Origin of the sequence: Streptomyces sp. NPDC003247 (assembly GCF_042888135.1) — a bacterium.
Taxonomy (GTDB): Bacteria; Actinomycetota; Actinomycetes; order Streptomycetales; family Streptomycetaceae; genus Streptomyces.
In genome coordinates this window covers 1-115,343 of record NZ_JBIAPF010000005.1, presented here as the reverse complement: position 1 = coordinate 115,343, position 115,343 = coordinate 1, and the positions used below count along the sequence as shown (strand labels likewise).

Sequence of the window (115,343 nt, the reverse complement as noted above, 5' to 3'; positions counted from 1 at the left end):
CGGGGATGGTGCGGGGCAGCATGGCCCGCTGGAGGCCCTGGGCGATGTCCTTCTCCTGCTCGTAGAACATGGCCCGTTGCAGGCTCTGGGCGATGCTGCTGCCCAGGGCGACCAGGATGTTGCGCTCCTCGGGGGTGAAGCCGCGCCGGTCGTTGTAGAGGAGGCCCATGGCGCCGATCGGGCGGGCCTGGACGATGAGCGGCAGATAGGCGGCCGAGGTGATCCGCAGGTCGGTGAGGTGCGGCCACAGCACCGGGTAGCCGGCGGCGAACTCGTCCGGCGACTCGATGAAGCGCGGGGTGAGCGTGCGCACGACCTCGCTCATCGGGTACGGCTCGTCGATCCGGGTGACCAGGGTGCCGGGGACAAAGCTGCCCTCGGGCCCCTCGGCGATCATCCGGATGCGGCCGGCCTCGACCAGGCCCATGACGAGGCTGGCCGCGCCGAGGTGGGTGAGGCCGTGGGTGTCCTTGAGCACGTCGATGACGTCCTGCACCGTGCGGGCGTGCGCCAGGGCGGCGGTGGTGAGCTGGACGACGTTGGTCTGCTCACGGCGCGCGACGTCGAGGGCTGCCTCCTGACGGCGGGCCGCGAGGTCCCGGATCTCCTCGGCGGCGTCGCGGACGATGCCGATGATCCGGCGGGGGCGGCCGGTGCCGTCGCGCCGGATGCAGCCCTGGGTGTGCGTCCAGCACAGGCTGCCGTCGCGGCGGCGGACGCGGAAGTAGGCGCCGTAGTTCTCGCTGCCGTCCTTGATGGCCTGGGCGACCAGGGCGTCCAGACGGAATCCCTCCGTCGGCGGGACGCGCTCGGACAGGCTCTCCGGGCGGCCGTCGTACTCCTCCGGGGTGATGTCGAAGATCTCGTGGGCACGGGCGTCCATGTGGAACAGCCCGGAGTCCAGGTCCCAGTCGAAGCTGCCCATGCGGTTGAGCGCCAGGATCGGGTCCGGGTGGGCGGGCCAGTCGTCCGGGAAGGACAGCGCACTCGCTCCCCGATCAACCATGCGCCCACCTTGCCAGGGTTTGCCGGATTCTTCGACCGGTGGGCGGGGGAAGGCGTAGGGGGTGCGGCAGGCCGCCGGAGCGCGTGGGTCACGGGGGCGGGGGCGTGGAGCACGGGCAGTGACCGGCGGGACAATGGGGAGAGGAGCGCACGGCCGTGGAGTGGTTCACCGCACCCGAGTACTGGACGAGCCGGCTGGTCTTCCAGCGGGCCCTGGCCGGGGTGTATCTCGTGGCGTTCCTGGCGGCGGCCCGGCAGTTCCGCCCGCTGATGGGTGAGCGGGGGATGCTGCCGGTGCCGCGTTTCACCGCCCGGGTGCCGTTCCGGCGGGCGCCGAGCCTGTTCCACTGGCGCTACTCGGACCGTTTCTTCGCGGTCTGCGCGTGGGCGGGCTGCGCGGTGTCGACGGCCCTGCTGGCGGGGCTGGACGGGTTCCTGCCGCTGTGGGGCGCGATGCTGCTGTGGCTGGTGCCGTGGGCGCTGTACCTGTCGATCGTCAACGTGGGCCAGACCTGGTACGGCTTCGGCTGGGAGTCACTGCTGCTGGAGACCGGCTTCCTCGCGGTGTTCCTCGGCAACGACGAGGTGGCCCCGCCGTTCGTGGTGCTCTTCCTGCTGCGCTGGATCCTGTTCCGGGTCGAGTTCGGCGCGGGCCTGATCAAGATGCGGGGCGACCCCTGCTGGCGGAACCTGACCTGCCTGGACCACCATCACGAGACGCAGCCGATGCCGGGCCCGCTGAGCTGGTTCTTCCACCACCTGCCCAGGCCCCTGCACCGGGTGGAGGTGGCCGCCAACCACGTCGTCCAGCTGGTCGTGCCGTTCCTGCTGTTCGCCCCGCAGCCGGTCGCGACGGCCGCCGCGTCCCTGATGGTGCTGACCCAGCTGTGGCTGGTGCTGTCGGGCAACTTCGCCTGGCTGAACTGGATCACCATCGTGCTGGCGGTGCCCGCGCTCGCCCTGCCCGGCGCGCCGCCGCCCCTGCCGGACGCCCCGCTGTGGTACGTCGTGGTGGTGCTCGCCGTGGCCGCGTTCCTGCTGTTCCTCAGCCACCGCCCGGTGCTCAACATGCTCTCCCGCGGCCAGGTCATGAACCGTTCCTTCGACCCGCTGCACCTGGTCAACACCTACGGCGCGTTCGGCAGCGTGAGCCGTGTCCGCCACGAGGTGGTGATCGAGGGCACCCTCGACGACATGCCGCGCGAGGACTCCGACTGGCGGGAGTACGAGTTCCGGGGCAAGCCGGGCGACCCGCGCCGCTGGCCGCGCCAGTTCGCCCCCTACCACCTGCGGCTGGACTGGATGATGTGGTTCGCCGCACTCTCCCCCGCCTACGCCGGTTCCTGGTTCGGCGCGCTCGTGGAACGGCTCCTGGAGAACGACCGCGCCACGCTGCGCCTCCTGCGCCGCTCCCCCTTCCCGCCCGACCGCCCGCCCCGCTACGTCCGCGCCCGCCTCTTCCGCTACCGGTACACGACCTGGCGGGAGCTGCGGGAGACGGGCGCGTGCTGGGAGCGGACCGTGGTGCGGGAGTACCTGCCGCCGACCCGGCTGACGGCGCTGGATCACAGGTGGTAGAGGCGGGCGGCGGTGGCCTCGAAGACCTCGGTCCGCTCCGCGGCGCCGAGTCCGCCGGTCACCGTCCGGGCGGCGGCGAGAACCTCGCCGTAGGAGGCGGCCAGGGTGCACACCGGCCAGTCGGAGCCGAACATCAGACGGTGCGGGCCGAAGGCCTCCAGGGCCGCGTCGGCGTACGGGCGCAGCTCCTCGGGCGTCCAGCCGGCGGGGTCGGCCTCGGTGACCAGGCCGGAGAGTTTGGCGGCCGTGTTGGGCAGGGCGGCGAGGGCGCGCAGGTCCGACTCCCACGGTTCGCGGGCGCCGGAGGCGACGGGGGGTTTGCCGAGGTGGTCGAGGACGAAGGTGAGGCCGGGGTGGCGGGCGGCGGCCCGGACGCAGGCCGGGAGCTGGTGGGGCAGGACGACCAGGTCGTAGACGAGGCCCGCGTCGGCGACCGCGGCCAGTCCCCGCCCGACGTCCGGGCGCAGCAGCCAGTCGGGGTCGGCTTCGGACTGGACCTGGTGGCGGACGCCCTTGAGGTGGTGGCCGCCGGGGAGTTCCCGCAGCCGGGCCAGTTCGTCGGCCACGTCGGGGCGGGTGAGGTCCGTCCAGCCGACCACGCCCGCGACGAGGTCGTGCGCGGCGGCCAGGGCGAGGAGTTCGGGGGTCTCCTCGGCCACGGTGACCGTCTGCACCAGCACCGTGCGGTCGACGCCGGCGGCGCGGGCCTCGGGTGCCAGGTCGGCGAGGCCGAAGTCCCGCCGGAGCGGGCTGTCGCCGCCGATCCAGCCCTGGTCGCGGACGGAGAGGTCCCAGACGTGGTGGTGCGCGTCGACCGTCATCGCGGCTCCCGCACGGCGGGTGGGACGGTGGGCTGGACGGCGGGTGGGACGGCAGGCGGGGCGACGGGTGGGACGGCGGGCGGGACGGCGGGCGGGACGACGGGCGGGACGACGGGCGGGACGGCGGGTGGGACGGCGGTCCTCATGACGGCTCCCCGGCGGGGACGGGCGCGTCGGGCGGCAGGAGGCCCGTCTCGCGCAGCTCTCGCCAGTAGGCGGCCGGGACCGTCGCCGCGAACCGCCGTGCGCAGTCGTCGGCCTCGGCCGCCGAGCGGGCGCCGACCAGGACGCTCGCCACGGCCGGGTGGGCGGCGCAGAAGGAGAGGGCGGCGGCCCGCAGGGTGGTGCCGTGGCGTTCGGCGACGGCGCTGAGCCGCCGGGCCCGCTCGATCACCTCGCGCGGGGCCTGCGCGTAGTCGTAGGTGGCGGTCGCTCCCGGGTCGGCCAGCAGGCCCGAGTTGAACGCACCGCCGATCACCACCGAGATGCCGCGTGCCGCGGCGGCGGGGAGGAGCGAGGTGAGCGCGCCCTGTTCCAGCAGGGTGTACCGGCCCGCGCACAGCACCACGTCGACGTCGGTGTCGCGGACGAAGCGGGTGAGCATCGCCGTCTGGTTCATGCCGGCGCCGATCGCGCCGACCACGCCCTCGGAGCGCAGGCGTTCCAGGGCCGGATAGCCCTCGCGGAACGCCTCCTCGGCATGGTCGTCGGGGTCGTGGAGATAGACGACGTCGACACGGTCGAGGCCGAGGCGGTCCAGGCTCGCCTCCAGGGTGCGGCGGATGCCGTCGGCGGTGAAGTCCCAGACGCGGCGGGCGGTGGCGGGCACGGCGAAGCCGTCGGCGAGGTCGTCACCGGTGCCGTCGGCCGGTTCCAGGCGGCGGCCCACCTTGGTCGACACCGTGTAGGCGGCGCGCGGGTGCTCGCGCAGGGCGGCGCCGAGCCGCCGTTCGGACAGGCCGAGGCCGTAGTGGGGGGCGGTGTCGAAGTAGCGGACGCCCTGGCGCCAGGCGGCGGCGACGGCCTCGTGGGCCTGCTCGTCGCCGACCTCGGTGTAGAGGTTGCCGATGCCGGCGGTGCCGAGGCCGAGGCGGGTGACCCGGACACCGCTGCGGCCGAGGGTGTTCACCGGCGCTCCGCCGGGCGCAGGCGCAGGCCCTGCATGCCGCCGTCGACGGCGAGGGCGGTGCCGGTGGTGGCGCCGGACAGGGGGCTCGCCAGGTAGGCGATGGCACCCGCGACCTCGGCGGCGCTGACCAGGCGGCCGGTGGGCTGGCGGGCCTCCAGGGCGGCGCGTTCGGCGGCCGGGTCGTCGGCGGCGTCGAGCAGGCGGCCGATCCACGGGGTGTCGGCCGTGCCCGGGTTGACGCAGTTGACGCGGATGCCCTCGCGGACGTGGTCGGCGGCCATGGCGAGGGTGAGGGAGAGGACGGCTCCCTTGGTGGCGCTGTAGAGCACGCGCTGCGGCAGGCCGGCGGTGGCGGCTATGGAGCAGGTGTTGACGATCGCCGCGTGCGCGGAGCGGCGCAGGTGGGGCAGGGCGGCGCGGGCCGTGCGGACCATGCCGACGACGTTGACGTCGAGGACGCGGTGCCACTCGGCGTCGTCGTTGTCCTCGACGGTGCCCTGCGCGCCGATGCCGGCGTTGTTGACGAGGACGTCCAGGCCGCCGAGGTCGGCGACGGCCGCCGCGACGGCGGAGCGTACGGAGGGGTCGTCGGTGACGTCGGCGCGGTAGCCGCGCAGCGGCTCGTCCACACCCGTCGGGTCCAGGTCGAGGACGGCGACCCGGGCGCCGCGTTCGGCCAGCAGGTCGGCGGTGGCCCGGCCGATGCCGGAGGCGCCGCCGGTCACCAAGGCCCTGAGTCCGTCGAAGTCGGTCATGCCGTCCGCTCCTTCTCGTGCGCCGCCAGGTCGGCGGCCCAGAAGGTGCCGCCGGGGAACGTGTACCGCGCGATCGACTCGGGCCGCATGGCGGCCGAGAAGCCCGGCGCGGTGGGTGCCGCGTAGTGACCATCCCTGATCACCACGGGGTCGAGGAAGTGGTCGTGCAGATGGTCGACGTATTCGATCACGCGGTCCTCGGTGGTGCCGGAGAGGGCGACGTAGTCGAACATCGCCAGGTGCTGGACGAGTTCGCACAGTCCGACGCCGCCCGCGTGCGGGCAGACCGGCACGCCGAACCGGGCCGCCAGCAGCAGGATCGCGAGGTTCTCGTTGACGCCGCCGACCCGGGCCGCGTCGAGCTGGAGGATGTCGAGGGCGCCGGCCTGGAGGAGCTGTTTGAAGACGACGCGGTTCTGGACGTGCTCGCCGGTGGCGACCTTGACCGGGGCGACCGCCTCGCGGACGGCCGCGTGGCCGAGGATGTCGTCGGGGCTGGTGGGCTCCTCGATCCAGTAGGGGTCGAACTCGGCGAGGGCGCGGGTCCAGCGGATCGCCTCGCCGACGTCCCAGCGCTGGTTGGCGTCGACGGCGAGCCGGATGTCGGGGCCGACGACGGACCGGGCGACGCGGCAGCGCCGTACGTCGTCCGCGAGGTCCGCGCCGACCTTGAGCTTGATCTGCCGGAAGCCGTCGGCGACGGCCTCGCGGGCGAGGCGGGTGAGTTTGTCGTCGTCGTAGCCGAGCCAGCCGGCGGAGGTGGTGTAGGCGGGGTAGCCGGTGGACAGCAGTCGTGCGGTGCGCTCGGCCGCTCCCTGCCGTCCGCGGCGCAGCAGGTCGAGGGCCTCGTCGGGGGTGAGGGCGTCGGAGAGGTACCGGAAGTCGACCTGGCCGACGAGCCACTCGGGGTCGGCGTCGGCGAGCAGCCGCCACAGGGGCTTGCGGGCGCGTTTGGCGGCGAGGTCCCAGACGGCGTTGACGACCGCGCCGATCGCCATGTGCATCACGCCCTTCTCGGGGCCGAGCCAGCGCAGTTGGCTGTCGCCGACCAGGGCGCGGCTGAGGGTGCCCGGGTCGGCGCACAGCTCGTCCACGGACCGGCCGACGACGTGCGGGCGCAGCGCCTCGACGGCGGCGACCTGGACCTCGTTGCCCCGGCCGATGGTGAAGGTGAACCCGTGTCCCTCGTGGCCGTCGGGGGCGTCGGTGCGCAGCACGACGTAGGCCGCCGAGTAGTCGGGGTCCGGGTTCATCGCGTCGGAGCCGTCGAGTTCGCGGGAGGTGGGGAAGCGGATGTCGTGGGTGTCGACCGCGGTGACGCGGGCGGGGGTCGAGGACGCCATGCCGCATATTTATCAGACCACTTGCCGTCCCCGACACCCTCGACACGGCAGATTGTCGCTCTCATGCCCCAAGTGGTCGGACCACATCAGTGGCTAGACTGCGGCGCACCGGTGCCGGGAGAGAACGCGCCGGTGACGGGAGAGACGACGTGAACAAGGCCGACGGGGCCGACGGGAGCCGGCCGGGCGGGCCCGCCGCCCCAAGGGGAACGGTGACGCAGCGCGCCATCGAGCGGATCAAGGCGATGATCGCGGAGGGGCTGCTGGAGCCGGGCCAGCGGCTGCCCACCGAGCGCGACCTCGCGGCGCAGCTGGGCATCTCCCGCAGTTCGATGCGGGAGGCGATCCGGGCGCTGACCGTGCTGGGCGTCCTGGAGGTGCGGCACGGTTCCGGTATCTACGTGACGCAGCTTCAGGCCGGCGACCTGCTGGAGACGTTCGGGGTGGTGGCCGATCTGTCGCGCGGCCCGCGGCTGGTGGAACTGCTGGAGGTGCGGCGGGTGCTGGAGTCGACGGCGACCGCGCTGGCCGCGGCCCGCATCACCCCGGAGCGACTGGCGGTCGTGGAGGGCCACTTGGCGGCGATGAACGCGACGGACGACCCGGAGGAGATCCTGGCCCACGATCTCGCCTTCCACCGGGAAATCGCGGCGGCCGCCGGCAACGAGACCATGGCGGCGGTCCTGGAGGGCCTCTCCTCCCGCACCTTCCGCGCCCGGGTCTGGCGCGGCTACCGGGAGGAGGGCGCCTTCGCCCGCACCCGCCGTGAGCACGCGGCGATCCACCGCGCCCTGGCCGCCCGGGATCCGGAGGCGGCACGAGCGGCGGCGGCCGCGCACGTGGGCGCAGTGGAGGAGTGGCTGCGGGCCCAGCTCGGCGAGGGGGGCGGCCGCGCAGGCGGTGGCTCCGGCCCCGAGCCCGGCCCGCCGGGTTCCTGACGTACGGCGGTGATACGACCGGAATCGGCCCGCCGCCCGGACCCGTCGGCTCGGCCCGGTGTCAACCGGAGCCGTTCCGCGTGTCGTTCGGGTGGGCGGCGGGGTCTGCACGGGCGTGTCACACGCACGCCCGTGCGTCAGGCGATCGCGAGGGGGTTCACCCGCGCGGGGTCAGTCCACGCTGGGGAGGATGTGGGGCTCGGCGAGGTCCTCCTCGTAGCCCGCGAGACGGATGGGGGCCGAGCGGGCCCACACGTCGAGGCTGCCGATGTCTCCGGGCCTGCGGCCGGCGCGCTCCGCGCGTTCCTTGGGGCGCTGTTCGCGATTCGTCGTCTCCGGTGTCACCGCGCACTCCTTATGTGTCGGATCACCCTCGGGCGTGCCGGTCGGTCTGCATCGGTCCGGCGCTCGGCGCGTCCTCGGGTCTGTCTGTCTGAAGGCGGTTCGGACGCGGTGGCGCCTGCGTTTCCGAGGAGAGCAGGCCGTGGTGAACCGGCTGTCCCGTGACGGACCGTGGGTGTGGGTGGCACTCCGTTCTGCTGTCCGTCCGCTACAGATTAACCAAATGAGCGGAGGGGCGCTCGATAGGGCCGAAAATTTGGGGTAACCATGGCAAGTCACCCATGTGTCCCCGCAGGTGAATTGAACCTTTTCGCCCACTGTTACGCCCTTTAGGCTTCACCCGAACGGACTACAGCGGTGACCGCCGACGGTGGCGGACGGAGGCCGTGAGCGGCCCGACGGCCGCTCCTCGTCTACCACTTGCCGGGTGCGTAGTCCTTGAGGAAGACGCCGTACAGGTCCTCGCCGGCCTCGCCGCGCACGACCGGGTCGTAGACCCGGGCCGCGCCGTCGACCAGGTCGAGCGGGGCGTGGAAACCCTCCTCGGCGAGGCGCAGCTTGTCGTAGTGGGGGCGCTCGTCGGTGATCCAGCCGGTGTCCACCGAGGTCATGAGGATGCCGTCGGTCTGGAACATCTCCTGGGCGCTGGTCCGCGTCACCATGTTCATCGCCGCCTTGGCGGCGTTGGTGTTCGGGTGGCCCGCGCCCTTGTAGCCGCGGCCGAAGACGCCTTCCATCGCCGAGACGTTCACGACGTACGCGCGCCCGCTCGCCGCCTTCCGGGCGGCGGCGGCCATCGCCGGGCGGAGCTTGCTGATCAGGATGAACGGCGCCGTGTAGTTGCACAGCTGGGTCTCGAGGAGCTCCACCGGGGAGATCTGCTCGATGGTCTGCACCCAGGTGTTGGTGTCGACGACGTCGGGGAGCAGGCCGCCCGCGTCGATGGCGGTGCCGTCGAGGTGCCGGGCGACGCTGGCGTTGCCGGCGACGAGGGCGAGGTCGGCGACCTTCTGCGCGTCCAGGCCGCTGATCCCGACGGGCAGCGCGGCCAGGCCGTCGACCGCACCGGAGTTGAAGGCGCCGATGACGTGGTGGGCGGGCAGTTCACCGGCGGGCAGCGGGGCGCTCTCGCCCTCGACGAGGGCGGCGTAGGCGGAGGGCAGACGGCGTACGGTCTGCGTCGCGTTGTTGATGAGGATGTCGAGGGGGCCCGCCTCGGCGACCCGGTCGGCGAGGGCCACGGCCTGCGCCGGGTCGCGCAGGTCGATGCCGACGACCTCCAGACGGTGCATCCAGTCGGCCGAGTCGTCCATGGCCTTGAAGCGGCGGATGGCGTCCTTCGGGAAGCGCGTGGTGATCGTCGTGTGCGCGCCGTCGCGCAGCAGCCTGAGCGCGATGTACATGCCGATCTTGGCGCGGCCGCCGGTGAGCAGGGCGCGCTTGCCGGTGAGGTCGGTGCGGGCGTCGCGCCGGGCGCGGTTCTCGGTGGCGCAGTCCGGGCAGAGCTGGTGGTAGAAGTAGTCGACCTCGACGTACCGGCTCTTGCAGGTGTAGCAGGAGCGCGGGCGCTGGAGTATCCCCGCGATCCTGCCCTCCTCCGTGATCGAGGACGGCAGGATGCCCTCGGTCTCGTCGTCGATGCGCTGGGCCGAGCCGGTCGCGGTGGCCTCGGTGACCGCCTTGTCGTGCGCGGTCTTGGCGGCCCGGCGCTCCTGGCGGCGGCGCTGCTTGACCGTGCGGTAGACACCGGCGGTGGCCCGGCGCACGGCGATGGCGTCGGGGTGGTCGACCTCCAGCTTGTCGAGCTCCTCCAGCACGGCCAGGCATACGGCGAGCCGCTCGGGGTCGATACCGGGCCCGTACCCGACCTCGTCGGCGGTCGCGTACCCGACCTCGTCGGCGGCCGTGCGCACGACCTCGTCCGCGGTCGTCGAGCCGCCCTCTGTCACCGTCATCGCGCTGCCGTTCCCTGCTCACCCGTGCGGCGCTCGGACCGCGCCCGCTGTCGAACGGGGAAGTTTACGGAGCGCCGGGCCACACCTCCAAACCCGTACGGGTCAAGAGCCGCAGGCCGTGATGAGCGTCTCCACCTCCCCGGTCAGCGCCCGCGCGAACCGGTCGAGGTCGGGCACCGCCTCGGCGTCGGCGACCAGGCCGTAGTGGACGCGGCCGCGGTAGGTGGAGACGGCCACCGCCAGGGCCTGGCCGCGGGCGAGCGGGGCGTACGGGTAGACCTCGGTGACCGGGTTGCCGCCGAGCTTCAGGCCGAGGCTGGGCAGGGGCACGCTGGTGACCAGGATGTCGAACCAGAGCCGGGCGGCCTGGCCGACCAGGGGCCCGCCGAGGCGGTGGCCGAGAGCGGGGACGTGATCGGCGAGCAGGGCGACGGCGCCCGCGCCCCGGCCCGGTCCGGCGTTCTTGTTGCGGTCCATGGCGGCGCGGACCGCGGCGAGCCGCCCGAGCGGGTCCGGGTCGTCGACGGGGAGCCGCATCAGGTATCCGGAGAGCCGGTTGCCCTGCGGGTGCGCGGTGCGCGGACGGCGACGGGAGACCGGGATGAGCGCACGGGGCGCCACCCCCTCGCTGCCGTCGCCGCGCTCGTCGAGCCAGTGGCGCAGGGCGCCGGCCACGACCGCGATGAGGACGTCGTTGACGGTGCCGCCGACCACCTTGCGGACGCGGTGCACGTCGTCGAGGTCGAGGGTGACACCGGCGGTACGGCGGGTTCCGGTGGGTCCGGCGGTGAGCGCGGCCGTCGACTGCCGCCCCAGGGTGTGCACGGCGACGGAGGCGCCGATGTCGAGGGCGCGGCCCACGTCCGACAGGGCGCCGCGCAGCAGCCCGGGCAGTCTGCGCACGTCGTGCAGCGGCGGACGGTCCGGCCCGGCGGGCCGGGGCCGGGGCGCGGGCAGGTCCAACGGGTCCAGCACGGCCGCGGCGAGGGTCAGGGCGCGCAGGCCGTCGGCGAGGGCGTGGTGGAACTTGAACAGGACGGCGAAGCGCTCGCCGCCCTCCTCCGGCAGGACGTGGGCCTCCCAGAGCGGGCGGCCGCGTTCCAGCGGGCGCTCCATGAGCCGGCCGGCCGCGGCCTGGAAGTCGGCGGCCGGAGCGTGCAGCCGGACGTGGTGGAGGGGGTCGAAGTCCGGGTCGGGCTCGCGCACCGCGCCGCCGAAGGCGAGCGGCTGCCAGACGTCCCGGATCCGCATGCGCAGTCCGGGGACGGCGGCCGCGCGGGCGGCGAGCAGATCGGCGGCGTGGGCGCCCGCGGAGGGCGAGGGCGCCGTGAACACGCCGAGCGCGCCGAGGTGCATGGGGTGCGCGGGCGACTCGATGTTCCAGAACGCCAGGTCGAGGGGTGCCAGCAGATCATCAGCAGTCACGGGCTTGCCTCGCGCTTCGACGACGGGTGAGGCAGCAGTCAATCGCCTTCGGGCGATTACGGTCAAGCACCATCATGTTACGCACAGTAAACAACTGGTGAAAGAGAGAGTGCGTCCCTGCCGACAGGGCCTGGGGACAACTCCTAGGACACCCGCTGGCCCTTCCCGAGGGCGATCACCCCGCCCTGGGACACGGAGTACAGCTCCGCGTCCCGCTCCGGGTTGACCCCGATGGTGGCGCCGGGCGGTACCTCGACGTTCTTGTCCAGGACCGCCCCGCGCACCACCGCGCCCCGGCCGATGTGGACGTTGTCGTGCAGGACCGACCCCTGGACGACGGCACCGGGGTCGACCACGACCCCCGGGGACAGCACGGAGCGGGTGACCTGCCCCCGGATGAGGCAGCCCGCGCTGATGATCGACTCTCCGGCGATGCCGCCCGCGTTGAAGCGGGCCGGGGACAGCTGGTTGGAGTGGGTGTAGATGGGCCAGCTGCGGTTGTACAGGTTGAACGCGGGGCGCTCGGCGATCAGGTCCATGTGGGCGTCGTAGTACGCGTCGAGCGTCCCGACGTCCCGCCAGTAGCCCTGGTCGCGGGTGGTCTCGCCGGGGACGTGGTTGTCGCCGAAGTCGTACAGGCGGGCCTGGCCGCGTCGGGTGAGCTGGGGCAGGAGGGAGCCGCCCATGTCGTGCACGGAGGCCTGGTCCTCGGCGTCGCGGTGGAGCGCCTCGACGAGGGCCTTGGTGGTGAAGACGTAGTTCCCCATGGAGGCGAACACGCACTCCGGGTCGTCGGCGAGGCCCGGCGGGTCGGCGGGCTTCTCCAGGAAGCGCTCGACCGTCTGCCCGTCCGAGCCCGGGGTGATGACGCCGAAGGACGACGACTCCGCACGCGGCACCCGGATCCCGGCCACCGTGACGCCCGCCCCGCTGTCGATGTGCTGGGCGAGCATCTGGCGGGGGTCCATGCGGTAGACGTGGTCGGCCCCGAACACGGCGACGTACTCGGGCTGTTCGTCGTGGATCAGGTTCAGCGACTGGAGGATGGCGTCCGCGCTGCCGAGGTACCAGCGCGGGCCGAGCCGCTGCTGGGCCGGGACCGGGGTGATGTAGTTGCCGAGCAGGCTGGACATCCGCCAGGTGGTGGTGATGTGCCGGTCCAGCGAGTGCGACTTGTACTGCGTCAGGACGCAGATGCGCAGGATGTCGGCGTTGACGAGGTTGGACAGCACGAAGTCGACGAGCCGGTAGGTGCCGCCGAAGGTGACCGCGGGCTTCGCACGGTCCGCCGTGAGGGGCATCAGCCGTTTGCCCTCCCCGCCCGCCAGCACGATTCCGAGAACCGAAGGTCCCCCACGACGCATCGCCGCTCCCCTCACCCGAGTCGTGCACCATGGTTGCCCCGAACGGGGCGCGCTACGCCTGTTTGACGATCTCCTCGTACACCCGGACCGTGCGCCGGGCCACCGCGTCCCAGCCGAACTCGCCCACCGCGCGGACCCGTCCGGCCTCGCCCATGCGGCGCGCGGTCTCCGGGTCGCCGAGGACGGAGTCCAGCGCCCGCGTGAGACCCGCCTCGAACTCCTCGTCCCCCTCCCCAAGGGGGACCAACAGCCCGGTCGCGCCGTCCTCGACGACCTCGGGGATGCCGCCGACCCGCGAGGCCACGACGGGCGTGCCGCAGGCCATCGCCTCCAGGTTGACGATGCCGAGGGGTTCGTACACCGACGGGCAGACGAACACGGCGGCGTGCGTGAGGAGTTGGACGACCTCCGGGCGCGGCAGCATCCGCGGGATCCAGTGCACGCCGTCCCGGGCCCGGCCCAGCTCCTCGAACAGTTCGCGGAACTCCCGGTCGATCTCGGGGGTGTCGGGCGCGCCCGCGCACAGCACGACCTGGGCCGCCGGGTCGATGTCCCGGACGGCGCGCAGCAGATGGGGGACGCCCTTCTGACGGGTGATCCGGCCGACGAACAGCACGTACGGGCGGGACGGGTCGAGGCCGACGCGGGCGAGGGCGTCGGTGCCGTGGTCGGGCCGGTACAGGGCGGTGTCGATGCCGTTGTGCACGACGTGGACCCGGTCCGCGTCCAGGGCCGGGTAGCAGGCCAGGACGTCCTCGCGCATCGCGCCGGAGACCGCGATCACCGCGTCGGCGGCCTCCACGGCGGTCCGCTCGGCCCAGCCGGAGAGGGCGTACCCGCCGCCGAGCTGCTCGGCCTTCCAGGGGCGCAGGGGCTCCAGCGAGTGGGCGGTCAGCACGTGCGGGACGCCGTACAGCTCCTTGGCGAGGTGACCGGCCAGGTTGGCGTACCAGGTGTGGGAGTGGACCAGCTCGCGGCCTTCGAGGGCGGCCGCCATGGCGAGGTCGACGGAGAAGGTGCGCAGGGCGTCGTTGGCCCCGTCGAGGGCGGACCAGGGCCGGTGGCGCAGCACCCCGCCCGCCCGGTCCGCCGAGGACCCCTCGCCCCAGCAGTGCACGTCGAGGTCGACCAGACCCCGCAGCTCGCGGGCGAGGAACTCGACGTGGACGCCCGCGCCGCCGTACACGTCCGGGGGATACTCCCGGGTCAGCAGTCCCACTCGCACCCGGAACCCCCCAATCGCCGCGGCCGGTTCCCTCATGGTCACCCAGACGGGGCGCGCGGGGAAGAGCGCGGGGGGCTCGGGAAGCAGCAGTCCCCGCAGACGCCCCCGCCGGGCACCCGGTAGTAGAGGCAGCAGCTGCGGCGCCGGAAAGCGGTGCCGGTGCGGAGGCCGGTGCTCGCGAGCAGGGGGTGGGCGAACAGCTCCGCGGTCAGCGTGCGGGAGCGGGCCGCGACGTCCGTACGGCCGTGCGCCCGCGCCCACTCCCCCAGCCCGCGGGCCGCGCCGGCCAGCGCCGACGCGGCGTTGCCGCGCAGGAGCCCCGGGGCCACGGGGTGGCGGGCGCGCAGGGCCGCCGCCAGCGGTTCGAGGTGCCCGTGGAGCACCGCGTCGGCCAGGGCGCCCGCGGTGGCGGGCCGGGCCCGGACCTCCGTGAGCCACAGATCGTCCGGGGCGCTCCCGTCCGGGTCCCAGCGCAGCAGCCCCGGGTCCAGGTCGGGCAGACGGCCGTAGAGCGCGGCGCTGCCGAGCGCCACCGACCACAGCCGGGCCGCCAGTCCCTGCTGCGCGACGGAGGCGGCCGTCCGCGTCTCGGACGTGCGCAGGGCGAGGGCCACCTTGCGGACGCGGAAGGCCAGCGGATGGGCGTGGGCGTCCGGTGGTGCGGGCGGTGGGGGGTGCGGTGGGGTGTGTGGTGGTCCCTGTGGTGGGGTGTGCGGTGGCTCGGGCGCCGCCTCGTGCGACGGTCCGTGCGACGGGCCGCCGGCCGGCACGTCCGCGTAGACGCGGGCGAGCGTCGGCAGGGGCCGGGCCGGGTCCGTGGCCGCGGGGGGTGCGGTGGTGCGCAGGACGAAGAAGCCGCCGAGCCGGCGGAGGGCGGCGAGGTCGGGGTCGAGGTCCACGAGGGGCAGTAGTACCAGGGCGGGCGGCCGCGGGCGTGATCGGCCGGACACGGCGGGGTTCGGGGATCCGGAGACCGGGGGTCCGCCGACGACCGTCGGCAACCGTCGGGATCCGGTGGCATCCGGTGGTATCGGGTGGTATCGGGTGGCATCCGGCGAATATCACCCCCCTTGGGGAGGACTGTGGTCCCCTGGTACTACATCGGCAGTAGGACCCATTGAGTGCTCAGGTACGACGACGGGAACAGATCGACAAGGCATCGTGTTGAGTATGGAAGCCGACCGTTCGCCGCGCCGGGCCCTGGCCCCCCGCCTCGCGCAGAGGAGCAGCTCATGAGCGCCCTCGCGTTGTCCGTGGTCCTGTCACTCGTGTCCGCGGTCGCCTACGCGGCCGGGGCGATCGTGCAGGAGCAGGTCGCGGTCTCCTCCCCCGGCGAGCAGTACGCGCCGCTGCGCCGGCCGGCCTGGTGGGCGGCGGTGGGGCTGAACTGCCTGGGCGGGCTGCTGCACGTCGTGGCGCTCGCCTACGGTCCCCTCAGTCTGGTCCAGCCGCTGGGCGCGCTGACGATCGTGGTCGCCCTGCCGATGGCCGCCCTCTTCGTGGGCCGCAGGGCCGGGGCGACGGCCTGGCGGGGCGCCATCATGGCGACGGTGGGTCTCGCCGGTCTGCTGTCCCTGGTCGGCGCGGCCGACGCGCAGTCGCTCAGCACCCCGCAGCGGGTGGGCGCCGCGGTCGTCACCGGCGGCGCGGTGGTGGCCCTGATGGTCGCCGGGCGGGCGGCGCACCGGCACCCGGCGGTGCGCAGCATGCTGCTGGCGACCGCGTCCGGCATAGCCTTCGGCATGTCGTCGGTGTTCACCAAGACCGTCGCCGTCGACTGGACCGGTGGCGTCTCGGCGGCCGACCTCCCGTCCCTCGCCGTGATCGGCGTGCTGGCCACGGCCGGCATGCTGCTGTCGCAGGCCTCCTACCGGGGCGGCGGTCTCGCGGCCCCGCTGGCGACGCTGACCGTGGTGAACCCGGTGGTGGCGGCAGCGGTCGGCATCACGATGTTCGGCGAGACCTTCCGCTACGGCACCACGGGCACCGTGCTCGCGCTGAGCTGCGGCGTGGTGGCGGCCGGTGGCCTGATCCTCCTGACGACCGAGCGGCTCGCGGGCCCCGGGCCGGAACCCCGGCCCGAGCCGGAGCGGATGCCCGCGGCCGCGGACGGGCTGCCCGGCGGCTCCCCGGAGCCGCAGGACGCGGCGCCCCGGGAAGAGGCCGTGCGGGAGGCCCGGGCGGTCGTGCGGGAGACCCGGGCGGCGGCGGGCGAGGTCCGCGAGGGTGCGTTCGTACCGGCCCAGCCCCGGGGCGAGCCGGTGGCGGCGGCGTCCGACGACGCCGCCGAACCGCCGACCGCCGGGTACGTACCGGTCTACGGCGGCCCGTACGTCCCGATGCCCGTCCTCGTCCGGCACCGCGCACGCGTCAGATCGTGACGCCGCCGGCCCGCAGGTAGGCCACCGGATCGATGTCCGTACCGAATCCGGGCCCGGTCCGCACCTCGAAGTGCAGGTGCGGGCCCGTGCTGTTGCCCGTGGAGCCGGAGCGGCCGATGCGCTGGCCGGCGCCGACCGACTGCCCGTCCCGCACGGAGATGGCGGACAGGTGCGCGTACTGCGAGTAGCGGCCGTCGGAGTGCCGGATGACGACCTGGTAGCCGAACGAACCCTCCCAGCCGGCGCTCACCACCTTGCCCGCCGCCACGGCCTGCACGGACGTGCCGGTGGCGACGGGGAAGTCGACGCCGGTGTGGTAGCCCTTCGACCAGGAGGAGCCCGTGGCGTGGTACGGCGTGCCCGTGGCCGCGCTGACCGGGGCGACGAGGGCGTGACCGGCCGACGACTTCTTCTTCCCGGTCGCCTTCTTCTCCGCGCTCTTGCCCGCGCCGCTCTTCTGCTGCGTGCTCTTCGTCTTGCCGTCCTGCTTGCCGGTCGTCGCCTTGCCGTTCGCCGCCCCGGTGCCCGAGGAACCCTGCCGCAGCTCCAGCCGCTGGCCCGGCACGATCAGGTCGGGGTCCGCGCCGATGGTCGTCCGGTTGCCGGCGTACAGCCGCCGCCAGCCGCCGCGGACGTCCTGGTCGTCGGCGATGCCGGAGAGGGTGTCGCCGCGCACCACCGTGTACATCTCGGCGGTGCCGGCCCGTGACTGGGGGGTGGCCTGCGGCTGGACGTCCTTGAGCGAGTTCTTGGACGTCTTCCCGGCGGTTTTCCCGGCCGTCTTGCCGGCGGCCTTTCCAGCGGATGTCCCGGCGGTCTTCTTCGCCGTGCCGCCGGGGTCGATGTCGGGGGTGTCGCCGCCCCGGGTCAGTCCGGCGCGGACCGAGCAGGTGGGCCAGGCGCCGGGGCCCTGGCCGTCGAGCACCTTCTCGGCCACGGCGATCTGCTGGTCCTTGGTGGCGAGGTCGGCGCGCGGCGCGTACCGGGTGCCGCCGTACGCCTCCCAGGTGGACTGGGTGAACTGGAGCCCGCCGTAGTAGCCGTTGCCGGTGTTGATGTCCCAGTCGTTGCTCGACTCGCACGCGGCGACCTTGTCCCAGGTGCCCACGTCGGCTGCCTGCGCGGCGCCGGTTCCGATGAGCGGGAGGGCCATGCCGGCGCCGCCCGCCGTGACGGTGAGCGAGGCGCGGTTGATCCTGTTCGGCTGATACCGGCGGTGCCGGCCGCGTACGGCCATGGAGATCCCCCTCGACATGCGTCAGGAGGGGCAAAAGTAAGGGCTGTCAAGCGGCCGGGACAAGACGACTATCGGCCGCCCTGTCTCAACTCGCCCGGTACGCGCCCCCTGTTGCGCGACGGTGGGACCCAGGAGACGTGCGAGCCGGGCCCACGCCGGCCGGGACGCGCGGGGGACGGGCGCGCGCCACCGTGTCAGGACGTGCGGTCGGCCCACCGCCACGCCAGGATGGTCCGCGGCACGGGACCGGCGGGGAACGAGCAGCACGGGACCGGCGGGGAACGAGCGGCACGGGACCGGCGGGGAACGAGCGCTACGACCGGTACCACCGAGAACAGGGCACAACCGAGCAGAAGGCACCACCGAGCACAAGGCACCACCGAGCACAGGGCACCACCGCACCGAGCAGGACCACCAGGACCCCTGAGGAGCCAACAGCATGAGCACGTCAGCCCAGATCGGCGTCACGGGACTCGCGGTCATGGGCCGCAACCTCGCCCGCAACTTCGCCCGCAACGGCTACGCGGTCGCCGTGCACAACCGGACGGCGGCGCGCACGCACGCGCTGGTGAAGGAGTTCGGGCACGAGGGCGACTTCGTCGCGGCCGAGACCGCCGAGGAGTTCGTGGCGGCGCTGGAGCGGCCCCGCCGCCTGGTGATCATGGTCAAGGCCGGAGGGCCGACCGACGCGGTGATCGAGGAGTTCGCCCCGCTGCTGGAGCCCGGCGACATGATCATCGACGGGGGCAACGCGCACTTCGCCGACACCCGGCGCCGGGAGCGCGCACTGCGCGAGCGGGGCATCCACTTCGTCGGCACCGGCATCTCCGGCGGTGAGGAGGGCGCCCTGCACGGACCGAGCATCATGCCGGGCGGCTCCACGGAGTCGTACGCCTCACTGGGCCCGATGCTGGAGAGGATCTCCGCGAAGGCGGCGGACGGGGCGCCCTGTGTGACCCACGTCGGTCCCGACGGCGCCGGGCACTTCGTGAAGATGGTCCACAACGGCATCGAGTACGCGGACATGCAGCTGATCGGCGAGGCGTACCAACTGCTGCGCGACGTCGCCGGATACTCCCCCGCCGAGATCGCGGACGTCTTCCGCACCTGGAACACCGGCCGGCTCGACTCGTACCTCATCGAGATCACGGCCGAGGTGCTGTCGCACGTGGACCCGGCGACGGGGGCGCCCTTCGTGGACGTGGTGGTGGACCGGGCGGAGCAGAAGGGCACCGGGCGCTGGACCGTGCAGATCGCGCTGGACCTCGGTGTACCGGTGTCGGGCATCGCCGAGGCCGTCTTCGCGCGCTCGCTGTCGGGCCACGCGGCGCTGCGGGAGGCGTCCCGGGGGCTGGCCGGGCCGAAGCCGGCCGCGCTGGACCGGGCCGAGGCACAGGCCTTCGCGGACCGGGTGGAGCAGGCGCTGTACGCCTCGAAGATCGTGTCGTACACACAGGGCTTCCACGAGATCGCCGCGGGCGGCGACGAGTACGGCTGGGACATCGACCTCGGGGGTGTCGCCGCGATCTGGCGGGGCGGCTGCATCATCCGGGCGGCCTTCCTCGACCGGATCCGCGCCGCGTACGACGCGCGGCCGGACCTGCCCAGCCTGCTGTCGGACGAGACGTTCGCCGCGGAGATCGCCGCGGCGCAGGACGCGTGGCGCGAGGTGCTGGTGTCCGCGACGCTCCAGGGCGTGCCCGCGCCGGGGTTCGCCGCGGCGCTCGCCTACTACGACGCGCTGCGCGCCGAGCGGCTGCCCGCGGCCCTCACCCAGGGGCAGCGGGACTTCTTCGGGGCGCACACGTACCGGAGGGTGGACCGGGACGGGGCGTTCCACACCCTGTGGGGCGGGGACCGGTCGGAGGTGCCGGCGTAGGCGCCCGACGGGCGTTCACGCCGTGTTCGGCGGGGGCGCGGCTGCCTGCGCCCCCGCCGTCCGCGGCCGTTCCGCCTACCGCCTTCCGGTCAGCTCAGCGGCGGTCCCGGTTCCGGGGCGGGGACCGGCTCGGGGCCCGGCGGGATCGGGGACGGGGAGGGTTCCGGGGGCGGGCCCGGGTGGGGTGGGGCCGGGGAGGGAGTGGGGTCGGGATACGGCGGAACCGGCGCCGGGGTGGGGTCCGGGCCCGGCGGCGGCTCGGGGGGCGGGACCGGAGTGGGATAGGGGTCCGGAGCCGGTGTCGGCGGGGGCTGTACGGGGTCGGGCTGCGGGCTGGTCATGGTGTCCTCACGTCCTCCGGCCAGTGGTGCAGCGTGGCGCTGGACTACTGCTCCGCGTACCCGGAGGGCGCGCGGACAGTCACCCGCCGGTGGCAGCGGGTGCGTCCGCCGGGGACTGCGCGCCGGCGCCCTCGTCCCCCCGCGCCGCCCGCGCTCCCGCCGCCAGCCCCGAGCGGGGGCTGCTCAGCACCGGTACCGGGGTCCGCGTGAGCCGCTGGGCCGGGGCCATGGAGCCCTGGGCGAGGAGGACGGCGTCGGCGTCCTCGACCGCGTCGGCCGCGTCGGCGACGAGGCGGGCGCAGCCCTCCGTGTCGCCGGCCGCGAACCGGGACCAGGCGCCGTCGACGAGGACCGTGCGGACGTGCACGGCGCGTTCCGCGCGGCGGGCCTCCTCCCTGAGCAGCCCGACGGTCGGCTCGAAGGTGCTCTCCACGGTCGCGAGGACGACGACGCGCGGACCGGCGGCGACCGCCGCGGCGGCCATCGGCCGGTCGGTGCGCACCACCGGCACCGGCGCCCCTGCCGCCTCCGCCACCGCGCCGAGGGTCGAGCAGGTGCAGAGCACCGCCCGTGCCCCGTCGGCGACGGCCCGGTCGAGCACGGCCCGTACGTCGGCGGCGACCGCGTCGGGACCGTGCGAACGGGCCCGGGACAGCAGGTCCTCGTCGACGAAGTGCCGCAGTTCCAGGCCCGGGTGGTCCTCGTCGCGCAGGGCCTCGAAGACGGGGACGTGGAGCGGCGAGGTGTGCAGGAGGGCCAGCACCCTCAGAACCGCCCGGGGTGCGCGCGCAGCCAGTCCTTGGCCGCGGCGAGCAGCGCGGGGTCGGCCGCCGGCGCCTCCTCGGGGTGACGCTCGGCCCACTTCACGACGTAGGGGCACAGCGGCGCGACCGGTGTCTCCTCGCGTGCGGCGAGGAGGTACAGCTCACGGGCGAGGGAGCCCGCGATGCCCTGGCCCTCGTGGGCCGGTTCGACGATGGTGTGCACCGGGACCAGGGCGCGGCCGGGCGACTCGAGCACGAAGTACTCGATGCGGCCGACCACGTCGCCGCCCTCGTCGAGGGCTTCGAGACGGCCGGCCGCCCGGTCGTCGCGGATCCGGATGTCGCTCATGGTCACGCTCCTGGGGCGAGGGCTGGGGATGCGTCGGGTACCGCGGGTGAGGTGAGTGCGCCGGGACGGTCAGACCGACACGGCCTGCGGGCTGCGCTCCTGGTCGGAGCCCGGTACCGGCTCGGCGGGGTCGGCACCCAGGCTCACGATGCGGTTGTCGCGGTCCACGTGCACGACCCTGGGCCGCAGGGTCCGTGCCTCGGCGTCGGTCACCTGAGCGTAGCTGATGATGATCACCAGGTCTCCGGGGTGCACGAGGTGGGCGGCGGCCCCGTTGATCCCCACGACACCCGAGCCGCGCTCGCCCTCGATGACGTACGTCTCCAGCCGCGCCCCGTTGGTGATGTCCACGATGTGGACCAGTTCACCGGGCAGCAGGTCGGCGGCGTCCAGCAGGTCGGCGTCGATGGTCACCGATCCCACGTAGTGCAGGTCGGCCTGGGTGACGGTGGCGCGGTGGATCTTGGACTTGAACAGAGTACGCAGCACTTTGGACTCCTGGTAGACAGCTCCCTGCCGGCCTTCTGCAGGTCAGGGGCGTTGTGCACTGTACTCCGGCACTCGTCGGACGCGAAGACTCCGAGGGACGTCGATGTCACTCGGGCAGGAAGGAGAACACCGCAGGTGGTACGTCGAAGCCAGAGCAGCAACCCCCGTTCGGTCGTCGCCCTCACCGCGGGTACGGACTGGGGCACCCGCGCCGCCGCGCAGCGGCGGAGCAGCGGGGCCGAGGCCCCCATACCCAAGCGACAGCCCGCGAAGATCAAGGCCCTGCAACAGGCCATCGGGGTGGCTCGCCTCGCGATCAACAACAAGCGTTGGCATGCGGCGCGTTACGCGCTCAGCCGGGCCCGCGCCCTCACCGACGCCCTCCCCGCCGACGTGGCCACCCAGGAACGCGACCAGCTCTCCGCGCTTCGCAAGAAATACGCCGCACGTGACACCCCGGCCGCAAAGATCGCCAGGAAGGCGAAGGCGGCACCTGCCAAGCAGACGGGCGGCAAGAAGCCCATCCCGGAGAAGTCCACGGCGAAGAAGGCCGCACAGGAACCGAAGCCCTCGCCTGTGCGTGACCTCAGTGACCGTTTCATCAACCGCACGGCCCTCGGCTATGGGCCGACCGACAAGGCCTAACACTCCAGGAAGGCTTGCTTCCCCGCCCCCAGCACCACCCCGCCTCAATTACTCCCGAGGAGCGCCCATGGAACCACGCGGCTACCGCATGGTGGTCTCGACCGAGCTCGACTACGTCGAAGCATGCGGCATCGCAGAGCGGCAACTGCTCGATTGGATTCGCAGCAAGGCGTACGACCCGTCCGGGCTGGACGAGGGGCGGACCGAGATCGCCCCGCACGCCACCCTCGACCGCGACTCGGAAGGCGGCCGCAAGGGCGCCTACAGCCGCTGGCGCATGCGCGAGACACCCTCCGCCACCTCCGGCACCTGGCAGTCGACGCTGATCGTGCGTTCAGGTCTCGCCGAGGACGAGGGCCGCACCTGGTTACAGGTCGACATCGAGCACCAGCCGGCCCGCGAGGGCGGCGTTCCCAAACGCGCCAACACACCGAACATCGTCCGTTCCCTCCTGGAGGCACTGGAGGCGCGTGACGCACAGGCCGATGTCACCGCCGCGCCCGTGTTCGTCGAGACCGAAGACGTCGACGACACCATCGAGGAGCTGTGCGACAGCGGCCGGCGGATGCCCGTCGTCATCGCCACGGTGCCGTACGGGAAAGACCCCGACGACTGGTCACGAGGGGTCGTCGAACCTCTCTTCCGCAACTTGCACGGACTGGCCGTGCTGTACGTGCTCACGCCGGAAGCACAGTCCAAGTTCAACGATGCGCTGGAGTACCACCCCGTGTTCGGCGGTGGCGTCCGCACCTACCTGCCCGGACTCGACCCGGCATGGAAGCCCGACGCCCAACGTCACCCCGTGATGTCGCGCCGCACCATCGAGGCCGACCCCCTCCGCGCCGCCTCCATACTCGCGGCCCTCCCCCAACGGCTCTCCTCCCGACAACCGTTGCCCGCCGCCCTGCTCGGCATCCCGCGACAGCGCACCCGCCCCCGCTCGGCGCCGGACGGCACCGACCTCGTTCAGCTCCGCTCCGACAAGGCGACCCTGACCGCCCTGTTGGACGAGGCGGAGCGTGCGGAATCGATGCGGGTCGACGAGATCAACGGCCTTTACGCGGAGCTCGCGAAGGCAGAACAGGCCAGCGACGAACTGCGCGGCGAGAACGAGGAACTGTACGACAGGGTCCAGGAATCCCAGCGACTCATTCGCTTCCTGCGTGAACAATTGCAGGAGAACGGGCAGTTCGCCGTCGCCCACACGCCGGCCGTCGCCGCGGGCATCAGCTACCCGACGACCTTCTCGGAGCTGCTGGACCGTCTGGACGAGCTGCCCGGCATCTCGTTCACCGGCAGCGCCAAGATCACCCGGTCTCTCGACAGCCAGTCGGTGGACAACTGGCTGTACGTCGCCTGGGACGGCCTACTGGCCCTGGACCACTTCGCTCGGTCCTCCGCCGACGGCGCGGTCTCGGGTGATTTCCTGAGCTGGTGCAAGTCCGACGCCTCCAGCGCCTTCCCCTTCCCGGCGGCCAAGGTGGCCATGCGCGAGTCGGACACGGTCGCCCGTAAAACGAAACTGCGCAGCGAGCGCATGCTTCCGGTACCGGACGATGTGGACCCCGACCGACGGGTCTTCATGCAGGCCCACTTGAAGATAGGCGGAGGCAACACGATCGCCCCGCGCCTTCACTTCTACGACGACTGCCCCCGCTCGGGGAAGGTGTATGTCGGCTACCTCGGCCCGCACCTGCGCAACACCCTCACCTGAAGCCTCCGCACCGAAGAGGGTGTGCCCTCAGCCGCTCCGAACTCGGACGCGGCGAACGGCACACCCTCGGTCGCTCAGCGCTCCGACGCGAACCGCACGAACTGCCCCCAGCCTTCGCGGCCGACGGCGAAGGCCAGGCGGGTCACGTCCTTGGAATCCCGTACGTGTACGGCCTGTTCGGCGATCGCGACCTCCACGCAGTCGTCCCCCTGGGTGCCGCTGTAACTGGACTTGAACCAGGCGAGTTCCGATGTACCGCTACTCATAGCTCTCCTCGCAGTCGCTCCAGCAGGTCCCGCGATTCCTTGGGGTTGAGGGCCTGCGAGCGCAGTGTGTCATAGCGTCGGCAGAGCAGGCTCACTTCTTTCGGGTCGGAGATCAGCCGCCCGTTCTGCTGCCCCTCGGAGTAGCCAAGCCGCCTTCCCTCCGGAGATTCCAAAATGCGCACGGGCCCGTCCAAGCACCCATGGAACTCCAGCTCCAGCGGGACCACTTGCAACGTCACGTTGCGCGGCGCGGTGAGCGCAAGCACATGGTCCAGCATGCTCGCCTGCACCTGCGCTCCACCCAGCCCCCGTCGGAGAACCGACTCCTCCACGATGAAGCCGAACGGCACGGTCGGCCGGTCCCGCATTATCGTCTGCCGCTCCATTCGGGCGGCGACCTGAGCCTCCGCCTGCTCATCGGTCAGCAGCGGGATGCTGTTGTCGAACACCGCCCGCGCATACGCCTCCGACTGCAACAACCCCGGCACGAGCCGGCACTCGTACGTGCACAGGCTCACCGCCTCCCGCTCCAGCCGTGCCCACCGCCGGAACCAGGCCGCGAGCCCTGCCTCGCCTCGCGTCAGGTGCCGGGCTGCCTTCCGCAGCGCGCCTGTGTTGCCGAGAGCTTCCTCCGCGCGCTCGACGAACGTCTCGTCCGGCATCCGGCGTCCCAACTCAACCGACTCCACGGTGTGCTTGGAGTACTGGACCCGGACTCCGAAGTCGACCCGGCTGAGGCCCGCGTGCTCGCGCAGCGCTTGGACGAAGGCGCCGAACGTGCGCAGGCTGTCGGACGGGTGGGGTTCTCGTTCGTACTCCCCCGCCGGAACCACCCGCTCACCGACGGCCCCGGCCGCCTCCCCCTCGACTCGGACGTGCTCCATCCGCAGCCCCTTTCCCTCCGTACCGCGCCGCGACGGCTCCTCTCACCGCCCGCACTCAAGGGCCAGAGTGAAGGAGAACCTGTCGTACCGTCCACTCTCCGTGGCCGTACGCTAACTTTGCGTACGGGGTGTGGTGCTCGCCCTCAGCCACATCCGGCCGCCAATCTGGCGTCGTGGACCTGCCCCTCCACCCCGTCGGCCGGGCCGGGTCCGGGGCACCTGGGACGAGCCGAAGCAGGCGGCGGCCTGGCTCGGCGAACAACTGGCCGCGTGCGCCTACCGGTTCGCGTCGGAGGGCGACCGCGACACCGCGCGCCTGTCCCGCCTGGTGGACGCGGCCGCCGCAGACCTGGGCTCGGGCGCCGACGTGTCGTACGGCCACTACCTCGAACGCCCCACGTACCTCTCCCTGGCCGTGGTGACCCGCTCCCCGAACCGCGCCCTCCCCGAACTCCCCTGCCCGGGCGTGTAGCCGAGGACGGCCGGGGCACGCGGCCTCACCGCGCGGTCGGGCCGCTCGTACGCCTTCCCGAGCGGCCCGGCCGGGCAGATCGCCGGACTGTCGCCGGCCTCTGGAGCAAGGTGTGTCAGTGGTGTCCCTCGGCGAGCGGGTCGCCGGCCTTCTTGACGACCTTGGCGATCCAGGCCATCGCCTCCGGCACGTCGTAGTTGCCGGCATGCGGCTGGTTCCACGCCAGTTGGAAGTTCACGTCCTTGACCTGCTGGTCCGCCTCCAGCGCCCGGTCGAGGTTGATCCCGATGATGAACGAGGTGTCCCGGTCCCGGGTGCCGTTGCGGACGTACCAGTTCGGCGCGGTGTCGGCGTCCTCGGTGCCGACGAAGTCCATCGGATTGATCAGATGGAGCTGGTCGTCAACGGTGGTGCTCTTCTTGGCGAGGTACTGCTTCCAGGTCAGCCCGGTGTCGTCCAGGCCGCTGCCGTCCCCGGCGACGTCGTTGTTGTTCCAGCTGAACTCGGTGTAGTTCAGGTACTTCTGGGTGTACGGGCCGAAGAGGTTCGTCTCGGTGCCGCTCGTGGTGTTGCCGTACACGCCCACCGCGTCGAACGCCGGCGTCGTCTTCAGCGTGGCCTGGGTCGCGACGAACTTCAGGTACTTCGCCATGTCGACCGACCGCACCTTGTCGGCCGCGTTGTCGACGTCGATCCAGTCGTTGACATACGACTTCGTGGTGGAGCCGCCGGCACCGCCGGACGCGACGACGAAGTTCTCGCCCAGCGCCGGGATCGTGTGGGCGGCGTCGGCCTTGAGGTACGCCTCCGCCGAGCGGATGACCTCCTTCTTGATGGTGGTCAGCATGGTGGCGGCGGTCAGTTCGGAGCCGTCCGGGTTGCGCAGGCCGAGGCTCTCCTCGTACGCCGGGAACCCGGCCGCGATCTCCGCCGCGTCCTCGGCCTGGGCGTTCGAGCCGGTCGCGTCCCGGGTGCCGAGCACGTTGTACAGCCACTCGTAGGCGACATCCGCGTTGCCGAGATCCGTGATGGGGCAGTACGCGTTGACCGCGAACACGTCGTCGCGCAGAGTGCTGCGGCCCTTGGAGTCGATTCCGGCCGCACCGATCGCGGCGAGGTAGGAGTCGTACTCGCTGTCGTTGCCGGAGGCGCCGAGGATGGACGACAGCGCACCGCCACCGCTGGTGCCGTTCACGACGATCCGCTCGGCACTGCCCGGCATCATGGCGTCATTGAGGCGCAGGTAGCGCACCGCGGCCTTGGCATCGACCACCGCGGAGGGGGCCTTGCCCGGCGATGATCCGTCGGCACCGACCAGTCCCCGGCTGCGGCTGGCGACGTCGACGAACACGTAACCGGCCTTCAGCGCCGCGCCGACATTGCTGGTCGAACTGTCGTAGGTGCCACCGGCGGTCACGCTCGCCTTGATGTAACTGGCCATCCAGCCGCCGTTGTTCACGGCGAAGTAGACGGGCGCCCGCTGGTCGCCGACGGCGCTCTCGGGCACGAAGACGTTCATGCTCTGGTAGCCGCACCGGGTGTTGCCGATGGTGGTGCTGCCGGATATCCCGGACTGCTGAGCGGCGGCCTCGACCGGGTCGGCGACGTAGCAGAGTTCCTTGTACCAGCGCACGTTCACCGACTGACCGTCGACCGTGACGGTGATCGTCGTGTAGGCGCTCTTGTCGAACGCCAGTGCCGCGTCCTGCGGATCCACGACATGGTCGCGCTCGTGCGAGGTGGACGCGACCGCGAAGGAGGCCGGCGTCACGACCGCTGTCAGGGCGAGGGAGCCGATGATCGCCATCCCTCGCAGGAGGCGCTTGCGGGCCGGGGCTCGCCCCTCCCGGATTCCCGTGGAATGTACTGCGTCGCGTCCGGAGGACGCCGAGAGCCGCTGCATGGGGTCTCCCTCGTTGGGGCACCAGGTGCCTCGCCGATGCCTCAGGATCAAGGCGTGACGCACGCTACAAGATTGTTAACAATACGCACATAGATTTCGCGAACAATTTTGTTGACGATAGTCGGGACAGTTCTGGGCCTGGGCGGAGGGACTGGGAGGAGGGGCCAGCGGTGAACAGGACGAAGCCGGCGATCTCGTCCGGGTGGCCCGGCGGGCACCGTGAGCGGTGCCCGCGGCCGTCGTCGGACGAGCCCGTCACCGCCCCTTCGCGGGCTGGTAGCGCAGGCCGTACCCGCGCTCGTACAGCGGGTGTGCCGTGTCGTCGGGAACGTCACCGAGTTGCGCCTCCACCTCCTCCTGGGAGGACGGCAGTTCGAAGGGCAGCTCGCCGCCCGGACTGCGCCTGCCGAAGACGGTGTCGAGCAGCACGCCGTCGGAGACCCCGAAGTTGGCCAGGACGGCGTCGGCGGTGCGTGCCACGTCGGTGAGGACGAGCGGCCGGTCCAGTTTGGGGACCGCGACGGTCGGGACACCGCTGCTCGCGGCCTTCTCGAGGGCCTGGTAGCCGGGCTCGGAACCGCTGAACTCCAGGCCCGTGAGGTCGGGTCCGCCCCTCGGGTCGGCGAGTCGCACCAGGGCCAGATCGGCGTCGGCCGGGTCGTCGACCACGTTCAGGCCACGGGCCTCGGCCTCGTCGGCGGAGACTCCGTAGAGGTACACGTCACGGACGTCGCCCCGGCTCGCGGGCAGTGTCCGGCCGTCGTTCTTCAGCAGGGTGAGCGAGTCGGCCTGCGCCTGGTCCCCGACGGCCTGGAAGGAGGCGTTGCCGACGAGACGGCCGGCGGCCTCCTCGTCCACGTACGGGTTCTCGAACAGGCCCAGGCGGAACTTCTGTTCCAGCACGCGCCGGGCGGCCTCGTCCACCCTCTTCCCGGTGACCAGGTTCTGCCGGACGGCCTGGACCACGTAGGAGGGCTGGTCGCTGCCGCCGATCTGGTCGACGCCGGCGTTCAGGGTGAGCGCGGTGCGCTCGAGGACGGTCCGGCTCTCCGCGCCCCACGGCATGCCGACGCCCCACGGTCCGATGAAGGACGCCGGCGGCCGGGTGTTCCGGCACTGCTCGGGGCAGTCGCCGGTGATGCCCCAGTCGGAGACGACGACCCCGTCGAAGCCGTAGGTGCCCCGCAGCAGGTCCTTCAGCAGGTACGAGTTGAAGCCCGCCCCCACCTGCTCCAGCTCGTGTCCCTTGTACGTCAGGTCCTTGAGGATGGAGTACGTGGGCATGATGCCGGAGGTGTTCGCGGCGAACGCGCCCTGGAACGGCGTGATGTGGTCCTGGAAGTTCCCGCCCGGGAAAGCGGCGTAGCGGCCGTAGTAGTAGTGGCTGTCGTATCCGTTCTCCTGGGCTCCGTAGCCCACCCAGTGCTTGGTGACGGTGGCGACGCCGTCCGTCGCCGGCCCCTCGGCACCGCCCTGCATGCCCTTGACGTAGGCGTTCACCTGTCGCGCGGCGTCCTGCGGATCGGAACCGAAGGTGCCGCTGATCCTGGTCCAGCGGGGCTCGGTGGCGAGGTCCGCCTGCGGTGACAGCGCCTCGGTGATGCCGACGGCGCGGTACTCGCGACGGATGATGTCGCCCAGTTGCCGCGTGAGTCGGGGGTTGTCCGCCGCGGCGATGCCGATGGCGTCGGGCAGGGCGGTCGTACCGGATCCGGCGACGGTCTGGCCCTCGACCACCGAGAAGCCGTTGCGCGGATCGGTGGAGATCACCACGGGGATGCCGAGCCGTTGCTTCTCGGCGATCGCCTGCACGCTGTTGCCGGCCGCGGCGACCTTCTCGGGGTCCTTCGACAGGCGCGTGATGGCGGTGGTGACGTGGCGGTCGCCGACGAGTGCGGTCGTCCCGGCCGTGTCGTAGCCGTCACCCGAGACGGGGAGGGTGCCGTGCACCAGGAGTCCGGCCTTCTCCTCCAGGGTCATACGGGACAGCAGGTCCCGGGCGCGCTCGGTGTCGCTCAGGCGCCAGTCCTCGTAGGGGGTGAGCCGGCCGTTGCGGTCCAGGTCGCGGAAGCGGATGCCGTCCTGGCCGAGGATCGGTACGTCCCGTGTACCGAGGCGGGGCTGCGCGGACGCACGTCCGTGGGCGGCGGCCGGCGGGGTGTGCACGCTCGCCTGGGCCATGAGCGCGGCGACGGTGGCGAGGGCGGCTCCCACGGACAGCCGTCTCCGGCCGGCCGTGGTGTGAATACGTGAACGCATGGGTTCCTCTCCGTCGAGGTCCATCTGAGCGCGTACGACAGCCTCCTGGCAGCGGCGACAGGCGTGGGGAACGGAGGAGGCCGGAGGACGACGCCTTCATGCTGTGAATCGACACGTCACTGAAGCGCCTTCAACGTAGGATCACTGTGCAGGTATGACAAGAGGTGTGACGTCGTCAGTGACCCGGCGAGTTCAACTCATGTCGCCGTGGGCCGTTCGACGGCGCGCGTCGTCGCCTTCCCTCGGTGCCTCCGGCCGCGGATGACATCAGCCGGCCTGCCCGTGCCCGCCCCTCAGATCGCGGAGGCGGGCACCGGGAACAGCGTGCAGCTGGTCGTGGCGTGGGTCGGCAGGACTCCTGTGTGTCGAGGTTCCACGGCCGTGGGGCCGGAGGGCGCCGCCGCGCGGAAGGGCGGTGATCCGGACCGGGCGCCGGCCGGCGAGGGGGCAGCGCCCCCGGACGGTGCGGGAGGTGCGGGCCGGCTGTCAGCCGGCGTGCCCGTGGGCCCTTTCCGTCGCCGTTCCGCTCCATGCGCCGTCGGCCTCCCGGCCGTTCCGGCGCAGGCGCACCTCGACGTGTCCGTCGCGGATGCGGGTGTCGAAGGCGGGCTGGGGTGCGGTGGCGGGGCCGCGCACGTTCCAGCCGTCCGAGAGGCGGAACACGCTGCCGTGCCACGGGCATCGGACGCACCCGTCGGCGACCGTGCCCTCCGACAGCGGACCCGCGAGATGGCTGCACCGTTCGGCCAGGGCGTGGACCGTCCCGCCGGATTCGCGGACGACCAGGACCGGCACGTCGTCCACGACGCGCCGTACGGGCTGCCCGGCCGGGAACTCGGAGACGCCGCCGACCCGGTGCCAGACGTCCCGGACCACGTGCGGGACCTCTTCGGCGTGGTTGGCGCCGGACGCCTGCCGGTAGGCCAGGTGCCCGCCCAGCAGGCCGCCCAGCCCGACCGCCGTCAGGCCCAGGAAGCCGTACGTCCGGCCGGCTCCCGTACGTCCCCCGAGGCGGTGGGCGAGGGAGGTCGCGTACAGTCCCACGGCCGCGCCGTTCGCCAGGGCGTGCACCAGGCCCACGCGGGCCTGCTCGCGGTGCAGTTCCGCCCAGTCCACGGCGCCCGCCAGCGCGGCGGGTACGGCCGCGGCCAGGCCGACGCCCACGAGCAGGCCCGCCTCGCGGGAACGGCCGGGCCGCAGGTCCAGCACGGCCGCGGACAGCCAGCTGCCGACCGGCACCTGCACCATCAGCGGATGCACCGGGTGCCCCAGCCACCTGCCGTGCAGCACGTCCCGGCCGCGCCCCAGCGGCAGGGAGCGGACTCCCGTCCGAAGGGCGTCGATCAGCGGATCGGCCCGTGGATCCCGTTCCAGACGGTCCAGGAGCCACAGCATCCGGTTCTGCTTCATCCGGCGGCGACGTCTCGTTGCGCTCATGCGCCGCCGGGTTCCACACCCGCACGTCCGGCAAACGGCGGGGCCGGTTCGAACCGCTGGAGCGGGGCGGGGCGTCCGTCGACGCATGGCGACCAGGACCACGCGGCTGAGCACGCTGGCGATCCCCGAAGTACGGTGCGCCGAGGGCATCGCCCCGTCCTGCACGGCCCTGGCGACCGACCCACCGCGTAGGTATGGTGAGCCAAACCTAACTTGCACGCTCTCGCTTCAGTCCCTGTGAGCCGACACGAGTCCGCTCACCGCTCCGGCATCGCCGGAAAGGATGGCCGAGTGAGTACCGAGCGGGATCTGGCCGGACGGCTCGCCCTGGTGACCGGGGCGGCCCGGGGTATCGGCGCCGCCGTGGTCGAGGTGCTGGCCGAACGCGGGGCGCGCGTCCTCGCCACCGACGTCGACGCACCCGCCGCCGAGGCGCTGGCCGTGCGGTACGGGGACCGGGTCGTCGCCCGCGCCCTCGACGTCACCGACGCCACGGCGGTGGAGGACGCCGTCGCCGAGACCGAGCGCAGCCTCGGCCCGCTGGACATCGTGGTCAACGTGGCCGGCATCCTGCGGGGAGCGGCCGTGGTCGAGCTGGACGACGCGGACTGGGCCGCCGTGTTCGCCGTCAACACCGACGGCGTCTTCCACGTCTCCCGCGCGGCGGCCCGCCGTATGACGTCGCGGGGCCGGGGCAGCATCGTCACCGTCGCCTCGAACGCGGCCGGCGTCCCGCGCAGCGGCATGGCCGCCTACGCCGCGTCCAAGGCCGCCGCCGTGATGTTCACCAAGTGCCTGGGGCTGGAGGTCGCCCGGCACGGGGTGCGCTGCAACACCGTGTCCCCCGGCTCGACCCTGACCGACATGCAGCGCGCCCTGTGGGAGAGGTCCCCCGGTGGCGCGGAGGCGGGCCGGCGGGCCGTCCTCGACGGCGACCCGGACGCGTACCGCACCGGCATTCCCCTGGGGCGGATCGCCGAGCCGGTCGACGTAGCGCACGCCGTCGCGTTCCTCGTCTCCGACCGCGCCCGTCACATCACCCTGCACGACCTGTACGTCGACGGCGGCGCCACCCTCCGCGCCTGACCGCCCCGCTGGAGTGCCGCCGAGTTCCGTTCCCTCGTACCGTCCTGGACCCTGTGGGAGTCTCGCCGTGACCGTCGACCCGACATCCGTCCGCCCCGGCCCGTCCGCCGCCCGGCCCGAGGCCGCCGACGCGCTCACCCCGGGCGTGGACGCGCCCACCTGGCCGGCCGACTTCGCGCGGCGCTACCGTGCGGCCGGTCACTGGCGCGGTGAGACCTTCGGCGGCATGCTGCGTGCCCGCGCCGCCGCCCATCCCGACCGCCTGGCCCTTGTCGACCCCGCGCCCGAACGTCGCACGTGGACCTACCTGGAGCTGGACGAGCGGGCCGACCGGCTGGCCGCCGGGTTCGCCGCCCGCGGCATCGGGCGCGGCGACCGGGTCGTCGTGCAGCTGCCGAACACCGGCGAGTTCGTCGAGGTCGTCTTCGCGCTGTTCCGCATCGGCGCCCTGCCCGTCTACGCACTGCCCGCGCACCGGGACACCGAGATCGGCTACTTCTGCTCCTTCACCGAGGCCGTCGCCTACGTCGTCCCCGACGTCCACGCCGGCTTCGACCACCGCGCCCTCGCCTCCCTGGTCCGGGCGCGTACCCCCGGCCTGAAGCACGTGTTCGTCGTCGGCGACCCGGGCGAGCACACGGCGCTGTCCCACGTACCGTGCGACCCGGGGCAGCGGCCGTTCGCCGGACCGGAGCCGCACGAGCTGGCGTTCCTCCAGCTGTCGGGCGGGACGACGGGCGTGCCCAAGCTGATCCCGCGCACCCACGACGACTACGCCTACTCGCTGCGGGGATCGAACGAGATCTGCGGTGTCGACGCGGACACCCGCTTCCTCGTCACCCTGCCCGCCGCCCACAACTTCCCCATGAGCTCACCCGGCTGGCTGGGCGTGCTGCACGCCGGCGGCACCGTGGTGATGTGCCCGAGGCCCGACCCGGCGACCGCCTTCCCGCTCATCGAGAGCGAGCGGATCACCATGACCGGGCTGGTGCCCCCGCTCGCCCTGGTCTGGACGGACGCGGCGGCACGCGGTGGGCACGACCTGTCCAGCCTGGAGCTGGTCCTGGTCGGCGGCGCCAAATACAGCGAACAGGCAGCCCGCCGCCTGGAACCCGCCCTCGGGTGCCGGCTGATGCAGGTCTTCGGCATGGCCGAAGGCCTCGTCAACTACACACGGCTGGACGACGACCCGGAGACGGTGGTCACCACACAAGGCCGGCCCATCTCCCCCGACGACGAGATCCGCATCGTCGACGACACCGGGACCGAGGTCCCCGACGGCGCCTTCGGCCACCTGCTCACCCGCGGCCCCTACACCATCCGCGGCTACTGGCGCGCCCCCGAGCACAACGCCCGCTCCTTCACCCAGGACGGCTACTACCGCACCGGCGACATCGTCCGCCGCACCCCCACCGGACACCTCGTCGTCGAAGGCCGCGCCAAGGACCAGATCAACCGCGGCGGCGAGAAGATCGCCCCCGAAGAAGTCGAGAACGTCATCCTCGCCCACCCCGCCGTCCACGACGCCTCCGTCGTCGCCGTACCCGACGAGTTCCTCGGCGAGCGCACCCTCGCCCATGTGATCCTGCGCGAGGGCGCCGGGCCGCTGAAGGCCTCCGCCCTCAAGGCCTTCGTCCGCGAGCGCGGCATCGCCGCCTACAAGGTCCCCGACCTCGTCGAGTTCGTCGACGCCTTCCCGCAGACCGGCGTCGGCAAGGTCAGCAAGAAGGGTCTGCGGTCCGCCGCCGAGCAGCGTGCGCAGGCCGGTCCGCGCACGGCGCTCCCGCCCGTCACCGCCTACCCGCTCCCGACCGCCGCCGAGTTGCCCGTCAACCGGGTGTCGTGGACCGTGGACCCGGCCCGCGCCGTCCTGCTCGTGCACGACCTCCAGCAGCACTTCCTGGCCGCCTTCCCCGCCGACGAGCAGCCACTGACCGGCATGCTCGCCAACACCGCACGGCTGCTGACGGCGGCCCGCCGACTCGGCGTGCCCGTCGTCTACTCCGCCCAGCGCGGCGGCCAGACCCCCGAAGAACGCGGACTCCAGCTCGACTTCTGGGGCCCCGGCGTCGCCGACGACCCCCAAGCACTCGCCATGCCCGCCCCGGTCGCACCCCAGCCCGGCGACACCCTGCTGACCAAATGGAAGTACAGCGCGTTCACCCGCACCGACCTCGAAGAACAAATCCGCGGCCGAGGCCGCGACCAACTGGTGATCGTCGGCGTGTACGCGCACATCGGCGTCATGACCACCGCGTGCGACGCATGGTCACGGGACATCCAGGCCTTCGTCGTCGCCGACGCCGTCGCCGACTTCACCCGCGACGACCACGACACGGCCCTGCGCTGGACCGCCGGCCGCTGCGCGGTCGTCACCACCACCGACACCGTCTTCGGGGAGGCCTGACGCGCCGTGCAGTCGGCTCGACGCATCGCCCGGACCGCCACGCGCCGCACCAGGGGCGTCCGACCCCGGTTCGGTGGCGGACCGGCACCGGAGGAGTCTCCGCTCCTCACCCCAAGTCCTCTGCTTCAAGGGCAAGTTGGGCAGGTCACGGGGTGCGGAGTGGCCGATTGTCGACAGCCCCCTCCCCCATTCAGGAAAGTTAGGCTAACCTAACTTCCCGATCGAGGTCGCCACGGCCGTCGGTCCCATGCCTCACGAGTTCCGGCACCTTTCCGCTCCTCGGCCCGACCGGCGGCCGAGGACGCTCCAGCTCAGCGAGACGCCGTCCCTCACGCACGGTCCTGGCCCACACGGTCCCGGCCACACGGTCCCGCGCGTCCGGGACGGCGGCCATCTGTGAGAACAGCTCCCCACGACCACCCGCCTCAGGCCCCAGTTCCAGGGAGACATCACATGACCACGCCCGAGCGCGCTTCCGGCACCGGTACGGGCACCTCCGCCGAGTCCTTCGACGTCGTCGTGGTCGGCGGCGGCCCCGGCGGCTCCACCACGGCCGCCCTGGTCGCGATGGCAGGCCACCGCGTGCTGCTGCTGGAGAAGGAGTCCTTCCCCCGCCACCAGATCGGCGAGTCGCTGCTCCCGGCGACGATCCACGGGATCTGCCGCTTCCTCGGCGTCCACGAGGAGATGGAGAAGGCCGGGTTCATGCCCAAGCGCGGCGGGACGTTCCGCTGGGGCTCCAACCCCGAACCCTGGAACTTCCTGTTCGCCTACTCCCCCCTGATGTCCGGCCCCGCCTCCACGGCCTACCAGGTCGAGCGGATGAAGTTCGACAAGATCCTGCTCGACAACGCCCGCCGGCTCGGCGTCGACGTGCGCGAACAGTGCACGGCCGTGGCGACGCTGACCGAGGGCGAGCGCGTCACGGGCCTGCGCTGGACGGACCGCGACGGCCACCCCCACGAGGCCTCGGCGCGGTACGTGGTCGACGCCTCCGGCAGCAACAGCAAGCTCGCCCGCACGGTCGGCAGGCGCACCTACTCCGACTTCTTCCGCAACGTGGCCCTCTACGGCTACTACGAGGGCGGCAAGCGCCTGCCCGGACCCGACGCCGGCAACATCCTGTGCTGCGCCTGGGACGACGGCTGGTTCTGGTACATCCCCCTCACCGACACCCTCACCAGCGTCGGCGCGGTCGTCAACCGCTCCCAGGTCGGCCTCCTCTCGCGTGACCCCGAGGCCGCCATGGCCCGGTTCATCGAACGCGCCCCCATGATCAAGGACTATCTTGCGGACGCCCGCCGGATCACCGAGGGGCCGTACGGCGAACTCCGCGTCCGCAAGGACTACTCGTACGCCATGGAGCGCTTCTGGCAGCCCGGCATGGTGCTGGTCGGTGACGCGGCCTGTTTCGTCGACCCCGTCTTCTCCACCGGCGTCCACCTCGCCACCTACGGCGGCCTGCTGGCGGCCCGCTCCCTCAACAGCGCGCTCGCCGGCGACCTCGACGAGGAGCGCGCCTTCGGGGAGTTCGAGCGCCGCTACCGCCGCGAGTACGGCGTCTTCTACGAGTTCCTCCTCGCCTTCTACGACATGCAGCACAACGAGGACTCCTACTTCTGGCAGGCCCGCAAGGTCTCCCGGGCCGAGGCCACCGACCTGCGCGCCTTCGTGGAACTGGTCGGCGGTGTCTCCGCGGTCAACTCCGGCGAGTCGGCGCTCCTGGACACGGAGGTGCTCAGGGAGCGCTTCGGCACCTCCTCGAAGGACCTCGCGGACGCGGTCGACCGGACCGGGCCCGCGCAGTCCGAGAGCGGCGAGCGGATGAGCGAACTGTTCGGCACGCAGGTGGTGACGGACGTGATGCAGGGCATGAACGAGATCCAGGCCCGCGCCTCCCTCGGCGGCGCGACGAGCCTGGAGCGCCCCCTGTTCCCCGACGGGCTGGTCACCTCCCCCGACGGCCTCGGCTGGGCGGTCCCGCCGGGTGCCGCCACCGAAGGGTCCGAGGACGAGGACGGGTCCCTCGCCCAGGGCGGTCCGGTCGGATGACCGCGCCGGTCACCGACCCGTCGGCTCCGGTCATCGCCCCATCGACGCCGGTCACCGACCCATCGGTACCGATCACCGACCCCTCGGCGCCGGACCGGTGAACGCCGAGCAGATCACCTCCAGCGTCCTGGTGGCCACCGGCGCGGTCGTGGCGCTCGCGGCGGTGCTCTCGGCGCTGGCCCGCAGGATCGGGCAGCCTCCGGTCATCGGCCAGGTGCTCGCCGGCATCGTGCTCGGGCCGAGCGTGCTGGGACAGCTGCCCGGTGACCCGAGCTCGATGCTCGTCCCGGACGAGGTGCTGCCCCACCTCGGGGTGCTCGGACAGGTGGCGCTGGTCCTGTTCATGTTCTCCGTGGGCTGCGAACTGGACACGTCGCTGCTGCGCCACCAGGGTCGTACGGTCACCACGGTCTCCGTCGCCGCGCTCGTCGTCCCCATGGCGGCGGGCGTGGCGCTGGGGTGGCTGGCCGTCGGCACGGGCATCGCACCGGCGGGCGCCTCCGACGGGTGGGTCTTCCCGCTCTACCTGGCGGTCGCCCTGTCGATCACGGCGATGCCCGTCCTCGCGAGCATCATCCGCGACCGCGGGCTGTCCGGCACGGTGCCCGGCACCGTGGCCACGGCGTCCGCGGCGCTGACCGACGTCGTCGGGTGGCTGGTGCTGGCCGGCGTCGTCGCGCTCGCCGGGCCCCACGGACGCTCACCGGCCGTGCTGCTCGGCCTGCTGGCCTGCTACCTGCCGGCCATGGCGGCCCTCGCCCGGCCGGTACTGCGACGGACCTCCGCCATCCCCGGCGTCCTGCGGGACGGACCGCTGGTCGCGGCGGCCCTGCTGTCCGGGTGGGCCACCCATGCGCTCGGACTGCACGCGGTGTTCGGAGCGTTCCTCGCGGGGCTGCTGATGCCGCGGGCCGGCGACGGAAGCCCCGACCGCGAGCTGGTGTCGTGGGCGGACCGCATGGGCGGCCTGCTCCTGCCGGTCTTCTTCATCACCACCGGCTTCTCGGTCGACATCGGCGGCCTCGGCCCCGAGGACGCCCTGCTGCTGCCCGCCCTGCTCGCCGTCGCCACCGGGGCGAAACTCGGCGGCTGCGCGCTCGCCGCCCGCCTGGGCGGCCGCACCTGGCGGGAGAGCGCGGTCGTCGGAGCGCTGATGAACACCCGTGGGCTGACCGAACTCATCGCCCTCGACGTGGGGAAGAGGGCGGGCCTGCTCGACGACCGCTGGTACGCCCTGCTGGTCGTCATGGCGGTCGTCACCACCGCCATGACCGGCCCGCTGCTGACCTGGTGGCACCGGGACGGAGGGGACGGGCCGGGACAGCGCGCGGCCCACCCGGCGCCGGCCGCCGGCCCCGGCGTTCCCGGCCACGGCCCATGTGAACCCGGTGGAGGAGCCGCCCCCGGACGGGCCGCCGCCGACCGCGCCGAGCTCTGGTCCGCCCGCCGATCGAAAAGCTGATGGAACATCAAATACACGTCAGGCAGAAGGAGTTACTCCCTCTTGCCGCCGGACGGCCACTTAGTTAGGTTAGCCTTACTTCGCTCGACCGAGAGGAGACCCATGCCTGCCGGGAACAAGGGTGCGGCGAGCGAAGCCGACGCCGCCGGTCGGTCACCCGTACGACGTCCGCCGGAGCGCGTCACCGGCCCCTCCCGCCTCTCCGACGCCTCGCCGTCCACGGTCCCCGACCACGGTCGGCACCTCACGACACAGGTCCTCTTGATCTGCGGCACGCCCCCGCGCGCCTGAGAAAGGGATTCGCCGACGTGTCCACATCCGCACTCATGCGCCCCAGCCCCGTGCACCTGGCCGCCGACCTGCTGGCGGCCTACCTGACCGGCTCGTTCTACTTCTCCTCGGCGCGCGGCACGATGCTCGCCGACGGCGTGCGCGCCCGGATCCGCTCCGGGAGCGGCGCACGGGCCCTGGCCGTGGCCGAGGCGCTGGACGCGGCCGCCGCGACGGGGCTGTCCGATCCCGTGGTCGTCGGGGCCGTCGGGTTCCGCCCGGAGGCGGAGGCCGGACTGGTGGTGCCCGCCGTCGTGCGGCGCGCGGGCGCCCCCGCGGACCTGCGCGTCCCCGGCGTGGAGCCCGGCACGGGCTGGCGGGTCTCACCGCGCCCCGCCCCCGCGGGCTACACCGATGCCGTCCGCCGGGCGCTGGAGCTGATCGAGGCCGGTGACCTGCGCAAGGTCGTGCTGGCCCGCGGTCTGGAACTGACCTCCGCGTCCCCGGTCTGGGTGCCCTCGCTGCTGGCCCGGCTGGTGCGCGCGGACCCCGCCTCCTACGCCTTCGCCGTCGACGTCACCGCGCCGGGCGACCCCGCCCCGCGGACCCTGGTCGGCGCCAGTCCCGAGCTGCTGGTCTCCCGGCACGGCGCGACCGTGATCGCCAACCCGCTGGCCGGGTCGGCCCCCCGGTCGGGCGACGACACCGTCGACCGCGAACGGATCGCACGCCTTCGCGCCTCGGCCAAGGACCTCGGCGAACACGCCCACACCGCCGCACGGGTGGCCGAGGTGCTCGGCGGCTTCTGCGTCGACCTGGAGGTACCGGACCGGCCCGAGGTGATCGGTACGCCGACGATGTGGCATCTGTCCACCCGGATCACCGGACGGCTGCGCGACCCGTCGGACCCGGCCTCCTCGGCCCTCGGCCTGGCCGAGGCGCTGCACCCGACGCCCGCGGTCTGCGGCGTCCCCACGGCCGGGGCACTCACGGCCATCGCGGCCCTGGAGCCCCAGGACCGCGGCTACTACGCGGGGATGGCCGGCTGGACCGGTCTGGACGGCGACGGCGAGTGGGCCGTGGCGATCCGCAGCGCCGAGGTGTGCGACCGGACGGTCCGCCTGTTCGCCGGCGCCGGGATCGTCGCCGGTTCGGAGCCCCGGGCCGAACTGGACGAGACCTCCGCGAAGTTCCGCACCCTGTTGCGCGCCCTCGGTCTGGAGGACGTGGCGTGACCCCGTACCGCGCACCGGCGCCGCCGGCCACCCCGTACGCCGGCCGCGTCGCCGCGGGCCCGGTGGAGTCCGGCCGTACGCCCGGCGGCCGGCCCGGGCCGCTCACCGGGACGGGACGCCGGCCCTCCGAGGCGGCTCCGGCGGCCGGCCAGGTCGCCGGCCCCTCCCGTGGACGCCACGACCGGGCGCGCCGGTACGCCGCCCACCCCGGGGGCGTCACGACCACCGCATCCGACGCGCCGGCCGCACGGCCGGCGCCGACACCCACAGGAGCCGGCCGATGAACCAGTCACTGTCCCCCGACCGCATCCGCGCGGACGTCGCGGAACTGCTCGGCTGCGAGCCGGCCGAGATAGAACCCGACGAGAACCTGCGCGACCTCGGCCTGGACTCGGTGCGGCTCATGACGCTGGTCGAGCGCTGGCGCGCCGGCGGAGCGGACACGCTGGAGCTCCCCGACCTGGCCGAGCGGCCGGAACTGGCGCACTGGACGGCGCTGCTGACGGGTGAGACCCCGTGACCCGGACCGGCCACCGGCACCTGGACCGGATCGAGGAGGTCCGGGCGGGCCACCGCCCGGAGAAAGTGCGCTATCCGATCCGCGTCCGCGAGACGCGGGTCGTGCGCACCGCCACGGTGGGCACCGGCCTGCTGCGGGTGACCCTGGGCGGGCCGGGCACCGAGGGGTTCGAGGCGCACTCGCCGATCGACCACGTCAGGCTGCTCTTCCCCGACCCGGACGGCTCGTTGCGCCTTCCCGAACCCGACGGCGACCTGCTGCGCTGGCCGCGCCCGGCACCCACGTCACGGGAGTACACCGTGCGCCGCTACGACCCGGTGGCGGGCGAGATCGACATCGACATCGCCCCGCACGAGGGCGGACTGGCGTCGGACTGGGCGCGGGACGTCCGGCCGGGCACCGTGATCCATGTCGCGGGACCGCCCGGCGGGCTGATCGTCCCGCACGCCTACGACCGCTATCTGTTCGCGGGCGACATCACGGCGCTGCCCGCGATCGCGCGCTGGCTGGAGGAACTGCCTCGGAGCGCGAAGGGCTGGGCGTTCGTCGAGGTCGCCGACGCCGGCGAGGAGATCGCGCTGTCCGCGCCCGAAGGCGTCGAGGTGCGCTGGCTGCACCGCGGCGACCGTCCGGCGGGCACCGGCGGCGCGCTGGCGCGGGCCGTGACCGCCACGGCCGTACCCGAGGGCGAACGGCTGTACGTGTGGATCGCGGGCGAGGCGGGACAGATCAAGCCGCTGCGGCGATGGATCCGCGACGCGTTGCGGCTGGAGAAGGCCGACCACGAGATCACCGGCTACTGGAAGCGCGGCGTCGCCGACTTCGACGACGAGGACGAGCACCCCCACGAGCACCCCCACGAGTGAGCCCCCCCCCCCCACGAGCACGGACACCCCCACGGACACGAGCAAGGAACCAGTACTGACGAACCGTCACAAGCTTTTCCTTCACGGCGAGTTCGTTCCGCACGTTCTCAGGAGGAGTTGCGCATGTTCGCACGCAGATCAGCGGGCCTGGTCGGTGCCCTGACCCTGGCACTGGCCCTCACCGCGTGCGGGTCGTCGTCGGACAGCGGTACGGCGGACACGTCCGGGAAGGAGAACGGGACCCGCGTGTTCACCGCGGACAACGGCAAGGTCACCATCCCCGCCGACCCGCAGCGCGTGGTGGCCACCGGCTACGCCGTGCCGACCCTGATCGAGGCCGGCGCGCCGCTCGTCGGGATCTCCTCGTGGCAGCGCGGGGAGGCCCTGATGAGCGACGAGGACCTGGCCACCTACAAGAAGCTGACCAAGGTCGCGGGCGAGCAGGCCGCCGAGACCAACTACGAGGCCATCGCCGAGGCCGAGCCGGACCTCATCGTCCTCGGGGTGCCGACCCCGGTGCTCGGCGACATCGACATGGAGCGGCTGAAGTCCATCGCGCCGGTCGTGGCCGTCGGTCCGACCGTGCCGTCGCAGTGGCGCGAGGTGTCCCGCAAGCACGCCGACGCCGCCGGCGTGCTCGACGACTACGACGAGGTCAAGGCCGCGTACGAGGCCAAGGCCGCGGAGCTGAGGAAGAAGTACCAGGCGGTGCTGCCGCAGCTGAAGCTGGGGCACGTCGGCGCGTACGGCGACACCTCCAAGGGCACCTTCCAGCGCGAGTTCGGCGGCTCGTGGGGGACCAGCGTCGCCCAGGACATCGGCGCCGTGTACTACGGCAAGGTCAAGAAGGCCGGTCCCGGCTCCCAGTCGGTCAGCGAGTACCCGTCCATCGAGGAGCTCTCGGACTCGCTCGGCGAGGCCGACGCCATCACCTACTCGGTCGACCCCGACGGCAGCGTCCCGGAGTCGGTGCAGTACGTCCTCGACTCCAAGCTGTGGAAGAACCTGCCCGCGGTCAAGAAGGGCATGGCCTTCCCGATCGCCTACACCGAGGCCGCGACCTACGGTGACGCCCTGAAGACCCTCGACGCGATCGACACGTCGTTCGCGCCTCTCCTGGACCGGTGACCGCCGCGGTCCGGACCTCCGAAGGGGCGGGAACCGGGCGGGACCTGCCACGCGTCGGCCTGCTCCTCGGCGGGCTGGTGCTGCTGGCCGCCATCGCCGTGCTGAGCATCGGCATCGGCGCCCACCGGGTTCCGCCCACCGAGGTGGTGCGGGCCCTGTTCGACTACCGGGGGACGAACGACCACGTGATCGTGCGGGACGTGCGGGCACCGCGCGCGCTGCTGGCCACGGCGGTGGGCGCCGCGCTCGCGGTGGCGGGCGCGCTGATCCAGACGCTGGCCCGCAACCCGCTGGCCGAGCCCGGCATCCTCGGGGTCACCGCGGGGGCGGGGTTCGCCGTCACCGTCGGCTCGGCGCTCGGCCTGGCCGGCGGGCAGACGGGCCAGCTGGTCTGTGCCGTCGCCGGCTCGGTGCTCGCCGCGCTGCTGGTGACGGCGGTCGGGCGGCGCTCGCCGCTGCGCCTGGTCCTCACCGGCGTGGCCCTGACCGCGGTGCTCAGCGGCATCGCGCTGGGCCTCAGGCTGATGCTCCCGGACGTCTTCGACGCGTACCGGTTCTGGTCGGTCGGGACGCTGGCCGGCCGGGAACAGGCTCCGCTGGCGCTGCCGTTGGCGGCGATCGGGGTGTCCCTGCTCGGCGCGCTGCTGCTGAGCAGGCCGCTCGACGCGCTGGCGCTGGGCGAGAACGTGGCGCGGACCCTGGGCGCGGGCGTGGCCCGGACCCGGGCCGCGACCCTGGTGCTGATCACCGTGCTCAGCGGGGCCGCCACGGCGGTGGCCGGGCCGATCCTGTTCGTCGGGCTGATCGTGCCGCAGCTCGTCCGCAGGCCCGCGGCCGGATCCGTGCCCTGGCTGATGCTCTACTCGATGGTGCTGGGCCCGGTCCTGCTGCTGGTCGCCGACATCGGATCACGTGTCCTGCTGCCCACCGGTGAGGTGCCGGTGGCCATCGTGACCGCGTTCCTCGGCGGGCCGATGCTGATCTGGGCCGTCCGCCGCCACGGGGCGGGGGCGCTGTGACCGCGGCCGGGCTGCGGGCGGCGGCGGCCGGGCCGCGGGCGGCACGGGTCGCGCAGGTGCTGCGGGCGGCCCGCCGCACCGTGCTGGTCTGCGCGGTGCTGGTCGCCCTGATGCTGGGGCTGGGCCTGCTCGGGCTGTGCTACGGCGCGTCCTGGGCCTCCCCCGGTGAGGTGCTGGCCGTGCTCACCGGGTCGGAGCGCTCCGTGGTGATCCTCGAATGGCGGCTGCCGCGGGTGGCGGCCGGGCTGGTCTTCGGCGCCGCGCTCGGAGTGGCCGGAGCGCTCTTCCAGAACCTGACGCGCAACCCGCTCGGCAGCCCGGACGTGATCGGTCTCGACGCGGGCGCCTACACCGGGGCCCTGATCGCCATCACCGTGCTGTCGGGCACGCCCGCGCAGCTGGCCGGTGCCTCGGTGGCCGGCGGGCTGCTCGTCTCGGCCGTGGTCTACCTGCTCTCGTCCGACCGGGGCTTCTCGGGGCTGCGGCTGGTGGTGATCGGTATCGCGGTCAACGCGATGGTGACCGCGCTCAACTCGTGGATCGTGCTCCGTGCCGACCTGGAGGTCGCCATCGCCGCGGTGGGCTGGAGCGCCGGTTCCCTCAACGGCGTGGACTGGGCGGACCTGTGGCTTCCGTTCTGGGTGATCGGCGTGCTGCTGGCGCTGACGGCCGTGCGGAGCCGCGCCGTGCACCAGACCGCGCTCGGTGACGCGCTCGCGGTGACCACCGGCGTCGCGCTGGGCCGGCTGCGCCTGCTGATGGTGCTGGTCGGCGTCGGCTGCACGGCGACGGTGACCGCGGTGGCCGGGCCGATCGCGTTCATCGCGCTGGCCGCCCCGCAGATCGGCCGCAGGCTCGCGGGCGCGGCCGGGATCCCGCTGCTTCCGGCCGCGCTGACCGGGGCCGTCCTGCTCCAGGGCGCCGACCTGCTCGCCCAGGCGCTGCTGGCGCCGGTCGCGCTGCCGGTCGGCGTGGTGAGCACCGCGATCGGCGGCTGCTATCTGATCTGGCTGCTGACCAAGGAGGTGGGGCGGGCGTGACCGCACGTCTGACCGCGCGGGAGATCACCCTGCGCTACGGCGACCGCGTGGTGTCCACCCGGCTGAGCCTGGACGTCCCCGACGGCGCGTTCACCGCCGTCGTGGGCCCCAACGCGTGCGGGAAGTCCACCCTGCTGCGCGCGTTCGTCCGGCTGCTGCGCCCCGACGCCGGGCACGTGGAGCTCGACGGGCGCGAGGTCGGCGGCTACCCGTCCAAGGCGCTGGCCCGGCAGCTCGGCTTCCTGCCGCAGGACCCGCTGTCCCCCGACGACATCAAGGTCCGGCAGCTGGTGGCCCGGGGCCGTTTCCCGCACCAGTCGCTGCTGGCGCTGTGGTCGGCCGGCGACGAGGAGGCCGTCGACGAGGCGATGGCCGCGGCGGGCGTCACCGACCTGGCGGGCCGCCCGGTCCAGGAGCTGTCCGGCGGGCAGCGGCAGCGGGTGTGGATCGCCATGGTGCTGGCCCAGCGGACGCCGTACCTGCTGCTCGACGAGCCGACGTCCTTCCTGGACATCACCCACCAGTACCAACTGCTCGCCCTGCTGGCCCGGTTGCGCGACCGGGGCCGCACCGTCATCGCCGTCCTGCACGACATCAACCAGGCCTGCCGCTTCGCCGACCACCTGGTCGCCATGCGGGGCGGCCGGGTGGTCGCCGAGGGCAACCCCGCGGACATCGTGGACGCGACGCTGATCAAGGACGTGTTCGACCTGCCGAGCGTCGTCGTCCCCGACCCGGTGACCGGTACCCCGATGGTCGTCCCCACGCTGCAAGGAGAGTGAGTTGAGCACCTCACGCGTCCCCTCGGACCGCCTGCTCCCGCTGACCGGCGCCCAGTGGGGGATCTGGAACGCGCAACGCCTGGAGCCGGACTCGCCCTACTACGTGGTCGGCGACGTGGTGGAGATATCGGGCGACGAGCCGATCGACACCGGGGCGCTGGCCGAGGCCGTCCGGGCGGTCCACGAGGAGGCCGAGAGCCTGCGGCTGCGGGTGTTCGACACCCCGTCGGGGCCGCGTCAGACGGTCGGCGAGGCGCCGGTCGAGCCGCCCCGGGTGGTCGACCTCGGCGGGGAGGCCGACCCCGCGGCCGCGGCGGCCGCGCTCGTCGAGGCCGAGCGGGTACGGGCGGCCGCGACGTGCCGCGAGATGGTGGACCGGCCGCTGTACTCACCGGTCGTCATCCGGCTGTCGGACCACGAGGTCTGGTACACCCAGATGGGCCACCACCTGGTCATCGACGGCTACAGCGGCGCGATGCTGGCCCGCCGCACCGCCGCCCGCTACACGGCCCTGGTCCGCGGCACCGAGCCGCCGCGGCCCGCCTTCGGCACGATCGCCGGTCTCGTCGCCGCCGACCGGGCCTACCGGGACAGCGACCGGGCCGCCGAGGACCGCGCGTACTGGGTGGACCGGTTCACCCCGCTGCCCGACCTCGGCGACACCCGGACCACCGCCGGGCCGCCCGGCCCCGCCCTGACCGCCCGCGCCGTGCTCACGCCCGGGGAGACGGCCCGGCTGCGCGCCTTCGCCGACCGGGAGGGCGTCACCTGGGGCGAGGCGCTGATCGCCTGCTACGCCGCGTTCCTCCACCGCGTGCTGGGCCGCACCGACGTGGTCTTCGCGCTGCCGCTGATGTGCCGCACCGAGTCGGTGGAGCTGCGCACCCCGGCCATGGCGGTCAACGTGCTGCCGCTGCGGGTGACCGTGCGCGGCGGGGACGGCCTGGCGGAGCTGACCCGGCGGGTCGCCGGCGTCCTGCGGGAGATGCGCGCGCACCAGCGCTACCGGGGCGAGGACCTCCCCCGCGACCTGGGCGTGCCCGGCGCGGGCGCGCTGCTGCACGGTCGCGGCATCAACCTCAAGGCGTTCGACCTGGCGTTGGACTTCGCCGGGGCGAGGGGGACGATGCGCAACATCGCCGGCGGTCCGCCCGAGGACATGGGCCTGACCGTGCTGCCGACCCCCGACGGCGGGCTGCACCTGGGCTTCGAGGTCGACGCCCGCGGCAACGACCAGGCCGTGGTCGACGGCAAGCTGACCGGGCTGCGGGCGCTGCTGACCGGGCTGCTCGACGGTCTGCCCGTGGGCCGCGTTCCCCTGGCCGGCGACCGGCCGCCGGCGCAGTGGACGCCCGAGGCACTGCCGGGGGTGCCGCTCGCCGTGCCGGACGCCTTCGACGCCATGGTCGCCGCCCACCCGGGTCGCACGGCCCTGGTCTGCGGGCGGGACCGGCTGTCCACGGACGAGCTGGCGGACCGGGTGCACCGGCTGGCGCGGGCGCTGCGGGCCCGCGGGATCGGGCCCGACGACGTCGTGGCGCTGGCGCTGCCCCGTTCGGCCGGCCTGGTGACGGCCCTGCTGGCGGTGCTGGACGCGGGCGCCGCGTTCCTGCCCCTGGACACCACGCATCCGCCCGAGCGGCTGCGCACCCTCGTCGACGACGCCCGCCCCACGCTGGTGGTGACGGCCGGCGCCATCGACGAGCTGAGCCGGGACGCCCCACTCACCGCGCCGGACGGACCCCCCGGCGCGGTCGACGGGCGGCAGCCGACACCTCCGCCCGACGAGGAGGGGAAGCCCGCCGGTGCGGTCGACCATCCGGCGCGGGACACACCGCCCGCCGAGCCGGACGGACCCTCCGGCGCGGTCTACGGACGGGAGCCGACCGCTTCGGCCGACGAGGAGAAGCCCGCGGGCACAACCGACCGGCCGGCACGGAACGCGCCACTCACCGGGACGGACGGACCGCCCGGCACGGTCGACGGGCGGAAACCGACAGCTCCGGCCGACGAGGGGGACAAGCCCGTCGGCGCGGTCCACCGGCCGACGCGGAACACGCCGCCCGCCGAGCCGGACGGGCCCTCCGGCGCGGTCGACGGGCAGAGGCCGACGGCTCCGGCCGACGAGGAGGAGAAGCCCTCCGGCGCGGTCGTCGGACGGAAACCGACACCTCCGGCCCGCGAGGAGAAGCCCTCCGGCACAGCCGGCCCGCTGGCGTGGGACGTGCTGCTTCGCGAGGCCGAAGGGCGGTCCGGCGCGCCGCTCGAGGCCGGTGAACTGGCCGCGCCCCGGCACCCCGACGACCTGGCCTACGTGATCCACACCTCCGGGTCGACCGGGCGCCCCAAGGGTGTGCTCGGGCGGGCCGGCGGTCTCGCGGCGCTGCTGCACCACCATCGCGCCGCGGTCGTCGCCCCGGCCGAGCGGGCCGCGGGCAGGCGGCTGCGCACCGCCCACACCTATTCCTTCGCGTTCGACTCCGCGTTCGACCACCTGGTGTGGCTGCTGTGCGGGCACGAACTCCACGTCTACGACGCCGAGACCGCCCGCGACGCCGACGCCCTGCTCGCCGCGTACGCACGCGACGGCATCGACGTCGTCGACACCACCCCCTCGATGGCGGCGCCGCTGGTCGACGGCGGTCTGCTGGACCTGCGGCCGACGCTGCTCGTCCTCGGCGGCGAGGCCGTCCCGCCCGCGCTGTGGCGGCGGATCGCCGCGTCCGGGGTCACCGCCCGCAACCTGTACGGGCCGACCGAGGCGACCGTGGACAGCACCACGGCGCCGGTCACCGGTGACGAGCCGGTCATCGGCCACCCCCTCGCGGGCACCCGGGCCTACGTCCTCGACGGCGCCCTGCATCCGGTGCCGCGGGGCACGGTGGGCGAGCTCTACCTGGCGGGCCCGCAGCTGGCCCGCGGCTACCTGGGCAGGCCCGGCGCGAGCGCCGAGCGGTTCGTCGCCGACCCGTTCGGACCGCCCGGCACCCGGATGTACCGCACGGGCGATCTGGCCCGGTGGGCTCCCGGACGCGGCCTGGAGTACGCCGGCCGCGCCGACGAACAGGTCAAGATCCGCGGCCACCGGGTGGAGACCGGTGAGGTCGAGGCCGCGCTGGCCGCGGTGCCCGGGGTCACGGCGGCCGCCGCGGCCGTGCGGTCGTCCCGGCTGGTCGGGTACGTCGTGTCCGCCTCGGTCACCGGGGACGCGGTCCGCGCCCACCTGGCCGGGCGGCTGCCCGAGCACCTGGTGCCCGCGGCGGTGGCGGTGCTCGGCGCACTGCCGCTGACGCCCCACGGCAAGCTCGACCGCGCCGCGCTGCCCGCGCCCGCGGCGACCGCCGGCGGCGGGAAGCCGGGCACGGAGCGGGAGCGGCTGCTGTGCGCGGCGGTCGCCGAGGTGTTCGAGGTGGACCGGGTCGGGGTCGACGACGACTTCTTCGCCCTCGGCGGGGACAGCATCACCGCGATCACCGTCAGCAGCAGGCTGCGCGCCAAGGGCCTCGAACTGCGGCCCCGGGATCTGCTGGAGCGCCGCAGCTTCGCCTCGCTGGCCGCCTCCGCCGGGCAGGTGGCGGACGCCGACGGGCCGGCCGACGACCCGACCGGGCCGGTGCCCGCGCCGCCGATCGTCCGTGGCCTGCTCGACGCGCACCCGGACGTCGACGTCGTCGCGGGCTACGCGCAGTGGACGGCGCTGCGGGTCGACGGCCTCGCCCACGACGACCTGGTCCGGGGTGTGCGGGCGGTGCTCGACCGGCACGACGCGCTGCGGCTGCGCGTCGGGGAGGAAGGCCTGGAGATCCTGCCCGAGGGCACGGTCGCGGCCGTCGTGGACGAGGTGCGCGGGGAGGACCCCGAGGCGGTGGCCCGGCGGCTGGCGGGCGAGCTGGACCCGCGGTCGGGCGACCTGCTGCGGGCCGCCCTGGTCCGCACCGGGGACGGCGAGCCGGACCGACCTGACCGACCGGACCGACCGGATCAACCGGGCCGACCGGACCAACCGGACCGACTGGTGCTCGTGGTGCACCACCTCGCCATGGACGGCGTGTCCTGGCGGGTCCTGCTGCCCGACCTGCACACCGCCTGCACGGGCGGCGCCCTGCCGCGGACCGGGGCGTCCTGGCGGCGGCACGCCACGCTCCTCGCCGAGCAGGGGACGTCCGGCGCGCGCCGGGACGAACTCGGCCACTGGCTCGCCGCGCTCGGCTCCGCGACCCGCCTGGGCGCCCGGCCGCTGGACCCGTCCCTGGACACGGTGTCCACCGCCCACCGGTCGCTGACCGTGGCCCCGCCGGACGTCACCGAGGCCGTGCTGACCACGCTGCCCGCCGCCTACCGCGCGGGCGTCGACGAGGTGCTGCTGGCCGCGCTCGTGCTGACCCTGCGGGAGGGGGGCGCGGGCGGTGACGCGGTGACCGTCACGCTGGAGGGGCACGGCCGCGAACACCTCGATCTGTCCCGTACGGTCGGCTGGTTCACCAGCGAGTACCCGGTGCGCGTACCGGCCGCCGGCGACGTGGGGGACGTCCTGCGCGCGGCCAAGGAGGCCAAGCGCGGCGTCCCCGGCGCCGGCATCGGCTACGGCGTGCTGCGCTGCCTGGACACGGCGTCCGGCGCCGGACTGGCCGCCGTACCGCCGCCGGACGTGCTGCTGAACTACCTGGGCCGGTTCGCGCCGCTGTCGGGGACGGGGTGGCGGCTGCCGGAGCGGGACGCCTTCTCGGTGATCGAACCCGGCGCCAAGGCGCTGGAGCAGGTGCTGGCCCTCAACTGCTTCGTCCACGAGGAGGGCGCGCCCCGGCTCGCCGTGGAGTGGACGGCCGCGTCCGGGGTGCTCGGCCCCGACGCGCTGGCCGCCCTCCAGAAGTCGTGGGCGGCGGCCCTGGACGCGCTGGCCGAACACGCGCGGCGCGCCCCCGGCGGGCTCACTCCGTCGGACCTTCCGCTGGTCGCCCTCGGCCAGGACGCCATCGACGCCCTGGAGCGCTCCGGCCGGATCGAGGACGTGTGGCCCGCCACGCCGCTCCAGGTGGGACTGTCCTTCCACACCCTGGTCCGCGACGACCGGGACGCCGACGTCTACGTCGTCCAGGCCGTGACGACGCTGGAGGGCGATCTGGAGCCCGGGCGGATGGCGGAGGCCGCGCGTGAGCTGCTGCGCCGCCACCCCTCGCTGCGGGCGTACCTGGCCCCGGCGGGGGACGAGGTGGTGCAGGTGGTCCCCGCCGAGGTCACGCTGGAGTGGCGGCGCGACGACCGGTTCGCCGAGGCCGTCCGCGCCGACCTGCGGCGCCCGTTCGACCCGTCCGGGCCGCCGCTGATCCGCTTCCTGCTGTCCCGTACCGGCCCGGCCGAGCACAAGCTGGTGATCACCAATCACCACGCGCTGCTCGACGGCTGGTCCATGCCGCTGGTCGGCCGGGCCCTGCTGGGCCTCTACGCCGAGCTGGGCGGCGGCCCGCCCGTGCCGGCCGCCACGGACGTGTCGGAGTACTTCCGGTGGCTGGCCGGCCGGGACCGGCAGGCGTCCCTGGCCGCGTGGCGCCAGGCGCTGGACGGCGTCGACGGTGCCACGCGGCTGGCGCCGGCGAGCGTCGGGACCGGTGTGGAGCGGCCCGGCCGGGTGGCGGTCGAACTGGGCCGGGAGTTCAGCGACCGGCTGCGCGCGTTCGCCCGCGAGCGGGGCGTCACCCTGACCACCGTGCTCCAGACCGCCTGGGGCCTGCTGCTGGGCCGGCTCACCGGGCGGCACGACGTGGTGTTCGGCTGCCCGGTGTCGGGCCGGCCCGCCGAGGTCGACGGCGTGGAGTCGATGATCGGCCAGCTCGGCACGACGATCCCGGTGCGCGTGCGGCACACCCAGGACCTGACGGCCGCCGAGCTGTTGGCCCGGGTGCAGGCCGAGAGCGTCGCCCTGGCCGACCACCACTACGTCGGCCTGCCGGAGATCCAGCGGGCGGCGGGCGTCGGCGAGCTGTTCGACACCCTGCTGGTGATGGAGAACTTCCCGCTCTCCAGCCGGAACCGCACTCCGGTCGGCCCCGGGCTCGACCTGGCCGGGGTCGACATCACCGACGCCACGCACTACGCGCTGACCGTGATCGTGATCCCCGGGGAATCGATCACGATCGGACTCGGCTACCAGCCGCGCGCCTTCACGGAGGCGGCCGTGCGCGACCAGGGACGGTGGCTGCGGCAGCTGCTGCGGGAGATCGTCGACGGCCCGGAGCGGCCCGTGCTCGCGCTGCCGCTGCTCGACGGGGCCGAGCGGGAACGGATGCTGCGCACCGGCACCGAGGCCGTCCCCGCCAAGGAACGCGGGCCCTGGCTGGAGGAGTTCGCCGCCTGGGTGCGCCGCAAGCCCGACGCCGAGGCCGTCGTCTGCCGCGACCGCAGCCTCACCTACGCCGAGCTGGACCGGGAGGCCAACCGCCTCGCCCACGCGCTGATCCGGCGCGGGGTGCGGCCGCAGGACCCGGTGGCGGTGCTGCTCGGACGCGACATCGAGATGACGGTGGCGCTGTTCGGCGTGGTCAAGGCGGGCGCGGTGTACGTGCCGCTGGACGCGAGCCACCCCCGCGACCGGCTGGCGTACCTGCTCGACGACATCGCCCCGGCCGCCGCCGTGACGACCGGCGCCGAGCTGCCCGCCGCGCGGGAGATCCCGGTGCTGCGGCTGGACGACCCGGCCACGCTCGCCGGCCTGCCCGGCACCGATCCGGCCGAGGCCCGCGCCGCGCTCACCGAGGACGCCCTCGCCTACGTCATCTACACCTCCGGCACCACCGGGCGGCCCAAGGGCGTCGGGGTGACCCATCGCGGCGTGCCCGACCTGATCGCCCTTCAGGAGGAGGTCGTGGGGGTCACCGAGCACGACCGCTACCTGCACTTCGCGTCGACCGGCTTCGACGTGGCGTTCTGGCAGACCATGGTGCCGCTGCTGTCCGGGGGCACCTCCGTGATCGCGCCCGAGGAAGTGCGGGTCCCCGGCGACGAACTGCTCGACTACATCGTCCGGCACCGGGTGACCGGGGTGAACCTGCTGCCGTCGTTCCTGGCGGCGATGCCCGACGACCGCACCGTCGATCCCGAGGTGTTCTTCGTGGTCGGCGCCGAACGCCTCGACCCCGAGCTGGCGCGGCGCTGGGGCGAGGGACGGCGGGCGCTGTTCAACGCCTACGGTCCGACGGAGGTCACCATCAACTCCGTGACCTGGCGGTACGACCCGGACGACCCCGGCCCGCTGCCGATCGGCCGCCCCGACCCGAACGTCCGCGCCTACGTCCTGGACGGCGGCCTCCAGCCGGCCGGCACCGGGGTGACGGGCGAGCTGTACCTCGCCGGGCCGAGCCTGGCCCGCGGCTACGTCGGCCGTCCCGGCCTGACCGCCGCCGCGTTCGTCGCCGACCCCTTCGGTCCACCCGGCGAGCGGATGTACCGCACGGGCGACCTGGTGCGGTGGCGGCCGGACGGGCAGCTGGTGTTCCTCGGCCGCGCCGACCACCAGGTCAAGATCCGCGGCTTCCGCGTCGAACTGGGCGAGATCGAGTCGACCCTGACCCGCCATCCCGACGTGCGGGCGTGCGCGGTGGTCGTGCGGGAGGGCCGGCTCGTCGGCTACGTCATCCCGTCCGACGGCGCCGAGCCGGACCTCGCGCTGATCCGCGCGTACCTGGCCGCGCAGCTGCCCGAGCACATGGTGCCGACCGCGCTGGTGGTGATCGACCGGCTGCCGCTGAGCCCCAGCGGGAAGCTCGACCCCGCCGCGCTGCCCGCCCCGGAGTCCGCGGCGGCCCGTCGGCGCGAACCGGCGACCCCGGCCGAGGCGGTGCTGCTCGGCGTGTTCCGGGACATCCTCGGCAGCGACGACATCGGCCCCGACGACGGCTTCCTCACCATCGGCGGGGACAGCATCGTCTCCCTGCAAGTGGTGTCGCGGGCCCGTCGCCAGGGGCTCGGGCTGACCGCGCGGGACGTGTTCGAGGGAGAGACGGTCGCCGGGATCGCGGCCCGCGCCCGCGCCCTCGACGACACGGACGCCCCCGCGGTGGGGGACGCGCCGCTGACCCCGCTCATGCGGGACGTGCTGCGCCGGGCGGGCACCGCCGCGGACGGGTTCTGCCAGTGGGTGGAGGTGTGCGTGCCGTCCGGCGGCGACGAGGCCGGCTGGCGGGCCGTGCTCGACACCGTCCTGGCCCGCCATGACGTGCTGCGGGCCCACCTGGCCGGCGACGTGCTGCGCATCCCGCCGGCCGGCGCGGTGACCGGCGCCGACGTACTGACCCGCGTACCGGCCCCGCGCGACCCGCGCGCCCTCGTCGACGCGTGGACCGCCGCGGCCCGCGACGCGATGGACCCGCGCACCGGTCCGCTGCTGCGCGCGCTCTGGGTGGACGCCGGGCCGACCGCACCGGGCCGGCTCGTCCTGCTCGCCCACCACCTCGTCGTCGACGGCGTCTCCTGGCGCGTCCTGCTGGACGACGTGCGGCACGCCCACGAGGGCGGCACACCGGCCCGCCACGGACAGTCGTTCCTCGGCTGGGCGCGCTCGCTGCGCGACGCCGACCGGCGGGACGAACTGCCGCACTGGCGGCGGATGACCCCCACACCGGCGCTGGCGGCCCGGCCGCTCGACCCCGCCCGGGACACCGCGGCCACCTCGGCGCACCACGAGATCCACCTCGACGCCGACACCACCCGCGCCCTGGTGACGACCCTGCCCGCCGCCCTGCGCAGCACGCCGGACGCGGTGCTGCTCACGGCGCTCGCCCGGGCGGTCCGGGCCTGGCGCGGGACACCGCGGCTGCTGGTCGCCCTGGAGAGCCACGGCCGCCCGACGCGGGTGGACCTGTCGCAGACCGTCGGCTGGTTCACCGCCGTCCACCCCCTGCTGCTCGACGCCGACGACGACCCGAAGGCGGTCGGGGAGCGGCTGCGCGCCCAGGGCGACGGCCTGGGCCACGGCATCCTCACCACGGCCGGTCTGCTGGACCCCGTGACGCCGGAGGTCGCCTGGAACTACCTCGGCCGCTTCCCCGGCGCCCCGGACGGCGACGTCCTCTGGCAGGCGCCGCCGGACGCGGATCCGCTCGGCTCCGGTGGCTCGGACGCGCTGCCCCTGCCGTACGCCCTGACGGTCGACGCCCTGGTGCGCGACGACCGGCTCGGGGTGCGGCTGACCTGGCCGGCCGCGCTGTTCACGGCCGACGGGATCGAGGAGCTGGCCGGGCACCTGCGGACCGCGCTGCTGCGCACCGCCGCCGCGCCGGAGGTCAGGCGGCTCGCCGGCGACCGGCAGGCCGCGGAGGTACAGCCGCTGACCCCGTTGCAGGAGGTGATGCTGCGGCACTCGCGCACCGAGCGCCCCGACCCGTACACCGTGCAGTCGGTGTTCTCCCTCGCCGGGCCGCTCGACCTCGACGCGCTGCGCGCCGCCGGCGCGGACCTGCTGGCCCGCCACCCGAACCTGGGCGCGGTGTTCCCCGCCGGTCTCGCGGTGATCCCGGAGTCCCCCCGGCCGGACTTCCGGGTGTCCGACGGGCCGGCCGAGGAGGTGCTCGCCGCCGACCTGGCCGAACCGTTCGACCTGGCCACCGGCCCGCTGGTCCGCCTGACCGTGATCCGCCAGTCCCGCGAGCGCGCCGACCTGGTCCTGACCAGCCATCATGTGCTCTCCGACGGCTGGTCGGCGCCGCGCGTCCTCGCCGAGCTGTTCGCGCTGTACACGGCGCGGGTCCGGGGCGGGGCACCGGAGCTGCCCGCCCCCGTGCCGTTCGCCGGCTACCTGCGCTGGCGCGCCGAGCACGAGCCGGACCTCACCGTCTGGGCGGCCGAGCTGGAGGGCCTGCCCGAGGGCGACCATCTGACCGGCGGCGAGGACGTGGGCGCCGCGTGGCAGGAGCCCACGGTCATCACGTTCGACGCGCCGCTGGTGGCCCGGCTCACCCGCCTCGCCGCACGGCGCGGCCTGACCCGGAACACGCTGGTGCAGGGCGCGTGGGCGGTGCTGCTCGCGAGGCGCTCCGGCCGGGCGGACGTGTGCTTCGGCGCCATGGTCGCCTGCCGTCCCCCGGAGCTGGAGGGCGTCGAGGAGATCATCGGGCTGCTGGCCAACACGGTGCCCGTACGGGTCCGGCTGACGGGCACGCTCGCCGACACCCTCACCGCGCTCCAGGCCGGTCAGCGGGCCCTGGTCGAGCACCACCACGTGGCGCTGTCCGACCTGGAACGGCTGACCGGGCGGCGCAGGCTGTTCGACAGCCTCGTGGTGTTCGAGAACTATCCGGTCGACCCGGACCGGCTGCGTGAACCGGCGCCCGGCCTCAGGGTCGTCGGCACCCGCTTCCGCGAGGCCACCCATCATCCGGTGACGCTGACGGTCGTGCCGGACGGCGACGCCTGGACCGGGGTGCTCGCCCACCGGGCGGGGGTGGCGGCCGACGGGCTCGCCGAGGAGCTGCTCGGCCTGCTGCGGACCCTGGGCGACCGCCTCGACGACGACGTCCTCACCCTCCTGGAGCGCCGATGAGCAAGGACACCGCGCCGCCGGCACCGGCCGAGCGGGTCGACGGACGGCTGCTGCGGACCGCGTTCGTCCTGGTGCTCGGCACGTTCATGGCCACCGTGGACGCCACGATCGTCAGTGTCGGCATCGACACCCTGGCGGGCGAGTTCGACGCCTCCGTCGCCGGGATCCAGTGGGTCAGCACCGCCTATCTGCTGGCCGTCGTCACGGCCGTGCCCACGTCGGGCTGGCTGGCCGACCGGTTCGGGGGACGGCGGGTGTGGCTGGCCGCCGTGGGCGTGTTCCTGCTCGGCTCGGCGCTGTGCGCGCTGGCCTGGTCGGCGTCGAGCCTGATCGTCTTCCGGGTGGTCCAGGGCCTCGGCGGCGGGCTGCTGCCGCCGACCGGGCAGGCGCTGCTGGCCCGTATCGCCGGCCCGGCCCGCACCGGACGGGTGCTCAGCGTCGTCGCCGTCGTGCCCCTGCTATCGCCGGTGCTCGGCCCGCCGGCCGGCGGGTCCCTCCTGGCCGTGGCGTCCTGGCAGTGGCTGTTCCTGGTCAACCTGCCGATCGGGGTGGCCGCGATACTGCTCGCCCGCCGCCATGTGCCGGTGGTGCCGGCGGCGCCGGGGCGGACGGCGTTCGACGTGCGGGGGGCCGCGCTGCTCTCCCCCGGCCTGGCCGTGCTGGTGTTCGGGCTGACCGAGGTCGCCGACGGCCGCGCCCTCACCGCCACGGTGGGTGTGTCGGCGGGCCTGGCGATGCTGGCCGGGTTCACCGTGCACGGGCTGCGGACCCGCCGCACTCCGCTGATCGACCCCCGGCTCTTCGCCCGGCCGCCCTTCGGCGCCGCCGCCCTCGCGCTGCTCGTCCTGGGCGCGTCGGTGTTCGGCACGATGTTCCTGCTGCCGCTGTACTTCCAGACCGGCCGTGGACTGTCGGCGTGGCAGGCGGGGCTGCTGCTGGCCCCTCAGGGGGTGGGCGCGGCGGCGGGCTCGGTGCTGGTCAACCGGACCGTCGACGCGGTCGCCCCGCGGACGCTGGTGGTCACCGGCATCGCGCTGGTCCTGGCCGGCACGGTCCCGTTCACCCAGCTCCACCACGGGGTACCGGACGGCGCGACGGCCTCGGCGCTCGCGGTGCGCGGCTTCGGGATGGCCATGATCAGCGCACCCGTGATGAACATCGTCTACAGCCGTATCGAGCCCGGACGCATCCCTCGTGCGTCCGCGGCGCTCAGTCTGCTCAGTACCGTCGGCGGTTCGGTCGGCACGGCGGGCCTCGCCGTGGTGCTCCAGGACCGGCTGGCCGCCCGGCACCAGGACGTCCCGGAGGCCTTCGCCGACACCTTCTGGTGGGTGGTCGGTCTGGGACTGCTGGCCGCCGCCGGGGCCACGCGCCTGCTGCGGACCCGTGCCGGCAAGCGGGCGTGACGCGGCCGGCGGCCGCCCCGGCCGCTCTCGGCGTGGCGGCCGGCGTCCCCGCACGCCCGCGGGGACGCCGGAGCGGCGCCTTCGGTCCGGTTCAGTCCGGGGTCGCGACCGGTTCGGCCCGCAGGAAGGACAGGGCCATGCCGCCGAGGTCCTCGAGGAGGGTGGGCAGATCGCTGCCCTCGGCCGCCGTGGGCGCCACGTCGAGCGCCAGGGCACGGGCCAGGGCGGCGTAGACGGTGGTGAAGATGGAGCCCACGGCGCGGACGGGATCGGGGTGCCGGATCTCGTCCCGCCGGCTGAGCAGCAGTTCCGTGAATCGGTCGCGCAGGTCCCTGTACCCGGACTTGCCCATGTCGGCGACCGTCGGGTCCACGGCACCGCGCTGGAGGAACGCGCCGAGGACCCTCCCCTCGCGTTCCAGCAGGCCGGCGAACTCGGCGATCAGCGCGGGCAGCAGTTCGACCAGCGTCAGCCCCGCCCAGCGCTCCGCGTCGGTGAGGGTGCGGTGCTCGGCCCGCATCCGCTCCAGGAACCTGCCCTGCGCGGCGCGCAGCAGGTCGTCCTTGCCGTCCACGCGGGTGTAGATGGAGCCGACCGACACCTTGGAGCGGCGGCTGACCTCGGTCAGCGCGAAGCCCGCGTACCCCTTCTCCGCCAGCAGGTGCAGCGTCGTGTCGAGCACCAGATCGAACGAACGCTGGCTGCGCTCCTGCTTGGGAGCGCGGACGCCGGCTGCCGCGGGACGTTGTGAAGGGGACACGCCCAGATCCTACGCCGGGAGGGCGGGGCGGCGGCCCGGCAGGTGCCGCCCCGCCCGGGACCGTCGTCGGTGACGGTCAGCCGTCCTCGGCGGTGGCGCACAGGACGGCACCGAGCACGTGGGCGCCGTCGGTGCCGTAGCCGGGGAAGGTGATGAAGTCGCCCGGGTCGGCGACGCGGCACGGCACGTCCCGGCCGTCGCTGTAGGAGATGGTCAGGGTGTAGGTGCTGGAACAGGTGTTGCTGACGAACGTGTAGCGCCAGTCCGCGCTGACCTCCAGGCAGGCGGGGGCGCTGTCGGACGTCTCCGCCGCCGTGGGCGGCACGGCGTGTGCTGCCGTGCCTCCCGTCAGCACCGACAGCGCCGCCGCCGCGACCACGATCGTTGAACGCGTAACCCGTCGCACGGGGTTCCTTCCCTTCAACTCGTGAAACCGACGACTCGACTCTAGGGGCGCTCACGAGCACCTCGGTCCGATTTGGGCCACCTTTCGCAACTTTCAGTAACTCCTTTCAATCACTTCTGCACACAGTGCTCAGGGATTTCCGCAGGTGCCGTGGTCGGTGGCGCCGCTGCGGGGCGCGGGTGTGCGCGCGGCGCGGGGGAGGTCCCGGGGCCGGTGCCGCGCCGGTGCGGGGCATCGCGGCAGGGCAGGGCCCGATTGCCGGCGCCTGAGCGCCCCGCCCTGCGCGCACCGCCCGGATCGGCCGGAAGAAGTCGTCGCCCGCCGGGCGGGCCCGGCGGCGGGCGCTCCGCGGGCGGCCGGAAAAACGGGCGGCGCCGGTCTCGTCCGCCGACTGCTCGGCGGACGGGACCGGCGCCCCGGTGCAGGCCCTCTCAGGGGAGCCGCTTCAGAACCGCACCTCCACGCCGGTCGCCGCCAGCAGTGCGCCGTTGGCGGCCCGCTGGGTGGCGACGACCTGGCCGCGCAGCGCCTCCGCCACCCGGTCGCGGTCGCGCGGGTCGACGGTGAAGGCCGGCAGGTCGCCCAGTTCCGGGTGGGCGGCCTTCTCCGCCGCGGTGAGCTCCGTCGGGCTCAGGCGCAGCCACCGGCCCTCGTGGGAGAGGGCCCCGTCCTCGATGGCGAGCGTGCCCTCGCCGTCGTAGACGAGCTGCTGGGTCGTCGAGCCGGTGGCCTTCACGTTCCACACCAGCGTGTCCGTGCCGATCCAGTGCGCCTCGGACGTGCCGAGGTCCAGGTCGGGAGCGGCGCCCACGGTGGGCAGCAGATAGCCGGTGTCGCCGCTGACGAGCCAGGCCTCCTTGCCGTAGGTGGCGAAGTCGAGGGAGCGGTCGCTCGCGATGTCCTTCTCGTCGCCCTTGTGGATGATGTAGCTCAGCGAGGTCGCGTTGTCCGCCAGGGGCACTTCGAAGGTCACGCCGAAGGCGTCCTCGGCGACCGGGAGCAGCGGCTTGGTCCAGTCGGTGGGGGTGGCGGCGCCGGTCCAGGCGTGCAGGCCCCAGCCGTCGTAGTCGCCGTCGGACCGGTGGTAGTGGATGACGGCCGTCTTCGCGTCCTGCGGCGGGTAGGCGCCGTCGGGCGCGGTCTCCGCCTGGCCGTCCTGGCCCTGTGCGATCCAGACGGCGCCGGTGTCCGCCAACGCGACGGTGCGCTCGGGGCCGTCGGCCACGCCGTCCTTCTCCACCGTGTACGTCACCTCCGTGGCGTCCTCGGCGAGCTTGACCCAGGCGAAGGCGCCGTAGGCGTCGCGGCCGACGAAGTCCGCCGTCGCCGTACCGGACTTCAACTGCCAGCCGTCGTAGTCCCCGTCCGTCCTGCGGTAGTGGACCACGGCGTAGTCGCGGTCGACCGCGCTCGGGCGGGCCGGCTCGGGCGGTTCTCCGGCGCTGGTGGTGGCGAGGTCGCTCGCGGTGCGGCCGCGGCTGTCGACGACGACGGCCTTGTACCGCAGGGCCGTTCCCGCCGCGACGGTGTCGGGCAGGTGCTGGGTGATCCGGTAAGGGGCGTGGTCGGCCGAACCCAGGGTCTGCCAGGCGCCGTCACCGACCTGCGCGGCGAACACCACCCGGTTCAGACCACCGCCCGACACCTCGGCCGAGATCTCCACATCGCCCGTGGCACCCGCCGCCGGAGCCGTCAGCTCGACCTTCGGCGCCGTCTTGGGGGCGGCAAGCCGCTGCCCGGCCTTCAGCACCACCGCCGACAGGCCCGGCACCGTCACGCTGATCCGCCGGCCGGCGTCGCTCCGCACCTTCGCCGACGTCCCGTAGACGCCCGTGAACGTCGTCCGCGCCGAGTCCGTCTCCAGCTCCACCGTCCGCGCCTCGGCCGAGTTGTTCACCGCGACGACGTACTCGATCCGCTCGTCCGCGTCGGTCCGCGAGAAGGCGTACACGCCCTGCCCGCTGTCCGCGTACCGCTCCGTCTGCACACCGTCCCTGAGCGCCGGATGCTTCTTCGTCAACGCCGACAGCGCGGCGATGGAACGGTAGAGCGGGTGCTGCTGGTCGTACGCGTCCGAGGCGTGTGTGCGGTCCGTGCCGATCTGGTCGTCGTCCAGGTAGTCGGCGACCTGCGAGGCGAACAGCGTCTGGCGGGCTCCCTTGTCGCCGCCGGGGCCGGTGAAGCCCTGCTCGTCGCCCGCGTAGATCACCGGGTTGCCCCGGGACAGGAACAGCAGCTCGTGCGCGAACGTCGACCGCTTCAGCAGCTCCGCGTCGCTCGCGTCCGGGTTGTCCTGGGCGATGAAGGAGCCGATGCGGCCCATGTCGTGGTTGCCGAGGAAGGTCACCTGTTCATAGGCGTTGGCCTTGTCGGTGGTGTACCGGTAGTCCTGCGCGAAGACGGCGGAGAGGGTGCCGGCCGGCTTGTCCTGCGAGGCGTAGCCGCGGATGGCGTTCTGGAGCGGGAAGTCGAGCGTGGCGTCGAGGCGGCCCTGGGTGACGTAGGGCGCGGTGACGGCCGGGTCGGAGGAGAGCGTCTCCCCGAAGACGAAGAAGTCCTCGCGGCCCCTCTTCGCGGCGTACGCGTCGACGGCCGTGGCCCACTGGGTCCAGAACTCCATGTTCACGTTGCGGACCGTGTCGACGCGGAAGCCGTCCACGTCGAAGTCCTCGACCCACTTCTGGTAGATCCGCTCCATGCCCTCGACCACCTCGGGACGCTCGGTCCACAGGTCGTCCAGGCCGGTGTGGTCGCCGTACAGGCCGCTCTCGCCGACGAAGGTGGAGTCGCCCCGGTTGTGGTACATCGTGGGGTCGTTCAGCCACGCCGGGACCTTCGTCCCCTCCTCGCCCGCCAGGGTGACGGGCGTGTAGGGGAAGCCGTCCGCGTCGACCTCGCGCACCTCCTCGGTGTCGTCGAAGGGGCGTCCCTCGGTGTCGAGGTAGGGGTAGGCGCCCTTGGAGCGGTAGCCGAACTCCTGCTCCGCGTAGGTGACGGTGTCGGCGGTGTGGTTGGTGATGACGTCGAAGAAGACCTTCATCCCCTTGGCGTGCGCCTTGTCGATGAGGCGCGCCAGGTCGGCGTTGGTGCCGAAGTGCGGGTCGACCTGGGTGAAGTCGGTGATCCAGTAGCCGTGGTAGCCGGCGGACTCGCCGCCGCCCTGCACCGGCTTGTTCTTGAAGATGGGCGCCAGCCAGATCGCGGTGGTGCCGAGCCCCTTGATGTAGTCCAGCCGGTCGATCACCCCCTTCAGGTCGCCGCCCTGGTAGAACCCCTTGTCGGTGGGGTCGTAGCCGGTCTGCGTGCGGTCGCCGGTCAGACCGCCCTCGTCGTTGGCGCTCGACCCGTTGGCGAAACGGTCCGGCAGGAGGAAGTAGGCCTGTTCCCGGGTGAGGTCGTGCCGGGCCGGCTCGGCGGCCAGCCGGGCGTCCGACGGCGGGGCCTGCGGCCGGGAGCCCGCCGAGGCCGGCGGGGCGGCGTGCAGCGAACCGGCGAGCACCGCGGCGGCGACGGCCGCGGCGGTCGCCACGGCGGTGCGGCGGGCGGTGCGCCGCGCCGGGGCGCCGGGACCGTCCGCGCCACCGCGGGTGTCGCGGTGCTCCGGCGGCGGGCCCGGGACGGCTCTTCGGCGCGTCGGGTCCTTCGGTGCTCCGGCGTCGTGCCGGTGCGTCGGGTCTCTGTCTGAACCAGTCACCGTGCTGGGTCCTTCCGGTCAGTTGTCGGCGATGCGGACGGCGGTGGCGCCGAGCAGGGCGCCGCTGTCCGCGCGCTGGGTGGCGATCAGTGCGCCGGCGTCGAGCGCCTGGGCGACCCGGTCGCGGTCGCGCGGGTCCACGTGGAACACGGAGGCGTCGGCGAACCGCGGATACGTCTCCTGCTGCTCCTGTGTCAGCTCGCCCGGTACCAGGCGCAGCCACCGGCCCTCGTCGGAGAGGGCCCCGTCGACGAGCGTGAGGCCGCCCTCGGGCGCGTAGACGAGCTGCTGGCTCGCGACACCCGTGCCCTCGCCCTCCCATACGACGGTGTCGTCGCCGATCCAGGTGGCGGCCGACCGGCCGAGGTCGAGGCCGAAGGCCCCGCCGATGGAGGGCGCCAGGTAGACGGGGTCACCGGCGACGCGCCACACCTCGTGCCCGTACAGGGAGAAGTCGAGGGCCTCGTCGGCGGCGATGTCCTTCTCCTCCTTCTTGTGGAGGATGTAGCTGAGCGAGGCGGCGCCGTCCTTCAGCGGGACCTCGAAGACGAGGCCGAAGGCGTCGCGGCGCACCGGCTGGATGGGGTCGTTCCACTCCGGCGGATCGGCCGAGCCGGTCCAGGTGTGCAGCCCCCAGCCGTCGTAGTCGCCGTCGGGCCGGTGGTAGTGGAGGACGGCCTTCGTGGTGTCCTGGGGCGGAGCGGCGTCCTGGGGCCGGTCGGTGCGGACCGTGTCGCTGCCCTGCCGGGCCCACACCTCGGCGGCGACGGAGAAGTCGACGGTCATCTCGGTTCCGTCGGCGGTGCCGTCCTTCTCCACCGTGAAGCGGACGGGTCCGGTGCCGGGCGGGATCCAGGCGAAGGCGCCGTAGGCGTCGCGTCCGGCGAAGTCCGCCGTGGTGCCGTCGGCGGTCCTCAGCCGCAGCCCGTCGTAGTCGCCGTCGTCCCGCTGGTAATGGACGACACCGTAGGTGCGCTGCACGGTCGGCTTCCCGGGGACGGGGGCCTGTCCGGCGCTGGTGGTGGCGAGGTCGCTCGCGGTGCGGCCGCGGCTGTCGACGACGACGGCCTTGTACCGCAGGGCCGTTCCCGCCGCGACGGTGTCGGGCAGGTGCTGGGTGATCCGGTAGGGCGCGTGGTCGGCCGAGCCGAGGGTCTGCCAGGCGCCGTCACCGACCTGCGCGGCGAACACCACCCGGTTCAGCCCACCGCCCGACACCTCGGCCGAGATCTCCACATCGCCCGTGGCACCCGCCGCCGGAGCCGTCAGCGTCACCTCGGGCGCCACCGCCGGTGCCTTCGGACGGCGGTCGGCCTTGAGCACCACGGCCGACAGACCGGGAACCGTCACGGTGATCCGCCGGCCGGCGTCGCTCCGCACCTTCGCCGACGTCCCGTAGATACCCGCGTACGTCGTCCGCGCCGAGTCCGTCTCCAGCTCCACCGTCCGCGCCTCGGCCGAGTTGTTCACCGCGACGACGTACTCGATCCGTTCCTCCGCGTCGGTCCGCGAGAAGGCGTACACGCCCTGCCCGCTGTCCGCGTACCGCTCCGTCTGCACACCGTCCCGCAGCGCCGGGTGCTTCTTCGTCAACGCCGACAGCGCGGCGATGGAACGGTAGAGCGGGTGACTCCGGTCGTAGGCGTCGGAGGCGTGTGTGCGGTCCGTGCCGATCTGGTCGTCGTCCAGGTAGTCGGCGACCTGCGAGGCGAACAGCGTCTGGCGGCCGTCGACGTCACCGCCGGCGCCGGTGAAGCCCTGCTCGTCACCGGCGTAGATCACCGGGTTGCCCCGGGACAGGAACAGCAGCTCGTGCGCGAACGTCGACCGCTTCAGCAGCTCCGCGTCGCTCGCGTCCGGGTTGTCCTGGGCGATGAAGGTACCGATGCGGCCCATGTCGTGGCTGCCGAGGAAGGTCACCTCACCGTAGGCGTCGGCCTTGTCGGTGGTGTACCGGTAGTCCTGCGCCAGGACGTGGGAGAGGTCGGTCGCCGGGGCGCCCCGGGAGGCGTAGTTGCGGAAGGCGGCCTGGAGCGGGAAGTCGAGGGTGCCGTCGAGCCGGCCCTGCACGAGGTACGGCGCCATCACCACCGGGTCGGCCGAGAACGCCTCGGCGAACACGAAGAAGTCGGGCCGTCCCTGCCGGGCCGCGTACGCGTCGAGCGCCGTGGCCCATTGGGTCCAGAACTCCATGTTCACGTTCTTGGCGGTGTCGACGCGGAAGCCGTCCACGCCGAAGTCCTTCACCCACGTCTCGTAGATCCGCTCCATGCCCTCGACCACTTCGGGACGCTCGGTCCACAGGTCGTCGTTGCCCATGAAGTCGCCGTACAGGGCGCTCTCGCCGGCGAAGGTCGAGTCGCCGCGGTTGTGGTACATGGCGGGGTCGTTGAGCCAGTCGGGCACCATCCGGTCGTGCTCACCGGTGCGTACCTGCGGCGTGTAGGGGAAGCTGTCGGCGTCGACCTCTCGCATGCCGGTGCTGTCGTCGAAGGGGCGGCCCTCGGTGTCGAGGTAGGGGTAGGCGCCCTTGGAGCGGTAGCCGTACTCCTGCTCCGCGTAGTCGACGGTGTCGGCGGTGTGGTTGGTGATGACGTCGAAGAAGACCTTCATCCCCTTGGCGTGCGCCGTGTCGACCAGTCGCGCCAGGTCGGCGTTGGTGCCGAAGTGCGGGTCGACCTGGGTGAAGTCGGTGATCGCGTATCCGTGGTAGCTGGCGGTCTGCCGGCCGTTGACGGTCTGGACGGGCTTGTTCTTGAACACCGGTGCCATCCAGATGGCGGTGGTGCCCAGTCCCTTGATGTAGTCCAGCCGGTCGATCACCCCCTTCAGGTCGCCGCCCTGGAAGTAGTCCTTGTCGGTGGGGTCGTAGCCGGTCTGGGTGCGGTCGCCGGTCAGACCGCCCTCGTCGTTGGAGGTCGACCCGTTGGCGAAACGGTCCGGCAGGAGGAGGTAGAACTGTTCGCGGGAGGACGCCGGGCGGGCCGGGGTGCGGGCCAGCGCCGTGTCGGACGGGGGGTCGGCGACGGCCGCGGCGGCGGCCGGGGGCGCGGTGGCCGGCAGGGACGTCAGCGCCGGGGCGATCAGGGCCAGGGCCAGTAATCTGGCGGTCCTGCGCCGGGGCGGGGACAGGATCACGGGGTATTGCTCCTCAGCGGTCGCACGTGGGCGCTTCTGATGGATCTCCGCGGCGTCGCGGAGATCCATGAGAAGCGCCCTGGGGCGCCGCCCGCGGGGCGCGGGCGGCGTGGGTGGTGCTGTGTCGTCCGGCGCGCCGCCGTGAGGGCGGCGCGCCGGGCGGTCGTGGGGGGCAAGACCGTGAAGGGGGACCGGCTCAGCTGCGCCAGGTGTCACTCAACGTGATCTTGCCGCTGGACGGGACGGTGGCGGTGCGGTTGCTGCCGCTCTCCCAGGTGACGTTGCCGGAGGCGTCCTTGCGGATGTACTTGTACTCGAAGGACGTTCCGGCGGTGAGTTCGACGTCGAGCTTCCACACGGGGTAGCTCGTCGGGTCGAGCTTGAGGGCGTTGGAGGTGTTCCAGTTGCCGAGCGCGCTCTGGTTGCCGGTGACGTAGATGTTCTCGCCGTAGACCGTGGTGGCGGTGACGTTGAACGACGCGCCGGTGCTGACGACGGGCTCCTCGCTCTCGTCGTCGCCGCACGAGGTCGCCCCGGTGTGCAGGGCGAGCGCGGTGTTGGAGCCGAGCGTGGCGGTGAACTGGCCGGAGCTGTTCACGGTGACGGGCTGGTTGCTCTGGACGTCGCAGTAGGTGCCCGCGGGCAGCGAGGTCTGGAAGGTGCCGGTCAGCGACGAGGACTCGTGGTTGATCACCACGTAGGCGTTGCTGCCGCGGCCGAACGCGATGGCGTTGTTGCCGTTGTCCCACCAGTTGGTGACCGCGGCGTCGCCGGCGGTGTTGCGCCACCCGACCATGCTCGCGATCTCGGTCCAGGCGTGCTGGCACTTCCAGCCCTCGGTGTAGCAGGCGTTCACCTGGCCGTTGTTGGGCGGTCCGGCGTCGTGGTCGGAGAACTCGTAGCCCGAGTGGACGTCCGGGGAGCCGTAGGGCCAGGCCAGCATGAAGACGTTCGCCAGGGTGAAGTTGGCGCCGTCCTTGTAGGTGAGGGTGGTGCCGCTGCGCTCGGTGTCGTGGTTGGTGACGAACACGGAGGAGGTGGCGCTGGGCAGGTAGCCCCAGGCCTCGCCGAAGTTCTTCAGGTACGACAGCTTCTCGCTGTTGAAGACCCGCTTGAGGTCGCGGCCGTAGGTGAACTCCTGGACGTCACCGGTGCCCGTGTACTGGCTGGGCTGCACGGCCTCGCCGGAGGCGCCGATGGTCTCCTGCTTCCAGTAGACGCTGGAGTTGGTGAGCCGGCTCTTGATGTTGCTCAGGTCCGCCGGGTCGATGTGCTTGGCCGCGTCGATGCGGAAGCCGTCGACGCCGAGCGAGAGCAGGTCGTTCATGTAGCCGGCGATCGTCTTGCGGACGTACTCCTCGCCGGTGTCGAGGTCGGGCAGGCCGCCCAGCTCGCAGTGCTGGACGTTCCAGGCGTCCGCGTAGTTGCTGACCGAGGCCGTGCAGTCGTCCAGGTCGGCCGCGGAGTAGGTGCCCGGGTAGTCGTACTTGCTGAACGTGGAGCCGCCGGAACCCGTTCCGGAGCTGTTCGCCATGTGGTTGATTACCGTGTCCACGACAACCTTGACGCCGGCGGCGTGGCAGGTGCTCACCATGGACGAGAAGGCGGTCCGGTCGCCCAGCCTGGTGTCGATCTTGTAGCTGACGGGCTGGTACGCGGTCCACCACGGGGTGCCCTGGATCCGCTCCTGCGGCGGTGACACCTGGACGTACCCGTAGCCGGCGGGCCCGAGGGTGTCCGTGCACGCCTGGGCGACCGAGCTGAACTTCCATTCGAACATCACGGCCGTGACGTCCTTGTCGCCGGGAGGCGCCGCCTGAGCGGTACCCGGCACCGTGACGGCCACAGCGGCTCCCGCGACAATGGCGAGTGCAGCGGCCACGGTTCTCCTGGCCATGGTTCCTCCTGATCCACGAACGTGGGGGGATGCGGACGAGAGGCCTCACGCAGCAACGCGCCGTGCCTGGGGGCCTGTTGACGGTTCTTGCTGAAACACGGCAGAACTTCTTGCGGTCGTGACCGTACGAGTCTCCTCACCGTTGGTCAACAGGTGGCGCAAGAGCCCTTTCATCTTGTTCGAGAAGCCCAAGGTCAGCCGGTCGCTTGGGGTTTGACTGGCTGAAAACTCTTTCGCAATGGTTGCAACGGTGTTACGTTCAACCGCACTTCCGGTCCGGTGTGCCGGAGGGACGGGACGTACGTCCGACGCCCTCACGCGCCCGGCCCGCCGGACCGGTTGCACGACCGAGGCCCCGCGGCCCACTGCCGCCCCGCTGCCCCGACCAGGGCCGGCCGCGGGGCCTCCCCCACATGGCCGCCTCACGCGTTCCACCGCGCGGTCGAGCCCCGCACCACCAGCTCCGGCTGGAACACGAACTCCGTCCGCTGCACGGGGTTTCCGTCGATCTCCTCCAGCAGCGCGTCCACCGCGGCCGTCGCCATGGCCTGGACGGGCTGGCGCACCGTGGTCAGCGGCGGATCGGTGAAGGCGATGAGGGGCGAGTCGTCGAACCCGATCACCGAGACGTCACCGGGTACCTCCCGCCCGCGCTCGCGCGCCGCGCGGATCACCCCCAGCGCCATGAGATCGCTGCCGCAGACGATGCCGGTGCACCCCTGGTCCAGCAGCGCGCCACCCGCCGCGTGGCCGCCCTCCACGGTGAACAGGGTCCGTCTGATGCTCCGTCCGGTCGCCTCGCGGGGCACGCCCAGCTCGCTGCGCACCGCCGCCGCGAACGCCTCGGCCTTGCGCCACGACGGCACGAACCGGGTGGGGCCGATGGCGAGCCCCACCCGCTCGTGCCCCAGGTCGGTGAGGTGCCGTACGGCCATACGGATCGCCGACCGGTCGTCCGAGGAGACGCACGACGCCCTGATCTGCTCGTTGAAGCCGTTGACCAGCACGAACGGCATACCGCGGCTGGCGAGCTTGTGGTACCGGGTGGGGTCGGCGGTGAGGTCGGCGTGCAGCCCGGAGAGGAAGACGATGCCGGTGACGTCCCGCTCCAGCAACTGCTCCACCAGCTCGTCCTCGGTGGCTCCGCCGGGCATCTGGGTGCACAGCACGGGCGTGTACCCGTGCCCGGCCAGCACCTGCTCGATGACCTGCGCGAAGGCCGGGAAGATGGGGTTGGTGAGCTCCGGGATGACGAGGCCGACCAGGCCCGCGCTGCGCTGGCTGAGCCGGACGGGCCGCTCGTAGCCGAGGACGTCGAGGGCGGCCAGCACCCGGCGCCGGGTGCCGGCCGCCACCCCCGGCTTGCCGTTGAGCACCCGGCTGACGGTGGCCTCGCTGACCTGCGCCTGGGAGGCGATGTCCAGGAGCCGCGGGACGCCTCGGTCGACGCCCCGCGGCAGGGAGAGCGTCACACCACAGCCCACCAGACAGTGCAGTCCGCCGGCAGCTCGACCTCGTCGGCGGCGTCCACGCAGGCGTCGCTGCTCAGCAGGATCCGGCCCGGCGACGGCAGCCGGACCGGCGCGTCCGTGGTGTTCACGGTGCAGACCAGGTCCGACCGGTACGGCTCGCTCCCGGGCCGGCCCGAGACCCGGCGGAAGGCCAGGACGCCCTCGGGCGCGTCCAGCCACTCCACCCGGTCGCCGGCCCCCAGCGCGGCATGGTCCCGGCGCAGCGCCAGCGCGCTGCGGTACAGCTCCAGGGTGGAGTCGGGGTCGCCGGACTGCGCCTCGACGGACAGGTCCGCCCAGCTCGCCGGCTGGGGCAGCCAGGCCGGTCCGCCGGCGGGTCCGAAGCCGTACGGCGGCTCGGTCCCCGACCAGGGGATGGGCACCCGGCAGCCGTCGCGCAGCCCGTCCTGGCCGTTGTCCCGGAAGAACGACGGGTCCTGGCGCACCTCGTCGGGCAGGTCGGTCACCTCGGGCAGACCGAGTTCCTCGCCCTGGTAGACGTAGGCGGAGCCGGGCAGCGCCAGCATCAGCAGGGTGGCCGCGCGGGCCCGGCGCAGTCCGCGCCCGGGATCGCCGTCGGCGAGGCGGGTGGCGTGCCGTACGACGTCGTGGTTGGACAGGACCCAGGTGCTCGGTGCCCCGATGGGGCGCATCGCGTCGAGGGACTCGTCGATGGTGGCCCGCAGCGCGCCGGCGTCCCAGCCGGTGCCCAGGTAGTGGAAGTTGAAGGCCTGGTGCAGTTCGTCGGCGCGCAGGTAGAACGCGGTGCGCTCGGCGCTGGGCGTCCAGGCCTCGGCGACGCCGATGCGCTGGCCCGGGTACTCGTCGAGGATCTGGCGCCAGGAGCGGTAGATCTCGTGCACGCCGTCCTGGTCGAAGAACGGCAGGGCCTGGTTGCCCAGCAGCTTCAGCTGCTCGCGGTGGCCGAGGTCGGGCAGCCCGGCGGCCTTCACCAGGCCGTGGGCGACGTCGATGCGGAAGCCGTCGACGCCCATGTCCAGCCAGAACCGCAGCACGGAGCGGAACTCGTCCCGGACGGCCGGGCTGTCCCAGTTGAAGTCGGGCTGCTCGGGGGCGAACAGGTGCAGGTACCACTCCCCCGGTGTGCCGTCCGGGTTCGTGGTCCTGGTCCAGGCGGGCCCGCCGAAGACGGACTCCCAGTCGTTGGGCGGCTCGCCGCCGTCGGTGCCGCGTCCGGGGCGGAAGTGGAACCGCTCCCGCAGCGGCGAGCCGGGGCCCTCCCGCAGCGCCCGGCGGAACCAGTCGTGCTGGTCGGAGCAGTGGTTGGGGACCACGTCGATGATGACGCGCAGGCCCAGGGCGTGGGCGTCGCGGATCACGGCGTCGGCGTCGAGCAGGGTGCCGAACATGGGGTCGACGGCCCGGTAGTCGGCGACGTCGTAGCCGCCGTCGGCCTGCGGGGAGACGTAGAAGGGGCTGAGCCAGACGGCGTCGACGCCGAGTTCCCTCAGGTACGGCAAGCGGGTCCGCACCCCCTCCAGGTCGCCCTCGCCGTCGCCGTTGCTGTCGGCGAAACTGCGCGGGTAGACCTGGTAGATGACGGCGTCGCGCCACCACTCGGGGCGGTCGGGGCCGCCGGCGCCTTCGACGCCGGGGACGGGTTCGGTCAGGTACTGGGTCATGTCTTCTCTTCCTGCGAGAGGACGGTCAGGACTTGGTGGCGCCCGCGGTGAGCCCCGAGACGAGGTGCCGCTGGACGAGGCCGAAGACGATCGCGGCGGGAACCGCGATGATCACGGCGGCGGCGGTCAGGGATCCCCAGTCGCTCGTGTACTGGTTGACGAAGGTCTGGAGACCGCCGGCGAGCGTGAGGTTCTCCTCCCCGGTCATGAACGCGGAGGCGTAGGCCACCTCGGCCCAGCCGGTGATGAAGGTGTAGAACGCGGTGACCGCCAGGCCCGGCTTGGCCAGCGGCAGCACCAGCCGCCAGAACGTGCCGAACGGGGTGAGCCCGTCGACCCGGCCGGCCTCGTCGATCTCCACCGGGATGCCGTCGAAGTAGCCCTTCATCATCCAGGCGCAGAACGGCACGGCGACGGTGAGGTAGGTGACGACCAGGCCCAGCGGCTGGTTGAGCAGCCCCAGGCCGGCCAGCAGGTTGTACAGCGGGACGATCAGGACCGCGACCGGGAACATCTGGGTGAGCAGCAGCATCCACATCAGCGGGCGCATGCCGGGGAATCGGAAGCGGCTGACCGCGTAGCCGGTGGTGGCGGAGATGAAGACACCGACCAGGGTGGTCAGGCCGACGACGAGCAGGGAGTTCTGGAGCCAGGCGAGGAAGTCGGTGTCCTGCACGACATGGCGGTAGTTGCCCAGCGTGAAGTCCTTGACCAGCGAGGTGTCGAACGCGTCGGACTTCGGCTTGAACGAGGTCACCACCAGCCACAGCGGCGGGAACACCGCGACGACGGCGGCCACCAGCAGGCCCGCGTGCAGTCCCGCCGAGGCGATCAGGGGGCGTTCGCCGCGCCCGCGGCCCCCGCGCCGCGGGGCGGTGGTCGCTGCGGCACCGGCGGGTGCGGTCGGGGTCGTGTCGGTCACCAGACGTCTCCCTGCTTGCGGAGCGCGCGGCGGTAGCCCGCCGCGAAGAGGGCGAGGAGGAGCAGGATCAGCACGCCCCAGGCGGCGGATCCGGCGTAGTCGCGCGGGCTGATGACGAAGGACAGCCGGTAGGCGTAGGTCACCAGGATCTCCGTGGCGTCGCCCGGTCCGCCCCGGGTCAGCAGGAAGATCACCGGGAACATGTTGAACGTCCAGATGGCGCTGAGCAGGACGACCGTGCTGGAGACCGAGCGCAGTCCGGGCAGGGTGATGTGCCGGAACCGCTGCCAGGGGCCGGCCCCGTCCATCTCGGCCGCCTCGTACAGGTCGGCGGGGATCGCCTGGAGTCCGCCGAGGAGGGCGATGAGCATGAACGGGACGCCGAGCCAGACGTTGACGGCGATGACGGAGATCTTCGCCCAGGTCGGGTCGTTGAGCCAGGAGACCTGCTCGAAGCCGGCGCCGGTGAGCAGCGTGTTGAACAGCCCGCTGCGTTCGTTGAACAGCAGCCGCCAGGTGAAGACGGACACGAACGCCGGGACGGCCCAGGGCAGGATCAGCGCGGTGCGGTAGACGCCGCGGCCGGCGAGCTTGCGGTTGAGCATGACGGCCAGGACCAGGCCCAGTCCGAAGGAGAGCGCCACACAGGTGACCGTCCACACGACGGTCCAGGTGAGCCGGTCCCAGAAGACGTCGTCGGTGAGGATCGACGTGTAGTTGTCGAGTCCGACGTTGTCGTACGTGGCCGGGATGTGGTTGACGCCGATGGTGCGCTCGACGTTGGCCTCGTTGGCGTCGGTGAAGGAGAGGTAGAAGCCGCGGGCGAGGGGGTAGCCGATGATGACGCCGATCACGATCACCACGGGGGCGACCATGCTCCAGGCGTACCAGTGGGTGGCCAGGGCGCGGCGCAGCCGGCCCGGGTGCTTGCCGGTGCTGCGGCGGCGACCGCCGGGAGCCGGGGCTCCCGTGGTCTCCACCGTCGACCGGGTGGTGTCGACAGCCATGGGTGGGTCAGCCTTCCCGGGACCTACTGGTAGTCCTTGAGGAGCTTGCGGTAGGCCTCGCCGTTCTCCTCGGCGGCCTGCTGCGGAGTGGTCTTGCCCGCCAGGACGTTCGCCATCTGGACGCGGATCGACTCGAACAGGGCGTTGCCCTGGGCGATCCAGGGGCGCTCGACGGCCTTGTCGACGGCGGGCTTGAAGAACTTCACCATCTCGTTGCCCGCGACGGACGGGACCTCGTACACGGAGGCGCGCGTGGGCAGCAGGCTGAGCTTCTCGGTGGTCTGCTGCTGCACCTTCGCCGAACTCATGTACTTCACGAAGGCGTAGGAGGCGTCCAGGTTCTTCGAGCCGGCGTACACCGACAGGTTCCAGCCGCCCTGCGGGGAGCCGGCCTTGACGCTGCCGGCCGGGACGGGGGCGACACCGAGGTTGGCCGGGTCCTCGAACTTCTGGCCGCTCTTGACGTCCTCGATGGCCCAGGGACCGTTGATCATCATCGCGACCTTGCCCGACTTGAAGGCGTTCTGCATGTTGTTCCAGCCGTCGGCCGCGTCCGTGATGGCCGCCTTGCTGTCGACCAGGTCCTTCATGGCCTGGTAGGCCTTGACGCCGGGCTCGTCGTCGATGGTGATCTTCTTGGCCTCCTCGTCGACCAGGTCGCCGCCCTCGCCGTAGAGGTAGGGCAGGAACCAGTACGGGTCGTCGCCGCGCAGGTAGAGGCCGGTGGCGCCGGTCTCCTTCTCGATCTTGGTGGCCGCGGTCTTCAACTCGGTGAGGGAGGTGGGCACTTCGACGCCGGCGTCCTCGAGCAGCTGCTTGTTGTAGAAGAGCGCCAGGGTGTCGATCACCTGGGGCACCGCGTAGGTCTTGCCCTCGTACTCGGTGCTGGCCGCCGCCTGGGGGAGGTAGTCCTCCTCGTCGTCGAGCGCGGCGGTGCCGTCGAGCGGGGCGAGGTAGCCGATGCTGGCGAAGTCCGCGACCCAGGCGACCTCGGTGCGCATCACGTCGGGGGCGCCGGAGTTGCCGCCGGCCGCGTTCTTGAACTTGGCGTTCGCCTCGCCGAAGGGCACGTTGACGTACTTGACGTCGACCTTGGGGTGTTCCTTCTCGAAGGCCTCGGCGAGCGCCTGGTAGGTCGCCTTCTCGGCCTCGTTGGAGGTGTCCCAGAAGGTGACGGTGCCCGAGAGCTCCTTCCCGGAGCCGCCGCCCTTGGTGCTGTCGTCGCTGTCCCCGCCACAGGCCGTCGCCGTCAGGGCGACGGCTGCGATCAGCGCGGTGGCCACAATGCCACGCCGCATGTGAACTCCTTCGACTGGGTCCCGGAAGAGGGCGGGGGCGCACGTCGCCTCCCGCTGGCCGCTGCCTCGCGGCGCCGGGTAGCCAGGAACGTAACAGGGTTGAAAAGTTCCCGAAAGGTCTTGCGGCAAGTTACAGCAAGTAGATTCCGGCCAATTTTCCTTGTGCTGGAAGGGAGTTGGCCGAACACCGGCACACGCCGGACCAGTCGTGACGACTCCGACCGGAGGCGCGACCTCCCGAATCACCCCTTCCGTACCCTATCAGTACGCACAGGTTCTGTAAGTGTTTTCTGCAAGTACCGAGCGGGAGGTGTGAAGCAACGCGAGGGCAACGTGTGGGCAACGCGGTGGGCAACGCGGTGGCCAACAGGTACAGTCCACTGCCATGACCGCGCGACTCGCCGACATCGCAGCCCGGGCGGGGGTCAGCAAGGCCACAGTCAGCCGCGTGATCAACGGTGCGCGTGGCGTCGCCTCGGACACCCGCGCGTCCGTCCTCGCCGCGCTCGACGTCCTCGGCTACGAACGGCCGCCCCGACTGCGGCCGCGCGCGGACCTGGTGGGGCTCGTCACCCCCGAGCTGGACAACCCGTTCTTCCCCGCGCTGGCCCAGGTCATCGGACAGGCGCTGACCCGCCTCGGGCGGACCCCGGTCCTGGCGGCCCAGAGCCCGGGAGGGTCGACGGAGGACGAGCTCACCGACATGCTGGTGGCCCGGGGAGCGGCCGGGATCATCTTCGTCTCCGGCATGCACGCCGACACCACCGCCGACACCGCCCGCTACGACCGGCTGCACGAGGAGAAGGTGCCCTTCGTCCTCATCAACGGGTTCTCCCCCGCCATCCGGGCGCCGTTCGTCTCTCCCGACGACCGCTTCGCCATGGCCCTGGCGGTGACCCATCTGACGGCACTCGGGCACACCCGGATCGGACTGGCGCTCGGGCCCGAGCGGTTCGTGCCGGTGCAGCGCAAGATCGAGGGCTTCCGCAGCGCCGTACGGGAGCAGTTGGGGCTGCCGGCCGAGGCGGCCGCCGAGCTGATCCGGCACTCCCTGTTCACCCTGGAGGGCGGCCAGGCCGCGGCGTCGGCGCTGCTCGACCAGGGGTGCACGGCCGTCGTGTGCGCCAGCGACATGATGGCGCTCGGCGCCGTCCGCAGCGCACGGCAGCGCGGGCTGAGCGTACCCGGGGACGTCTCGGTGATCGGGTTCGACGACTCGCCCCTCATCGCCTTCACCGATCCGCCGCTGACGACGATCCGGCAGCCGGTGCAGTCCATGGGGCAGATCGCCGTCGAGGCGCTGATGGAGGAGATGGCCGGGAACCCCTCCCCGCACACCGAGTTCGTCATCATGCCCGAGCTGGTGGTCCGGGGGTCGACCGCGTCCGCGCCGCACGGGCGGCGGCCGGCCGCACGGAACGGACGGCCGCGCCGGACGGACGGCCCCGCAGGACTGACGGTCGCGCGGGACTGACGGCCGCACGGGACTGACGGCCGCACGGGACTGACGGCCGCACGGAACGGACGGCCGCACGGAACGGACGGCCCCGCAGGACTGACGGCCGCACGGGATTGACAGCCCCGCCGGACTGACGGCCGCGCAGGATTGACAGCCCCGCGGGACGGACGGCCCCGCGGGACGGACGGCCGCCGACCGCACGCCGTGACTGAACGCCGCGACCGGACACCGGGGCCGCACGCCAGGGCCGGACTCAGGGGCCAGGCACCTGGGCCAGGCACCTGGGCCAGGCACCGGGGCCGGACACCACGGCGGTCCGTTCGCGGTCGGTCGTACCGGACCGCGACGCGGCACGCGACGCGGCACGCGACCCGGCCCGCGCCCCGGCCCCCGACCGGTACGGCCGGTGCTCTACCGCGCCACGAGCAGGGAGCGCCACCAGTCGGGGTGGCGCTTGTACCACTCGGCGGTCGCGGCCAGGTCGGCGGCGAAATCGCTGCGCGGGTGGTAGCCCAGCTCGGTGGTGATCTTGGTGTGGTCCACCGCGTAGCGGCGGTCGTGCCCCTTGCGGTCCTCGACGCTGACGATCCGCTCGGGGCCCGCGCCGCACAGCGCGAGCAGACGGTGGGTCAGGTCGAGGTTGGTGAGCGAGGTGCCGCCGCCGATGTTGTAGATCTCGCCCGGCCGGCCCGACAGCCGGACCAGTTCGAGCGCGCGGACGTGGTCGTCGACGTACAGCCAGTCGCGGATCTGGAGGCCGTCGCCGTAGAGCGGGATGGTGCCGCCCTCCAGGAGGGCGGTGAGGAAACGCGGGACGAGTTTCTCGGGGTGCTGGTACGGGCCGAAGTTGTTGGAGCAGCGGGTGACCCGGACGTCGAGGCCGTGGGTGTGGTGATGGGCCAGGGCGATCAGGTCGGCGGCGGCCTTGGAGGCCGCATAGGGCGACGACGGGCGCAGCAGGTCGGTCTCCTTCGCCGCGCCGGTCGGCAGCGATCCGTACACCTCGTCGGTGGAGACCTGCACGAAGGTGCGCACTCCGTGCCGCAGGGCGGCGTCCAGCAGGACCTGGGTGCCGACCACGTTGGTCCGGGTGAAGTCGCCGCCGTCCGCGATGGAGCGGTCGACGTGCGACTCCGCCGCGAAGTGGACGACCTGGTCGTGCCCGGCCATCAGCGCCGCCACCAGCGACGCGTCGCACACGTCGCCCTGGACGAAGGTCAGGTCGGGGTGGGCGGACACCGGATCGAGGCGGGCCACGCTGCCCGCGTAGGTGAGCTTGTCCAGGACGGTCACGGCCGTGCCGCCGGGGCCGTCCGGGCCGAGCAGGGAACGGACGTAGGCGGATCCGATGAAGCCGGCTCCGCCGGTGACGAGGATGCGTGAGCTCATGAGGTGAGGTGCACCTTGCTGTGGTCGCCGATCACGAGACGGTGGGCTTGCGGGGGACGGGGGGCCTGCCCCACCACGGCACCGCGGCCGATGAGGGAGGCCTCGATGCGGACGGCCCCCTCCACCTGGGCGCCGCGCAGCAGGACAGAGTACTCGATGGCGCTGTCCTCGACCCGGCAGTCCTCCCCGATGGAGGTGTACGGCCCCACGCTGGAGTTGCTGATGACGGCGCCGGCGCCGATGACCACCGGGCCCACCACGCGCGAGCCGCGCACGACGGCGCCCTCGGCGACGCGGACCCGGCCGACCAGGGTGCTGGCCGGGTCGACCTTGCCCTCGACAGCGCCCTCCAGCCCGTCGAGCACCTCGCGGTTGGCCTCCAGCATGTCCTCGACGCTGCCGGTGTCCCGCCAGGGCCGGGTGGTGACGATGGCGCGCACCGGCAGGCCCTGGTCGACCATCCACTGGATGGCGTGGGTGATCTCCAGCTCGCCGCGCGCGGAGGGGCGGATGGCGCGCACCGCCTCGTGCACGGCCGGGCTGAACGCGTAGACGCCGATGAGGGCGAGGTCGCTGCGGGGGGTGTCGGGTTTCTCCTCCAGGCGCAGCACGCGGCCGTCGGTGTCCACTTCGGCGACGCCGAAGGTGGACGGGTCGGCGACGGGGGTGACCAGCAGCCGGGCCTCGGCGGGTCCGGCGGTGCCGCGCACCAGCTCGGTGACGCCCTGGGGGAGGTAGTTGTCGCCCAGGTAGAGCAGGAAGTCGTCGTCGCCCAGGAAGTCGCGGGCGATCAGGACCGCGTGCGCCAGTCCCAGGGGCTTCGGCTGGGCGAGGTAGGTGATCCGCAGGCCGAAGGCGCTGCCGTCACCGGTCAGTTCGCGGATCGAGGGGCCGTGGTCGCCGACGACGACCCCGACGTCACGGATGCCGGCCGCCGCCAGGGACTCCAGGGCGTAGAACAGCACGGGCTTGTTGGCGATCGGCAGCAGCTGCTTCGCGCCTGAGTAGGTGAACGGCCTGAGCCGACTACCGGTGCCCCCCGCCAGGACCAGCGCCTTCACCTCGGCCTCCAGGGTAACGAGGCCGTCTGAAGGTGTTGTGCTCTCACGGATCCCTCCTCGGGCAAGAGGCGTGGTGCGGCCGGAAGGCCACCACGACTCAAGCAGAGCCGAGCAAGCGACCGCAAGGGTCAACTGAAAGTTTCAGCAACTGCTTGCGATCTCTGTGCCAGGGTGTTTGACTCACTTCTCGCACCGCCAACGGCGTTGTCCTGCAACGCATTTCGCGGATTTCGCAAGGCAGTCCGTCCACCCACTGGGGGCCGCAGTGACAGGTTTCCGGCAAGCCCGGCAACTGGAGAGAGAGGCCCGGCATCTCGCGCCCGGCGCCTCCGAGGAGGCCGAGCACGGGCGCCGGGTGTTCGCCGAGGGCAAGGGGCCCGTCCTGACCGACCTCGACGGCAACCAGTACCTCGACTTCGCCGCCGGCACCCTGACCCAGTCCCTGGGCCACGGCCACCCCGAGGTCGTCGAGGCGCTCACGGCACAGGCGCACCGGCTGTGGAACGTCCACGACAGCGCGACACCGGACCGCGCCGACCTGCTCGACCTGCTCGCCCGGCTGCTCCCCGACCACCTCGACACCTACGCCTTCTTCTCCACCGGCGCGGAGGTCGTGGAGGCGGCCCTGCGGGTCGTGCAGTCGACGGCCGCGCCGGGCCGCAACCGGATCGGCGCACTGCGCCACGGCTTCCACGGCAAGACCATGGGCGCCCGGATGCTGGTGCACTGGGACGTCGGCCACCAGGCGTTCAGCGGCAACAGCGTGCTCGGCTACGCGCCCTACTGCTACCGCTGCCCGCTGGAACTGGAGTACCCCTCCTGCGACGTGCGCTGCGCCTCGCTGGTGCGCCGGCACATCGCTTCCAAACCGAACGTCTCCGCGCTGGTCTTCGAGCCCGTGCTCGGCGCCGCGGGAGTGATCGTGCCGCCGCCGGGCTACTGGGAGCGGATCGGCGAGGCCTGCCGCGACAACGGGGTGCTCCTGGTCGCCGACGAGGTGCTCACCGGCGGCGGGCGCACGGGCGCCTTCCTCGCCAGTGAGCGCATCGGCGTCGAACCGGACCTGGCGATGCTGGCCAAGGGCACCGCCAACGGGTTCCCGTTCGCCGTGCTGGCCGGCCGCTCCGCGCTGCTGCGCAGGCCGGAGGCCGCCACCCCGGGGGCGTACGCGTCGACGTTCGCGAGCAACCCGCTCGGGATCGCCGCCGCCCGCGCCACCCTGGAGGTCATCGAACGCGACCGGCTGATCGAGCGCGTGGACACCCTCGGCGCGCTGCTGGAGGACCGGCTCGCACAGCTGCACCGCCGGTTCGACCAGCTCGGCCAGGTCCGCGGGCTGGGACTGCTGTGGGGGCTGGAGTTCGTCACCGACCGCGACAGCCGGACCCCCGCGCCCGACATCGCCCGCGCCGTCTACACCACCGCCCTCGACCTGGGGCTCAGGGTCGCGCTGGGCGGGCACGTACTGCGCCTGGCGCCGCCCTTCACCATCGACGAGGCCCTCCTGGAGCAGGGCGTGGCACTGCTCGGCGAGGCCATCGAGCGGGTGGTCGCGTGATCGTCGCCGACCACCTCGTCAAGGAGTTCCGGCTGGCCGAGCGCAAACCCGGCCTGCTCGGCAGCGTCTCCACCCTGTTCACCCGCCGGCACCGCATCGTCCGCGCCGTCGACGACGTCTCCTTCGAGATCCCGGCCGGCACCAAGACCGCCTACATCGGCGCGAACGGGGCCGGCAAGTCGACCACCATCAAGATGCTCACCGGCATCATGACCCCGACCTCGGGCCGCTGTCTGGTCGGCGGCCTGGAGCCCTACCGCAACCGGCAGCTCAACGCCCGCCGCATCGGCGTGGTGTTCGGCCAGCGCAGCCAGCTGTGGTGGGACCTGTCGGTCCCCGACTCCTTCCGCATCCTGCAACGCATCTACGACATCCCCGAACCGGTCCACCGCCGCAACCTCGCCCTGTTCAGCGAACTCCTCGACATCGACGCGCTCGGCACCACCCCCGTGCGGCAGCTCAGCCTCGGCCAGCGCATGCGGGCCGAGATCGCGGCGAGCCTGCTGCACGACCCCGAGGTGCTGTTCTGGGACGAGCCGACCATCGGCCTGGACATGGTCCTCAAGGACGCGGTGCGCGAGCTGGTCAACCGCGCCCACCGGGAGCTGGGCACCACCGTGGTGCTCACCAGCCACGACATCGCCGACATCGCCGCGATCTGCGACAGCGCCCTGGTCGTCGACCACGGCCGGGTGGTCCACCAGGGCTCCCTGCACGACCTGTTACGCACCTCCGGTCACCGCTCGGTCGTCTTCGACCACCGTGACGGCACCTCGGTGCCGGCGGCGCTGCACACCATCGAGGCGGGACTGCCGGGGGTGCGCGCCGTGCCCGGCGACGACGGCCGGATCCGCGTGGAGTACCCGACCGGCGAGTACACCTCCCGGCAGGTGCTCACCTTCCTGCTGGACCGCTTCGACCTCGCCGACTGGTACGCCCCCGAACCGGACCTGGAGGACGTGCTGCGGCAGATCTACGGCCGCTCCCGCACCTCCCGGCCCACGAGCGGCACTGCGGCGAGCGGCACTGCGGCGAGCGGCAAGACAGACGACGGCGCGGTGCGGAACGGCACCGCGTGAGGAGCCGCCTGCGCGCCTACGCGCCCTTCGCCACCAGCGGACTCCAGTCGCTGCTCCAGTACCGCTCCATGTTCGCCATGACCGCGATGACCGCCGCGGCGGGCGCCGCCGTCACCGTCTTCCTGTGGCGGGCCGTGTACGCCGGGAACCCCGGCACCGGACCCGGCGGCTTCGACCAGCGGAGCATCACCACGTACCTGCTGGTGGCCCAGCTCCTCCAGGTGCTGCACACCAACCGGGTGGACGACGAGGTCGCCGCCGAGGTCTACCGGGGTGACGTGGCGGTGATGCTGGTGCGGCCCGTCAGCTACCCGGTGATGCGGTTCTTCGCCTGCCTTCCGGTGGTGGGGGCCAACGCCGTCCTGGTCGGCGTACCGGTGCTGGGGCTCTTCGCGCTGCTGGTGCCGCTCACCGCTCCCCGGCCGCTGGACCTGCTGCTGTTCCTGGTCTCCACCGCCCTGTCCGTGCTCCTGGCGTTCTGCGTGAACCTGCTGACCGGCATGACCGGCTTCATCACCACCAACACCTGGGGTGTGCGGATGGTCAAGCAGAGCGTGGTGGGCTTCTTCGCGGGCCAGCTGGTGCCCCTCGCGCTGATGCCCGGACCGCTGGAGACGCTCGCGCGGGCCCTGCCGTTCAGCGGCATGGTGGACGGCCCGCTCACCCTGCTGCTGGGCCGGTACGACGGCTGGACGGCCGCCGCCGGGGTGCTGGCCGGGCAGCTGGTCTGGGTGACCGTGCTGACGCTGCTGTGCGCGGCGCTGTGGCGAGCCAGCCTCGGCCGGCTGGAGGTGCTCGGCGGATGACACCCACCGAACCCACCCCGTACGGCGGACGCACGGCACCCGCCGGGCGGACGCCCGCCCCGGGGACGGCACCCGCGGCACGGGCGGTCCGTACCCTGATCCGCTACCTACGGCTCTCGCTCTTCCTCGGCGGGGTCGGACTGCACCGGCTGACCGCCTACCGCATGGACTTCCTGCTGGGCGCCGGGGCGTTCCTGGTCCGGGTCGGCCTCCAGACCGCCGTCGTCGGACTGGTCTTCCGCCAGGTGCCCGCCGTGGGCGGCTGGTCGTACCACGAGGTGCTGTTCCTGCTCGGCTTCTCGCTGCTGCCGCGCGGACTGGACCACCTGTTCACCGACCAGCTGTGGGAGCTGGGCCGCAAGCTCGTCCAGCGCGGGGAGTTCTACCGGTACCTGATCCGGCCGGTGAACCCGCTGTTCTCCCTGCTGTCGGAGCGGTTCTTCCATCCCGACGGGCTCGGGGAGCTGATCGTCGGGGTGGTCCTGGTGGGCTACGCCGGATCCGAGCTTGGTCTGTCGCCGACCCCGGAGCAGTGGCTGCTGGCACCGCTGCTGGTGCTGTGCGGCGCCGTCATCCACACCTCGGTGAAGCTGTTCTTCGCCTCACTGTCCTTCTGGACCGTGACGAGCCTGCCGTCGATGTACGCGGCGAGCCAGGTCTCGGAGTTCGCCGCCTATCCGCTCGACATCTACCACCCCTCGCTGCGCGCACTGCTGACCTGGGTGCTGCCGTTCGCCTTCACCGCGTACGTGCCGAGCACCTATCTGCTGCACGGCGAGACCGGGCTGCTCGGCTGGCTGCCCGTGGTGACCGCCGGCGCGCTGGCCCTCGCCCTGGCCGTGTGGCGGCGCGGCGTCAACACCTACGAGACGACGGGGAGCTGACTCGCCCATGACGGACAACGACGCACTGGGGGCCCTGCTGCGCGCGGCCCCGTGGATGAGCGAGGACGGCCGGCGGGCCGACCGCTTCGCGTGCACCGACCAGGTGGCGCTCGACGAGCACACCCGTCTGCTGGTGGTGACCGCCGTCGGCGGCCCGGCGTCGGGGCAGCGGTACTTCGTACCGGTCCGGGCCGGGGCGTCCGCCGCGGCGGACCCGACAGATACGGCGGGTACGGCGGACCCGGCAGGTACGACAGGTACGGCAGGTACGGCTGGCACGGCTGGTACGGCGGGCGCGGGCGGGCTGGAGGAGGCCCACGGCGCCCTGGGGTTCGACCGGGCCGCCTGGCGGGCGGTCGGGGCCGGAGCGGAGCTGCGGACCGCCCGGGGCGGCAGCGTCCGCTTCCGCGGCGCGGGCCCGGCGGCCGGCCCGCTGCGCCGGCTCCCCTTCGAGCGCGGCTGGTCCTCCAACGCCCTGTCGCTCCTGGAGACCGGGGGCACGGCGTACGTGCACAAGACCTACCGGCGGCTGGACGAGCCGGTCCGCGAACCGGAGCTGCTGCGGCTGATGAACGGCACCGGCCGCACCCCCGACTGGGCCGGCGACTACGTCTACGTCGACCCCGCCGACGGCACCCGGCACCCGCTCGGCGTGTTCTACCGCTACGCCCCGGGCGACGGCGTCGACACCCCGCTCCGGGAGAACATGCGCTCTCTGTGGCCGAAGGTGGCCGAAGGTGCTGCCGGCAGCGACGTCGAGCGGACGGTCCGCGACCATCTGCGGCCGCTGGCGGGCAACCTGCGCGACGCCGGACGGTTCCTGACCGGGTTCCACCGCGACCTGGCCGCCCGGCTCGGCGGCGGCACCCCGCGTCCGTACCCGGTGCTCGACGCGCTGGCCCGCGCCGAGGCCCGGCTGACCGGCCTGGAGCAGGTGGACATCGCGCTCCCGCCCGGCGTCCGCGCCGCCGCCTTCGAGGCGCTGCGGGCCGAGTGCGCCGCGCTGCGCGCCGGGTTCGAGAGCCGTCCCACCGCCTTCCCGTCCGCTCCCGCCCACGGTGACCTGCACCTGTCCCACCTGCTGTGCCGGCCGCGCGACGACGGCGGCTGGTCGATGCAGGTGATCGACATGTCGACCCCGGCGCTCGGCCCGGACGAACCGGGGTGGGCGGCGCAGTCCCCGGTGCAGGACCTGGTCGCGGTCGAACGGGCCCTGGAGTACTTCACCGCCGACGAGGCCGCCTTCGAGAGCGCCGGACGGCTCGGCATCGACTCCCTGGAGACCATGACGGGCGCGCTGGACGGTGCCGCCGACTGGCCGGACGGGCCGCGCGCCGTACTGCGCCGGGTCTTCCACGCCGCCGACGTGTGGCGGGCCCAGGTGCTGCGGCTGCTGCTCGGCCCCACCTCCCCCGACCCCCTGCGCCGCCTGCTGTACCTGGCGCGGCTGCTGCACGAGCTCGCCTACAACGGCGACCACGCCCGCCCCTACCACGCCGCGATCGACCTGCGCCACGCGCTGATGACCGCCGCGCACGCCCCGGCCCCGACCCCCACCTCAGCGAGGACGTGAACGTGACCGTGCCCGAACCCCGCATGCACATCGTCGAGACGTACTTCGAATGCTGCGGTTTCGACCACACCTTCCTCCAGGGCGGCACCTCGGTGTACCTGTGGAACCTCTCCCGGGCGTTCGCCGCCCGCGGCCACCGGGTCTCCATCGTCACCCCGGCCCACGGCCGGCTGGACGACCTGCGGAGCCGGTACGAGGTCGAGGACCTGGACTACTCCGACACCTACACCCTGCCGCTGGTGCTCGACCCCGACGTGTGGCGGGACTTCCCCGCCGAGGCGGAGCTGGAGCTCACCACCACCGCGCACCGCATCCGGCTCGACGGCGTCGACCTGTACTTCCTGTCCAACGACTACCTGAACCGGCTCCCGGACACCTTCTACCCGCCGTACTCGGCCAAGGGGCGGGACCTGGTCTTCTTCAAGCCGCTCGTCTTCCAGGTCGACAGCGTGCGCTTCCTGCGCAGCTGGTTCGGCGACGAGAAGACCCTGGTGCACGCCCACGAGCCGTACTACCACTACCTGCTGCCGGCGGCGCTGCGCGACGACCCGCTCAAGCCGGTGGTGAGCACGGTGCAGAGCAACATGCCGATCACCAAGAAGGTCTACGGCCCGAAGGTGCGCCGGCTGCTGGAGCTGCTGGGCGCCGAGGTGCCCCTGCCGCTGGACCCGCCGCCCGCCGGGGAGCGGCCGGACGTGGTCCGCCAGTACCAGCAGCTGACCCATCTGCACTACGACTACCCGCCCGACCACGTGGCCCTGTACCGGCTGATCCTCGACCACGCCGACCTGGTCGACTTCCTCTCCCCCGGCCAGCTGGACTTCTACGCCTCCTTCCGCGACACGCCGTTCGAGGCCCTCTTCCGGGAGCTGCCCATCGCCGGCGCGGTGCGCGACAACGCGCACAAGATGTTCGTCGGCGGCTGCGCGATCTCCGACCGGTGGCTGGCCTGGGACCCGGCGGAGGTGGACCGCGAGGAGGTGCTGTCCGGCCTCGGACTGGACCCGGCGCTGCCCACGTTCTTCCACAACGCGCGCTACGCCCTGCACCACAAGGGCCAGCTGGAGCTGGTGCGCGCGGTGGACCGGGTGCTCGGCGAGGGCCTCGCCGCCAACTTCGTGCTGCGCTGCATCTCCGGCGCCCCGCTGGACGACCCGTACTTCCGGGAGGTGGCCGACCGGCACAAGGGACGCCTGTACCTGGAGTCGGAACGGGTCGACGAGCGGCGGGTGTTCGAGTACGCCGCGTCCAGCGACTTCTGCCTGTTCCCGTCCAAGTTCGAGATGGACACCTTCCTCATCGCCCAGGGCGAGGCGATGGTCTGCGGGGCCGTCCCGATCGCCACCGCCCAGCAGGGCATGGCCCACTTCGGGCACGCCCTGACCGGGCCGGACGCCACCGGGTTCGCGGTGAACCGCTCGTTCGCCGAGGACGACACCCTGCTCACCGACGCCCTGGCCGACCGGATCCACGAGGCGGTCACCCTGTGGGCCGAGCGGCCGGAGCGGTACCGCGAGCTGGCCGGGCGCGCCGCCGCGGTCGCCCGGAGGTTCACCTGGGAGCACTGCGCGGACCTGCACCTCGCCGCGTTCCGCCGGCTCTGGGAGGGCGAACCGGCCGTCCTCCCCGCCGAACGGGCCCTGCGGCACGGCTGGTTCGACCTGCTGGCGGACGACGAGCTCACCGAGGAGGCCCTGCTGCTCCACGGCGACCTCACGGCCTACGAGCGCCTCGCGCCGGTCGACGCGGCGGTCGCGCGGCGGTTCTTCGACGCCGCCTGGGAACGGGCCGACTTCGCGGCCTGCGAGCGGATCGCGGACCGCTTCCCCGAGGCGGTGCCGGACGACCTGCGGCGCGCCCTGCGCGAACGCCACCGTGTCGGCGACGGCGTCCTGACCTACCGGCTCCCGCACGCGGAACGGGTGGAGCTGGTCACCCCGGCCGCCCGGAACGGCGCGGCACCCCGCGCCGTGCCCTCCGTACGGCGGCTGGAGCGCACCGCGCCGGGTGTGTTCGAGGGGCCCGCGCCCGAGCCGGACGCGCGGCTGCTGCTGACGCTGAACACCGGCCGCGTCACCTGGGACGAGGTGCGGCATGGCTGAGCGGAACACGGTGCGCGCCGTGCTCCTCGCGGGCGGCGAGGGCCGGCGGATGGGCCCGCTGGGCACCGGCCGGCTGAAGCCGCTGGTGCCGTACGGCGGGGCCTGCCGGCTGATCGACTTCAGCCTGGCGGGCGCGCGCTCCTCCGGCCTGGGCGAGGTGCTCCTGCTGTCCCAGTACGAGGAGCGCCGGCTCATGGACGACCTGCACCGGGTGTGGAACCGGGACGCGGACTTCCGGGTGCACTTCGGGCCGTACGACCGGGCCTACCGGGACGCGGGCGACGCGCTGCCCCGGGAGCTGCCCGAGCGCACCTGGCCGGCCGAGCGGGGCACCGCGGACGCGCTGATCCGCAAGGCCGAGTACGTCTTCGGCGGCGGCCCCGAGCAGGTGCTGGTGCTGCACGCCGACCACGTCTACCGCTTCGACCACGGGCCGCTGATCGCCGCCCACCGGGCGTCGGGGGCCGCGCTGACCGTGGCGTACCAGCGGATCGAGCGGCGCTGGGTGCATCTGTTCGGGATGGTCCGCTTCGACGCGGCGGGCCGGCTCACCGAGTTCACGGAGAAGCCCGCGGAGCCGACGAGCGACCTGGTGTTCGCCGCGTTCTGCGTCTTCGACGCGGCCGTCCTGCGCCGTTACCTGGAGAAGCTCGACGGCACCGACTGGCAGCACGACATCAGCCGGGACGTCATCCCGGCGATGCTCGCGGCCGGGGAGCACATCCGCGGCTACGAGGTGGCCAGCCACTGGGAGGACATCGGCACCGTCGAGCGCTACCACCGGGCGCACCTGAGACTGGCCGCCGACGGCCCGCGCTCCGGTCTGCCGGTCGAACGGATGCCCTGGACGGTCCGGCCGGACGTGGCCCGCGGCTGGGTGGCCGATGCCCCGGGGGTGACGTCGTCGTTGGTCCCGGCGGACCTCGTCAACGAAGGCCGGGTGGAGCACAGCGTGCTCTTCCCCGGTGTCCGCGTCGGGGCGGGCGCACGGGTCCGGCGCAGCGTGCTGCTGCCCGGGGTCACCGTCCCGCCGGGCAGCGACATCGACTCGGCGGTGGTCCTGGAGAACGGACACGTCCAGCAGGTCGCGCACGCCGCGGCCGCCCCGGACACCACAGCGGTCGGGGACACCGCCGCAGTCACGGAAGGAACCCGCACATGAGCCTGCCCCCCTACGACGTCCTGGTGGTCGGCGGCGCCGGCGTGGACACCGTCGTACGCGTCGAGACGCTGGAGGTTCCGCCGGGGGACTCGCTGCACGTCCCGCCGGTGTACGACTACGTCGCGCACACCGGCAACGGCGTGGCGCTCGGCTGGCACGCCCTCGGACTCAGGACCAAGTTCATCGACTTCCTCGGCGACGACCCGCAGGGCCACGCGGTGCTCGCCGCCTACGCCGAGCGCGGCCTGGACTTCAGCCACCTGGTGTCGCCGTACGGCACCCCGCGCGGCATCAACCTGGTCGACGCGCAGGGCCGCCGGTTCTCCTTCTACGACTCCCGGCACCCGGAGGACCTGCGGCTGCCCCGCTCGTTCTACCTGCCGCACCTGGAGCGGGCCCGCCATGTGCACCTGTCGATCGTCGGCCACAACCGCGACATGTACGAGGACGTCCACCGTCTCGGCGTGACCAGCTCCACCGATCTGCACGACTGGGACGGGGCCAACCCCCACCACCTCACCTACGCCCTCGCCTCCGACTACGTGTTCCTCAGCGCGGCCGCCCTGCACGGCCGGCTCGACGAGGTGCTGCACCGGATCGTCGACGAGGGCCGGGCCCGGCTCGTGGTGGCCACCGACGGCGCGGCGGGCTGCCATCTGCTGGAGCGCGGCGCGGACGAGCCCCGGCACTTCCCCGCGGTGCGGCCGGAGCGGCCGGTGGTCGACACCAACGGCGCGGGCGACGCGTTCGTCACCGCCTTCCTGCACGCCCTGCTGGAGGGGCGGTCCCTGGACGACTGCGTGCTGGCCGGTTCCGTCGCCGGCGCCTTCGTCTGCGGGAGCGCCGGCACCCACACCGAGTTCATCGATCTGCCCGGTCTGCGCGCGGCCAGCGCCCGCGCCGTCCGGGCCGGATGAGGAGCCCTCAGGTGCACATCATCGCCTTCTCCTTCGAGTGCGGCGGGTTCGACAACCGGCTGATGCGCGGTGGTCTCTCGCCCCTCGTGTGGAACCTCTCCCGCGAGTACGCCGCCCGGGGCCACCGGGTGTCGCTGGTGACCCCGGCCCACGGCCGGCTGGACACGCTGCGCGAACGCTTCGACCTGGAGGAGCTGGACTACCGGGTCACCGACACGGTGCCCCTGGTGCTGGATCCGAAGACCTGGCCGGAGCAGCCGCCGACGGTCGACCTGCGGCTCACCACGACCGCCCACCTGCTGCGGCTGGACGGTGTGGACGTCTACTTCCTCTCCAACGCCCACCTGGACCTGCTGCCGGACCGGCTCTATCCGCCGCCCGGCACCGAGGGCCGGGACCTGGCCTTCTTCAAGTCGCTGGTGTTCCAGGTGGACGGACTGCGCTTCGTCCGGCGCCATCTGGGCGACGCGTCCGGCGAGCCGGCCGTGGTGCACGGCTTCGAGCCGTACTACCACTACCTGCTGCCCGCCGTCCTCGCCGGCGACCCCCGGTACCGGACGGTGAGCACGGTCGCCGCCAACGCCCCCGTCACGCAGAAGGTCTACCGCCCCCAGGTGGAGCGCCTGCTGGAGCTGTTCGGCGCGGACGCCACCGGCCTGGACGCCCTGGACGGGCCGCCGCCCGCCGAGGACTCCCCCGAGGCCACGGTGGCGCGGGCGCTGGCCGGAACCCGGATGCACGTCGAGCACGGGCCGGACCACGTGGGCCTGTTCCCGCTGGTCGCCGCGTACGCCGACCTCGTCGACTACGTCTCCCCGGGCCAGCTGCGGTACTACAGCACCTTCGAGGGCACGCCCGTGGAGCCGCTGTTCGCGCCGCTGCCGGTGGCGCGGCTGCTGCGCGAGCGGTCGCACAAGCTGCTGGCGGGCGGCTGCGCCGTCTCCGACAGCTGGCTGGAGCGCGACCCCCGGGCGGTGGACCGGGACGCGGTGCTGCGCGGGTTCGGCCTCGATCCATCGCGGCCCGTCTTCTACCACGCGGCCCGCTACGCGGTGCACCACAAGGGGCAGCTGGAGCTGATGCGGGCCGTGGAGGACGTCCTCGCCGCCGACCCGGACGTCAGCTTCCTCATCCGCTGCTCGACGGGGGGCGGTGCGGACGACTCGGCGACCGTGGCGAACGCCGCGTTCCAGGCGGTCGCCGACCGGCATCCGGGGCAGGTGCGCCTGGACTGGCGGCTGGCCGACGAGGACACCCTGTTCGAGGAGGCGGCCTGCGCCGACTTCTGCGTCTTCCCGTCCAAGTACGAACTGGACGGCTTCCTGATCGCCCAGGCCGAGGCCATGGCGTGCGGGGCGGTGCCGATCGCGACCGCGCAGCGGGTGACCGGCCACTTCGGCCACGACCGGCCGGTGGACGACCCCGACGCCACGGGTTTCTCCGTGCGCGGCTCGTTCCGGGACGACGACGCGGGCCTGGCGGTGGCGCTCGCGGAGCGAATACGGGAGGCCGTGGCGGTGTACCGCACGGCACCCGAGACCTACGCCCGGCTGTCGGCGAACTCCCGGCGCACCGGCCGCTCGTTCACCTGGGCGCGCAGCGCCGGGACACGGCTGGCGGCCTACGGACGGCTCCTGCGTGACGAGGCGGGCCCGCTGCCCGTCGGGGAACTGCTGGAGCTCGGCTGGCTGGACCGGCTCCCGGAGTCCGCCTGGACCGACCACCGCGACCGTGTCGAACGGGTCGCCCTGGAACGCGGTGACGCCACCGCCTACGCCCGGGTGCTGGGCGTCGAGGTCACCGCGCTCGGCGCCGACGCCCTGGGCCGGCTCTTCGAGGCCGCCCACCGGCGCGCGGACTTCGCCCGCTGCGCCGAGATCGCCCGGCTGTCCGGCCGCCCCGAGCTGACGGACCGGCTGACCGGACGCTGCCGGCTGACCCGCGCCGCGGACGGCACCTGGCACGTGCGGTACGTCCATCCCGGGGCCGCCCACGTCGACGTGGCGGTGGACGCGGGGGCGCCGGCGGCCGGGCCGGGCGGCGTCCGGGGCGCGACGGTCCCCGACGCCGGGGACCGGCCCGGCGGGACGGATGTCACGGACGCGTCGGAAGCCTCGGACGCCTCCGGCGCCGGGCCGCACCGGCCGCCGAACCCTTCCGCGCCAGGGCAGACGCCGGCCCCGGCGGCCGGCGCGGTGCCCCTGGACGTGCCGGTTCCCGTCGGCGGGGAAGCCGCCGTACCGGCGGCGGCCTCCGTGGGCACCCGGCCGCCGCAGCCGCACGGCGGCGGCACCGGCCCGCGGGCGGACGCCCCGCAGGGCGCCGCGCCGGCCGCGCGGACCGGTGGCGACCCCACAGCCGCACGGACCGGCGGCGAGCCCGCAGCCGCGCGGACCGGTGGCGGTCCGGCGGCCGTCCCCTCCGGGCCGGATCCCGTCCGGGAGTCCGCCACCGAGGCCCTCGCCTCCGACGAGCCGGTGCCCGCCGACGGCGGGGCCGCCCTGATGCCCCTCGTGCCCGACGGCGCCGGAGGCTTCACCGGCGTCCTCGACGGGCCGCCCGTGGGGCGCCACCTCGTCGCCCAGGTGACGCTGCGGACGGGCCGGGTGGCCTGGGACGCCGTCCCCGTCCCGGCGCCGCCCTACCGGGTCGTCGCCACCGACCTGGACGGGACCCTGCTGCGCAGTGATCTGACGGTCTCCGAGCGCACCCGCCGCGCGCTGGCCCTCGTCCACGCGTCGGGCGCCCACCACCTGGTGGTCACCGGGCGTCCCGCGGTCGCCTGCAAGCAGCTGCTCGACAGCATCGGCTACCGGGGACTGGCCGTGTGCGGGCAGGGCGCGCAGCTCTACGACGCCGGCGCCGACCGGCTGCTGTCCTCGCAGCCCCTGGACCTGGACCTGGCCCGCGAGGTCGTCGCCCGGGTCGAGGGCGCGCTGGGCCGGGTGGAGCTGGGCATCGTCACCTCGCCGCCGGAGAGCAGGTTCAAGGTCACCCCCGGGTTCGGCGAACGCGTCCGGCACGGCTGGGACCTGACGACCGATCCGGCCCTGCTCTGGAACACGCCGATCGACAAGCTGATCCTGCACCACCCCGAGGTGGACGAGGACCGGCTGGCCGCCACCGCACGGGAGGTGATGGGGGACGCGGTCACCGTCGTGCACTCGGTGAAGGGCATGGTGGAGATCCTCCCGGCCGGCACGGACAAGGGCACCGGTGTCGCCCGCGCCGCCCGACTGCTGGGCTTCACCGGCGCGGACACCATCGCCTTCGGCGACATGCCCAACGACATCCCGCTGCTGGCCTGGGCGGGGCACGGGGTCGCCATGGCCGGCGGCCACCCGGAACTGCGGGCGATGGCCGACGAGATCGCGCCCGCCCATGACGAGGACGGCGTCGCCGCGGTCCTGGAACGCCTGTTCAGCGCACCGGAGGTCCGCCCATGACGTCGTACGCCCCGCCGGGTCCCGCGCCGGACGGCGCGCTGCGGGAACTGGCCCGCCGCAACGGCATCGCCACCGACTACACCACCGACCGGGGACGGCGGATCACCGTCCCGTCGGACACCCTGGTCGCCGTGCTGGCCGCGTGCGGGGTCGACGCGGCCGACGAGCGCGCGGCCCGGGACGTCCTCGCCGGCGGGCACGGTCCGGCCGCGGGCCGCCTGCTGCCGCCCTGCGCCGTGGTGCGCGCCGGTTCGCCAGCCGGGGTGCCGCTGCCGCCCGGGGCGCGGGCGCACGTCGCCCTGGAGGACGGCGGGCGGGCCGAGGTGTCCGCCGCGCTGCCGCCGGGCCGTCACGTCCTGCACGTGCGCACCGGGACACGGGAGGAGTCGGCCCCGCTGCTGGCGGTGCCCGACCGGGTGCCGGTGCCCGACCGGCGCGACTGGGGCTTCCTCGTCCAGCTCTACTCCGTCCTGTCGCGCCGTTCCTGGGGCATGGGGGACCTCGGCGACCTGGCCGAGCTCGCCGCCTGGTCGGGCCGTGCGCTGGGCGCCGGCTTCGTCCAGCTCGGCCCGCTGCACGCGATGGAGCCGGGCGCCCTGCCGGACCCGTCGCCGTACCGGCCGAGCTCCCGGCGGTTCACCGACCCGATGCACGTACGGGTGGCGGCGGTGCCGGAGTACCGGGAGCTGAGCGGCCCGGCCCGCGAGCTGGCGGACTCCTGCGCCGCCCGGGCGCGGGAGCTCAACGACCGGGTGCTGCGCGGGGAGACGCTCATCGACCGGGAGACGGTGCGCGCGCTGAAGCACCAGGCGCTGCGCCTGGTGCACGCGGTGCCGCTCGCCCCGGCGCGCCGGGCGGCGTTCGAGGCCTTCACCGCACGCGAGGGACAGGACCTCACCGACTTCGCCACCTGGTGCGCGCTGGCCGAGGTGCACGGCGGGGCCTGGCGTTCCTGGCCGGCCGCGCTGCGCGACCCGCGGTCGGCGGCGGTGGCCGCGGCGCGCGAGGAGCTCGCGGACGCCGTCGGGTTCCACCGCTGGCTGGCCTGGATCACCGACGAGCAGCTCGCCGCGGCGCAGCGCACGGCCAGGGAGGCGGGCATGGGCATCGGCCTGGTCCACGACCTGGCGGTGGGGGTGGCCCCGGAGGGCGCCGACGCGTGGGCGCTCCAGCACTGTCTCGCGGACGGGATGAGCGTGGGCGCGCCGCCCGACGACTTCAACCCGCACGGCCAGGACTGGGGCCAGCCGCCCTGGCGGCCCGACGCGCTGGCGGCGGAGGGGTACCGGCCGCTGGCCGCGCTGCTGCGGGCCGGCATGCGGCACTCGGGGGCCCTGCGGGTCGACCACGTCATGGGCCTGTTCCGGCTGTGGTGGGTGCCCGAGGGCCGGCCGCCGTCGGAGGGGACCTACGTCCGCTACGACGCGGAGGCGATGCTCGGGGTGCTGCTGCTGGAGGCGCACCGGGCCGGCGTCCAGGTGATCGGCGAGGACCTCGGCACGGTCGAGGCCGGGGTCCGCGAGGAACTGGCGGCGCGCGGGGTGCTCGGCACGTCCGTGCAGCGCTTCGAGTACCTGGGCGGCTCCGAGGGCCGGCACGGCCCGCTGCCCGCCGCGGAGTGGCGGACGAACTGCCTGGCCACGCTCACCACGCACGACCTGCCGACGACCGCCGCGTGGCTGAGCGGCGAACACGTCGACCTGCGGTCCCGGCTGGGGCTGCTGACCCGCCCGGAGACGGAGGAGAAGGAGGAGGCCGCCGCCGAACGGGACGGCTGGCTCGCCGAGCTGCGCCGGGAGGGCCTGCTGCCCGACCCGGACGGGGAGGTCGTGGCCCTGCACCGCTTCCTGGCCCGCACCCCGTCGCGGCTGCTGGGGGTGTGGCTGCCGGACGCGACGGGGGACCGCCGTCCGCAGAACCTGCCCGGCACGGCGACGGTGCACCCCAACTGGCGGCTGCCCGTGGCCGACCCGGACGGCCGTCCGGTCCCGCTCGACGATCTGCCCGGCCACCCCCGGGTGCAGGCCATCGCCCGTGTGTTCACCGCGGATGAACCGCGCCGACCGACCAATTGAGGAGAGAGATGTCAGGCCAGGCCCTTGCCCGGGTTGAGGGGGTGCTCGAGGACGCCGGAGGCTTCGACCTGCTGGCACCGGAGGGCACGCGGTACCGCGTGGACGTCACGGAGTCGGTGTTCGACCCCGGCAACCCCCTCCTCGCCGAGTACGTCGCGGGGCGCCGTGTGGTGGCCTTCGTCGGCCCCACGGTGCACCGGCTCTACGGCGACCGGCTGCGCGCGTACCTCGACGCCCGGCTGACGCCGGGCAGTTGGAGCGTGCAGGTGATCGAGACCGGTGAACGGAACAAGACCCTCGCGTCCGTGGAACAGGTGTGTGCCGTCGCCAAGGCGACCGGCCTCGACCGCCACGGGGTGATGCTCGCGGTGGGCGGCGGCATCGTCGCGGACGTCGTGGGCTTCGCGGCCTCCATGTACGCCCGCGGCATCCGCTACATCAAGGTCAACACCACCCTGGTGGGGCAGGTGGACGTGGGGGTCGGGGTGAAGACCGGCGTCAACGCCCTGCACTCCAAGAACATGTTCGGCGCCTACCACCCGGCGCACGCCTCGATCAACGACCCCGCCCTGCTGGCCACGCTGCCGCCCCGGGAGATCCGCTGCGGTCTGGCGGAGATCGTGAAGATGGCGGTGATCCTCGACGGCGACCTGTTCCGGACGCTGGAGCGGCACCCGGACGCGTTCCTCGGCGCCGCGGACGGCGAGGTGGAGACGTACGTCCTGCGCACCTCCATGCGGCTGATGATGGAGGAGCTGTGCCCGAACCTGCGGGAGCACGAACTGGCCCGGCTGGTCGACTTCGGCCACACCTTCAGCCCGGTGATCGAGACGGCGGGCGGACACCGGCTGGAGCACGGTGAGGCGGTCGCCGTCGACATCGCGCTGTCGGCGCACATCGCCCGGCTGCTGGGGCTCGCCGACGCGCGGACCTGCGAGCGGGTGGTGACGCTGCTGCGCCGGATCGGCCTGCCGGTGTTCGACCCGGCCACCTGCACCGAGGAGCTGATGACGCAGGCGTTGCAGGCGTCCTGGCAGCGCCGGGGCCGCAAGCTGCACCTCGTCGTCCCGACGGGCGTCGGCAAGGCGACGTTCGTGTCGGAGCTGGAGGACCTGCCCGCCGACGTGCTGCGCGAGGCCCTGCGGGCCCTCGCGGCCGAGGGAGCCGGGGGAGGTGCGCGATGACCGCGCGGGACGCGACGGCCGGCGAGACGACGACCGGCGGCGTGGCGACCGGCGATGTGGCGGCCGGCGGCGGCGCGCCGCCGGACGTGGCGAACCTCAACGACCTGCTCACCGGCAAGGAGCACGACCACGGCGGGCTCGGCACGATCCTCGCGCACCGGGTGTTCTCCCGGGCCGAGGGCGGCGAGGGCGCGGAGTTCGTCGACCTGGCCGTGCTGCCGCCGGGCACGTCGATCGGGCGGCACCGGCACGGCGCGGACCGTGAGACGTACATCGTGCTGAGCGGCAGCGGGCTGATGTACCGGGACGGCGCGGAGTTCCGCGTCACCACCGGCGACGTCGTGGTGAACCGCCCGCACGGCGAGCACGGGCTGGTCAACGACTCGGCCGCCGAGCTGTGGCTCCTGGTCTTCGAGGAGGAACTCCGTGACGGTTCCGGGGTCTGACCGGCTCACCCCCGTCCGGGCGGCGGACGCGCCCGCCGACGGCGCGTTCACCGTGCTGGACGTCGGCGGCACCACGCTGCGCACCGGTACGTACGACCCGGTGACGGCGGTGCTGTCCGGGGTGCGCCGGGTGCCGGTGGAGGGCGTGGCCCGGCATCCGGGCGATCCGGTGGCCGTGCTCCAGGAGCGGGTGGTGGACCAGATCGTCCACGAGGTCGCCCGGCACACGGACGGCGCGGCGCCCCGCGCCGTCGGGGTCGCCTTCGCGGGGCCGATCTCGGCGGGCGGTCTGGTGCTGGCGGCGCCCACGGTGTGGGGGCGGCGCGGTGCCCCCCTGCCGCTGGGGCAGTTGCTGTCGCGGCGGATCGGCGCCCCGGTGGTGGTCGTCAACGACCTCACCGCGGCGGCCTGGCGGTACGCGGCGACCGAGGCGGAGCCGTTCTGTCTGCTCACGGTCAGCTCCGGGATCGGCAACAAGGTGTTCCGGGGCGGTGACGTGCTGCTCGACGCCGACGGTCACGGGGGCGAGCTCGGCCACTGGGTGTGCGACCCGTCGCCGGACGCGCCGCTGTGCGACTGCGGCGGGCGCGGGCATCTGGGCGGCATCGCCTCCGGGCGCGGGGTGCTCGCCGCGGCCCGCCGTGCGGTGGCCGCGGATCCGGCGGGCTTCGCACGGTCCCGGCTCGCCGAGCTGTGCGGGGGCCGCGCGGACGCGCTGGACAATCCGGCGATCGCGGCGGCGGTCCGCGAGGGCGACCCGTTCGCGACCGGGGTGCTGCGCGGCACGCTCACCTATCTGGCGCAGGCGATCGGCGCTGTGTTCACCTCCATAGGGATCTGCCGGTACGTCATCATGGGCGGCTTCGCCCTGGCGGTCGGCGAGCGCTACCGCGAGCTGCTGGTCGGGGAACTGGTGCGCCTCGGGTGCTTCGGCCTGGACGCGGACGCGGTGGACGCCCTGGTGTCGCTGGGCCGTCCGGACGACGACCACGGACTGATCGGCGTCGGCCGGCTGCTGGCCGACCGGACCGGCCCGCACCTGAGGCAGGAGGCGTGATGGCGGCCCCCCGCACACTCGTCGTCGGCAGCGGCTTCGTCGGCACCCGTATCGCCGGCCGTCTCGCCTCGGCAGGCGAGACGGTCACCCTCGCCTCCCGCACCCGGCCCGCGGTGCCGCCGGCCGGCGGCGCCGACTGGACCGCGCTGGACGCCACCGACCGCGAGGCGTGCGGCCGGCTCCTGGCGCGGCTGCGCCCGGACCGGGTGGTGCTGGTGCACGGCCCCTCGGACGTCACCTGGTGCGAGGAGCATCCGGACGCCGCGGTCGCGGCGCACACCGCGGCGGCCGAGAACTTCGCGGCGCGTTCCGGCGGGGCGCGGCTGGTGCTGATCTCCACCGACAACGTCTTCGACGGCAGCCGCGCCGCCAGCGCGGAGGACGACCCGGTCCGTCCCGCCAACGCGTACGGCCGGGCCAAGCTGAGCGCCGAGCGGACCCTGCTGGGCGCGACCGCGGACGCCGTGGTGCTGCGCGTCAGCCTCGTCTACGGCCATGAGCCCGCCGACGCGGGCAAGTGGCTCAACTTCTACTCCGCGTGCGCCCACCGGCTGCTGCGCGGCGAGCGGGTCACGGTGCCGGCGGACCAGTGGACGACCCCGGTGCTGGTGGACGACGTGGCGGAGGTGACGGCCGCGGTGCTGCGCGCGGACGGCCCGCTGCCCCCGGTGCTCCATCTGGGCGGCCCGGACCGGGTGAGCCGGGCGGCCTGGGCCTCGGTGATCGCCAAGACGCTCGGCGCGCCGCCGGACCTGGTCGTCCCGACGGCCCGGGCGGGCACCCGCTACGCGTCCCGCCCGGAGAACACCTGCCTCACCAGCCGTCTCCTCGACCGGCTGCCGGCCACGAAGGACACCACGGTGCGCGGGGTCGCGGAGGGCGCCCGCCTCCTGGCGGGCACCCTCCGGAACACCGGCTGAGCCGCGCCCGTCCGGCGCCGGTGGGAACGCCGACCGGCCCCGGCACGGGCCCCGGGTCCGAACCGCCCGGCCCGTGCCCGACGACCTGCGCCGGACCGACCCACCCGACCCAGGCCAGGCCGCAGGCGTCCACAGACGCCGGGCCCAAGCCGTCCAGCACGGGCCAGGCCGCGGGCGTCCACCGACGCCGGGCCCAACCCGCCCGCCGACGGACCGGCCCGCAGGCACCGGACCCAACCCGCCCGGCACGGACCAGGCCGCGGGCGTCCACCGACGCCGGGTCCGACCCGTCCGGCGACGGACCGGCGCACGTCCGCGGGCCCGGGCCCCTCCCCCGACTCGACGAGACCCGCAGGAGACCCCGTATGACAGCACCATCGGCACCATCGGCACTTTCGGAACCATCGGCACGCAGCCACGACGTCGTCGTCCTCGGCGGCGGTGTGGCGGGATGCGTACTGGCCGCCCGGCTGAGCGAGGACCGCTCACGGTCGGTCTGTCTGGTGGAGGCCGGGCAGGACTACGGGCCCCACGGCGAGGGCTGGCCGGGCGGTCTGCTCGACGCCCGGAGCCTGCCCCGCAGCGACGTCTGGGAGCGGCACACCGAGGTGTACCGCCTGCGGGCACGCGTCATCGGCGGTTCGTCGTGCGTCAACGGCTGCTGGAACACCTGGGGCACCCACGCCGACCAGGCGGAGTGGGAGCGCGCGGGCGGTGCCGCCTGGTCGGCCGCGGCCCTGGAACGCCATCGCAAGGCGGCCGTGCAGCAGATGGACATGCGCCAGGTGCCCGACGGCGAGCTGTCCCCCTTCAGCCGGGCGGCCCTCGCGGCGGCGGACGAACTCGGCTTCGTCCCGGCCGACATGGGGACCTCCGGCGGCCCCGGCCACGGCACTCCGCTGCTCAACGCGGTCGACGGGCTGCGCTGGAACGCGGCCTTCGCCTATCTGGATCCCGCCCGGTCGCGCCCCAACCTGACCGTCCTCGGCGGCGCCTCGGCCCACCGCCTCGACGTCCGGGGCGGCCGGGTGCACGGGGTGGAGGTCGTACGGGACGGCGAGCGGGTCACCCTGACGGCGGACACGTACGTGGTGGCGTGCGGCACGTACGGTTCGCCCGCGCTGCTGATGCGCAGCGGCATCGGCCCGGCCGGCCATCTGCGCGAGGCCGGCGTCCGGCCCGAGCTCGACCTGCCCGGTGTGGGCGCCAACCTGACCGACCAGCCCGGCGTGTTCGTCCCGCTGGCGCCGGCCGACGGGCTGAACGCCGCCCTGGCCGAGAAGGAGGCGCGCGGTGAGCTGTACGGGAACCGCATGCTGATCAGGGCGGCGAGCCCCTACTGCCGGGACGGCTCCTGGGACCTGCACATCCTGGCCAACGCCGGTCCGCCGCTGTTCGGGAAGCTGCCGCCGGGGCAGTACGAGGCGGGCCTGTCCTCGTACCTGATGAAGCCGGCGTCGCGCGGCCGGGTGCGGCTGCGCTCCGCCGACCCCGCCGAGCCGCTCGACATCGACCCCGGCTTCTTCACCGACCCGGAGGGGCGCGACCTGGCCGCCGTGCGGGCGGGGCTCGGCATCGTGGAGGACCTGGCCGGGTCGGCCGCGCTGCGTCCCCTCGTGCGGCAGGTCGAGGAGCACCCGTCGCGGCTGTCGGACGAACGGATCCGGGCCCGGGCCGGCACCTACTGGCACCCGGTGGGGACCTGCGCCATGGGCGCCGAGGACGACCCGGGCGCGGTGGTGGACGGGGCGGGGCGGGTGCACGGCGTGTCGAACCTGCGGGTCGCCGACGCCTCGGTGCTGCCGACGGTCCCGGCCGCCAACACCCAGCTCCCGGTGCTCGCCGCGGCCGAACTGCTGGCCGAGGCGGTGCTGGGTGACTGAGGCCGGCACCGCGGGTGGCGCGGCACCCCGGCGGGACGTCCGTGAACACCGGGTGCTGTACGGGTGCATGGGACTCGGCGGAGGCTGGGACCGGGCACCGTACACCGCGGCCGACGTCGACCACGCCGAGCGGGCGGTCCGCGCCGCACTGGACGCCGGGATCACGGCCTTCGACCACGCGGACATCTACCGGCACGGCAAGTCCGAGGCGGTCTTCGGGGAGCTCCTCGCCCGCGACCCGCGGCTCAGGGACCGCGTCCTGATCCAGACGAAGTGCGGCATCGTGCTGCCGGACGGTTCCCGGCCCGGCCACTACGACCTGCGCGCCGGGGCCGTCGTCCGGCAGGTGGAGCGGAGCCTCACCCGGCTGCGCACCGATGTGATCGACGTCCTGCTGCTGCACCGTCCCGATCCGCTGGCGCGCCCCGAGGAGATCGCGGAGGCGTTCGCCGCCCTGCGGGCCCAGGGCCTGGTGCGCCAGTTCGGGGTGTCCAACATGAGCGCCGCGCAGATCGCCCACCTGCGGACGGCCGTGGAGGTGCCGCTGGTGGTCGACCAGCTGGAGATGAGCCTGCACCGGCGGGGCTGGGTGGAGTCCGGCGTGCTGGTCAACACGCCGGCCGCGGCGGCGGACGGCTTCCCGCACGGCACGCTGGAGTACTGCGCGGCACACGGGATCCGGCCGCAGGCGTGGGGCGCGCTCGCCGGGGGCCGGTTCTCCGGCGGCGCCGACACGCCGGCGGCGCGGCTGGTCGCCGAGCTGGCGGCCCGCAAGGGCACCACACCGGAGACCGTCGTCCTGTGGTGGCTCCAGCGCCATCCGGCCGGTGTCGCCCCGGTCGTCGGCACCACGCGGCCCGAGCGCATCGCCGCCTGCCGTGACGCCGTGGACGGCCCGCCCCGGCTCGACCACGAGGAGTGGTACGCCCTCTGGGTCGCCGCCCGGGGCGCCCCGCTGCCCTGAGGCGCCCTCAGAAAAGCCCCTGAGGCCTCTGAGACACCTGAGGCCTCGGAGCACTTGAGACACCTGAGACACCTGAGACACCTGGACGACGTCCCCCCGCGGGTTTCCGCCGGGGGACGCCGCCGTTTCACCCCGGCCCCACGGCAACGGGTCCCTGCGCACCCCCTTTACGGCAATGACATGCACAGGTAATCTCCAGGCGCCTGCAAGAAGTTGCTGGAAATTTCAGACAGACGATGCGTTGCAGGTGTGGGTGCATCGGGATTCTCGAGGCGCGTCAGGATCTGCGGTGTGCGTCCACAAGGAGCCACGGGTTCCGCCTCACCCCACTGGAGAGACGCACATGAGACGCCATCGACCACCCGCCCGCGGCTGGACCGCGGGCTCCCTGGCGGCAGGGCTCCTCGCCCTGACGGCCGTCACGGGTCCCACCGCCCCGACCGCCGAGGCCGCCGACACGAACTCGGCGACGGTCTTCTACTACACGAAGACCAGGAACTGGGCCTCCACCTATCTGCACTACGCCCCCGACGGCGGCTCCTGGACGACCGTGCCGGGCGTCGTCATGGAGGCCGCCTGTACCGACTGGGTGAAACTCACCGTCGACCTGGGCTCGGCCACCGGGCTCCAGGCCACCTTCAACAACGGCTCGGGCACCTGGGACAACAACGCGGGACAGAACTACGCCCTGGGCACCGGCGACATCACCGTCAAGGACGGGGTCGTCGCGCACAGCGACCCCTGTGCCGAGTCGGACCCGGAGACCTCGCAGTCGGCCACCGTGTACTACTCGTCCCAGGCGACCGGCTGGACCACCGTGAACTTCCACTACGCCCCGGCCGGCGGGTCCTGGACCACCGTCCCCGGCGTCGGCATGGAAGCGGCCTGCACCGGCTGGTGGAAGAAGACCGTCGACCTCGGCACCGCCACCTCGCTGAAGGCCGCCTTCAACAACGGCAACGGCACCTGGGACAACAACAACGGGGCCGACTACACGATCCCGGCCGGCACGAGCACGGTGGCGAACAACACCGTCACCGCCGACGCCGACGACCCGTGCGCGGCCCAGGAGCCGGACACCGAGGCGCCCACCGCCCCGACCGGCGTCCAGGCCTCCGCGACGAACACCTCGGTCGTCGTGTCGTGGAACGCGGCCACGGACGACACCGGTGTGACGGGCTACCAGGTGACGCGCACCGGCGGCACCAAGGGCTCGATGGTCACCGACGTCACCTCCACCGTGTTCTCCGACACCGGCCTGGAGGAGAACACCGCCTACACCTACACGGTCCGGGCCGTGGACGCCGCCGGGAACGTCTCCGCCGCCTCGGCCGGGGCGACGGCCACCACCGGCAGCGCGCCGGAGGAACCGGCCTCCGGCACCCCGCTGGGCACGGACCCGCGCAAGGACCCGATCTACTTCGTGCTCACCGCGCGGTTCAACGACGGGGACAGCACCAACAACCGCGGCGGCAGCCAGCACGTCAAGTCGGGCAACTCCGCCAACAACGACCCCATGTTCCGCGGCGACTTCAAGGGCCTGGTCGAGAAACTCGACTACATCAAGGGCCTCGGCTTCTCCGCCGTGTGGATCACCCCCGTGGTGCTCAACCGCTCCGACTACGACTACCACGGCTACCACGGCTACGACTTCTACAAGGTCGACGCCCGCCTGGAGTCGGCCGGCGCCTCCTACCAGGACCTGATCAACGCCGCCCACGCCAAGGGCATGAAGATCTACCAGGACGTCGTCTACAACCACTCCTCCCGCTGGGGCGCCAAGGGCCTGTACACCCCGACGGTGTACGGGGTGCGCGACACCCAGTGGAGCTGGTACTACGACGAGAAGAACGAGGGCTTCGAGTACGACGGCCTCACCGTGGAGACCAAGTCGGGCAAGTCCTACTACAACGGCGACCTGTGGTCGACGGCCGAGCCGTCCGGCAACACCTGCCTGAACTGGGGCGTCCCCACCGGCGGCAAGAGCGCCGAGGGCTACACGATCTACAACTGCCAGTGGCCGAGCCCCACCTCGGGCATGTTCCCGAAGGCGTACTACCACCAGTGCTGGATCGGCAACTGGGAGGGCGAGGACGCCCGCTCCTGCTGGCTGCACGAGGACCTCGCGGACTTCAACACCGAGTCGACACCCGTGCAGAACTACCTGATCGGCGCCTACAACAAGTACATCGACATGGGGGTCGACGGCTTCCGCGTCGACACCGCGGTCCACATTCCCCGCGTCACCTGGAACCGCCGCTTCCTGCCCGCCATCTACGACCGGGTCACCCAGCGGTTCGGCACCGCGGCGGCGGAGAACTTCTTCGTCTTCGGCGAGGTCGCCGCGTTCGTCAACGACAAGTGGAACCGGGGATCACCCAACCACTCGGCGCAGTTCTACACGTGGAAGGAGCGCAAGGAGTACAGCGCCGACGACGCCACCGCCGCGCTGGAGCAGTACGAGTACGAGCAGGCGCAGGGCACCGGCAACCAGCCGACGTCCACCAACGCCTTCCTCGACGGCAACAGCTACCACACGCCCGACCACAGCAAGTTCTCCGGCATGAACATCATCGACATGCGCATGCACATGAACTTCAGTGACGCGCAGAACGCCTACAACAACGGCAAGGACTCCGACGACAGCGTCAACGACGCCACCTACAACGTCGTCTACGTCGACAGCCACGACTACGGCCCGAACAAGAGCAGTACGCGCTACAGCGGCGGCACCGACGCCTGGGCCGAGAACATGTCGCTGATGTGGACCTTCCGCGGCATCCCCACGCTGTACTACGGCTCGGAGATCGAGTTCCAGGCGGGCCAGCGGATCGACTGCGGACCCACCTGCCCGCTGGCCACGACCGGCCGCGCCTACTTCGGCGACCACCTGGCCGGCAGCCTCACGGTGTCGGACTTCTCCAAGGTCGACTCCGCGAGCGGGCAGGTCGCCACGACGCTGAGCCAGCCCCTGGTCAAGCACGTGCAGCGGCTGAACCAGATCCGCCGGGCGGTCCCGGCGCTCCAGATGGGCCAGTACTCCACCGACGGCATCTCCGGCTCGATGGCCTTCAAGCGGCGGTACACCAGCGGCACCACCGACAGCTTCGCGCTGGTCACCGTCACGGGCGACGCCACCTTCACCGGCGTGCCCAACGGCACCTACCGGGACGCGGTCACCGGAGACGTCAAGACCGTCTCCAACGGCACCCTGAGCGTCGCCGCGCCCGGCAAGGGCAATCTGCGGGTCTACGTCCTCAACGGCCCCGGCAAGATCGGAGCGGACGGCCCCTACCTGAAGTGACGGGCACGACCTGAGGTGACGGGCGCGGGCCGGGTGGTCCACCGGCCCGCGCCCCGACGCCCCCGCGGGAAGGATCTCCGCGGGGGCTCTCAGGTGGACGCCTGGTCGCTGTCCTTCATCGCGCCCCAGCCGTGCCAGCGCTCGACCTCCATCCAGGCGCTGACGCGGGCGCGGACGCGGTCGGGGTAGGGCTTGCCGGTGTAGTGGGTGGCGATGCGGTCGATGTCGGCGAGGCCCTCGTCCTCGTACGTCTCGACGACGCGGCCGATGAGCGTGACATGGGTGTACCAGTCGTCGGCGGCGAGGACGGTGACGGTCAGGCGCGGGTCGCGGCGCAGGTGCTTCAGCCGGACGCGGCCCTCGTCCAGGCTGATCAGGACGCGGCCGTCCTCCCACAGGTACCAGGTGGGGGTGGAGACCGGCGCCCCGTCCGAGCGCAGGGTCGCCATGACGGCCGGGTTGGGGCGGCGCAGCAGGTCGGAGGCCTCGGGCGGCAGCGGGGGCTTGGACATCGCGGTTCCTTTCGGTTCCTCTCGTTCCCTCGGGGTGTGGGCTTCGTTCCCTCAGGACTCGGGCTCGTCGTCGAAGCTCGCGTAGTACGCGGCGGCCATGTCCTCGTCGGCGTGGCCCCGGGCGGCGGCGCGCTCCATCCGCTCGGCGCTCGCTGCGGCCACGTCCAGGCGCACGCCGCGCCGCTCGCCGGCCTCGACGATCAGACGGGCGTCCTTGGCGGCGGTGGCCACCGCGAACTGGGGCGGCGACAGCCGGCCGTCGAGGATCATCCCCGACTTCGCCCGCAGGTACCCCATGTCCAGCGGTCCACCCGCGATGGCGTCGAAGAAGCTCTGCGGGTCGACGCCGAGCGCCCGGGAGAGGGCCAGCACCTCGCCGGCCGCGGCGGTCGCGGCGATGACCCAGCTGTTGGCCACCAGCTTCAGCCGGGTGGCGCTGCCCTGCGCGCCGTCCTCACCGGTCCACACGGTCCGGGCGCCGACCGCGTCGAGGACCGGGGTCACCGTGTCGCGCCGGTCGGCCGGACCGGCGGCGAGCACGAGGAGCTGCCCGGCCTCGGCGGGCTGCCGGGTGCCGAGGACGGGCGCGTCGAAGAAGACCAGGCCGTACTCGTCGGCGAACGCGGCCAGGTCCTCGACGGCCTCGACGCCGGCGGTGGTGGACTGCACCCAGGCGGTGCCGGGGCGCAGGGCGGGGGCGGCCTGCCGCATGACGTCCAGGGCGGCGGGACCGTCGTACAGCATGGTCAGGACCACGTCGGCGCCCTCGACCGCCTCGGCGGGCGTGCCGGCGATGTGCGCGCCGTCGGCGGCCAGGGGCTCGGCCTTGGCGCGGCTGCGGTTCCAGGCGCGGACGGTGTGTCCGGCGCGGGTGAGGTTGCGGGCCATGGCGGCGCCCATGATGCCGGTGCCCAGGACGCTCACGGTGAGCTTGTCGGTCATGACGTCGATCTGCCGATCCGTGCGAAGGGGTACGGAAGTGTGCGGGGGCCGGCCGCACCGCCAACTGCGGTGGGGCGGCCGGGACTCCACGGTGTGTCAGGCGCCCAGCATGCCGGAGGCGGCCCGGATCAGTCCGTCCAGCCACGCCTGGTGGCCGTTGAGCATGGGGTTCGGGCGCTCGGTGGCCAGGGCGGCGGCCGGCGCGCCGATCTGGGTCTCCTGGGTGAGGACGCGGACCCGGTCGCCGGGCAGGTCCTCCACCAGCCAGGCGTGCAGCACGTCGAGCCGCTCCTCGGGGCCGCCCTCCTGCTTCGCCGTCCAGGACAGCCGGCCCGGGACGCCCTCGGCGGGGGCCTGGAACTCCACGACGTGCGCGTCCAGGGGCGGGAAGCCGAAGGTGCCGAAGCGGAAGGCGAGGTCGTCGGCCAGCTCGGGGCCGCCGCCGGCGGGGAAGGAGATGTCGGCGACGTTGTCGTAGTACGACTCCCAGGTCGAGGTGTCGGTCAGGTACCGCCACACGTCGGCGGCGGTGACGCCCTGGACGATCACCTCGTTGGAGACGAAGTTGTCGCCGGTGCCGGGCAGGTACGTGTCGGGCCAGTTGATCGCGTTCTGCGTGGTCATGGGGGTGTTCTCTCCGAAGCGGTGGGGGGGTAGGTCTTGGCGGAGCTTCGGGGCTCCGGGGGCATCCTCGTCGGCCGGATGCGCCGCCGCATCACGGCGACACCGACGACGCTAGACCCGCGCCCCATCGGAGGGCCAATAGGGATCCCGATCCCAGCGATCGGAAGCCCGATGGTGCACGGGGAATACCATGGACGGCATGACCGACCGGACACTGGACGGGACGGGCCCGGCGACCGACCGGAGCAGGAAGCTCCCGGCGCACGCGGACCTGAACCTGTTGCGCACCTTCCTCGCCGTCTACCGCTCCGGCACCTTCACCGCCGCGGCCCCACTCCTCGGTCTCTCGCAGCCCACCGTGACCGCCCAGATCCGCACGCTGGAGCAGCAGACCGGCCGCGAGCTCTTCACCCGGCTCCCCCGCGGTGTGGAACCCACGCCCCTCGCCCACGAGCTCGCGGGCCAGATCGCGGGGCCGCTGGACGCGCTGGCCGTGCTCGAGGGCACCGGCCCGCTGTCCGGGCGCACCGCCCCGGTCCATCTGGCCGGCCCGTCGGAGCTGCTGTGCGTCCGCGTCCTGCCCGCGCTCACCCCGCTGATCGCCGAGGGCGTGCAGCTGCGGGTGGCCCAGGGGCTGCCCGAGCCGCTGCTGGAGGAGATGCGCGCGGGCCGGCACGACCTGGTCATCGCCACCCGGCGGCCGCGCGGGCGGGCCCTGGAGTCGGTGCCGCTCGCCGACGAGGAGTACGTGCTCGTCGCCGCCCCCTCCTGGGCCCGGCACGTCGGGGACCGGCCCGACGCCGACGACCTGTGCGCCGCGCTCCGCGACCTCCCCCTGGTCACCTACGCGGAGGACCTGCCCATCGCCCGCCGCTACTGGCGCACCGTCTTCGGCAGACAGCTCACCGCACGCGCCGCCCTGACCGTGCCCAACCTGTACGCCGTCCTGTCGGCGGTCAACTCCGGCGCCGGGTACAGCGTGCTGCCCCGCTCCCTGTGCCAGGAGTACCTGGACTCCGGCCGGCTGGCCCTCCTGCACGACCCGGAGGAAGCGCCGCTCAACACCCTCTTCCTCGTCCAGCGTCCCGGCGCCGACACCAACCCGGACGTCCTGCGGGTACGCGACCGCCTCCGCCGGGCGGCCCTCACCTGGTAGCCGAGGGGGCCGGCGGCCGGTGGTTGCCGTCCGGCCGGAGGGGCACCCGGGTCGCCATGGCGGAGCTGCGGCGGATCCTGGTGACCGGCTGGTTCGGCTTCCTCGACGGGGAGGCGACCGCCGGGGACGTGCTGGCGCTGGACCGGGTGCGGGACGTGCTGCGGCGGGCGGGGCTGGAGCACGACGTCGCCTGGAGCCCGGGGTTCCGTCCCGGCGGTCTGCATCTGTCGCGGGTCCGGCCCGAGGACTACTCGCACCTGGTGTTCGTCTGCGGTCCGCTGCACGGGCCGCAGATCGAGGAGCTGCACCGGCGCTTCGCGCACTGTGCGCGGATCGCCGTGGGCGTCTCCGTCGTCGACGCCGACGGCCCGGCCGTCACCGGCTTCCACCGGGTGCTGGCCCGCGACGGCGACGGCCCGGACCCCACGTGCGACCTGGCGGCCCGCGCGCCCGCGCTGCCCGCCCGCCCCGTCGTCGGGGTGATCCTCACCCACGGCCAGCACGAGTACGGGGCGCGCCGACGGCACGAGCGGGTCGCCGAGGAGATCACGCGCTGGCTGTCCGGCCGGGACTGCGCGCGCCTGGAACTGGAGACCCGGCTCGACACGCACGACTGGCGCCTGCACGCGACACCGGCCCAGCTGGAGTCGGTGCTCTCCCGGCTCGACCTGGTCGTCACCGACCGGCTGCACGGGATGCTGCTCTCCCTGCGCGCGGGCGTCCCCGCGCTGGCCGTCGACCCGGTCGAGGGCGGCGCGAAGGTGACGGCGCAGGCCCGTGCCTGCGGCTGGCCCGCGCTGCTGCCCGCCGAGCGGCTCGACGCGGCGGCCCTGGACCGGTGGTGGCAGTGGTGCACCACCTCCGGCCGCGAACTCGCCCGCGAGATCGGCGCCGGCTTCCGCCGGGGCACCGGCCCGGACAGCGCGGACGGCCTGCTCCAGGCACTCGGGACACACGGATGACGACGGAGGACCGGGGAGATCCATGGGGGAGATCCATGGGGGCGTTCGGCAGCCGGCCGTCCCCGCCCGTCCCCTCCCCCGGCTGGCGCCGCGGCGCGCCCCCCGAAGCGACCTCCCCGGGGCCAGGGGCCAGGGGCCGGGCCAGGGGCCAGGGGCCAGGGCCAGGGGCCGGGACCCGGGGCCAGGGGCCAGGGCCAGGGGCCGGGGACCGGGGCCAGGGCCCGGGGGCCAGGGCCCGGGGCCAGGGGCCGGGCCAGGGGCCGGGGCCAGGGCCCGGGGCCAGGGGCCGGGGCCAGGGGCCAGGGCCCGGGGCCAGGGCCCGGGGCCAGGGGCCAGGGCCCGGGGCCAGGGCCCGGGGCCAGGGGCCAGGGCCCGGGGCCAGGGGCCAGGGCCGGGGGCCAGGGCCGGGGGCCAGGGGCCGGGGACCGGGGCCAGGGCCCGGGGCCCGGGGCCAGGGGCCGGGCCAGGGGCCAGGGGCCAGGGCCTGGGGCCGGGGGCCGGGGACCGGGGCCAGGGACCGGGGCCAGGGACCCGGGCGGCCCGGCCCGGGGCCCCGCGCGCCCCCTCAGCGCCTCCGCTCAGCCCACCCGCGGCACCGCCCCAGGGCGGCGGTAGACGTAGGGCGGTGGCGGTGTGGTGGGGGCGTGGTCGTCGACGAGTGTGCGGACGAGGTGGTGGTCGGGGGAGAGTGCGCAGGCCGGGTCGGTGCGGGCGGCGTCGCCGGTGAGGGCGTACGCCTGGCAGCGGCAGCCGCCGAAGTCCTCCTCCCGGCGCGGGCAGCCCCCGCAGGGGCCGGTCATCCAGGCGGTGCCGCGGAAGCGGCCGAAGGCCGGGGAGTGGTCCCAGATCCAGGCCAGGGAACGGTCCCGCACGGAGGGCGCGTCGAGGTCGGGCAGGGAGGCGGCGGCCGGGCAGGGCAGGACGGTGCCGTCCGGCGCGACGGTCAGCGAGACCGCTCCCCACCCGCCCATGCAGGGCTTGGCGACCCCGTCGAAGTAGTCGGGGACGACCCAGACCAGGTCGACGCGGCCGGCGAGCCGTTCCCGCCAGCGCTCGACGGACTCCCGCGCACGGGCCAGCTGGACGCGCGTGGGCAGCAGCGCGGCACGGTTGAGCAGCCCCCAGCCGTAGAACTGGGTGTTGGCCAGCTCGATCCGGTCCACGCCCCAGGCCACGCCCAGCTCCACGAGGGCGTCCACGGCGTCGAGGTTGTCCCGGTGCAGCACCACGTTCAGTCCGAGGGGCAGCCCGGCCCGCCGGACGAGGGCCGCCGCCCGCTCCTTGGCGGCGAAGGAGGACGGGCGGCCGGCGATCCGGTCGTTGGCCCGTGGCTCCGCGTGCTGGACGGAGAGCTGGACGCTGCGCAGCCCCGCCGTCCGCAGCGCGGTCAGCCGGGGCTCGTCCAGGCCGGTGCCGCTGGTGACCAGCTGCGTGTAGATCCCGGCGGCCTCGGCGGCGGCGACGATCTCCTCCAGGTCGGGGCGGAGCAGGGGCTCGCCGCCGGAGAGATGCGTGTGGACCACGCCCAGTGCGGCGGCCTGACGCAGTACGTCCGCCCACTCCCCCGCGCTCAGCTCGCCCGAACGGCGGGCCAGTTCCAGGGGGTTGGAGCAGTAGGGGCAGTGCAGCGGGCACGCGTGGGTGAGTTCGGCGAGCAGCGCCCAGGGCCGTGCCACGGGAGCGGAGCCCTCGGCTTCGGCCGGTTCCACCGACGCGGGGGAGACGGTCATGCGATCCAGCCCTCCTGGTGCAGGCGGTCGAGGAAGGAGGGGACTTCGGCGGCCACGGGGGCGCCGGGGTAGCGCTCGGCGAGCTCGTCTACGATCCCGCGCACGGTGCGCGTGCCGTCGCACAGGCCGACGACCTGGCCGGCCTGTCCCTGGAGGACGACCACGCGTTCGGGCAGGACCAGCAGGTCGGCGCCGCGCACGGGGTCGTGCCGCAGCATGAGGGCCGGGGCGAGGGTGGGACGCCACCGGCTGTCGGGCACCCGCGTCACCCCTGCCCCCGTCCGTCATGGCGCCAGGGACGGCCGGCCGGCGCCACGCGTCCGTCCCGCTGCTCCTGCCCGTCGCGGCGCCACGGACGGCTGTCCGGCAGCGGCCGGCCGCCACGCTCCCGCTCTCCGGCCGCGTCGGGCCGGCCGTCCAGGGAGCGCCGTACGGCGGTGTCGGGCCGGCCGTCCGGGGAGCGCCGTACGGCCGTGTCGGGCCGGCCGTCGTGAGGCCGCGGTCCGGGCCCGTCCTGCTGTTCCTCCTGTTGCACGGCGTCCAGCAGGGCCCACAGCACCTCGCACTTGAAGCCCAGCGCGGCCACGGCCCGCTCCTGGTCCTCGCGCGTGCGGGCCCACTCCAGGACCAGGGCGAGCGCCTCGGTGCTGTCGCGCCGGCCCTGGTCGACGCGGGTGCGGAAGTAGTCGAGTCCGGACGGCTCGATCCACCGGTAGTGGCGCTCGAAGGCGTCGATGCGCAGCCGCATCAGGTCGGGCGCGGTCAGCTCGGTGAGGGAGGCCGCGACGGCCTCCAGCGGCGGGCGCAGCCGGCAGAAGTTGACGTAGCCCTCCACCGCCAGCCGCACGCCCGGCAGGACGCTGTCGCCCGCCAGCAGTCCGGCGCGGTCGAGTCCGGCCGCCTCGCCGAGGCGCAGCCAGCGCTCGATGCCGCCCTCGCCGTCCCGGCGGCCGTCGTGGTCCTCGATCCTGTGCAGCCACATGCGCCGCAGCCGTGAGGAGTCCAGTTTCGCGGTGATCAGCGCGTCCTTGACGGGGATGTGGCGCTGGTAGTGGAAGCGGTTGGCGATCCACCGGCGGACCTCCGCCGGGCTGAGGTCGCCCTCGTGCATCCGCACGTTGAAGGGGTGGCGGTCGTGGTACCGCTCCTGGCCCACCTCGCGCAGGCGGGCCTCGAACTCGGCGGGGCTCCAGGGCTCCGCCAGGGTGGGCAGTGCCGTCGTCACAGCTCGATCACCATCTCGTCGTAAGCCACCTCGATACCCAGCCGGGCGAGCCGCTTGTGCTGTGCCGCGGTGGGGTCGACGAGGGGGTTCGTGTTGTTGAGGTGCGTGTAGTAGCAGCGGGCGGACAGTCCGGCGAGGATGCCGGCGGTGCCGCCCGGTCCGTCGACGGGCAGATGGCCCATGCCCGTCGCGGTGCGGGAGGAGAACCCCGCCCGGCGCGGCTCCTCGTCGTCCCAGAAGGTGCCGTCGACGATGACGCAGTCGGCCTCGGCGGCGGCCCGGTGCAGCGCGTCGGACCAGACGGCCACGGCGGGGGCGTAGAGGGCCGACCTGCCGGTGGCCGGCTCGTACAGGCGCAGGGCGACGACCCAGCCGTCGTCCTCCGGGGCGTCGGCGGCGTAGCGGGGGCGTTTGCCGGACACGGGGACGGCGCTGATCCGCACGCCGTGGCCGGACCGGTCGGCGGCGCCGCCGTGCAGGGGCACCGCTCCGTGGCAGGGCAGGTCCCGCCAGGTGAGCGTGGTGTAGGAGCCCAGGACGGCGTCGAGACGCAGCCGGTCGGTCAGCGCCCGGCGGACCGGGGCGGTGGCGAGGATCTCCACGCCGTCGGCCTCGCGCAGCCGCGCGAGGCCGAGGGTGTGGTCGAGTTCGGCGTCGGTGAGGACCACTCCGGCGATCGGGGTCCGCCGGGTTCCGGGCTCCGGCCGGAGCTCGGGGCGGGCCTCGATCTGGTCGCCGATGTCGGGGGTCGCGTTGACGACGTACCAGCGGCCGTCGTCCGTGCCGACCGCGAGCGAGGCGTGGCGGCGGCGGCGCTCGGGATGGGCGCGTGCCCCGGAGCATCCGGGGCACGCGCAGTTCCACTGAGGGATGCCGCCGCCTGCCGCGGTGCCGAGCACCTGCAGCAGCATGGCGGCGGACTAGCGGACGGAGAGGGAGTAGGCGGTGACCTCCAGCGCGGTGTCGACGACCGTGTAGCCGGGGGTCTGCCAGGCGGTCCGGTCGGCGGGTTCCGTGGTGGTGGCCGGGTGCTGGGTCTGCTCGTCGGTCTGGGGCATGGTGCGTACTTCCTTTCGGGGAGGTGGGTGGTGATCCCTTCGTGCGAAGGGAGGTCGGTCGGTGGTGACTTCGTGCGAAAGGAGGTCAGTCGGTGGTGACTTCGAGGATGAGGTCCTTGTCCTCGCCGCGGTCGCTGGTGCCGAGCCAGAGCCGGTCGGCGCCGGGTACCTTGACGATCGCCCGCAGCCGGCCGTAGGTGCCGTTGTAGTAGGCCTTCGCGGTGCCGACGTCCTTGCCGGTGGCGTCGATCGGCATCGCCCACAGGCGCTGGCCGCGCAGCGTCGAGACGTACAGGACGTCGCCGCTGACGGCGATCTGGGCGGGTACGCCTCCCTCGCTGGGCTTCCAGACCCTCTTGGGGTTGGTCATACCCGCCTTGGCGCAGGAGCCCTCGCAGGTGGGCCAGCCGTAGTTGCGGCCCGGCTCGATGAGGTTGAGCTCGTCCCAGGCGCTGTCGCCGACCTCGGTCTCCCACAGCCTGCCCCGGGAGTCCCAGGCGAGGCCCTGGGGGTTGCGGTGGCCGTAGCTGTAGACGCGGGTGCCGAACGGGTTGCCGGGCGCCGCCGCACCGGTGCGGGTGATGCGCAGGATCTTCCCGTTGAGGGAGTTCTTGTCCTGGGCGAGCTTCGACTGGTACGCCTCGCCGGTGGTGACGTACAGGTAGCCGTCGGGCCCGAAGGCGATCCTGCCGCCGTTGTGGTCGCCGCCCCGGGTGATGCCGCCGACCAGGACGGTGTAGCCGCTGAGCGAGGTGCCGTCGAAGCGCATCTTCACGACCCGGAGGTCGTTGGCGGCCGTGTGGACGAAGAAGACGTCCTGGTCGGTGGTGCCGTTCCAGGTGGGCGAGGGGGCCACGCCCAGCAGCCCGCCGCTGCCCGACAGGACGGTGGGCGAGGGGACGACGGTGTGGGGCACCGTGCCCACCTTCTTCTTGGAGCCGTCGCGGTTCTGCACCCACACCGCGGCGGCGACGCGCTCGGTGACCAGGGCCCGCTTGCCGTCGGGCAGGAAGGAGACGGACCAGGGCTTCGTCCACTTGTCGGAGAGGACGGAGACGCCCGTCGGCTTGCCGCCGTCGGGGAGGACACCGGGATCGGCCGTCGCCGGGGGCCGCAGGGCGCAGACGCCCAGGAGGGCGGCGACGGCGGTGATCAGAGCCGTGCGCGGACGGACCCGGCGCGGCGCCGGACGCGCCTTGTGTGACATTCCGTTGCCTTTTCTGTCGTGCGAGGGCACCGACGGGCGGCCGGGAGGGGACCCGTGGCCGTCGGTGGGGGAGGTGGGAGGCAGGAGCGGGGCAGGGGCCGTGGCTCCCGCGACGCGTCGTGGGCGGCGGCCGTCCCGCGGGCCACCGGTGATCGTCGGTCCTGCTGACGGCCCCGCCGCGCGAGGGCGGGGGCCGGGCCCCGGTCACCTGACGGTGACTTTGAGGAGCAGGTCCTTGTCGGTGCCGCGGTCGCTCGTGCCGAGCCAGAGCTCGTCGGCGCCGGGGACCTTGACCAGTGCGCGCAGCCGGCCGTATTCGCCGGCGTAGTACGGCGTCGCGGTCTTGACGTTCGTGCCGGAGCTGTCGATGGGCAGGGCCCACAGCCGGCGGCCGCGCAGCGTCGACGCGTAGATGACGTCGTCGACGACCGCGATCTGGGCGGGTACTCCTCCCTCGCCGGGCTTCCACACCTGCTTCGGGTTCGTCGTCCCCGCGGCGTCGCAGGACCCTTCGCAGGTGGGCCAGCCGTAGTTGCGGCCCGGCTCGATGAGGTTGAGCTCGTCGTAGGTCTGGTGGCCGATCTCCGTCTCCCACAGCCGCCCGGCGCTGTCCCAGGCCAGGCCCTGGGGGTTGCGGTGGCCGTAGCTGTAGACGCGGGTGCCGAACGGGTTGCCGGGGGCCGCCTCACCGGTGCGGGTGATGCGCAGGATCTTCCCGTTGAGGGAGTCCTTGTCCTGGGCGAGCCTGCCCTCGAACGCGTCGCCGGTGGTGACGTACAGGTAGCCGTCGGGGCCGAAGACGACGTTCCCGCCGTTGTGCTGGGTGTCCCGGCGGATCCCGGTGAGCACGGGGGTGTAGCCGCTCAGGGACGTCCCGTCGAAGTCCATCCTGACGACGCGGTTGTCGGTGGCCGTGGTCTCCATGAAGAACACGTCCCGGTCGGTGGTGCCGTTCCAGGTGGGGGGGACGGCGACGCCCAGCAGCCCGCCCTTGTCCTGTGCCTCCAGGCTCCAGACCGCGTGCGGCACCTTGCCGACCCGCCGCCTGGAGCCGTCGCGCCCGGCCTCGAAGACCTCGCCGGTGTTGCGCTCCGTCACCAGCGCCGTGTTCCCGTCCGGCAGGAAGGAGATCCCCCAGGGAGTCGTCCAGGTGTCCGACAGGGTGCTGATCCCCGACGGCGCGCCGCCCGCCCGGGGGCCGTCGTCGAGGACGAGGTCCTCGGCACGGGGAGGGTACGGAGCCGCGGCCGCCGGGGACGACGGCAGGACGCCGGCGGTCATCACGGCGGTGACGGCGGCGATCGCGACCAGGCCCGGACGGACCCGGCGCAGTGCCGGTTGCGGCAAGGGTGACATGGGGTGCCTTTCCTCATCTCGGCGGTGACCGGCGGTGACGCCCTTTCAAAAACCAGACAATACAAGGAGAAAGGTGCAAATCGAAGCATGGTCATACCTTCTGCCCGGAGGGTCGAGCGCTTCTTCCCCGTACGGGCCCTCCGCGGGCCCTCCGCGGGCCGTCCTCGGGCCGTCCTCAGGCCGTCCTCAGGTCGCCCTCGGGCCCTCCTCGGGCCGCCTACGCGCCGCCGGCGGGCCGCCCGCGGGCCACCTGCGGGTTAAGCGAGTGAAGCCTTCACCGCCGTCCGCCGCGCGGGTGCCGGGTGGGGCATGCATGAAGATCCCGGCCGTGACCGGCCCCGTACCGGCCGGAGCGGCGAACCCGACGCGCTGGAGGCGAGCGATGAACGAAAGAGACGACCGGTCCGACCACACCCACACAGTTCCCGTCCTCATCGTCGGCGGGTCCCTGGTGGGCCTGTCGACCTCGGTGTTCCTGGGACGGCTGGGAGTGCGGCACACCGTGGTGGAACGCCACGCCGGCACGTCCATCCACCCCCGCGGACGGGGCAACAACGTCCGCACGATGGAGCTGTTCCGGGTGGCCGGCGTCGAGCCGGCGATCCATGAGGCGGCGGCCACCCTGGCCGAGAACCACGGCATCCTCCAGACGCCCACCCTGGTCGGCGACGCGGGCGAGTGGCTGTTCCGGCGGATCGACCCGGGCGGCGCCCTGGCCCGGTTCAGTCCGAGCTCCTGGTGCCTGTGCAGCCAGAACGACCTGGAGCCGGTCCTGCTCGACCACGCCGCGGGGCTCGGCGGCGACCTGCGCTTCTCCACCGAGCTGATGTCGTTCGAGACCGACTCCACCGGGGTGACCGCGCTGGTCAGGAACCGGGACACGGGGGAGCACACCACCATCCGGGCGGCCTACCTGGTGGCCGCCGACGGGCCGCGCAGCCCCGTGCGCGAGCAGCTCGGGATCGCCCAGAGCGGTCCGGGCGAGCTGTTCCACAACATCAGCATGACCTTCCGCTCCCGCCGGCTCGCCGATGTGGTCGGCGACCGCCGTTTCATCGTGTGCTACCTGACCAGGCCGGATGCCGACGGCGCGCTGCTGCCGGTGGACAACCGCGAGAAGTGGGTCTTCCACGCCCCGTGGCACCCCGAGCACGGCGAGACGCTGGAGGACTTCACCGACGCACGCTGCATCGACCACATCCGCCGGGCGGTCGGGGTGGACGACCTCGACGTGGAGATCACCGGCAGGGCCCCCTGGCACGCCGCCCAGCGCGTCGCACGGTCCTACCGGTCGGGACGGGTCTTCCTGGCCGGCGACTCGGCCCACGAGATGTCCCCGACCGGGGCCTTCGGCTCCAACACCGGTATCCAGGACGCGCACAACCTGGCCTGGAAACTGGCCGCGGTGCTCGGCGGCTGGGCGGGGGACCGCCTGCTGGACACCTACGACATGGAGCGCCGTCCGGTGGCGGAGGCCACCAGCGCCCGTGCGGCCGCCCGGTCCGTCGAGCACAGCCACCCCGGCTACACGCCGCCGCCCGGCGCCGGCGGCGCGCCGCAGCGCGGCATCCTGAACGTGACCCTCGGCCACCGCTACCCGGACGGCGCCGTCGTGGACGCGGACCCCACCACGCCGGTCATCCCGGAGCAGCTCGACCTGACCGGGGAGCCCGGCAGCAGGGCGCCCCACATGTGGGTACGGCGGGAGGGACGCCGTATCTCCACCCTCGACCTCTACGAGCGGTCCCTGGTGCTGCTCAGCGACGCGGGCGAGCCCAGCGGATGGCACAAGGCCGCCGTCCGTCTCGCCGAGCGGATGTCCGTGCCGCTGGTGTCGTACCGGATCGGGACCGGGGACGACGCCGAGCTGGCCCCCGAGGACGGCGCCGACTGGGCGGAGTGCCACGGCACGACCCTGTCGGGTGCCGTCCTCGTCCGTCCCGACGGGTTCGTCGCCTGGCGGGCGCGGGGCCCGGTCGCGGACGCCGAGTCGACGCTGGGTCAGGTCCTCACCACGGCGCTGGCCCTGGACTGACCCCGCGAGGTCGGTGCGGACCGCGCCGTCGCCCCGGTCGTGTCGCCCAGCAGTCCCCCTGACGGCTGCTGGGCGACACCCATTCGGGTACTCACCTCAACTCGTCGACGGAGAAAGCGGGTTGACGCCGGTTCGGGCGGTCGGCGCGGGGGCCGCGTTCACTCGGCTGAGCGTCCCGAGTGGTGGGAGACGGGGTGCTGGCTGACGGTGGATCACGTCGGGGCCCGAGTCGGTTCAGCTGACGAGACGCCAGCTGCTCGGCCCTGGCGGAAGGACTCTCCCATGCG

Annotated in this window: 79 protein-coding genes and 5 pseudogenes (1 of these 84 running past the window's edge); 42 read left to right on the top strand and 42 right to left on the bottom strand. The window is 73.4% G+C overall.

Features of this window, described 5'->3' with window-relative positions; genetic code table 11:
- Nucleotides 1-1,006: the 5' end (the start) of a SpoIIE family protein phosphatase gene (locus tag ACFYWQ_RS18065; RefSeq protein WP_389517627.1), read on the bottom strand. Its footprint begins 1,082 nt before the window's first position; the window shows 1,006 of its 2,088 coding nt (coding positions 1-1,006); it begins with the start codon at nt 1,004-1,006; its stop codon lies off the left edge, out of view.
- Between the two features lie 155 nt (nt 1,007-1,161).
- Here ACFYWQ_RS18065 and ACFYWQ_RS18060 point away from each other — a divergent pair, with 155 nt between their 5' ends.
- Nucleotides 1,162-2,583, top strand: a complete 1,422-nt coding sequence (locus ACFYWQ_RS18060) for a lipase maturation factor family protein (RefSeq protein WP_389517625.1) — start codon at nt 1,162-1,164, stop codon at nt 2,581-2,583.
- On the opposite strand, the gene ACFYWQ_RS18055 is transcribed toward ACFYWQ_RS18060, so the two are convergent.
- The 4 genes from ACFYWQ_RS18055 to ACFYWQ_RS18040 all read right to left on the bottom strand — a co-directional run bounded on the left by ACFYWQ_RS18055 (nt 2,571) and on the right by ACFYWQ_RS18040 (nt 6,631).
- Entirely contained in the window at nt 2,571-3,404 is an 834-nt protein-coding gene (locus ACFYWQ_RS18055; protein ID WP_389517623.1) for an amidohydrolase family protein, read from the bottom strand. The two genes, ACFYWQ_RS18060 and ACFYWQ_RS18055, sit on opposite strands and share 13 nt — an antisense overlap.
- 142 nt (nt 3,405-3,546) lie before the next feature.
- A complete protein-coding gene (locus tag ACFYWQ_RS18050) occupies nt 3,547-4,533 on the bottom strand; it encodes an aldo/keto reductase (protein ID WP_389517621.1) in 987 nt (328 codons plus the stop codon).
- Nucleotides 4,530-5,288, bottom strand: coding sequence for an SDR family NAD(P)-dependent oxidoreductase (locus ACFYWQ_RS18045; RefSeq protein ID WP_389517619.1), 759 nt, complete (start codon nt 5,286-5,288; stop codon nt 4,530-4,532). The genes ACFYWQ_RS18050 and ACFYWQ_RS18045 overlap by 4 nt, the downstream gene beginning before the upstream one ends.
- Nucleotides 5,285-6,631: an L-fuconate dehydratase gene (locus tag ACFYWQ_RS18040; RefSeq protein WP_389517617.1), complete on the bottom strand. Its 1,347-nt coding sequence runs from the start codon at nt 6,629-6,631 to the stop codon at nt 5,285-5,287. The genes ACFYWQ_RS18045 and ACFYWQ_RS18040 overlap by 4 nt, the downstream gene beginning before the upstream one ends.
- Before the next feature lie 149 nt (nt 6,632-6,780).
- Between ACFYWQ_RS18040 and ACFYWQ_RS18035 the strand changes: the two genes are divergently transcribed.
- Complete coding sequence (locus tag ACFYWQ_RS18035; protein WP_389517615.1) at nt 6,781-7,569, top strand: FadR/GntR family transcriptional regulator; 789 nt, start codon at nt 6,781-6,783, stop codon at nt 7,567-7,569.
- A gap of 171 nt (nt 7,570-7,740) precedes the next feature.
- On the opposite strand, the gene ACFYWQ_RS18030 is transcribed toward ACFYWQ_RS18035, so the two are convergent.
- The 6 genes from ACFYWQ_RS18030 to ACFYWQ_RS18005 form a co-directional block, all read right to left on the bottom strand.
- Complete coding sequence (locus tag ACFYWQ_RS18030) at nt 7,741-7,914, bottom strand: hypothetical protein (RefSeq protein WP_389517614.1); 174 nt, start codon at nt 7,912-7,914, stop codon at nt 7,741-7,743.
- A 410-nt stretch (nt 7,915-8,324) separates the two neighbouring features.
- Nucleotides 8,325-9,866, bottom strand: a complete 1,542-nt coding sequence (locus ACFYWQ_RS18025; RefSeq protein WP_389517612.1) for an SDR family NAD(P)-dependent oxidoreductase — start codon at nt 9,864-9,866, stop codon at nt 8,325-8,327.
- Nucleotides 9,867-9,968: 102 nt separating this feature from the next.
- A complete protein-coding gene (locus ACFYWQ_RS18020) occupies nt 9,969-11,291 on the bottom strand; it encodes a wax ester/triacylglycerol synthase family O-acyltransferase (protein WP_389517610.1) in 1,323 nt (440 codons plus the stop codon).
- A 143-nt stretch (nt 11,292-11,434) separates the two neighbouring features.
- Nucleotides 11,435-12,655, bottom strand: coding sequence for a glucose-1-phosphate adenylyltransferase (gene glgC, locus ACFYWQ_RS18015; RefSeq protein ID WP_389517608.1), 1,221 nt, complete (start codon nt 12,653-12,655; stop codon nt 11,435-11,437).
- A gap of 52 nt (nt 12,656-12,707) precedes the next feature.
- Entirely contained in the window at nt 12,708-13,880 is a 1,173-nt protein-coding gene (glgA, locus tag ACFYWQ_RS18010) for a glycogen synthase (RefSeq protein ID WP_389517606.1), read from the bottom strand.
- A gap of 38 nt (nt 13,881-13,918) precedes the next feature.
- Nucleotides 13,919-14,779: a (2Fe-2S)-binding protein gene (locus ACFYWQ_RS18005; RefSeq protein ID WP_389517605.1), complete on the bottom strand. Its 861-nt coding sequence runs from the start codon at nt 14,777-14,779 to the stop codon at nt 13,919-13,921.
- A 333-nt stretch (nt 14,780-15,112) separates the two neighbouring features.
- Between ACFYWQ_RS18005 and ACFYWQ_RS18000 the strand changes: the two genes are divergently transcribed.
- The gene (locus ACFYWQ_RS18000; RefSeq protein WP_389517603.1) at nt 15,113-16,261 is read left to right on the top strand and encodes a DMT family transporter; all 1,149 of its coding nucleotides are present in this window, start codon (nt 15,113-15,115) and stop codon (nt 16,259-16,261) included.
- On the opposite strand, the gene ACFYWQ_RS17995 is transcribed toward ACFYWQ_RS18000, so the two are convergent.
- Nucleotides 16,251-17,498, bottom strand: a complete 1,248-nt coding sequence (locus ACFYWQ_RS17995; protein WP_389517601.1) for a transglycosylase family protein — start codon at nt 17,496-17,498, stop codon at nt 16,251-16,253. The genes ACFYWQ_RS18000 and ACFYWQ_RS17995 overlap by 11 nt on opposite strands.
- A gap of 439 nt (nt 17,499-17,937) precedes the next feature.
- Here ACFYWQ_RS17995 and gndA point away from each other — a divergent pair, with 439 nt between their 5' ends.
- Nucleotides 17,938-19,377, top strand: a complete 1,440-nt coding sequence (gene gndA / locus ACFYWQ_RS17990; protein ID WP_389517599.1) for an NADP-dependent phosphogluconate dehydrogenase — start codon at nt 17,938-17,940, stop codon at nt 19,375-19,377.
- A 420-nt stretch (nt 19,378-19,797) separates the two neighbouring features.
- Here gndA and ACFYWQ_RS17985 read toward each other — a convergent pair whose 3' ends face one another.
- From ACFYWQ_RS17985 to panD, 3 genes are all read right to left on the bottom strand, one after another.
- A complete protein-coding gene (locus ACFYWQ_RS17985; RefSeq protein ID WP_389517597.1) occupies nt 19,798-20,481 on the bottom strand; it encodes an aspartate/glutamate racemase family protein in 684 nt (227 codons plus the stop codon).
- Between the two features lie 2 nt (nt 20,482-20,483).
- Nucleotides 20,484-20,831 carry a GNAT family N-acetyltransferase gene (locus ACFYWQ_RS17980; RefSeq protein ID WP_389517595.1) on the bottom strand — a complete coding sequence of 116 codons (348 nt, stop codon included), beginning with the start codon at nt 20,829-20,831 and terminating at the stop codon, nt 20,484-20,486.
- Between the two features lie 69 nt (nt 20,832-20,900).
- On the bottom strand, nt 20,901-21,320 hold the full coding sequence (gene panD / locus ACFYWQ_RS17975) for an aspartate 1-decarboxylase (protein WP_389517593.1): 420 nt from the start codon (nt 21,318-21,320) through the stop codon (nt 20,901-20,903).
- A gap of 135 nt (nt 21,321-21,455) precedes the next feature.
- On the opposite strand from panD, the gene ACFYWQ_RS17970 reads away from it, so the two are divergent.
- Complete coding sequence (locus tag ACFYWQ_RS17970; RefSeq protein ID WP_389517591.1) at nt 21,456-21,965, top strand: hypothetical protein; 510 nt, start codon at nt 21,456-21,458, stop codon at nt 21,963-21,965.
- A gap of 67 nt (nt 21,966-22,032) precedes the next feature.
- Complete coding sequence (locus tag ACFYWQ_RS17965; protein ID WP_389517589.1) at nt 22,033-23,679, top strand: hypothetical protein; 1,647 nt, start codon at nt 22,033-22,035, stop codon at nt 23,677-23,679.
- A 74-nt stretch (nt 23,680-23,753) separates the two neighbouring features.
- On the opposite strand, the gene ACFYWQ_RS17960 is transcribed toward ACFYWQ_RS17965, so the two are convergent.
- Both ACFYWQ_RS17960 and ACFYWQ_RS17955 read right to left on the bottom strand, forming a co-directional pair.
- Nucleotides 23,754-23,945 carry a DUF397 domain-containing protein gene (locus tag ACFYWQ_RS17960; protein WP_389517587.1) on the bottom strand — a complete coding sequence of 64 codons (192 nt, stop codon included), beginning with the start codon at nt 23,943-23,945 and terminating at the stop codon, nt 23,754-23,756.
- The gene (locus ACFYWQ_RS17955; RefSeq protein WP_389517585.1) at nt 23,942-24,829 is read right to left on the bottom strand and encodes a helix-turn-helix domain-containing protein; all 888 of its coding nucleotides are present in this window, start codon (nt 24,827-24,829) and stop codon (nt 23,942-23,944) included. Before ACFYWQ_RS17955 ends, ACFYWQ_RS17960 begins: the two co-directional genes overlap by 4 nt.
- A gap of 208 nt (nt 24,830-25,037) precedes the next feature.
- On the opposite strand from ACFYWQ_RS17955, the pseudogene ACFYWQ_RS17950 reads away from it, so the two are divergent.
- Nucleotides 25,038-25,301: pseudogene (locus ACFYWQ_RS17950) on the top strand (hypothetical protein); the annotation flags it as partial.
- A gap of 115 nt (nt 25,302-25,416) precedes the next feature.
- On the opposite strand, the gene ACFYWQ_RS17945 reads toward ACFYWQ_RS17950, so the two are convergent.
- From ACFYWQ_RS17945 to ACFYWQ_RS17935, 3 genes are all read right to left on the bottom strand, one after another.
- Entirely contained in the window at nt 25,417-27,108 is a 1,692-nt protein-coding gene (locus tag ACFYWQ_RS17945) for a subtype B tannase (protein ID WP_389517583.1), read from the bottom strand.
- Nucleotides 27,109-27,459: 351 nt separating this feature from the next.
- Complete coding sequence (locus tag ACFYWQ_RS17940; protein ID WP_389517581.1) at nt 27,460-29,463, bottom strand: glycoside hydrolase family 3 protein; 2,004 nt, start codon at nt 29,461-29,463, stop codon at nt 27,460-27,462.
- A 486-nt stretch (nt 29,464-29,949) separates the two neighbouring features.
- Nucleotides 29,950-30,873 carry a Rieske 2Fe-2S domain-containing protein gene (locus ACFYWQ_RS17935; RefSeq protein ID WP_389518315.1) on the bottom strand — a complete coding sequence of 308 codons (924 nt, stop codon included), beginning with the start codon at nt 30,871-30,873 and terminating at the stop codon, nt 29,950-29,952.
- A gap of 318 nt (nt 30,874-31,191) precedes the next feature.
- On the opposite strand from ACFYWQ_RS17935, the gene ACFYWQ_RS17930 reads away from it, so the two are divergent.
- The 14 genes and pseudogenes from ACFYWQ_RS17930 (at nt 31,192) to ACFYWQ_RS17865 (ending at nt 56,704) form a co-directional block, all read left to right on the top strand.
- The gene (locus ACFYWQ_RS17930; RefSeq protein ID WP_389517579.1) at nt 31,192-31,986 is read left to right on the top strand and encodes a 2,3-dihydro-2,3-dihydroxybenzoate dehydrogenase; all 795 of its coding nucleotides are present in this window, start codon (nt 31,192-31,194) and stop codon (nt 31,984-31,986) included.
- Nucleotides 31,987-32,131: 145 nt separating this feature from the next.
- Nucleotides 32,132-33,742 (top strand): annotated as a pseudogene (locus tag ACFYWQ_RS17925) ((2,3-dihydroxybenzoyl)adenylate synthase); the annotation flags it as partial.
- Nucleotides 33,743-33,823: 81 nt separating this feature from the next.
- On the top strand, nt 33,824-34,393 hold the full coding sequence (locus ACFYWQ_RS17920) for an isochorismatase family protein (RefSeq protein WP_389518314.1): 570 nt from the start codon (nt 33,824-33,826) through the stop codon (nt 34,391-34,393).
- 453 nt (nt 34,394-34,846) lie between these two features.
- Nucleotides 34,847-36,445, top strand: coding sequence for a tryptophan 7-halogenase (locus ACFYWQ_RS17915; RefSeq protein ID WP_389517577.1), 1,599 nt, complete (start codon nt 34,847-34,849; stop codon nt 36,443-36,445).
- A gap of 97 nt (nt 36,446-36,542) precedes the next feature.
- Nucleotides 36,543-37,907, top strand: a complete 1,365-nt coding sequence (locus ACFYWQ_RS17910) for a cation:proton antiporter (protein ID WP_389517575.1) — start codon at nt 36,543-36,545, stop codon at nt 37,905-37,907.
- A 326-nt stretch (nt 37,908-38,233) separates the two neighbouring features.
- On the top strand, nt 38,234-39,412 hold the full coding sequence (locus tag ACFYWQ_RS17905; protein ID WP_389518313.1) for an isochorismate synthase: 1,179 nt from the start codon (nt 38,234-38,236) through the stop codon (nt 39,410-39,412).
- A 280-nt stretch (nt 39,413-39,692) separates the two neighbouring features.
- Nucleotides 39,693-39,932, top strand: a complete 240-nt coding sequence (locus ACFYWQ_RS17900) for a phosphopantetheine-binding protein (RefSeq protein WP_389517573.1) — start codon at nt 39,693-39,695, stop codon at nt 39,930-39,932.
- Nucleotides 39,929-40,798, top strand: coding sequence for a siderophore-interacting protein (locus tag ACFYWQ_RS17895; protein ID WP_389517571.1), 870 nt, complete (start codon nt 39,929-39,931; stop codon nt 40,796-40,798). Before ACFYWQ_RS17900 ends, ACFYWQ_RS17895 begins: the two co-directional genes overlap by 4 nt.
- A 123-nt stretch (nt 40,799-40,921) precedes the next feature.
- The gene (locus tag ACFYWQ_RS17890; RefSeq protein ID WP_389517569.1) at nt 40,922-41,926 is read left to right on the top strand and encodes an ABC transporter substrate-binding protein; all 1,005 of its coding nucleotides are present in this window, start codon (nt 40,922-40,924) and stop codon (nt 41,924-41,926) included.
- Nucleotides 41,923-42,945, top strand: a complete 1,023-nt coding sequence (locus tag ACFYWQ_RS17885; protein ID WP_389517567.1) for a FecCD family ABC transporter permease — start codon at nt 41,923-41,925, stop codon at nt 42,943-42,945. The genes ACFYWQ_RS17890 and ACFYWQ_RS17885 overlap by 4 nt, the downstream gene beginning before the upstream one ends.
- Nucleotides 42,946-43,055: 110 nt before the next feature.
- On the top strand, nt 43,056-43,985 hold the full coding sequence (locus ACFYWQ_RS17880) for a FecCD family ABC transporter permease (protein WP_389518312.1): 930 nt from the start codon (nt 43,056-43,058) through the stop codon (nt 43,983-43,985).
- Complete coding sequence (locus ACFYWQ_RS17875) at nt 43,982-44,767, top strand: ABC transporter ATP-binding protein (protein WP_389517565.1); 786 nt, start codon at nt 43,982-43,984, stop codon at nt 44,765-44,767. The genes ACFYWQ_RS17880 and ACFYWQ_RS17875 overlap by 4 nt, the downstream gene beginning before the upstream one ends.
- A 1-nt stretch (nt 44,768) precedes the next feature.
- The gene (locus tag ACFYWQ_RS17870; protein WP_389517563.1) at nt 44,769-55,298 is read left to right on the top strand and encodes an amino acid adenylation domain-containing protein; all 10,530 of its coding nucleotides are present in this window, start codon (nt 44,769-44,771) and stop codon (nt 55,296-55,298) included.
- Nucleotides 55,295-56,704, top strand: coding sequence for a DHA2 family efflux MFS transporter permease subunit (locus ACFYWQ_RS17865; RefSeq protein ID WP_389517561.1), 1,410 nt, complete (start codon nt 55,295-55,297; stop codon nt 56,702-56,704). Before ACFYWQ_RS17870 ends, ACFYWQ_RS17865 begins: the two co-directional genes overlap by 4 nt.
- A 91-nt stretch (nt 56,705-56,795) precedes the next feature.
- On the opposite strand, the gene ACFYWQ_RS17860 is transcribed toward ACFYWQ_RS17865, so the two are convergent.
- From ACFYWQ_RS17860 to ACFYWQ_RS17815, 10 genes and pseudogenes are all read right to left on the bottom strand, one after another.
- The gene (locus ACFYWQ_RS17860) at nt 56,796-57,464 is read right to left on the bottom strand and encodes a TetR/AcrR family transcriptional regulator (protein WP_389517559.1); all 669 of its coding nucleotides are present in this window, start codon (nt 57,462-57,464) and stop codon (nt 56,796-56,798) included.
- A gap of 76 nt (nt 57,465-57,540) precedes the next feature.
- Nucleotides 57,541-57,870: an alpha-amylase gene (locus tag ACFYWQ_RS17855; RefSeq protein WP_389517557.1), complete on the bottom strand. Its 330-nt coding sequence runs from the start codon at nt 57,868-57,870 to the stop codon at nt 57,541-57,543.
- A 457-nt stretch (nt 57,871-58,327) separates the two neighbouring features.
- Nucleotides 58,328-61,399: pseudogene (locus tag ACFYWQ_RS17850) on the bottom strand (alpha-amylase family glycosyl hydrolase); the annotation flags it as partial.
- A 192-nt stretch (nt 61,400-61,591) separates the two neighbouring features.
- Nucleotides 61,592-64,699 (bottom strand): annotated as a pseudogene (locus tag ACFYWQ_RS17845) (alpha-amylase family glycosyl hydrolase); the annotation flags it as partial.
- Between the two features lie 199 nt (nt 64,700-64,898).
- Nucleotides 64,899-66,599, bottom strand: coding sequence for a carbohydrate-binding module family 20 domain-containing protein (locus ACFYWQ_RS17840; protein ID WP_389517555.1), 1,701 nt, complete (start codon nt 66,597-66,599; stop codon nt 64,899-64,901).
- A 422-nt stretch (nt 66,600-67,021) separates the two neighbouring features.
- A complete protein-coding gene (locus tag ACFYWQ_RS17835; protein WP_389517553.1) occupies nt 67,022-68,071 on the bottom strand; it encodes a LacI family DNA-binding transcriptional regulator in 1,050 nt (349 codons plus the stop codon).
- The gene (locus ACFYWQ_RS17830; protein ID WP_389517551.1) at nt 68,068-69,753 is read right to left on the bottom strand and encodes a glycoside hydrolase family 13 protein; all 1,686 of its coding nucleotides are present in this window, start codon (nt 69,751-69,753) and stop codon (nt 68,068-68,070) included. The genes ACFYWQ_RS17835 and ACFYWQ_RS17830 overlap by 4 nt, the downstream gene beginning before the upstream one ends.
- A 25-nt stretch (nt 69,754-69,778) precedes the next feature.
- Nucleotides 69,779-70,678: a sugar ABC transporter permease gene (locus ACFYWQ_RS17825; RefSeq protein ID WP_389518311.1), complete on the bottom strand. Its 900-nt coding sequence runs from the start codon at nt 70,676-70,678 to the stop codon at nt 69,779-69,781.
- Nucleotides 70,672-71,682, bottom strand: a complete 1,011-nt coding sequence (locus tag ACFYWQ_RS17820) for a carbohydrate ABC transporter permease (RefSeq protein ID WP_389517549.1) — start codon at nt 71,680-71,682, stop codon at nt 70,672-70,674. Before ACFYWQ_RS17820 ends, ACFYWQ_RS17825 begins: the two co-directional genes overlap by 7 nt.
- A 23-nt stretch (nt 71,683-71,705) precedes the next feature.
- Complete coding sequence (locus ACFYWQ_RS17815) at nt 71,706-72,980, bottom strand: extracellular solute-binding protein (RefSeq protein ID WP_389517547.1); 1,275 nt, start codon at nt 72,978-72,980, stop codon at nt 71,706-71,708.
- 385 nt (nt 72,981-73,365) lie between these two features.
- Here ACFYWQ_RS17815 and ACFYWQ_RS17810 point away from each other — a divergent pair, with 385 nt between their 5' ends.
- Nucleotides 73,366-74,454 (top strand): LacI family DNA-binding transcriptional regulator, encoded by a 1,089-nt coding sequence (locus tag ACFYWQ_RS17810; RefSeq protein ID WP_389517545.1) that lies wholly within the window; start codon nt 73,366-73,368, stop codon nt 74,452-74,454.
- A 396-nt stretch (nt 74,455-74,850) separates the two neighbouring features.
- On the opposite strand, the gene rfbB is transcribed toward ACFYWQ_RS17810, so the two are convergent.
- Nucleotides 74,851-75,828, bottom strand: a complete 978-nt coding sequence (gene rfbB / locus ACFYWQ_RS17805) for a dTDP-glucose 4,6-dehydratase (RefSeq protein ID WP_389517543.1) — start codon at nt 75,826-75,828, stop codon at nt 74,851-74,853.
- On the bottom strand, nt 75,825-76,889 hold the full coding sequence (locus ACFYWQ_RS17800) for a glucose-1-phosphate thymidylyltransferase (protein WP_389517541.1): 1,065 nt from the start codon (nt 76,887-76,889) through the stop codon (nt 75,825-75,827). The genes rfbB and ACFYWQ_RS17800 overlap by 4 nt, the downstream gene beginning before the upstream one ends.
- A gap of 265 nt (nt 76,890-77,154) precedes the next feature.
- On the opposite strand from ACFYWQ_RS17800, the gene ACFYWQ_RS17795 reads away from it, so the two are divergent.
- The 17 genes from ACFYWQ_RS17795 to ACFYWQ_RS17715 all read left to right on the top strand — a co-directional run bounded on the left by ACFYWQ_RS17795 (nt 77,155) and on the right by ACFYWQ_RS17715 (nt 102,249).
- Entirely contained in the window at nt 77,155-78,447 is a 1,293-nt protein-coding gene (locus ACFYWQ_RS17795; protein WP_389517539.1) for an aspartate aminotransferase family protein, read from the top strand.
- On the top strand, nt 78,444-79,526 hold the full coding sequence (locus ACFYWQ_RS17790) for an ATP-binding cassette domain-containing protein (RefSeq protein WP_389517537.1): 1,083 nt from the start codon (nt 78,444-78,446) through the stop codon (nt 79,524-79,526). The genes ACFYWQ_RS17795 and ACFYWQ_RS17790 overlap by 4 nt, the downstream gene beginning before the upstream one ends.
- A complete protein-coding gene (locus ACFYWQ_RS17785) occupies nt 79,523-80,332 on the top strand; it encodes an ABC transporter permease (protein ID WP_389517535.1) in 810 nt (269 codons plus the stop codon). The genes ACFYWQ_RS17790 and ACFYWQ_RS17785 overlap by 4 nt, the downstream gene beginning before the upstream one ends.
- Entirely contained in the window at nt 80,329-81,216 is an 888-nt protein-coding gene (locus ACFYWQ_RS17780; RefSeq protein WP_389517533.1) for an ABC transporter permease, read from the top strand. The genes ACFYWQ_RS17785 and ACFYWQ_RS17780 overlap by 4 nt, the downstream gene beginning before the upstream one ends.
- A gap of 7 nt (nt 81,217-81,223) precedes the next feature.
- Nucleotides 81,224-82,789, top strand: coding sequence for a hypothetical protein (locus ACFYWQ_RS17775; protein WP_389517531.1), 1,566 nt, complete (start codon nt 81,224-81,226; stop codon nt 82,787-82,789).
- A gap of 2 nt (nt 82,790-82,791) precedes the next feature.
- Nucleotides 82,792-84,891 (top strand): glycogen/starch synthase, encoded by a 2,100-nt coding sequence (locus ACFYWQ_RS17770; protein ID WP_389517529.1) that lies wholly within the window; start codon nt 82,792-82,794, stop codon nt 84,889-84,891.
- Nucleotides 84,884-86,053, top strand: a complete 1,170-nt coding sequence (locus tag ACFYWQ_RS17765; protein ID WP_389517527.1) for a sugar phosphate nucleotidyltransferase — start codon at nt 84,884-84,886, stop codon at nt 86,051-86,053. The genes ACFYWQ_RS17770 and ACFYWQ_RS17765 overlap by 8 nt, the downstream gene beginning before the upstream one ends.
- A complete protein-coding gene (locus ACFYWQ_RS17760) occupies nt 86,050-86,970 on the top strand; it encodes a carbohydrate kinase family protein (protein WP_389517525.1) in 921 nt (306 codons plus the stop codon). Before ACFYWQ_RS17765 ends, ACFYWQ_RS17760 begins: the two co-directional genes overlap by 4 nt.
- 11 nt (nt 86,971-86,981) lie before the next feature.
- Nucleotides 86,982-90,416: a Cof-type HAD-IIB family hydrolase gene (locus tag ACFYWQ_RS17755; protein ID WP_389517523.1), complete on the top strand. Its 3,435-nt coding sequence runs from the start codon at nt 86,982-86,984 to the stop codon at nt 90,414-90,416.
- Nucleotides 90,413-92,491: a 4-alpha-glucanotransferase gene (malQ, locus tag ACFYWQ_RS17750; protein ID WP_389517521.1), complete on the top strand. Its 2,079-nt coding sequence runs from the start codon at nt 90,413-90,415 to the stop codon at nt 92,489-92,491. The genes ACFYWQ_RS17755 and malQ overlap by 4 nt, the downstream gene beginning before the upstream one ends.
- Nucleotides 92,492-92,499: 8 nt before the next feature.
- Complete coding sequence (locus tag ACFYWQ_RS17745) at nt 92,500-93,675, top strand: sedoheptulose 7-phosphate cyclase (protein WP_389517519.1); 1,176 nt, start codon at nt 92,500-92,502, stop codon at nt 93,673-93,675.
- Nucleotides 93,672-94,121, top strand: a complete 450-nt coding sequence (locus ACFYWQ_RS17740) for a cupin domain-containing protein (protein ID WP_389517517.1) — start codon at nt 93,672-93,674, stop codon at nt 94,119-94,121. Before ACFYWQ_RS17745 ends, ACFYWQ_RS17740 begins: the two co-directional genes overlap by 4 nt.
- Nucleotides 94,102-95,178 carry an ROK family protein gene (locus tag ACFYWQ_RS17735; protein WP_389517515.1) on the top strand — a complete coding sequence of 359 codons (1,077 nt, stop codon included), beginning with the start codon at nt 94,102-94,104 and terminating at the stop codon, nt 95,176-95,178. Before ACFYWQ_RS17740 ends, ACFYWQ_RS17735 begins: the two co-directional genes overlap by 20 nt.
- On the top strand, nt 95,178-96,098 hold the full coding sequence (locus ACFYWQ_RS17730; protein WP_389517513.1) for an SDR family oxidoreductase: 921 nt from the start codon (nt 95,178-95,180) through the stop codon (nt 96,096-96,098). The genes ACFYWQ_RS17735 and ACFYWQ_RS17730 overlap by 1 nt, the downstream gene beginning before the upstream one ends.
- Nucleotides 96,099-96,463: 365 nt before the next feature.
- Entirely contained in the window at nt 96,464-97,981 is a 1,518-nt protein-coding gene (locus ACFYWQ_RS17725) for a GMC family oxidoreductase (protein WP_389517511.1), read from the top strand.
- Nucleotides 97,974-98,945 carry an aldo/keto reductase family oxidoreductase gene (locus tag ACFYWQ_RS17720; RefSeq protein WP_389517509.1) on the top strand — a complete coding sequence of 324 codons (972 nt, stop codon included), beginning with the start codon at nt 97,974-97,976 and terminating at the stop codon, nt 98,943-98,945. The genes ACFYWQ_RS17725 and ACFYWQ_RS17720 overlap by 8 nt, the downstream gene beginning before the upstream one ends.
- Nucleotides 98,946-99,288: 343 nt before the next feature.
- Complete coding sequence (locus ACFYWQ_RS17715; protein ID WP_389517507.1) at nt 99,289-102,249, top strand: carbohydrate binding domain-containing protein; 2,961 nt, start codon at nt 99,289-99,291, stop codon at nt 102,247-102,249.
- Between the two features lie 89 nt (nt 102,250-102,338).
- Here the strand turns inward: ACFYWQ_RS17715 and ACFYWQ_RS17710 are convergent, their stop codons facing one another.
- The 3 genes from ACFYWQ_RS17710 to ACFYWQ_RS17700 all read right to left on the bottom strand — a co-directional run bounded on the left by ACFYWQ_RS17710 (nt 102,339) and on the right by ACFYWQ_RS17700 (nt 104,327).
- Nucleotides 102,339-102,761, bottom strand: coding sequence for a PPOX class F420-dependent oxidoreductase (locus ACFYWQ_RS17710; protein WP_389517505.1), 423 nt, complete (start codon nt 102,759-102,761; stop codon nt 102,339-102,341).
- 51 nt (nt 102,762-102,812) lie between these two features.
- On the bottom strand, nt 102,813-103,703 hold the full coding sequence (locus ACFYWQ_RS17705; protein ID WP_389517503.1) for an NAD(P)-dependent oxidoreductase: 891 nt from the start codon (nt 103,701-103,703) through the stop codon (nt 102,813-102,815).
- 96 nt (nt 103,704-103,799) lie between these two features.
- Entirely contained in the window at nt 103,800-104,327 is a 528-nt protein-coding gene (locus ACFYWQ_RS17700; protein WP_389517502.1) for an SRPBCC domain-containing protein, read from the bottom strand.
- Between the two features lie 199 nt (nt 104,328-104,526).
- Between ACFYWQ_RS17700 and ACFYWQ_RS17695 the strand changes: the two genes are divergently transcribed.
- Complete coding sequence (locus tag ACFYWQ_RS17695) at nt 104,527-105,483, top strand: LysR family transcriptional regulator (protein ID WP_389517500.1); 957 nt, start codon at nt 104,527-104,529, stop codon at nt 105,481-105,483.
- A gap of 56 nt (nt 105,484-105,539) precedes the next feature.
- Nucleotides 105,540-106,445 (top strand): polysaccharide pyruvyl transferase family protein, encoded by a 906-nt coding sequence (locus tag ACFYWQ_RS17690; protein WP_389517498.1) that lies wholly within the window; start codon nt 105,540-105,542, stop codon nt 106,443-106,445.
- Nucleotides 106,446-107,023: 578 nt separating this feature from the next.
- On the opposite strand, the gene pqqE is transcribed toward ACFYWQ_RS17690, so the two are convergent.
- From pqqE to ACFYWQ_RS17655, 7 genes and pseudogenes are all read right to left on the bottom strand, one after another.
- A complete protein-coding gene (gene pqqE / locus ACFYWQ_RS17685; protein ID WP_389517496.1) occupies nt 107,024-108,175 on the bottom strand; it encodes a pyrroloquinoline quinone biosynthesis protein PqqE in 1,152 nt (383 codons plus the stop codon).
- Nucleotides 108,172-108,435 (bottom strand): pyrroloquinoline quinone biosynthesis peptide chaperone PqqD, encoded by a 264-nt coding sequence (gene pqqD, locus ACFYWQ_RS17680; protein WP_389517494.1) that lies wholly within the window; start codon nt 108,433-108,435, stop codon nt 108,172-108,174. The genes pqqE and pqqD overlap by 4 nt, the downstream gene beginning before the upstream one ends.
- A 236-nt stretch (nt 108,436-108,671) precedes the next feature.
- A pseudogene (gene pqqC / locus ACFYWQ_RS17675) lies at nt 108,672-109,400 on the bottom strand (pyrroloquinoline-quinone synthase PqqC); the annotation flags it as partial.
- The gene (pqqB, locus tag ACFYWQ_RS17670) at nt 109,397-110,311 is read right to left on the bottom strand and encodes a pyrroloquinoline quinone biosynthesis protein PqqB (RefSeq protein ID WP_389517492.1); all 915 of its coding nucleotides are present in this window, start codon (nt 110,309-110,311) and stop codon (nt 109,397-109,399) included. The pseudogene pqqC and the gene pqqB, both read right to left, overlap by 4 nt.
- A 9-nt stretch (nt 110,312-110,320) precedes the next feature.
- Complete coding sequence (pqqA, locus tag ACFYWQ_RS17665) at nt 110,321-110,458, bottom strand: pyrroloquinoline quinone precursor peptide PqqA (protein WP_389517490.1); 138 nt, start codon at nt 110,456-110,458, stop codon at nt 110,321-110,323.
- Between the two features lie 85 nt (nt 110,459-110,543).
- Entirely contained in the window at nt 110,544-111,665 is a 1,122-nt protein-coding gene (locus tag ACFYWQ_RS17660; RefSeq protein ID WP_389517488.1) for a PQQ-dependent sugar dehydrogenase, read from the bottom strand.
- Nucleotides 111,666-111,869: 204 nt separating this feature from the next.
- A complete protein-coding gene (locus ACFYWQ_RS17655) occupies nt 111,870-113,021 on the bottom strand; it encodes a PQQ-dependent sugar dehydrogenase (RefSeq protein WP_389517486.1) in 1,152 nt (383 codons plus the stop codon).
- A gap of 382 nt (nt 113,022-113,403) precedes the next feature.
- Here ACFYWQ_RS17655 and ACFYWQ_RS17650 point away from each other — a divergent pair, with 382 nt between their 5' ends.
- Nucleotides 113,404-115,056: an FAD-dependent oxidoreductase gene (locus ACFYWQ_RS17650; protein ID WP_389517484.1), complete on the top strand. Its 1,653-nt coding sequence runs from the start codon at nt 113,404-113,406 to the stop codon at nt 115,054-115,056.
- Nucleotides 115,057-115,343: the final 287 nt, after the last annotated feature.

What these genes read in the sequence shown, in the direction of transcription:
- ACFYWQ_RS18055 (WP_389517623.1), bottom strand. Translation starts at nt 3,404, where the DNA reads ATGACGGTCGACGCGCACCACCACGTCTGGGACCTCTCCGTCCGCGAC.
- ACFYWQ_RS18045 (WP_389517619.1), bottom strand. Translation starts at nt 5,288, where the DNA reads ATGACCGACTTCGACGGACTCAGGGCCTTGGTGACCGGCGGCGCCTCC.
- ACFYWQ_RS18040 (WP_389517617.1), bottom strand. Translation starts at nt 6,631, where the DNA reads ATGGCGTCCTCGACCCCCGCCCGCGTCACCGCGGTCGACACCCACGAC.
- ACFYWQ_RS18025 (WP_389517612.1), bottom strand. Translation starts at nt 9,866, where the DNA reads ATGACGGTGACAGAGGGCGGCTCGACGACCGCGGACGAGGTCGTGCGC.
- glgC (WP_389517608.1), bottom strand. Translation starts at nt 12,655, where the DNA reads ATGCGTCGTGGGGGACCTTCGGTTCTCGGAATCGTGCTGGCGGGCGGG.
- ACFYWQ_RS18000 (WP_389517603.1), top strand. Translation starts at nt 15,113, where the DNA reads ATGAGCGCCCTCGCGTTGTCCGTGGTCCTGTCACTCGTGTCCGCGGTC.
- ACFYWQ_RS17995 (WP_389517601.1), bottom strand. Translation starts at nt 17,498, where the DNA reads ATGGCCGTACGCGGCCGGCACCGCCGGTATCAGCCGAACAGGATCAAC.
- gndA (WP_389517599.1), top strand. Translation starts at nt 17,938, where the DNA reads ATGAGCACGTCAGCCCAGATCGGCGTCACGGGACTCGCGGTCATGGGC.
- ACFYWQ_RS17980 (WP_389517595.1), bottom strand. Translation starts at nt 20,831, where the DNA reads ATGAGCGACATCCGGATCCGCGACGACCGGGCGGCCGGCCGTCTCGAA.
- ACFYWQ_RS17965 (WP_389517589.1), top strand. Translation starts at nt 22,033, where the DNA reads ATGGAACCACGCGGCTACCGCATGGTGGTCTCGACCGAGCTCGACTAC.
- ACFYWQ_RS17960 (WP_389517587.1), bottom strand. Translation starts at nt 23,945, where the DNA reads ATGAGTAGCGGTACATCGGAACTCGCCTGGTTCAAGTCCAGTTACAGC.
- ACFYWQ_RS17955 (WP_389517585.1), bottom strand. Translation starts at nt 24,829, where the DNA reads ATGGAGCACGTCCGAGTCGAGGGGGAGGCGGCCGGGGCCGTCGGTGAG.
- ACFYWQ_RS17945 (WP_389517583.1), bottom strand. Translation starts at nt 27,108, where the DNA reads ATGGCGATCATCGGCTCCCTCGCCCTGACAGCGGTCGTGACGCCGGCC.
- ACFYWQ_RS17940 (WP_389517581.1), bottom strand. Translation starts at nt 29,463, where the DNA reads ATGCGTTCACGTATTCACACCACGGCCGGCCGGAGACGGCTGTCCGTG.
- ACFYWQ_RS17935 (WP_389518315.1), bottom strand. Translation starts at nt 30,873, where the DNA reads ATGAAGCAGAACCGGATGCTGTGGCTCCTGGACCGTCTGGAACGGGAT.
- ACFYWQ_RS17915 (WP_389517577.1), top strand. Translation starts at nt 34,847, where the DNA reads ATGACCACGCCCGAGCGCGCTTCCGGCACCGGTACGGGCACCTCCGCC.
- ACFYWQ_RS17905 (WP_389518313.1), top strand. Translation starts at nt 38,234, where the DNA reads ATGCGCCCCAGCCCCGTGCACCTGGCCGCCGACCTGCTGGCGGCCTAC.
- ACFYWQ_RS17900 (WP_389517573.1), top strand. Translation starts at nt 39,693, where the DNA reads ATGAACCAGTCACTGTCCCCCGACCGCATCCGCGCGGACGTCGCGGAA.
- ACFYWQ_RS17890 (WP_389517569.1), top strand. Translation starts at nt 40,922, where the DNA reads ATGTTCGCACGCAGATCAGCGGGCCTGGTCGGTGCCCTGACCCTGGCA.
- ACFYWQ_RS17880 (WP_389518312.1), top strand. Translation starts at nt 43,056, where the DNA reads ATGCTGGGGCTGGGCCTGCTCGGGCTGTGCTACGGCGCGTCCTGGGCC.
- ACFYWQ_RS17865 (WP_389517561.1), top strand. Translation starts at nt 55,295, where the DNA reads ATGAGCAAGGACACCGCGCCGCCGGCACCGGCCGAGCGGGTCGACGGA.
- ACFYWQ_RS17840 (WP_389517555.1), bottom strand. Translation starts at nt 66,599, where the DNA reads ATGGCCAGGAGAACCGTGGCCGCTGCACTCGCCATTGTCGCGGGAGCC.
- ACFYWQ_RS17830 (WP_389517551.1), bottom strand. Translation starts at nt 69,753, where the DNA reads ATGACCCAGTACCTGACCGAACCCGTCCCCGGCGTCGAAGGCGCCGGC.
- ACFYWQ_RS17820 (WP_389517549.1), bottom strand. Translation starts at nt 71,682, where the DNA reads ATGGCTGTCGACACCACCCGGTCGACGGTGGAGACCACGGGAGCCCCG.
- ACFYWQ_RS17815 (WP_389517547.1), bottom strand. Translation starts at nt 72,980, where the DNA reads ATGCGGCGTGGCATTGTGGCCACCGCGCTGATCGCAGCCGTCGCCCTG.
- ACFYWQ_RS17810 (WP_389517545.1), top strand. Translation starts at nt 73,366, where the DNA reads ATGACCGCGCGACTCGCCGACATCGCAGCCCGGGCGGGGGTCAGCAAG.
- rfbB (WP_389517543.1), bottom strand. Translation starts at nt 75,828, where the DNA reads ATGAGCTCACGCATCCTCGTCACCGGCGGAGCCGGCTTCATCGGATCC.
- ACFYWQ_RS17780 (WP_389517533.1), top strand. Translation starts at nt 80,329, where the DNA reads ATGACACCCACCGAACCCACCCCGTACGGCGGACGCACGGCACCCGCC.
- ACFYWQ_RS17775 (WP_389517531.1), top strand. Translation starts at nt 81,224, where the DNA reads ATGACGGACAACGACGCACTGGGGGCCCTGCTGCGCGCGGCCCCGTGG.
- ACFYWQ_RS17765 (WP_389517527.1), top strand. Translation starts at nt 84,884, where the DNA reads ATGGCTGAGCGGAACACGGTGCGCGCCGTGCTCCTCGCGGGCGGCGAG.
- ACFYWQ_RS17760 (WP_389517525.1), top strand. Translation starts at nt 86,050, where the DNA reads ATGAGCCTGCCCCCCTACGACGTCCTGGTGGTCGGCGGCGCCGGCGTG.
- malQ (WP_389517521.1), top strand. Translation starts at nt 90,413, where the DNA reads ATGACGTCGTACGCCCCGCCGGGTCCCGCGCCGGACGGCGCGCTGCGG.
- ACFYWQ_RS17745 (WP_389517519.1), top strand. Translation starts at nt 92,500, where the DNA reads ATGTCAGGCCAGGCCCTTGCCCGGGTTGAGGGGGTGCTCGAGGACGCC.
- ACFYWQ_RS17740 (WP_389517517.1), top strand. Translation starts at nt 93,672, where the DNA reads ATGACCGCGCGGGACGCGACGGCCGGCGAGACGACGACCGGCGGCGTG.
- ACFYWQ_RS17730 (WP_389517513.1), top strand. Translation starts at nt 95,178, where the DNA reads ATGGCGGCCCCCCGCACACTCGTCGTCGGCAGCGGCTTCGTCGGCACC.
- ACFYWQ_RS17725 (WP_389517511.1), top strand. Translation starts at nt 96,464, where the DNA reads ATGACAGCACCATCGGCACCATCGGCACTTTCGGAACCATCGGCACGC.
- ACFYWQ_RS17715 (WP_389517507.1), top strand. Translation starts at nt 99,289, where the DNA reads ATGAGACGCCATCGACCACCCGCCCGCGGCTGGACCGCGGGCTCCCTG.
- ACFYWQ_RS17710 (WP_389517505.1), bottom strand. Translation starts at nt 102,761, where the DNA reads ATGTCCAAGCCCCCGCTGCCGCCCGAGGCCTCCGACCTGCTGCGCCGC.
- ACFYWQ_RS17705 (WP_389517503.1), bottom strand. Translation starts at nt 103,703, where the DNA reads ATGACCGACAAGCTCACCGTGAGCGTCCTGGGCACCGGCATCATGGGC.
- ACFYWQ_RS17700 (WP_389517502.1), bottom strand. Translation starts at nt 104,327, where the DNA reads ATGACCACGCAGAACGCGATCAACTGGCCCGACACGTACCTGCCCGGC.
- ACFYWQ_RS17695 (WP_389517500.1), top strand. Translation starts at nt 104,527, where the DNA reads ATGACCGACCGGACACTGGACGGGACGGGCCCGGCGACCGACCGGAGC.
- ACFYWQ_RS17690 (WP_389517498.1), top strand. Translation starts at nt 105,540, where the DNA reads ATGGCGGAGCTGCGGCGGATCCTGGTGACCGGCTGGTTCGGCTTCCTC.
- pqqE (WP_389517496.1), bottom strand. Translation starts at nt 108,175, where the DNA reads ATGACCGTCTCCCCCGCGTCGGTGGAACCGGCCGAAGCCGAGGGCTCC.
- pqqB (WP_389517492.1), bottom strand. Translation starts at nt 110,311, where the DNA reads ATGCTGCTGCAGGTGCTCGGCACCGCGGCAGGCGGCGGCATCCCTCAG.
- pqqA (WP_389517490.1), bottom strand. Translation starts at nt 110,458, where the DNA reads ATGCCCCAGACCGACGAGCAGACCCAGCACCCGGCCACCACCACGGAA.
- ACFYWQ_RS17660 (WP_389517488.1), bottom strand. Translation starts at nt 111,665, where the DNA reads ATGTCACACAAGGCGCGTCCGGCGCCGCGCCGGGTCCGTCCGCGCACG.
- ACFYWQ_RS17655 (WP_389517486.1), bottom strand. Translation starts at nt 113,021, where the DNA reads ATGTCACCCTTGCCGCAACCGGCACTGCGCCGGGTCCGTCCGGGCCTG.
- ACFYWQ_RS17650 (WP_389517484.1), top strand. Translation starts at nt 113,404, where the DNA reads ATGAACGAAAGAGACGACCGGTCCGACCACACCCACACAGTTCCCGTC.